General features: G+C 42.1%; 80 protein-coding genes and 1 pseudogene. 16 read left to right on the plus strand and 65 right to left on the minus strand.

Going from position 1 to position 110,922, the window contains the following annotated elements; genetic code table 11:
* Positions 1 to 64 precede the first annotated feature (64 nt).
* Both cdaA and NVS78_RS12955 read right to left on the minus strand, forming a co-directional pair.
* Positions 65 to 853, minus strand: coding sequence for a diadenylate cyclase CdaA (gene cdaA, locus NVS78_RS12950; RefSeq protein ID WP_286359556.1), 789 nt, complete (start codon positions 851 to 853; stop codon positions 65 to 67).
* Positions 854 to 944: 91 nt separating this feature from the next.
* Positions 945 to 1,811, minus strand: a complete 867-nt coding sequence (locus NVS78_RS12955; RefSeq protein WP_041504532.1) for a DMT family transporter — start codon at positions 1,809 to 1,811, stop codon at positions 945 to 947.
* A 228-nt stretch (positions 1,812 to 2,039) separates the two neighbouring features.
* On the opposite strand from NVS78_RS12955, the gene lolA1 reads away from it, so the two are divergent.
* Positions 2,040 to 2,675: an outer membrane lipoprotein periplasmic chaperone LolA1 gene (gene lolA1, locus NVS78_RS12960; protein WP_041504497.1), complete on the plus strand. Its 636-nt coding sequence runs from the start codon at positions 2,040 to 2,042 to the stop codon at positions 2,673 to 2,675.
* Positions 2,676 to 2,742: 67 nt separating this feature from the next.
* On the opposite strand, the gene NVS78_RS12965 is transcribed toward lolA1, so the two are convergent.
* From NVS78_RS12965 to NVS78_RS12975, 3 genes are all read right to left on the minus strand, one after another.
* Positions 2,743 to 6,906, minus strand: coding sequence for a response regulator (locus tag NVS78_RS12965; protein WP_286359557.1), 4,164 nt, complete (start codon positions 6,904 to 6,906; stop codon positions 2,743 to 2,745).
* Between the two features lie 178 nt (positions 6,907 to 7,084).
* Positions 7,085 to 7,984, minus strand: a complete 900-nt coding sequence (locus NVS78_RS12970) for a phospholipase A (RefSeq protein ID WP_041504498.1) — start codon at positions 7,982 to 7,984, stop codon at positions 7,085 to 7,087.
* Between the two features lie 32 nt (positions 7,985 to 8,016).
* Entirely contained in the window at positions 8,017 to 8,259 is a 243-nt protein-coding gene (locus tag NVS78_RS12975; RefSeq protein WP_041504499.1) for a GlsB/YeaQ/YmgE family stress response membrane protein, read from the minus strand.
* A 199-nt stretch (positions 8,260 to 8,458) separates the two neighbouring features.
* Between NVS78_RS12975 and NVS78_RS12980 the strand changes: the two genes are divergently transcribed.
* From NVS78_RS12980 to NVS78_RS12990, 3 genes are all read left to right on the plus strand, one after another.
* On the plus strand, positions 8,459 to 8,662 hold the full coding sequence (locus NVS78_RS12980; RefSeq protein WP_059025225.1) for a hypothetical protein: 204 nt from the start codon (positions 8,459 to 8,461) through the stop codon (positions 8,660 to 8,662).
* A gap of 27 nt (positions 8,663 to 8,689) precedes the next feature.
* Complete coding sequence (gene gpmA, locus NVS78_RS12985) at positions 8,690 to 9,379, plus strand: 2,3-diphosphoglycerate-dependent phosphoglycerate mutase (protein ID WP_041504501.1); 690 nt, start codon at positions 8,690 to 8,692, stop codon at positions 9,377 to 9,379.
* Positions 9,380 to 9,445: 66 nt separating this feature from the next.
* Positions 9,446 to 10,213 (plus strand): exodeoxyribonuclease III, encoded by a 768-nt coding sequence (locus NVS78_RS12990; protein WP_286359558.1) that lies wholly within the window; start codon positions 9,446 to 9,448, stop codon positions 10,211 to 10,213.
* A gap of 73 nt (positions 10,214 to 10,286) precedes the next feature.
* Here the strand turns inward: NVS78_RS12990 and NVS78_RS12995 are convergent, their stop codons facing one another.
* Positions 10,287 to 11,321, minus strand: a complete 1,035-nt coding sequence (locus NVS78_RS12995; RefSeq protein WP_041504503.1) for an inorganic phosphate transporter — start codon at positions 11,319 to 11,321, stop codon at positions 10,287 to 10,289.
* Positions 11,322 to 11,325: 4 nt separating this feature from the next.
* A complete protein-coding gene (locus NVS78_RS13000; protein ID WP_041504504.1) occupies positions 11,326 to 11,976 on the minus strand; it encodes a DUF47 domain-containing protein in 651 nt (216 codons plus the stop codon).
* 187 nt (positions 11,977 to 12,163) lie between these two features.
* Here NVS78_RS13000 and NVS78_RS13005 point away from each other — a divergent pair, with 187 nt between their 5' ends.
* A complete protein-coding gene (locus NVS78_RS13005) occupies positions 12,164 to 14,431 on the plus strand; it encodes a monovalent cation:proton antiporter family protein (protein ID WP_059025227.1) in 2,268 nt (755 codons plus the stop codon).
* 12 nt (positions 14,432 to 14,443) lie between these two features.
* On the opposite strand, the gene NVS78_RS13010 is transcribed toward NVS78_RS13005, so the two are convergent.
* The 15 genes and pseudogenes from NVS78_RS13010 to NVS78_RS13080 form a co-directional block, all read right to left on the minus strand.
* Positions 14,444 to 14,887: a DUF8439 domain-containing protein gene (locus NVS78_RS13010; protein WP_059025229.1), complete on the minus strand. Its 444-nt coding sequence runs from the start codon at positions 14,885 to 14,887 to the stop codon at positions 14,444 to 14,446.
* Between the two features lie 176 nt (positions 14,888 to 15,063).
* A pseudogene (locus NVS78_RS13015) lies at positions 15,064 to 16,152 on the minus strand (DNA polymerase III subunit gamma/tau); the annotation flags it as partial.
* 161 nt (positions 16,153 to 16,313) lie between these two features.
* A complete protein-coding gene (locus NVS78_RS13020) occupies positions 16,314 to 17,069 on the minus strand; it encodes a tetratricopeptide repeat protein (RefSeq protein WP_059025231.1) in 756 nt (251 codons plus the stop codon).
* An 18-nt stretch (positions 17,070 to 17,087) separates the two neighbouring features.
* A complete protein-coding gene (locus NVS78_RS13025; RefSeq protein WP_286359559.1) occupies positions 17,088 to 18,908 on the minus strand; it encodes a BatD family protein in 1,821 nt (606 codons plus the stop codon).
* Positions 18,909 to 18,955: 47 nt separating this feature from the next.
* The gene (locus tag NVS78_RS13030; RefSeq protein WP_286359560.1) at positions 18,956 to 19,747 is read right to left on the minus strand and encodes a tetratricopeptide repeat protein; all 792 of its coding nucleotides are present in this window, start codon (positions 19,745 to 19,747) and stop codon (positions 18,956 to 18,958) included.
* A 4-nt stretch (positions 19,748 to 19,751) separates the two neighbouring features.
* Positions 19,752 to 20,795, minus strand: coding sequence for a VWA domain-containing protein (locus NVS78_RS13035; RefSeq protein WP_059025237.1), 1,044 nt, complete (start codon positions 20,793 to 20,795; stop codon positions 19,752 to 19,754).
* Positions 20,796 to 20,862: 67 nt separating this feature from the next.
* Positions 20,863 to 21,855, minus strand: a complete 993-nt coding sequence (locus NVS78_RS13040; protein WP_041504511.1) for a vWA domain-containing protein — start codon at positions 21,853 to 21,855, stop codon at positions 20,863 to 20,865.
* 98 nt (positions 21,856 to 21,953) lie between these two features.
* Positions 21,954 to 22,982: a hypothetical protein gene (locus tag NVS78_RS13045; RefSeq protein WP_082667028.1), complete on the minus strand. Its 1,029-nt coding sequence runs from the start codon at positions 22,980 to 22,982 to the stop codon at positions 21,954 to 21,956.
* 43 nt (positions 22,983 to 23,025) lie between these two features.
* On the minus strand, positions 23,026 to 23,904 hold the full coding sequence (locus tag NVS78_RS13050; protein WP_041504513.1) for a DUF58 domain-containing protein: 879 nt from the start codon (positions 23,902 to 23,904) through the stop codon (positions 23,026 to 23,028).
* 98 nt (positions 23,905 to 24,002) lie between these two features.
* Positions 24,003 to 24,995, minus strand: a complete 993-nt coding sequence (locus tag NVS78_RS13055) for an AAA family ATPase (RefSeq protein WP_041504514.1) — start codon at positions 24,993 to 24,995, stop codon at positions 24,003 to 24,005.
* 450 nt (positions 24,996 to 25,445) lie between these two features.
* Entirely contained in the window at positions 25,446 to 27,890 is a 2,445-nt protein-coding gene (gene priA / locus NVS78_RS13060; protein WP_286359561.1) for a replication restart helicase PriA, read from the minus strand.
* A 179-nt stretch (positions 27,891 to 28,069) separates the two neighbouring features.
* Positions 28,070 to 29,050, minus strand: a complete 981-nt coding sequence (gene pfkA, locus NVS78_RS13065) for a 6-phosphofructokinase (RefSeq protein WP_041504709.1) — start codon at positions 29,048 to 29,050, stop codon at positions 28,070 to 28,072.
* Positions 29,051 to 29,095: 45 nt separating this feature from the next.
* Positions 29,096 to 29,944 carry a 4-hydroxy-3-methylbut-2-enyl diphosphate reductase gene (locus NVS78_RS13070; RefSeq protein WP_059025245.1) on the minus strand — a complete coding sequence of 283 codons (849 nt, stop codon included), beginning with the start codon at positions 29,942 to 29,944 and terminating at the stop codon, positions 29,096 to 29,098.
* Positions 29,928 to 30,629, minus strand: coding sequence for a (d)CMP kinase (gene cmk / locus NVS78_RS13075; RefSeq protein WP_286359562.1), 702 nt, complete (start codon positions 30,627 to 30,629; stop codon positions 29,928 to 29,930). The genes NVS78_RS13070 and cmk overlap by 17 nt, the downstream gene beginning before the upstream one ends.
* A gap of 91 nt (positions 30,630 to 30,720) precedes the next feature.
* Complete coding sequence (locus NVS78_RS13080) at positions 30,721 to 31,551, minus strand: hypothetical protein (RefSeq protein ID WP_041504520.1); 831 nt, start codon at positions 31,549 to 31,551, stop codon at positions 30,721 to 30,723.
* 288 nt (positions 31,552 to 31,839) lie between these two features.
* Here NVS78_RS13080 and NVS78_RS13085 point away from each other — a divergent pair, with 288 nt between their 5' ends.
* Entirely contained in the window at positions 31,840 to 34,083 is a 2,244-nt protein-coding gene (locus NVS78_RS13085) for an AsmA family protein (protein WP_286359563.1), read from the plus strand.
* Positions 34,084 to 34,149: 66 nt separating this feature from the next.
* On the opposite strand, the gene NVS78_RS13090 is transcribed toward NVS78_RS13085, so the two are convergent.
* From NVS78_RS13090 to NVS78_RS13200, 23 genes are all read right to left on the minus strand, one after another.
* The gene (locus NVS78_RS13090; protein ID WP_059025250.1) at positions 34,150 to 34,563 is read right to left on the minus strand and encodes a YybH family protein; all 414 of its coding nucleotides are present in this window, start codon (positions 34,561 to 34,563) and stop codon (positions 34,150 to 34,152) included.
* A 14-nt stretch (positions 34,564 to 34,577) separates the two neighbouring features.
* Positions 34,578 to 35,024 carry a hypothetical protein gene (locus tag NVS78_RS13095; protein ID WP_041504523.1) on the minus strand — a complete coding sequence of 149 codons (447 nt, stop codon included), beginning with the start codon at positions 35,022 to 35,024 and terminating at the stop codon, positions 34,578 to 34,580.
* A gap of 420 nt (positions 35,025 to 35,444) precedes the next feature.
* Positions 35,445 to 36,281: an arsenite methyltransferase gene (locus tag NVS78_RS13100; RefSeq protein ID WP_286359564.1), complete on the minus strand. Its 837-nt coding sequence runs from the start codon at positions 36,279 to 36,281 to the stop codon at positions 35,445 to 35,447.
* Between the two features lie 57 nt (positions 36,282 to 36,338).
* The gene (locus NVS78_RS13105) at positions 36,339 to 36,659 is read right to left on the minus strand and encodes an ArsR/SmtB family transcription factor (protein WP_059025255.1); all 321 of its coding nucleotides are present in this window, start codon (positions 36,657 to 36,659) and stop codon (positions 36,339 to 36,341) included.
* A 306-nt stretch (positions 36,660 to 36,965) separates the two neighbouring features.
* Complete coding sequence (locus NVS78_RS13110; RefSeq protein WP_286359565.1) at positions 36,966 to 38,105, minus strand: AAA family ATPase; 1,140 nt, start codon at positions 38,103 to 38,105, stop codon at positions 36,966 to 36,968.
* Between the two features lie 438 nt (positions 38,106 to 38,543).
* Positions 38,544 to 39,089, minus strand: a complete 546-nt coding sequence (locus NVS78_RS13115; protein WP_286359566.1) for a hypothetical protein — start codon at positions 39,087 to 39,089, stop codon at positions 38,544 to 38,546.
* Positions 39,086 to 40,255, minus strand: a complete 1,170-nt coding sequence (locus NVS78_RS13120; RefSeq protein ID WP_286359567.1) for an RHS repeat-associated core domain-containing protein — start codon at positions 40,253 to 40,255, stop codon at positions 39,086 to 39,088. The genes NVS78_RS13115 and NVS78_RS13120 overlap by 4 nt, the downstream gene beginning before the upstream one ends.
* A gap of 107 nt (positions 40,256 to 40,362) precedes the next feature.
* On the minus strand, positions 40,363 to 41,022 hold the full coding sequence (locus NVS78_RS13125; protein WP_286359568.1) for a hypothetical protein: 660 nt from the start codon (positions 41,020 to 41,022) through the stop codon (positions 40,363 to 40,365).
* Positions 41,019 to 44,885, minus strand: coding sequence for an RHS repeat domain-containing protein (locus tag NVS78_RS13130; RefSeq protein ID WP_286359569.1), 3,867 nt, complete (start codon positions 44,883 to 44,885; stop codon positions 41,019 to 41,021). The genes NVS78_RS13125 and NVS78_RS13130 overlap by 4 nt, the downstream gene beginning before the upstream one ends.
* Before the next feature lie 17 nt (positions 44,886 to 44,902).
* Positions 44,903 to 48,931 (minus strand): hypothetical protein, encoded by a 4,029-nt coding sequence (locus tag NVS78_RS13135; protein ID WP_286359570.1) that lies wholly within the window; start codon positions 48,929 to 48,931, stop codon positions 44,903 to 44,905.
* Between the two features lie 122 nt (positions 48,932 to 49,053).
* Entirely contained in the window at positions 49,054 to 50,124 is a 1,071-nt protein-coding gene (locus NVS78_RS13140; protein ID WP_286359571.1) for a type II secretion system F family protein, read from the minus strand.
* Entirely contained in the window at positions 50,114 to 50,632 is a 519-nt protein-coding gene (locus tag NVS78_RS13145; RefSeq protein ID WP_286359572.1) for a hypothetical protein, read from the minus strand. The genes NVS78_RS13140 and NVS78_RS13145 overlap by 11 nt, the downstream gene beginning before the upstream one ends.
* On the minus strand, positions 50,622 to 50,984 hold the full coding sequence (locus tag NVS78_RS13150) for a hypothetical protein (RefSeq protein ID WP_059025286.1): 363 nt from the start codon (positions 50,982 to 50,984) through the stop codon (positions 50,622 to 50,624). The genes NVS78_RS13145 and NVS78_RS13150 overlap by 11 nt, the downstream gene beginning before the upstream one ends.
* Entirely contained in the window at positions 50,972 to 52,198 is a 1,227-nt protein-coding gene (locus NVS78_RS13155; RefSeq protein ID WP_286359573.1) for a hypothetical protein, read from the minus strand. Before NVS78_RS13155 ends, NVS78_RS13150 begins: the two co-directional genes overlap by 13 nt.
* Before the next feature lie 43 nt (positions 52,199 to 52,241).
* The gene (locus NVS78_RS13160; protein WP_059025288.1) at positions 52,242 to 52,709 is read right to left on the minus strand and encodes a hypothetical protein; all 468 of its coding nucleotides are present in this window, start codon (positions 52,707 to 52,709) and stop codon (positions 52,242 to 52,244) included.
* Entirely contained in the window at positions 52,709 to 53,119 is a 411-nt protein-coding gene (locus NVS78_RS13165; protein ID WP_059025289.1) for a hypothetical protein, read from the minus strand. The genes NVS78_RS13160 and NVS78_RS13165 overlap by 1 nt, the downstream gene beginning before the upstream one ends.
* Complete coding sequence (locus NVS78_RS13170) at positions 53,083 to 53,595, minus strand: hypothetical protein (protein ID WP_286359574.1); 513 nt, start codon at positions 53,593 to 53,595, stop codon at positions 53,083 to 53,085. The genes NVS78_RS13165 and NVS78_RS13170 overlap by 37 nt, the downstream gene beginning before the upstream one ends.
* Positions 53,592 to 54,584: a hypothetical protein gene (locus NVS78_RS13175; protein WP_286359575.1), complete on the minus strand. Its 993-nt coding sequence runs from the start codon at positions 54,582 to 54,584 to the stop codon at positions 53,592 to 53,594. Before NVS78_RS13175 ends, NVS78_RS13170 begins: the two co-directional genes overlap by 4 nt.
* A gap of 11 nt (positions 54,585 to 54,595) precedes the next feature.
* Entirely contained in the window at positions 54,596 to 56,479 is a 1,884-nt protein-coding gene (locus NVS78_RS13180) for a type II secretion system protein GspD (protein ID WP_286137415.1), read from the minus strand.
* 11 nt (positions 56,480 to 56,490) lie between these two features.
* Positions 56,491 to 57,912 (minus strand): GspE/PulE family protein, encoded by a 1,422-nt coding sequence (locus NVS78_RS13185; RefSeq protein ID WP_059025292.1) that lies wholly within the window; start codon positions 57,910 to 57,912, stop codon positions 56,491 to 56,493.
* Positions 57,909 to 58,394 carry a hypothetical protein gene (locus NVS78_RS13190; RefSeq protein WP_286359576.1) on the minus strand — a complete coding sequence of 162 codons (486 nt, stop codon included), beginning with the start codon at positions 58,392 to 58,394 and terminating at the stop codon, positions 57,909 to 57,911. Before NVS78_RS13190 ends, NVS78_RS13185 begins: the two co-directional genes overlap by 4 nt.
* 3 nt (positions 58,395 to 58,397) lie before the next feature.
* Positions 58,398 to 58,808 (minus strand): type IV pilin protein, encoded by a 411-nt coding sequence (locus NVS78_RS13195; protein WP_286359577.1) that lies wholly within the window; start codon positions 58,806 to 58,808, stop codon positions 58,398 to 58,400.
* Between the two features lie 8 nt (positions 58,809 to 58,816).
* On the minus strand, positions 58,817 to 59,554 hold the full coding sequence (locus NVS78_RS13200; RefSeq protein WP_286359578.1) for a winged helix-turn-helix domain-containing protein: 738 nt from the start codon (positions 59,552 to 59,554) through the stop codon (positions 58,817 to 58,819).
* A 744-nt stretch (positions 59,555 to 60,298) separates the two neighbouring features.
* On the opposite strand from NVS78_RS13200, the gene NVS78_RS13205 reads away from it, so the two are divergent.
* From NVS78_RS13205 to NVS78_RS13215, 3 genes are all read left to right on the plus strand, one after another.
* Complete coding sequence (locus NVS78_RS13205) at positions 60,299 to 63,370, plus strand: hypothetical protein (RefSeq protein WP_286359579.1); 3,072 nt, start codon at positions 60,299 to 60,301, stop codon at positions 63,368 to 63,370.
* Between the two features lie 187 nt (positions 63,371 to 63,557).
* Positions 63,558 to 67,061, plus strand: a complete 3,504-nt coding sequence (locus NVS78_RS13210) for a DUF6443 domain-containing protein (RefSeq protein WP_286359580.1) — start codon at positions 63,558 to 63,560, stop codon at positions 67,059 to 67,061.
* A gap of 59 nt (positions 67,062 to 67,120) precedes the next feature.
* Positions 67,121 to 67,747 (plus strand): hypothetical protein, encoded by a 627-nt coding sequence (locus NVS78_RS13215; protein ID WP_286359581.1) that lies wholly within the window; start codon positions 67,121 to 67,123, stop codon positions 67,745 to 67,747.
* Positions 67,748 to 68,016: 269 nt separating this feature from the next.
* Here the strand turns inward: NVS78_RS13215 and NVS78_RS13220 are convergent, their stop codons facing one another.
* The 8 genes from NVS78_RS13220 to NVS78_RS13255 all read right to left on the minus strand — a co-directional run bounded on the left by NVS78_RS13220 (position 68,017) and on the right by NVS78_RS13255 (position 82,396).
* Positions 68,017 to 70,602 carry a zinc-dependent metalloprotease gene (locus NVS78_RS13220; RefSeq protein ID WP_286359582.1) on the minus strand — a complete coding sequence of 862 codons (2,586 nt, stop codon included), beginning with the start codon at positions 70,600 to 70,602 and terminating at the stop codon, positions 68,017 to 68,019.
* 61 nt (positions 70,603 to 70,663) lie between these two features.
* Positions 70,664 to 73,303 carry a zinc-dependent metalloprotease gene (locus tag NVS78_RS13225; protein ID WP_286359583.1) on the minus strand — a complete coding sequence of 880 codons (2,640 nt, stop codon included), beginning with the start codon at positions 73,301 to 73,303 and terminating at the stop codon, positions 70,664 to 70,666.
* Between the two features lie 92 nt (positions 73,304 to 73,395).
* Positions 73,396 to 74,901 carry a PKD-like family lipoprotein gene (locus NVS78_RS13230; RefSeq protein ID WP_286359584.1) on the minus strand — a complete coding sequence of 502 codons (1,506 nt, stop codon included), beginning with the start codon at positions 74,899 to 74,901 and terminating at the stop codon, positions 73,396 to 73,398.
* 17 nt (positions 74,902 to 74,918) lie between these two features.
* Positions 74,919 to 75,608 carry a DUF4843 domain-containing protein gene (locus NVS78_RS13235; protein WP_059025174.1) on the minus strand — a complete coding sequence of 230 codons (690 nt, stop codon included), beginning with the start codon at positions 75,606 to 75,608 and terminating at the stop codon, positions 74,919 to 74,921.
* Positions 75,609 to 75,618: 10 nt separating this feature from the next.
* The gene (locus NVS78_RS13240) at positions 75,619 to 77,100 is read right to left on the minus strand and encodes a RagB/SusD family nutrient uptake outer membrane protein (RefSeq protein ID WP_286359585.1); all 1,482 of its coding nucleotides are present in this window, start codon (positions 77,098 to 77,100) and stop codon (positions 75,619 to 75,621) included.
* 17 nt (positions 77,101 to 77,117) lie between these two features.
* The gene (locus tag NVS78_RS13245) at positions 77,118 to 80,552 is read right to left on the minus strand and encodes a SusC/RagA family TonB-linked outer membrane protein (RefSeq protein WP_286359586.1); all 3,435 of its coding nucleotides are present in this window, start codon (positions 80,550 to 80,552) and stop codon (positions 77,118 to 77,120) included.
* Positions 80,553 to 80,639: 87 nt separating this feature from the next.
* On the minus strand, positions 80,640 to 81,815 hold the full coding sequence (locus tag NVS78_RS13250; protein WP_286359587.1) for a FecR family protein: 1,176 nt from the start codon (positions 81,813 to 81,815) through the stop codon (positions 80,640 to 80,642).
* Between the two features lie 53 nt (positions 81,816 to 81,868).
* Positions 81,869 to 82,396, minus strand: a complete 528-nt coding sequence (locus NVS78_RS13255) for an RNA polymerase sigma factor (RefSeq protein WP_059025182.1) — start codon at positions 82,394 to 82,396, stop codon at positions 81,869 to 81,871.
* Between the two features lie 320 nt (positions 82,397 to 82,716).
* Between NVS78_RS13255 and NVS78_RS13260 the strand changes: the two genes are divergently transcribed.
* The gene (locus NVS78_RS13260; protein WP_286359588.1) at positions 82,717 to 83,226 is read left to right on the plus strand and encodes a YfbM family protein; all 510 of its coding nucleotides are present in this window, start codon (positions 82,717 to 82,719) and stop codon (positions 83,224 to 83,226) included.
* A 170-nt stretch (positions 83,227 to 83,396) separates the two neighbouring features.
* On the plus strand, positions 83,397 to 84,596 hold the full coding sequence (locus tag NVS78_RS13265) for a C1 family peptidase (protein WP_070807423.1): 1,200 nt from the start codon (positions 83,397 to 83,399) through the stop codon (positions 84,594 to 84,596).
* Positions 84,597 to 84,637: 41 nt separating this feature from the next.
* Here the strand turns inward: NVS78_RS13265 and NVS78_RS13270 are convergent, their stop codons facing one another.
* The 7 genes from NVS78_RS13270 to NVS78_RS13300 all read right to left on the minus strand — a co-directional run bounded on the left by NVS78_RS13270 (position 84,638) and on the right by NVS78_RS13300 (position 95,353).
* The gene (locus NVS78_RS13270; RefSeq protein WP_286359589.1) at positions 84,638 to 87,916 is read right to left on the minus strand and encodes a golvesin C-terminal-like domain-containing protein; all 3,279 of its coding nucleotides are present in this window, start codon (positions 87,914 to 87,916) and stop codon (positions 84,638 to 84,640) included.
* Positions 87,917 to 88,025: 109 nt separating this feature from the next.
* The gene (locus NVS78_RS13275) at positions 88,026 to 88,367 is read right to left on the minus strand and encodes a hypothetical protein (RefSeq protein ID WP_286359590.1); all 342 of its coding nucleotides are present in this window, start codon (positions 88,365 to 88,367) and stop codon (positions 88,026 to 88,028) included.
* Positions 88,368 to 88,418: 51 nt separating this feature from the next.
* Positions 88,419 to 89,048 carry a carboxypeptidase regulatory-like domain-containing protein gene (locus NVS78_RS13280; RefSeq protein ID WP_286359591.1) on the minus strand — a complete coding sequence of 210 codons (630 nt, stop codon included), beginning with the start codon at positions 89,046 to 89,048 and terminating at the stop codon, positions 88,419 to 88,421.
* Positions 89,049 to 89,261: 213 nt separating this feature from the next.
* The gene (locus NVS78_RS13285; RefSeq protein ID WP_286359592.1) at positions 89,262 to 91,049 is read right to left on the minus strand and encodes a vWA domain-containing protein; all 1,788 of its coding nucleotides are present in this window, start codon (positions 91,047 to 91,049) and stop codon (positions 89,262 to 89,264) included.
* A gap of 9 nt (positions 91,050 to 91,058) precedes the next feature.
* Positions 91,059 to 91,925, minus strand: coding sequence for an AAA family ATPase (locus tag NVS78_RS13290; RefSeq protein ID WP_286359593.1), 867 nt, complete (start codon positions 91,923 to 91,925; stop codon positions 91,059 to 91,061).
* A gap of 82 nt (positions 91,926 to 92,007) precedes the next feature.
* Positions 92,008 to 93,225 carry a peptidase T gene (pepT, locus tag NVS78_RS13295; protein WP_286359604.1) on the minus strand — a complete coding sequence of 406 codons (1,218 nt, stop codon included), beginning with the start codon at positions 93,223 to 93,225 and terminating at the stop codon, positions 92,008 to 92,010.
* Between the two features lie 160 nt (positions 93,226 to 93,385).
* Positions 93,386 to 95,353 (minus strand): OPT family oligopeptide transporter, encoded by a 1,968-nt coding sequence (locus NVS78_RS13300; protein ID WP_286359594.1) that lies wholly within the window; start codon positions 95,351 to 95,353, stop codon positions 93,386 to 93,388.
* Between the two features lie 592 nt (positions 95,354 to 95,945).
* Between NVS78_RS13300 and NVS78_RS13305 the strand changes: the two genes are divergently transcribed.
* On the plus strand, positions 95,946 to 96,770 hold the full coding sequence (locus NVS78_RS13305) for a tetratricopeptide repeat protein (RefSeq protein WP_286359595.1): 825 nt from the start codon (positions 95,946 to 95,948) through the stop codon (positions 96,768 to 96,770).
* Positions 96,771 to 96,847: 77 nt separating this feature from the next.
* Here the strand turns inward: NVS78_RS13305 and nifJ are convergent, their stop codons facing one another.
* From nifJ to NVS78_RS13330, 5 genes are all read right to left on the minus strand, one after another.
* The gene (nifJ, locus tag NVS78_RS13310; RefSeq protein WP_286359596.1) at positions 96,848 to 100,381 is read right to left on the minus strand and encodes a pyruvate:ferredoxin (flavodoxin) oxidoreductase; all 3,534 of its coding nucleotides are present in this window, start codon (positions 100,379 to 100,381) and stop codon (positions 96,848 to 96,850) included.
* Between the two features lie 128 nt (positions 100,382 to 100,509).
* The gene (locus tag NVS78_RS13315; protein ID WP_286359597.1) at positions 100,510 to 101,685 is read right to left on the minus strand and encodes an AAA family ATPase; all 1,176 of its coding nucleotides are present in this window, start codon (positions 101,683 to 101,685) and stop codon (positions 100,510 to 100,512) included.
* A gap of 126 nt (positions 101,686 to 101,811) precedes the next feature.
* Complete coding sequence (gene rho, locus NVS78_RS13320) at positions 101,812 to 103,788, minus strand: transcription termination factor Rho (RefSeq protein WP_286359598.1); 1,977 nt, start codon at positions 103,786 to 103,788, stop codon at positions 101,812 to 101,814.
* A gap of 123 nt (positions 103,789 to 103,911) precedes the next feature.
* The gene (gene rsmG, locus NVS78_RS13325; protein WP_434059162.1) at positions 103,912 to 104,550 is read right to left on the minus strand and encodes a 16S rRNA (guanine(527)-N(7))-methyltransferase RsmG; all 639 of its coding nucleotides are present in this window, start codon (positions 104,548 to 104,550) and stop codon (positions 103,912 to 103,914) included.
* A gap of 7 nt (positions 104,551 to 104,557) precedes the next feature.
* Positions 104,558 to 105,553 carry a lysylphosphatidylglycerol synthase transmembrane domain-containing protein gene (locus NVS78_RS13330; protein ID WP_286359599.1) on the minus strand — a complete coding sequence of 332 codons (996 nt, stop codon included), beginning with the start codon at positions 105,551 to 105,553 and terminating at the stop codon, positions 104,558 to 104,560.
* Positions 105,554 to 105,719: 166 nt separating this feature from the next.
* Here NVS78_RS13330 and rsmA point away from each other — a divergent pair, with 166 nt between their 5' ends.
* From rsmA to NVS78_RS13350, 4 genes are all read left to right on the plus strand, one after another.
* Positions 105,720 to 106,487: a 16S rRNA (adenine(1518)-N(6)/adenine(1519)-N(6))-dimethyltransferase RsmA gene (gene rsmA, locus NVS78_RS13335; RefSeq protein ID WP_286359600.1), complete on the plus strand. Its 768-nt coding sequence runs from the start codon at positions 105,720 to 105,722 to the stop codon at positions 106,485 to 106,487.
* Positions 106,488 to 106,501: 14 nt separating this feature from the next.
* A complete protein-coding gene (gene mgtE, locus NVS78_RS13340; protein WP_286359601.1) occupies positions 106,502 to 107,869 on the plus strand; it encodes a magnesium transporter in 1,368 nt (455 codons plus the stop codon).
* 142 nt (positions 107,870 to 108,011) lie between these two features.
* Positions 108,012 to 109,319, plus strand: coding sequence for an acetyl-CoA hydrolase/transferase family protein (locus tag NVS78_RS13345; protein ID WP_286359602.1), 1,308 nt, complete (start codon positions 108,012 to 108,014; stop codon positions 109,317 to 109,319).
* Positions 109,320 to 109,419: 100 nt separating this feature from the next.
* Positions 109,420 to 110,766 (plus strand): deoxyguanosinetriphosphate triphosphohydrolase, encoded by a 1,347-nt coding sequence (locus NVS78_RS13350; RefSeq protein WP_286359603.1) that lies wholly within the window; start codon positions 109,420 to 109,422, stop codon positions 110,764 to 110,766.
* Positions 110,767 to 110,922: the final 156 nt, after the last annotated feature.

The following is a 110,922-nucleotide window of genomic DNA, read 5'->3' on the forward strand; positions in this document are numbered from 1 at the left end:
ATAAAGACACGGGGTACATAAAAGGTGATCAAATACTCCATGCATCGACCAAGGGGTATCACTTTCACTTGTTTACGACAAAACCGGCAAAATCATTATGCAGAAATTTACTTAATTCTTGCGGAGTAATACGTACCTTAAAATGACCGTCTTTAACGAAAGAGATATTTCCGGTCTCTTCACTAACGACCACGATATGGGCATCCGTTGCCGCACTCATACCGATAGCCGCCCGGTGGCGTAACCCCAAACTCCCCGGTATATTGTTATTATCCGAAACAGGCAAGATACAACGCGCCGCCAAAATTTTATTATCGGTAATGATCACGGCACCATCATGAAGAGGTGTATTCTTGTAAAATATATTTTCCAATAACTCTTCCGAAACATTCGACCGAAGCAGAACTCCGGTTTGCGCATAATTAAACAATTCCGAGTTTTGAGACAATACAATCAAAGCCCCCGTTTTTGTTTTGGAAAAATAGTCACACGCCCGTACGATAGCATCTATCACTTCGTCCTTCATGGAAGGTTTCGAAAACAATCTTTCCAGGTTAAATATGTTTTGCAGATTATATTTGCTGCCGATCAACAATAAAAAACGCCTTACTTCCTGTTGGAAAACGATCAATAAAGCAATCACTCCCATTCCGATAAACTGCCCCAGAATAGAAGATATTAACTCCATATTAAAAGCCCGGACCAATAACCAAGCCACGTAGAACGTAAAAATCCCGGCAAAAATATTGATAGCGACTGTTCCTTTCACCAGTTTATACACCTGATAAAAAATAAATGCTACCAATAAAATATCTATAATATCAAAAAAACCGAGTTTTATAAACAATAACATATAGAATCCATATCTAAAATCTTTTGCAAATTTAAAGAAAATACAATACAAACCCGCAAACATCCGAATAAACTTCAAACAGAAAAGCAGGTTACTTTTTCATTTTACAGATGACGATCGTCACCGCAACAATAACAACGATCAATCCGACATAATTCAAGAAGGTCAATTGCTCGTGAAAATAAAAAACACCAACGGTAATCGCTGTCAAAGGTTCTAAAGTCCCTAACACGGAACTCGGTACAGGACCTATCAATTTTACGGCTGCAACCAAAAGACGAGCAGACAAAATAGTACTTAATAAAGCCAATAAAAACATATCCAACACGAAAGCCGGGCGGGCCACTATCTCTAATTTCCCTTGTACGACTGCGACCAAAAAATAAAATGCAGCCGAAAACAACATCACATAACAGGTAAGGACATCGGGATTTATCCGTTTCAGTACGGGACGGTTCAAAGCAACAATATAAGAACCGTAAGTCAAGGTCGACATCAATACAAAAAACAACCCGAACCACTTGATTTCTCCCGGAGACCAAGAGAGAAAATAAACACCGACGATGGCCATTAAAATACCGACTTTTACAACCACGGATAATTTTTCCCGGTAAAAAACAGCCATCAATACGGCCACCACGACTGGATAGAAGAAATGAATAGCCGTAGCCATCCCCGTCGGCATATAATGATAAGAAAGAAAAAGAAAAAAAGCCGTAATCCCATATCCACCGACACCGGCGATCAAAACTTCCCTCAATTCCGCCAGGGAAAGACGCATGCTTACCTTACTTATCCACAAATAAATAGCATACAACAAACCGGCAATCCCATACCGATAAACCAATATTGTTTCGTTATTCACCCCATCTATAATAGCTTGATTCGCGTACAACGGGATCAATCCGAAAGTGGCAGCCGACACGGCAGCAAACACTATTCCCTTTACCTTCTTCATATCGTCTCCTTCGAAATGCCGCAAAGGTAATAAACAATTAAAGAAAGGAACAACCTATTCCCGATTATATCCTCATCAAATTGATTAGCACGCAATGGCCTGATCCAACGTATCTATCCTTAATAAGATCCATACGAATTTTAGGAAACATTTGCCCTCAAATTTTTACATCTATCCGATATTCTTTATCTTTGTCTCCATATTAAAGAAAATATAAAGCAAATCACTATGAAATACATTTTATCCCTTATCGCAATCGCCATGAGCAGCATGCTCTCTTACGCTCAAACAGACACGAACGCTAAAAACATTCTGGACAAAACTGTAGAAAAAATAAAATCGTATCCTGCCGTAGAAATTGTATTCGACATGGCGATGGAAAATAAAGCCGAAAATATCCACGAGTCTTACGAGGGGAAAGCTTACATGAAGGAAAAAATGTATAAGATTGAAATTATGGATCAAATAAATTACTTTGACGGAGAGACCATTTATACATACATGCCGGATGCGGAAGAGGTAACCGTAAAACTCCCCGACGAAGATCAGGAATCCTTTTTAAACCCGACTATTCTTTTCGACATTCATAATCAAAAGTTCAACCAAAAGTTAGTCGAGAATAAAAACGGGATTGCTTACATCGAATTAACCCCTAAAGCTCCTCATAAACAAATAAAAAAAATAGGAGTTTGGATAGATACGGCCAAAAATACGGTACAGAAAGTTATCTCTTACGGGAAAGACGGAAACGACATTATCATTACGATTAAAAGTCTAAAAAAACCGGAACAGGAATTGGACATAACTTTTTTCCGTTTCGACACGAAAGCTCATCCCGATGTAGAAATCAACGATCTGCGTTAAATATCAAACAGATTTACAATTGAAACGACGGGGTTTCCCGTCGTTTCAATTATCCAATCACGAATCTTCAAACTTCAAATAACCGAACCAACAAATCCTTCAACATCTTCACGTTGACAGGTTTGGTCAGAAATTCATCGCATCCTGCCTCTGCGGCACGAATTCGATCCTCATCAAACGCATATGCAGTCAAAGCTATAATTGGGATTCTTTTATCTATTTTCCTGATTTCACATGTCGCTTCCAATCCGTCCATTTCAGGCATCTTTATATCCATAAAAATCACTTGAGGAGCTTTTTCTTTATATAAAGCAATCGCTTCTTTTCCGTTCTTGGCCCATACCAATTCATACTCTTTCTTTAAAATAGTGGACAAAAACAAAAAATTACTATCGTTGTCTTCGGCAATTAAAATTACTTTTTTATCGCAATTCTCCTTCTTAACCGACGCTCCGTTTTTGGGCAACAAAAGATCGGTTCTCACCCCCTTTTCAACCGAAACGTCACAAGGTATGAAAAACCAAAATGTACTTCCTCTACCCCATTCGGAGTCAACCCCGATCTCTCCTCCCAACCGCTTAACGATCATCTCACATATAGATAACCCCAATCCGGTTCCTTGAACGAAACTATCGAATTTAGTAAAACGTTCAAATACATTCTTTAGATTTTCAGGAGCAATCCCTTTACCAGTATCAGTAACGTAAAAACGTAATCCTTTCGCAACCCGTTCATACCCCATACGAATACTTCCCGACGATGTAAACTTACTGGCATTACTTAAAAAATTAGATATCACCTGTGTTAAACGGTTTTTTTCAGAATGAATGATACAGGTCTCCTCGGGCAATTCGCAAATCAACCGTACATCCGGTTTAATTCGATAAAGATATATCTGTTCCAGATCCCGGAACAGGGTAGAGACGTTTATATCAGAATAGACAAATTCAAGCTGTCCCGCCTCTATTTTCGACAGATCCAGAATATCGTTAATCAATTGCAATAATAACTCGTTATTGGTCTCAATAATCCGACAATAATCCTGAATCTCATCCGCATCGGTCGTTTGGGTAATCAGGTCGGAAAAACCGACAATCGCATTCAACGGAGTACGAATCTCGTGGCTCATATTAGCCAAAAAGGCCGTCTTTAATCGGTTGGATTCTTCAGCCTTGTCTCTCAATAGAATTAACTCGTTCGTTACACTCTTCCAATCCGTTATATCTCTCCTCAACCCCGTGACCTTCACTAATTTTCCTTTATCATCCCGTTCATAGGCGACTCCGTGAATCTCTACCCAACGATAATCCTTATTTTGTAATTTCACTCTGACTTGAATGGTTATTGTCTCGACCTCTCCTTGAATCAACTCTTGAAGAGCCTCTTCCACGATATGAATATCATCTCCGTACATATAAGAATAATACTCTTCCGTCGTAATGCCATGGTACATGAAAGACTCCGGATTGGGTGAAGAAAATATTCCCGTAGCAATATCGTAATCCCATTGAACTATTCCTCCAGATTTTATGACCAAATCAGATTTAAAAATATAATCTTTTAATCTCCTCTCCGCCTCCACTGCCTCTGTGATATATTTTCGGGTCCCCATAACCTTCAGCGCATTTCCATCTTTGTCTATCCCCATAGCCTTGGCCGTCAACTGAGTCCATTCATAATTACCACTTAAAGCAGTCGTATAGATCACCAAATCCATCACATCAGTTTCCCGGTAGATTACCCGTTGCAATTCCCGATGGAATCTATCGCGATAATCGGGATGTACAAGAAGCAAGTACTCGCTTAGACTGAATCTCCTACCAAAAAAAACCGATTTCTCACTGCCGGAATAAAATAAATCCTCTTCAACATTATAATCCCAAGGCACTATATCCGCCGCTTCAAAAGACAATTCCAATTTAAATTTACTCTCCTCTAACTCTTGTTGTTTACCGATCTCATCCGTAATATCCCGTTCCGTACCGACGATCTGACAAATCGAATCATTGTCCACAGAACAAATACCTATCGCGTGCGTTTCATACCACTTGTAATTTTCTCCCCGTTTAAAACGCAATCGAACGGAATCTTTCTCTTTCTCCCCGGAAATCAATACGTTCATAAAACGCTTGTACTTTTCCCGATCATCCGGATGCAATATGGAATATGCTTCCTCAAAACTCAAACCGTTCTGCGCTACCGTATCATGATAAAAAGAGGAGAACTTCTTTTGGGATACATCATAAGTCCAAACCGATAAAGAACCGGCATCCAAGGCCAAAGAGAGTTCATTCTTAATATTACCTAATTCGATTTCGTTCTTTCTGATATCCGTAATGTCAACAACAATTCCGATAAGATAACAGGAATCATCATTATTCAATAATTTTGTTTTCGTCAACACGCCCCAACGCAAAAGAGCACCTTCTTGATCATATATACACCTCTCGTATGTCAACGGCATATCACTATTCAGCACCATCCTATCTTCTTCTCTATACATGGCGGCTTTAGGATCGTTCAACTCAAAATCATTCTTCCCCAAAAAAATATCAGATTTTTCCTGGTAAAACTCTACCGTTTTCCGGTTATAAAAAATATAACGGAAATCATTCGAGACATCTTTTACAAAGAGTCCAACAGGCAGGTTATCGATGATCGATTGCAAAAAAGTTTTCAATTTCAGAACCTCTTTTTGCGCCGCTACGCGAGGGGTTATATCACGTACAAAACAGATCACTTTATCGCCCTCGAAAAGAGCCGTCCTCGACTCGGCAAATGCCTCCTTATCCCCTATTTTTACCACGTAATTAAAAGAATATTGCTTCTTGTCCTTTATCGTACGCCTAACATTTTCTTCTATAATCGTAAAAGCCTCCTTAAATTCAGGCGCTATTTCTCCTATTTCTTGAATATTTTTCCCCAATATCTCCTCCTTTGTCAATACCAATAATACATCTTGCAAAGGATTAACAATATCTATCACATTCAGGGAACTATCGTAAATAACCACCATGTCCGGCATATTTTCCAACAAATGGGTCATTTTTGAAACTAACCGTACGTATTCCCTCTCTTTTCGTTTTTTATTATAACCAATAAATAAAATAACAATCACCAAACAGATAAGCAGAACAAAAAACACAACCACCTCCTCCGGATACTCTTCCCAAAAAGAGGGAAGCATATTATGCCAAACCACATTTTCCGGCAAACGAGACTTACTGATCCCGGATTGCGAGAAGATGGAATAATTCAGATGATAACGAGGCCGTGTAGGCGTTATCGTAAAAAACGGAGCTTTCTCTATCCCGTTCTTCAACACCGTATAAGTCAAACTGGCCAGATCCCTTCCCAGCTCCTCTCCGGTTACAAAATACCCTCCGAAATTACAAGAATCTCCAAAATCCAAATCTAATATTCCATAAACGAATTTGTCCGTATGATAGGGCAACTCGTTACTCAACATGGTGCTCGCATGTAAAGACTTGTTCACATCGGTATACCATCCGGCAGAAATCAAGGCACAATGATTATCAGCCAAAGCGATAGAATCCAATAAAGCTGTCGTACTCAAACGACTTCCAGGAAAATAATGTATCTTCAAACCACCTATTTTTTCAACAATCGATTTCAAATAGGGTTCGAAAAAGATCTGGCGATAACGGTCGTCATAGTAAAGTAGGATATGTTTCACCTCCGGTTGTAACTGTTTTATTAACCGTAGATTTTCCTCGAAATAATCCACGATATAATAACCCGCCACCTTGTATCCGTCGAATGTTGTTTCTGTAGATAAAATATCGTGTATATCTTTTGCCTTAACCCCCGAATAGTCGATTATACCACGTTTTACACCTCCCAGTATGACCGGAATACCTTTCCATTTCTCTATACAACTATGTCGATAAGCCATCCAAGCTTCACTTCCAATTAGAATAACGGCTTTCGGCAACACGCTATAAGCATGAAATAAAGAATTCATCCAACTACTCCAATCCTCAAAATTCTGATTAGCTTCACAATCCAAATATTCTATGTTCACCTTCACATCCGTGTTCAGCCCCAACTCTTCTATGAAGGCCGAAATGATACGACTTCCTCTCTCTTTCAGAGGAGAATAAGAACTAATCACCAACAATTTTTTATCTTCTGCTACCTCTTTGGCTTGTAATCCACTTATCCCCGAAAATAATAAAATCAGACTCAACAAATACGATTTATAGTCCATTTTAAATAGAGATTTGTTTATCATATTTAATTCTTGTCATTACTCACACACTTATTTTAAGAAACACTCCAAACATGACAAAAAGGAGACAACAAAATTACAAATTAAACCCCTATTTCCCCCACATCTACTCCAATATATTCATCCAAATCTTTTAATAATCAAGTAATATTATTTGTCAATAATAGTTTCTTAAAAAAGGTTTTATACAAAATCCCACGCGTACCATCGAAACATAACGGTCATACTCCAGCATATTCTCTGCATAACCGTTGTAATACTGAATAAAAAAATACTCATTCGCTTTAAGGGATGGCTTATAATTTATTTCCAATATGGTATTCATATCAATAAATTGACGTCGGGGATTAATAACGACGGAACACCATAAACGTTCATTCGCACTTTGATAATTAAAAGCCAATAATCCATAACCTTTATATTTCAACAAGTCTGGATTCCCGTCTTTATCGACCCATCCGGCCCATAATTTAAGTTGCAGCGAAAAGCGCAAATCAAAAAAATAAGAACCGGATAAAGAAAAATAATTCCAACTCCTGGATTCTAAAGAATCCCTACCGTTCGATTCGTGCTCAAAAGAGAATACCGCAACTCCCCGTATCTGATTTTTATATATGATGGCTTTACTTAAGCTAAGCCCGGGATTAAAATTATTATCTAAAAACGGACTCGATTTCCGGTATATATCCCAAAAAGATTTTTGAGTATAGGTCAAATAAAGAAAGGTTCTAAAAGGTAAGATACTTTTAGTCAATCTTTGCCGGATGCTGATTTGAAATTTCGCATCCGCACTATTTTTGTCTATACGACGATTGGTCGGAACTCCGGTCACAAAATAATTATCTCTGTATATTCCGAAACTCGGGGTATTATCAAAAATAGCCAAAGCATCCTCTTCATTAGGCAAAATCGTATCGAGACGTACTTTTTCCCGAATCAATCGTTCCCGTTGACGTGATAAACTATCTTCCTTTATCCCCTGAATCTGCCCCGTGACAAAGCAATTCAATGATAATACAAATACGAGCAGACAAATTCCCCTTCGTCCGTTTCTCATTATCAATTACATTACAATTCAATTTTATCCGTTCATTTACCGCTGAATAACGACACGATTGCCAATAATACGATAGCCCCGACAGTTGCCGAAATCAAACTCCCAATAACTCCTCCCATAGCAATTCCCATCAACCCGAACAACCAGCCGCCTAACACGCCACCGATAATACCGACAATCAAATTCACGATTAAACCCAATCCACCGCCCCGAACGATCTTACCGGCAAAATACCCGGCTAATATACCGATAATTATGTACAGAATAAATATCATAACTTTATATTTTTTATTTTCTTATTAAACTTTCTTTCCACTGAAATTGTTTCATTCCCGGCTCGTTTTTTTTTAATTATCCGTTTAGTTACCCATGTCGGCAAAACGATCAGGCGGTATTTTTAGCCTGATGCTACTTATAACAAGTACTCACCCGAGAGAAAACCATGAAACGTAGACGTTTTCCCTACCGTTAAAAATGACTGCTGCCGCATTCATCATGATAGGGAAGACGACTGTATCGTTACCGGACTACTATACGGTACAGGAAACAAACGGAGATTTCCCACCCCCACCTTTTACTTACAACCGTTTTTATTTCCGTCTACAAACCCCGGAAACCTCTATTATTGCACGCGATACCCTCCGGCTTTCCAAAACATTTCGTGTTACAAACACGTAATACCCATAAATACAAATAAGAAAAAACATGAAAAAATTGATATTAGTCAGACATGGAGAAAGTGTTTGGAATAAAGAAAACAAATTCACGGGATGGATCGATGTAGACCTCAGCGAAAAAGGAGAAGAGGAAGCCCGAAAAGCAGGAGAACTAATCAAAAGAAATAATTTGACTTTCGATATCGCTTACTCCTCTGTTCTAAAACGGGCTATCAGGACACAACATCTGCTGGCCGAAGCGGCCGATCTGGTTTGGGTCCCGGAAATCCATCATTGGCGGCTAAATGAAAGACATTACGGTGCATTACAAGGATTGAACAAAGCAGAAACAGCCAAAAAATACGGGGCGGAACAAGTCCACATCTGGAGAAGAAGCTTTGATGTAACACCTCCTTTGTTAGAACCCGACGACCCCCGTAACGCCGTCTTTGAAAACAAATATAAAGATGTGGACCCGGCAGCTCTGCCTCTCGGAGAGTCGTTGTCCCTGACCATTAATCGAGTCCTGCCTTTCTGGCAAGATTATATTGCACCGGCTTTATTAAGCGATAAAACGGTTTTGATAACCGCACACGGGAACAGCTTGCGAGCTCTCGTTAAATATTTAAATAACATCAGCGATGAAGATATCGTCAAGTTGGAAATACCGACCGGTATTCCTCAATTGTTCGAATTAGACGATCAACTCATGCCTGTTCGTCACGATTATTTAAAATAAAGAACCTCGATTCCGTTTTTCTTCTTCAGCAAAAAAATGTAGATTTGTCCGTTTTAACGGAATAAAATGAAAATTATCACTTACAATGTGAACGGCCTCCGGGCCGCTCTTTCCAAAGGACTGACGGAATGGATGGCTGAAGAACAACCGGATGTTTTATGTATTCAGGAAACCAAAGCTCAACCGGAACAAATTCCACTTCTGGAATTTGAAGCATTAGGATATCACACCTATTTTTTTTCAGCCCAAAAGAAAGGATATAGCGGCGTAGCCATCCTGACAAAACAGAAACCGGATCAAATAGTATACGGGATGAATATTCCCGAATACGACAATGAAGGACGATTCATCCGGGCCGACTACGGGGATCTTTCCGTCGTGAGCGTGTATCATCCTTCCGGAACTACCGGAGATGAAAGACAAGCTTTTAAAATGAAATGGCTTGCTGATTTTCAAAATTATGTCAAAGATCTGGAGAAAACACGCGAGAAATTAATTCTATGCGGAGATTATAATATATGCCATCGCCCGATAGACATTCACGATCCCGTACGGAATGCGACGAATAGCGGTTTTCTTCCCGAAGAACGGGAATGGATAGGTAATTTCATCGATTCCGGCTTTATCGATACTTTCCGGCTTTTCCACCCGGAAGAACGTGATTGTTACACCTGGTGGAGCTATCGATTCAATGCCAGAACAAACAACAAAGGATGGCGTATCGATTATTGCATGGCATCCCGAAATTTACAAGCCCAACTAAAAGATGCCTATATTCTTCCCAACGCCAACCATTCGGACCATTGCCCAGCGGGTATAATAATTGATAATTAATTGAAAACTGGATAAGGCCCTTTCAAAAATCTTATCCAGGTATTCATCTGATACATCTTGTTCTTAGCAACCGTCATTCTGGCAACGGCAAAAAGAATCCCATCATCCAATAAATCAAACCGGACATGACAATGGTGGCAGGGATGGTTAATATCCAAGCGACAACAATATTGGAAGCCGTGGCCCAACGGACAGAAGCAACACCTTTCGTAATACCGACCCCTATGATAGAACCGGTAATCGTATGAGTAGTACTAACCGGTATTCCCAATACCGCTGTTCCGATCAACGTCAAAGCTCCTGCTGTTTCCGCACAAAAACCTTGTACAGGCTTCAATTTGGCCAATCCGTCCCCTAACGTCTTTATCACCTTTTTACCCCCGATAATAGTACCTAAGGCAATGACGGAATAACAGGTAATAATCAACCATAACGGGACATGAAACTGGCCCGTATTCTCGTATAGATATTCACCGACAAATTCGTTACTTCCAGCCACGCTGAAAAGAAGGATAGCTATGATTCCCATCGTTTTCTGTGCATCATTCGCACCATGTCCCAAGCTGAATATTGCAGACGAAAAAAGCTGGAAGGCCTTAAAAAGCCCCTCTACTTTTACCGGATGCTGCTTATGAAAGACGCGCAAAGTAATACACATCATGATAAACCCGAGTATCAAACCGATCAGCGGGGAAAGTACGATAAATATAGCTATTTTGAAAATTCCGGAAAATACCAGAGCCGAACTTCCGTAAGTAAACCAAACCGGACCGATCAAACCTCCGATCAAAGCGTGAGAAACACTGATAGGCATACCGAAATGAGTACACAACCAAACCCAAACTACCGATCCCAATAGGGCAGCTAAAATCAAAAATTCGTTGATCTTAGTGGGTTCGACTATGCCTTCCCCCATCGTGTGAGCTACACTTACTCCAAAAATAAAAATCGCGGAAAAATTCCAAAAGGCAGCCCATAAGACAGCCATCGTGGGAGAAAATACCCGTGTCGCCACAATAGTAGCTATCGAGTTGGCTGCATCGTTCATTCCATTCAAAAAATCGAACAACAAGGCTACAACAATCGCAATAAGTACAATGGTCAACATAGGTTTATGCAAATTTAATGATAATTCCCCGAACCGTATCTCCTATGTCCTTGGCCCGGTCAGTGGCATCTTCCAAAGCCTGCCCGATATTTTTCAACTTAACCAATTCGATCGCATCTTTCTCGTTGGCGAACACATCACTCATAAACTGCTCGTATAAATCGTCCACCTCATGCTCGATTGCCTTGATCTGATAACATTTCTCACTGATCATTTGCGGCTTCTTCTGAATGTATTCCAAATTTTCCATAACCGACTTTAAAATAACGGCATCCTCCGCAATATGCTTTCCGATTTCGACCAAAGTCTTATTCACACTCTTGGGCCGGTACATCAGAATCCGCTTTGCTGAATCATGTATGAAATCTAAAAACGTATCCATCCGCGAACCTAACGAATTCACGTCTTCGCGGTCAAAAGGAGTAACAAACGTCTTATTCAGTTCTTCATATATTTTTGCAGTAATACTATCCCCTTGGTTCTCAAATGTTTTTATATCCTTATACAATACTTTCTGTTTTTCAGGGTCTTGCTCCTGCAAAAGTTTTACCAAAAGATTGGCGGCTTGCTCTATCACAGAAGCCTGCTCCTTATACATCGGATAAAATTTCTTTTCCTTTACGACAAAAATTTGTAAAAAACGATCTATTTTCATAACACACATATATTAATTTGACAAATGTAATATCCTTGCTCAGACTATAATGTTAAAAAAGTAGAAAAGATATCTTTTTTGAATCTAAATAACAGACTCATTTTCTACACGAAACATCTTTTTTCGACAGAATCATTCCATCCGGGGCAAAATTCATTACCTTTGGAGCGTCGTTAAAACGATTCAAATGTCGCACGTACCCGTTTTAATATCGGATTTGGCAATTATACTATTCTCGGCCGGATTAATTACCATTATTTTCAAATGGCTTAAACAACCTGTTGTCTTAGGGTATATTGTTGCCGGATTGATTGCCGGCCCCTATACCTTCGGAGGACCATTAGTAACCGATACGGAAGATATTCAGATATGGGCCGATATAGGCGTTATCTTTTTACTTTTTGCCTTAGGCCTCGATTTCAGTTTCAAAAAATTGATGAACGTGGGAGGAACAGCCATGATAGGAGCTCTTACCACCGTGGGAGGAATGATGACATTAGGATACGTGGTCGGCATGTTTTTAGGTTGGGGACACATGAACAGTCTTTTTTTGGGAGGAATGCTATCGATGTCTTCAACGACTATCATTTTCAAGGCTTTTGACGACATGGGATTGAGTAACCAGCGTTTTGCAAGTGTCGTATTCGGGATATTGGTGGTTGAAGATCTATTCGCGGTCGTATTGATGGTCCTACTATCCACGCTTGCCGTCAGCAAACACTTCGAAGGACTGGAAATGATTGACAGCATACTGAAATTAAGTGCTTTTTTACTCTTTTGGTCCATAACCGGTATTTTCCTTATTCCGACCCTACTAAAAAAAGTGAAACAATGGCTGAACGGCGAAACGTTATTAGTTGTGACCCTGGGATTATGCTTAGGCATGGTCATGTTGGCCGTCCAAGCAGGGTTCTCTTCTGCCTTGGGAGCCTTTGTTATGGGTTCCATTTTAGCCGAGACCACCGAAGCCGAAAATATCGAACATCTCTTAAAACCGGTAAAAGACCTGTTCGGGGCTATTTTCTTTGTTTCCGTAGGAATGATGATCGATCCGGCCATGCTATTGGAATATTGGTTTCCCATCTTACTCATTACCTTAACCGTAATGATCGGACAAATTACCTGTGCGACATCGGGAGTTTTACTTTCGGGACAAACTCTGAAGGTAGCCGTGCAATCCGGCTTTTCCTTGGCTCAGATCGGAGAATTCGCTTTTATTATAGCCGGCTTAGGTATCTCTCTAAAGGTAACGGATCATTTTTTATACCCCATTGTCGTTGCCGTTTCCGTCATTACGACATTTTTCACACCTTATATGATCCGGATCGCCGAACCTACCTATCGCTCCTTGAGCACCCGCCTGCCTCGATCATGGATCCATTTTCTGGAAAGATATAGCTCGGGATCAAACACGATCCGCCACAAGAATACCTGGAAACAGCTGTTGAAATCCTTGTTCAAAATCGTAATTACCTACACGGTTTTATCTATCTTTTCAATCGCCATTTTTTTACAATACATAACCCCCTTTATCCGGGAAAAAATCCCGGGGATTCAGGGCTCTATCATAAGCGCCGTTTTGATACTTCTCGTCATCTCACCGTTTTTACGGGCCATCATGATGAAAAAAAATCATTCGTCGGAATTTCAACAATTATGGAACGACAACAAATACAACAGGGGCCCCCTGATCTCTCTGATAGTCTTACGGATAGCATTATGTATCTGGATCGTTATGTTTGTCATTTCCAAACTGATCAACGTGGCATCGGGACTTCTTATCGCTATCGCCACGATTACCATTCTGCTTTTTATTTTCTCCAAACGCCTGAAGAAACACTCTATTCTTCTTGAACGCCGATTCCTACGAAACTTTACGGCACGTCAGCAGGAAGAAGAACGTAAATCGCCCATCAAACAACGTTTTGTACGTCATTTATTATCCAAAGATTTACATTTGGCCGAATTCGAAGTCGCTCAAACCTCCCCGAGCGTAGGGAAAAGTCTAAAGGAATTAAACTTCCGACAAACCTGCGGGGTTAGCGTGGTGACCATTCTTCGGGGAGAAGAACGAATAAACATACCCGGAGGAGAGGAGGTGGTTTATCCGTTTGACCGCCTTATCGTGGCTGCCACGGATAACGAGATCGAAATTTTCCGCAAATTTGTAGAAAATAGAGTCCAACAACGAGAGAAAGAGATTAAAGAAAAAAACACGGAAGAAGTGAGTTTAGAACAGTTCATCATCGAAAAAGGGGCGAAATTGGTCGGACGCACCATCCGGGAATCGGGAATACGGGATAAAGAAGCCTGTCTGGTCATTGGTATCGAAAGAGGCTCCACTTCCATCATGAACCCCTCACCCTCTACCGTCTTCGAAGAAGGAGATATCGTATGGATCGTGGGTGAACACCAAAAATTATTGTGTCTGGCCGAAGGTAAAACCATCAATTAAAATCAAGACTCATCACTCTATCTCCAAACCGAAAAGATTTTTTAACTCTCCGACAGCCGGATTCAATCCCATAAAATGTTCAAACTTATCCTTTGCCGTGAATAAACGCTTTTTCTCTTTTCCATCATCCGTCTCCTTGTAAAGCTCAATATTCAACGTGATGTAACCGTTGTTCAGGCGTTCTGCTAAATAAGACAAGATTCGCTGATGCAATTCATTCATTTTAGCCATCAAAAACTCGTTGTCAACCTCTATGGTAACGACAAATCCGTTGACCTTGGGAGGATGTGATGTAAGAGCCACTTTTACGGCCTCCCCGACTGAAGAATCAATAAAAGTACTTAAGACCGAAGAAACCGTTTTCCCGTCGAACGGGTCTTGCGCTTTAACCTTTTTCTCGATTCTTTGGACTTCAGACGTATTTCGTATCTCCGCATAATCCTTGCTTTCAGCCATAGCCTGTTTTAACTTGAAGGATTCAATCGCCGGCCTCATGACAGGCTTCACCGCCGGTCGGGAAGCCGAAACCGCCGGAACAGGCGGACATACCTCCTGCTGAAACTTTCCGATAAAACCGTCGATTTTTAAAAGGCCGGCAAACTCTTCTACACTAAGGCTTTTTTTTTTAATGCATTAATCTGACAAAGCTTAATTAAAGTGATCTCTACACAAAGCCTTTTTTCTACTCGGACCTTATATTGCATCTCACATTGTTCGATCACCTTCAATGCATTAAAGATAAAATCGACATCCACCTCTTTTGCCTGCCGTAAATAACGTTCACGAATGGATGCACTCACTTCCAATAAAGACAAGGTAACCTCATCCTTTGCAACCAACAAATCCCGGAAATGCTTTCCTAAACCGGCGATCAAGTTACCCGCATCGAAACCTTTCGTCATGATTTCATCAAACAAAAGAAAAGTCTCCGCCACCTTACCGTTATAAAACAAATCCGTTAATTTAAAATAATACTCGTAGTCTAATACATTCAGATTTTCTATCACCTTCGCGTAAGTCAACTCTTTTCCGCAAAAGCTAACCACCTGATCAAAAATAGAAAGGGCATCCCGCATCGCTCCATCCGCTTTCTGAGCTATAATATTTAAAGCCTCCTCCTCGACCTGCACTCCCTCTTTATCCGCTATCCTCTTTAAATGTTCTATGGTATCCGAAACCTTTATCCGGTTAAAATCATAAATTTGACAACGGGAAAGAATGGTCGGTAATATCTTATGCTTTTCTGTCGTAGCCAAAATAAAAATAGCATGGGCAGGAGGCTCTTCAAGCGTTTTCAAAAAAGCATTGAAAGCAGAAGCACTCAACATATGCACCTCGTCAATGATATATACACTGTATTTTCCGACTTGTGGCAGTAAACGTACTTGATCCACCAACCCGCGGATATCGTCCACACTGTTGTTGGAAGCCGCATCCAATTCATGGATGTTCAGGGAACGGGAATTGTTAAACGCGACACAGGACTCGCATTCGTTACACGGTTCCCCGTTCGGTTGAAGATTCATGCAGTTGATCGTCTTAGCGAAAATACGGGCACAAGTTGTCTTTCCGACCCCCCGAGGTCCGCAAAACAAATAGGCTTGAGCCAACTGTTTATTCAATATGGCATTTTTCAACGTAGAGGTAATCGCACGCTGTCCGATCACCGTATCAAAACTTGCCGGTCTATATTTTCGAGCTGAAACAACATAATTTTCCATAATATAACCACATGATTATCAAGAAGGACAAAAAGAAATAAACAATCAGGTTTTTTCGGCTAAAACAGATGCTACCACCTCAACAACCCGTATGATTTGTTTACAAAGTTACAAAGTAAAAACCAACTCTACAATAAATTTCTATTTTCGATCTGAAATAATCAAATTTTTTCCAAATCCGTTTTCAATATCCAGCCTTCATTTCCATCGGCCATCCTGACATTATACCAATCGCCCAAGGCCTCCAGGATCTGAACTTTCAATCCTTCATGCACCACAAATAACTCCGTACCGCTACTATCGGGAGCACCCCGAACGATGACACTCGGCGTCATCACGATACCGTAATTTCGATCCGACACCCGGTGGTATTGTTTAGCGGCAAAGAATACCGTCAATACCGTCAACATTAACAAAACAATTCCCATCGTAAATCCTGTTTTTTTCAAACTTATCGAGTTAGAATGGAAAAACAGAGCTGCCATGATTAAAAAGGCAATAAACAAAACCACTGAAAAATAGGCCCATTGATCGGCTGTAAAGGTAGAAACAAAAGAGTTATACCAACGAACAAAAAATAATTCCGGCAAAACTTTAATTTTATCCACCGTCGATTTATGAGCCAGCGTCAAATTATATTTCGTATCCTTATCTCCCGGATTCAGAACCAAAGCCCGTTCGTAATTCAAAATCGCTTTGGCGATCTCTCCCGATTTATAATAACTGTTACCCAGATTGTAATAAACTGCAGAAGACTCCACTCCCGCATCTAAAACCTGATTATATAACTCTATCGCTTTCTGATAATCTCCGTCCTGATACATCTTATTCGCCTCTCCCTCCAACGCCTTTACATCGACAGCAAACACGCTCAGATTCAGCGAGAGCAGACACAATATAATATATATTTTTTTCATAATTCCAGATTTACGATTTTACAAAGCCTTATCCAATTTCGTAATGACAGTCAAACCGTCTTTATACACCTTATCCATCTCCTCCCCCTGATTGCTTCCGGGTGCGTAACGAGCATATTCACAATGATCCAAAACATCTATAAAATTCTGTATCAATTCTGTAGATGCTCCCCGTTTCGTGAGGTGTTCGTTGATATTGTCCCGATTTAATTCGGAAACTTCTATATTCAGCTTAAAACTGACATACCCCCATAAAGCTTTCAATACCTCTTGATAAAACAACTCGGAATTACCGCTCTTCATTGCCACGGAAGCAGCTTTCAGGCGCTTCTGCGCCACCTTACTGGCAGCCTTGCTCTTTACCCTTACCAAATCCGCATTCGCCTTGATCCTACGACGATTCAATATCATCCCTATGATAAAAAGAACAAACGGAATCAAAAAACTCAGCCAATAGGCCGTCGAGGCAAAATACCGGACTCCCTTCGCTTTTAAAACACTATTCCCCGTCTTGATATAACGAATATCCTCCCCCAACATCTTCACATCTTCCTTTTTAAAGGATTGTACGGCACCTCCCTGTACTCCTCCTCCCGTATCATTTCCTTTTAAAACATGTACCTTATACTCCTTTCCTTTCAATATTTTGTATTTAGCCGCTAAAGGATCGAAGAAAGAATATTCAATGGATGGTATCGTATAATCGCCCGCAAAACGAGGTATAATCAGGTATTCGTAGGTAACCGTACCCGTCGAACCGCTTACCGTTGTCCGCAGATCCTTGGTAACCTTAGGATCAAATATATCAAAATCAGGAGGCAGGGAGATTCTCGGGGCTTCCAGTAATTTCAAATTACCAGTTCCCTTGAATATCACTTTATAAGTCAATGCATCGTTCGCCTTCAACGTATCGGGCGACAAAGAAGTCGACATACTCAATGTTCCGACCATCCCGCTAAAATCTAAAGGTTTCCCGGTTTCCGGCAAATTTTTTACGGTTATTTTTACCGGTTTCGTACGTCGTAATACCGTTACCGTACGTGTATTTCCGAAAAAACTATCAAAAAAATCCGGAGAACCGCCCACCCTTTGCAACACTCTGCACTCCAACTCGAAAGGTTCTATCGTCAGCACGCCGGCATGCTGAGGGAAAAGTACATCTTGTTTCAACACGCCTACGTCATAAATCTTTCCGTTGTACTCTTCCCGCTTCAATTCAACACGAGGCACCTCTACATTTTCAGCAAGAAAACCATCAAAAGCAGGAAACTTCGTACGCCCGAAACCATTCAAATCCACTCTCGAATATACCTTTAACATGGCCACCAAGCTCTCACCCACGTAAAGACTACTTCTGTTAACCTCCAATCGTAAAAATAAATTATCCTCCGTAATCCGCCCGGACACCTCACGCCCCTCGGTCTGCTTTTGTCCCCGGTCTGCCTGGGAGGTCCCCTCATCCTTTACGACCTTTATTTTCATTGATTGAGACTTAATCTCTTTACCATCCACAACAATCGTAGCCGGATCAATAGTATATTCACCCTCTTCATCGGCAATCAATATATAAGAATAGATTATCGACGTCTCCACCGTCGTTTTGCCGTTAATACTTATAATGTTCTGAGCTTCACTCACGGAAGGTCCCATCAACAGTTCAAATCCCTTCAAAGCGGGTAATTTCATATTCTCTCCCCTCTTACTCAGCTTATAAATCAGTTTGAACTGTTCACCTACTCCCACGACACTCGGAGCAGAGACCTCCAATTTAACATCCTGGGCAAATCCCTTTACTCCCCCTAAAATACATATAATGATTGCAATTATAAATGACCTCATTTGTTCCTTTTTTAAAAGTGTCCGTTAGCCTCTAAGAATACACAAAATTACCAATTCTTTTCTATTTTCATTTTCTTCGCCTTCTGAGCCTGAACTTTCTCTTTTTGCACTTTCTCCTGCGTCTTCTTTTCGTCAGCTTCCAAAGCATCCAACAAACGCTTAGCATCTTCCTTTGAAATCTTCGTTCCTTGTTGATCTTTACCTTGCTGATCCTTATTCTGGTCTTTATTCTGTTGATCCTTGTTTTCCTGATCTTTGTTCTGTTGATCCTTATTCTGGTCTTTGTTCTGCTGATCCTTGTTCTGATCTTTGGTTTGATCCTTATTCTGGTCCTTGTTCTGGTCCTTGTTCTGTTGATCCTTGTTCTGTTGATCCTTGTTCTGATCTTTGTTTTGATCCTTATTCTGTTGATCTTGTTTCTGTTTACGGGCAAACTCCAAATTATATTTGGTCTCGGAAGAATTCGGACGACTCCTTAAAGATTGCTTATAAGCCTCTATACTTTCATCTAACTTATTCATAGACAATAGAGTATTGCCTATATTATGATATAACTCTCCCAATCGCTCTTTATTCGTCTCATCCTTGGCCAAAGACATGAATTGTTGCAAGGCCTCATCGTATTTTTTCTGTTTATACATAGCATCTCCCAGATTAAAAGCGGCCTCATAAGAATCCACTTCTTTATCCAAAGCCTTCCGATACTCCACTTCCGCTTTTTCAAAATCCTGCTTATGAAACAAGTTATTTCCGCCACGGATGAACTTTCTCTCCTGTTGTGCCCACGATGTCAAACTCACCATCAAGGCAACCGCTATCAGTATTATTGTTTTCATCATATTCCTAATTTTTTACGTTTTCCTCATTACCGAATATATTAATCTTCAATAGATTCTTATTCTTACGCCCTAAAACGATAAATTCAAGCAATACGAATAATAAACCTATTAAGATAAAATATTGATATTTCTCTGAATAATCGCTGTATACCCGTTCTTCCAACAAGGTCTTATCCATTCGATTGATCTCGTCCAACAAAGTTGTCAATCCGACATTCGAATTACTTGCCCGTACAAACATACCTTCTCCCGCTTTGGCTATGGCCCTTAACGTCTCTTCATCCAACTTGGAAATCACTACATTTCCCGAACCGTCCTTCATAAATTGACCTGGATTTCCTTTTTCCGGAATCGGTCCTCCTTGCGGTAGTCCCATTCCTATCGTATGTACATATATCCCTTTCTCCCGGGCTGCTTTGGCCGCGGCAACGGCATCATCCTGATGATTTTCTCCATCCGTAATCACAATGATTGCTTTAGAAGCCTCCGTGTTCGGTGTAAACGATTTGGATGCCAAATCGATAGCGTTACCTATAGCTGTTCCCTGAATCGGTACGATATCCGTACTTATGCCGGATAAAAATAACTTGGCAGAAGAGTAGTCCGTTGTAATAGGCAATTGCACATAAGCATCACCGGCAAAAACGATCAAACCGATCTTATCATTATTCAACTTTTCCACCATACGAGAAATCGCTTGCTTGGCAGCCTCTAAGCGATCGGGTTTTATATCCTGTGCCAACATCGAGTTGGAAACATCCAAGGCTATAATCAACTCCACGCCCTCTTTTTTCACCTGCTGCAACTTGGATCCGAACTGAGGTCCCGCAACACCCAATATGATAAAAAGGAGCGCAAGCAAGATCAGAACGAACTTCAAAGCTCCCCTCTTAAAGGATAATAAAGGCATTAAACCGCTTAGCAAATCCGGATTTCCAAATTCTGCTATCGCCTTCTTCTTATGCCTTACCGTCACGATATAAAATATAACTAATAGCGGAATGACAATCAATAAATATAACAAGTCAGGATGCGCAAATCTAAACATACCTTCTATTTTTTAAGTGGTAAACCACATGTTCAATACTATTCATATAACATCTCCTCGATAACGATCACGGAATTTTCCGCAACAACGTGTACCGACATACGGATTCCAATATCAACAATAAAGCTCCGATCAAAGCAAAATAAAAATATTGCTCGTTTTTCTTACTAAAATGCTTTACTTCTATCTTACTTTTTTCCAATTGATCGATCTCCTGGTATATCTGAGCCAATTTAGCATTATCGGTCGCCCTGAAATATTTTCCTCCTGTCATATTGGCAATCTGCGTCAAGACATCTTCATCGATCTCCACGGGCATACGTTGCAATTGAACGCCAAAAGGAGTCTGTACCGGATAAGGGGCCTCTCCCAAAGACCCCACGCCAATCGTGTAAACACGAATACCGAAAGTATTAGCCAACTCGGCAGCCGTCATCGGAGCAATAGCCCCCCGATTGTTTACTCCATCCGTCAGCAAAATGATTACCTTCGACTTGGACGGACTGTCTTTCAAACGATTCACCGCATTGGCCAACCCCAATCCTATCGCCGTTCCATCCTCTATCATCCCGCTATGAATATCTTTCATCACATTGACTAACACGGCCTGATCCGTCGTCAGCGGACTTTGGGTAAAGCTCTCTCCCGCAAAAACCACCAAACCGATTCGATCCTGCGGACGCTCCAGTATAAATTTCGTGGCAACCTCTTTGGCAGCCTCCAAACGATCGGGAGTAAAATCCCGTGCCAGCATACTTCCGGAGATATCCAAAGCTAACATGATATCGATACCTTCGCTGTTATAAGTCTGCCAGCTGTTACTGGACTGAGGACGGGCAAGGGCAAATACTAAAAATACAATGGCCAGCACTCTTGCGACAAACAACAAATGACGAGCCCAAATCCGATTGCCCCGTTTCATCATTTTAAATATCCTGATAGAAGAAAACTGCAAATCAGCATGCGAACTTTTCTCCTTCAGTACGTACCAGATAATCATCGGTATCAATACCAACAATATCCAAAAATACCCAGGGCTTGCAAATTCATATCCAAACATAATCTTTTCATTTGAACATTCGACATTCGAAAAAGTTCACGCTCTCGAAAGAATCGCTCTTTTCCAAATCTACAAATGAATATATTTTCAAATCAATTCTACTTTTCTTCTCCCTCTTCCGCTTCCTTTCGTGCAGCCTCCTCCTTCTCCCGTTCTTCCCGCTCGCGGCTCTCTTTCTCCTGCTTTTCCCGCTCTTTTAACTCCTGTACCTGCTCGTTCGTATGGTTGACAAACTCAAAAGCGATATCCAAATTCCGGGCATTCTCATCCGGTAACGGCATCGCCTTGGCAAATTTCACGAAATCGGCAGTCTCAAACATCATCCCTAACTTATCCTTCAACGGTGCGGCCACCTCCCTGCACCCCTCCAAAGAGCGCATGGTCTCGAACGAAGTCTGCTCCATAGCCGGAATATCCAGCTCTCCATCCAAGTAATTTCGTATCGCATCCGTCAATTGCGTATAATACTCCTTTGTCTTTCCGCTTTGCCATAATTTTTCCTCCTTGATTTCGTTCAAGGCTTTCATTGCCAAATCATAAGGGGGAATAGCCGGTTTCTCGGTAGCAAACAAAGGCTTATTGGCCCTACGCTTTTTAATGATCCACCAAACCAGCAACAGAATCACAAGACCCAGTAAAACCCATAACAGATAAGGTAAGATTTCGGCAAAAGTCCAAGGCGTTGCTATCGGCATGACGATATCGTAATTTCCTTTCTGCTGATCCACTGCATACGTGTTTACGATCAATTGCATGGGATCTGTCCGCAACACATTATTGTAGCTCTCCTTTTCCACTTGGATAGGCAAGGAAGGTATCCTGTAGACCCCTGAATCGAAGGAAGTGATCAGGTAAGCCTCCTGTATCAACATACGACCGTCTTTCTCCCTGATCGAATCCCGTACAGGACCGGAAATAACCTCGACACCATTAACAATCGTATCTTTCAATACCGGAAAGACGACCCGAACTCCCGGATCAGCCTTCACCTTCATTTTCAAATGAATCTGATCGCCGATCATCATGTAATTCGTGTCCAACTCGGCAATATACTCAACGTTTTGCGCCCTCACACCCATGATACATCCCAGCAAAACAACAATCAATATAACTAACTTATTTTTCATGTGCATCTTTTGCTTTTATATTTCTTTTCCGCCGCATTTTATGTTAATAACCGGCACCCCGGCGTTTAAACAAAGCTATCAGGGACTTCACGTAATCCTCGTCAGAACTGATTGAAGCGACGTCTACCCCGGAATGTTTGAATACACGATCCAACTCCTTTTCCCGGTCAAATACATAACGGCGATAATCCTCCTGCACCCGGCGATCGGACGTGTCGACCCAAATATGTTCGCCACTCTCCGCATCCGTTAAATACATCAGCCCGACAGGGGGAATCTCATTTTCCCGAGGATCATATACCCTTAACGCCACGATATCATGTTTTTTATTCGCGATCATTAAAGGATGCTCAAAATCATGATCATCCATAAAATCAGAGATTAAAAAACAAGTACAACGCTTTTTTATAGCATTGGTCAAATACTGTAAAGCCTCCGTAATATTGGTCCGCTTATCTTCAGGCTTAAAATCTATCAACTCCCGAATAATATGTAAGATATGAGTTCTTCCCTTCTTGGGTGGAATAAATTTCTCAATCTTATCGGAAAAGAAAATAACTCCGATCTTATCATTATTCTGTATGGCAGAAAAAGCCAAGACCGCGGCTATTTCGGTAATTTGATTTTTCTTTAATTTCGAAATCGTACCGAAGTTACGGGAGCCGCTTACATCTATCAGCAACATGACCGTCAGCTCCCGCTCTTCTTCGAATATCTTCACGTAAGGATGATTATAGCGAGCCGTCACATTCCAATCAATACTCCGGATATCATCCCCGTATTGATATTCCCGAACTTCACTAAAAGTCATTCCTCGACCTTTAAAAGCTGAATGATATTCTCCCGCGAAAATATTTTTCGACAACCCCCGGGTTTTGATCTCTATTTTTCTGACTCGTTTTAACAGATCTGAAGTTTCCACCTTAATTCATTTTAGATTTACCGATTTTAAATTCGAAATTCCAGCCTCAAAACTGGTACTTGATCGGGATCCTGTTTCTACCCGAGACCATAAATCGATTAAGGTACCTCTACCGTGTTCAATATCTCACTGATAATATCCTCGCTCGTCAAATTATTGGCCTCTGCCTCGTAACTCAAACCGATACGATGACGCAATACATCATGACAAACAGCCCTTACATCTTCCGGAATAACATAACCTCTCCGTTTTATAAAGGCATAAGCCTGTGCCGCTTTGGCTAAACTGATACTTGCTCGAGGAGAAGCCCCGTAAGCGATCATAGAGACAAACTTCTCCAACCCGTGTTCCTGAGGATAACGCGTTGCAAAAACGATATCTACAATGTATTTCTCTATTTTCTCATCTAAGTAAACCTCTTTCACCACTTCGCGTGCCCGCATAATATCTTGCGGTTGCAATATCGTGTTAGCTTCCGGAAAACTCTTTTCCAAATTCTGACGGACAATTAATTTCTCTTCATCCTTTTTCGGGTAATCGATCACTACTTTTAACATAAAACGATCTACCTGTGCTTCCGGTAGCGGATAGGTACCTTCCTGCTCTATCGGATTCTGAGTGGCCATCACCAAAAAAGGTTCGTCCAATTTATAAGTCATATCCCCAATGGTAACCTGACGTTCCTGCATGGCTTCCAATAAAGCCGATTGTACCTTTGCAGGAGCTCGGTTGATCTCATCGGCCAATATAAAGTTTGCAAATATCGGACCGTGTTTCACAACAAATTCTTCTTTCTTCTGAGAATAGATCATAGTACCCACCACGTCGGCCGGTAATAAATCCGGAGTAAATTGAATTCTGCTAAACTTTGCATTGATAATATGAGCCAACGTATTTATTGCTAATGTTTTCGCCAACCCGGGAACACCTTCCAATAAAATATGCCCGTTTGATAACATGCCGATCATAAGTCCTTCGATCAAATGCTTCTGGCCTACGATCACCTTATTCATCTCCATGTTTATCATATCGACGAACGAACTTTCCTGCTGTATGCGTTCATTTAATGCTTTAATATCAACAGTATTCATATACTTAATATTTTAATTAGAAATTTATAATTCCACTTTTCATAATAACACGTAACGTAAAACCCCCGCTACATGTTTCAAAAGACACACCGAACTAAGTAATTTACCACCTTATTTTTTCGGTTTCCTCAAAAGTAAAGATTATTCACCCAAATGTTAAAATGGGTCCGCTAAAAAATGTTAATGCTAACTTTAAGTTTTTCCAAAAAAAATAGTAACCTCTTCCAAAATTTCCCGATAACCGACGTTTGCTATTTTATCCGATCCTTTCGTTTCCCTTGACGGACCAATTTAAGGCGACTGGTTACGAACATAAAAGTGCAAAAATGAATATTAACACACGTAAAAAAAAGATTAGTCGCCCCTATGCTCCTGATCCGCGACAAAGCAGGAATAATATAAACCGTCAACCCGAGAATCAACTTCCATTTCCTTGCCAAATCCGACGGATCACATGGGATCCACATCAAAATACACCTTCAACGTCCGGTAATTATTAAGAGTAAGCAGTTCGACGATCGCCCCTTTCAGAAAAGATTTCAGTTTGGATAAGGATAAAGCGGGTTCTGCCTTTATTAACAACTGAATCCGTTGCATTTCCCGAATACGCGAAACTTCAGGAACGGCAGGTCCATACACGCGTCCAGCCAATCTCGACCTCAACCGTTCCGCCAACTCGTTAGCGGCACGACGAAGTAGAAGCTCATCCTTATGACGCAACTCCAATTGTATCAAACGGCCAAAAGGAGGATACCCGAAAAATTCCCGCTCCCGGGCTAAGGCTTCATAAAAAAGAGAAAAACTCCCCTGCGCCACCCATTGGTAAACCCGGTTATCCGGATCCGAAAGCTGTATGACAACTTTTCCCCGCTCTCCTTTCCGCCCGCTTCGCCCGCTGACCTGCGTCAACATAGCGTAAGTACGCTCCTCGGCACGAAAATCAGGGTATCCTATCAAACTATCCGCATCCATCACTCCGACCAACTTCACCCGCTCGAAATCGAGTCCCTTGGAAACCATCTGCGTTCCGATTAAGATATCGAAATCCCCCGCTTCAAAACGATCGATCAACGTCTTGTACTTCGTCTTGCTGTTCATCACCTCCAAATCCATCCTGGCCACCCGGGCCCCGGGGAAAAGCTCCGACACCTCCTCTTCGATACGTTCCGTTCCGGGAGTTCGCTGAATATAACGTCCCTGTCCGCACTCCTCGCATAAAGACGGAACGGGACGAAGACTTCCGCAATAATGACAACTCAGGGTACTCCTGTATTTATAATAGGTCATACTTACGTCACAACGCTTACAACGTGGAATCGCACCGCAATGGTCACACTGCAAATAAGTAGAATAACCTCTTCGATTCTGCAATAAGATAACCTGCATCCCTTTTTCCAATACCCGTTTTACCTCTTCGTACAATACCGGAGTAAAAGCACCTTTCATCAACTTTTTCCGACGAAATTCCTTCATATCGGCAAAAACCAACTCCGGCATTTTCACGTCTCCGTACCTGATATTCATCTGGATCAAATCGTACTTTCCACTCATCGCGTTCCCGTAACTTTCGAAAGAGGGTGTCGCTGATCCCAAAACGATTTTAGCCCCGAACATCTTTCCCAACATAATCGCCGCATCCCTCCCGTTATACCTGGGTGAAGGCTCTTTTTGCTTATAAGAACTCTCGTGCTCTTCATCTACAATGACTAAGCCTAACTTCTGAAAAGGCAAGAAAACAGAAGAACGCACCCCCAACACGAGTCGATACGGAGCATCTCCGTTTTGTTTTTTCCACATCTCTACCCGGGCCCTGTCGGACATACCCGAATGATAGATCCCGACCTGATTACCGAAAGCTTTTTGTAATCTCCTCACGATCTGTACGGTCAACGCAATTTCCGGCAACAGGTACAACACCTGTTTGCCTTGAGCCAATACTTCCCGTATCAAATGAATATATACTTCGGTTTTGCCGGAAGATGTCACCCCCTGCAACAAAACACAATCTTTCTTTTTAAAAGAATCCCGGATTTGCATTAAAGCGAGTTCCTGGGTATCCGAAAGCCTGTTAACCTCCCTTTCACCCCGTTCATCCTCGTCATGCCAATGGACTTCTACCGAATTTATTTTCAATATTTCCCGGTCGCATAAAGACTTTAAGGCTACCGCAGAGTTCCCGATCAAACGGGAAAAATCTTCTTTAATGATAAAATCCACCCCCTGCACCTCGCAATAATCAATCCATTTGCACAACATACGGTATTGTACCGGGGCCCTCTTTAAGGTATCTAACAAACGGGATAACTCCTCCTCTTCAAATCGACGCGCCCAACAAACCCTTTTTTCCCGTTTGGGCTTAAAAAGATCATCAACTTTCTCCTTTATCGTAACCACTCCCTGATCTAACAGACTCTTTACAATATTAACCGCCTGACTACTCTTTAAGCACTTTTCAATCTCCGTGACGGAAAGGAACTCTCCCGGACGCAGCAGATTCAATACTTTTTTTTCGGCATCGCTAAATATCCTATCTTCAATATCCGTTTCCGTCAACCTCACACAAGTATGACTCTCCAAACGCATGGCAACAGGAAAGGCAGCCCGAATGACATCTCCCGGAGGAGCCATGTAATATTCACTCATCCACAATAAAAACTTCAAATGTTTTTCCGAAAGAATAAATCCCGCCTCCATCACCCGATCTATAGGCTTTACGGTAATCCCTTCCGGCTTTTGAGTATGTAAAGCGTACACGACGCCCGTGTACCGCTTCTTCCCGGCAAAGGAAATAGCAACAAGTCCCCCTTTCGTTACCGCATGCTCCCATTCTTCCGGTACCGAATACGTAAAAAAGCCCTCTACTCCCAAAGGAACAATAACATCCGCGTAAACCAAGCTAAAACTTCAAGTTTATATTTACGATTATATCAAACGCTCTAATTGTAAATTGAACGCCGTTTTTTAAGTTACAATCCACCATCGTCAATCTTTCTAATCCCTCAATCACGTAGTCACCCTAATCACGTAATCTCTCAATCCCCCGATCCTTTAATCCGTCAATCTAAAATCTGCAATTAAATCGACAGTATTTCCAAAAGCCCCAACAGATTATGATTTAACGGTTTGGAATTTTTTATCGCCTTATTGAAAGGTACGTGTACGACCTCTTTATTCATGATCCCTACCATAATACTCATCTGGTCGTCCATTAAAGCATCTACGGCTGCAACTCCTAACGTACTGGCCGTTACCCGGTCAAAGGCAGAAGGAGAACCACCTCGTTGAATATGCCCTAAAACCGTTACCCGCACATCATAATCCGGATGTTTCTCAGATATCTTTTCCGCAATCGTGTACGCCCCTCCTGATTTCTCACCCTCAGCCACGATCACGATGCCGCTGGATTTATGTGGCTTATAGTCGTGTTCCAAATACTGATTCAATGCATCCAAATCCGTCTTGATCTCCGGGACAAGAACGGCCTCCGCTCCCGTAGCCACAGCCGAGCGCAAGGCAATAAATCCCGCATCGCGTCCCATGACCTCGATAAAAAACAAACGGTTATGCGCACTTGCCGTATCCCTGATCTTGTCGACAGCTTCCACCACCGTATTCACCGCCGTATCGTAACCGATCGTATAATCCGTGCCGTAAAGATCATTATCGATCGTTCCGGGTATCCCCACAATAGGCACATCATGTTCCTGTATCATCTCGCGAGCCCCGGAAAAAGTTCCGTCACCCCCGATAACTACCAGGGCATCTATACCATGCTTTTTCAAACACTCGTAAGCCTGAGTCCGTCCTTCCGGTGTCCGGAAAGCTTCGCTCCTCGCCGTTTTCAATATCGTCCCCCCCCGTTGTATAATATTACTCACGTCATGAGATTGCAAACGTCTCACATTACCCGAAATTAATCCTTCATATCCGTCATAAATACCATAAGCTTCACAACCATTAAAAATAGCAGCTCTTACAACCGCACGAATAGCGGCATTCATTCCCGGCGCATCACCTCCTGAGGTTAAAACACCTATTTTTTTTATTCTTCCCATAGTAATCTCCTGATAAACGTTATTGTTTAAAACGGTCTTATATAATTAAAAAGGGTCTGTTTCCAACCGATGTAAAATAGCCTCCATAACCCAATGAGGTGTCGAGGTCGCTCCCGTAATACCTACACTCCGAGCATCCCGGATCATCTCTTCACGGATATCATCCTCTCCTTGAACAAAATAAGTACGAGGATTCACGTCCAGACAAACCGCAAAAAGTTGTCTGCCGTTCGAACTTTTTTCCCCGCTCACAAAAAGGATCACATCATGACGAGCCGCAAACTCCTTTAATTGAGGAATACGATTCGCCACCTTCCGGCAAATCGTATCATTTACGGTTACCGAATTCCTGGCCCTGGCTTTAACCCTCTCCACCATACTCCGAAAACCGTCTAAACTTTTGGTCGTTTGAGAAAACAATATAACCGGACGGGAAAAATCAATATTTTCGATATCCGTTTCATCTTCCACGACCACGGCCTCCCCGTTCGTTTGAGCGACCAAACCGTTTACCTCAGCATGTCCCCGTTTCCCGTATATAACAACCTGAGCCTCCTTTTCCGTTAAAAAAGCCTCGCGAATCTTTTGCTGCAAATTCAACACGACAGGACAGGATGCATCTATGATCTCCACGTGATTCTGCTCCGCCATCCGGTAAGAACTGGGCGGCTCTCCGTGAGCACGGAACAATACCCGGCAATTCTTCAAACGGGCAAAAACCTCATGATCGATCGTATACAACCCCAACTTTCTCAGTCGTTCTACCTCCAGGCTGTTATGTACGATATCCCCGATACAGTATAGAGGACCGCGCGTCAACTCCTCCTCTGCCTTTTCGATAGCATTGACGACACCAAAACAAAAACCAGAGTTCTCATCAATCTCGACCTTCATATTTTGATTTTATCACTTTCAACATCTCCGCCACTTCCTCCTCGATAGACATCTCCCCGTTATCAATAACGATAGCATCCGGTGTCCTCCTCAACGGACTGACCTCCCGGTTTTCATCGATATAATCTCGTTTACGAACATTCTCTTCAACCTCTTCATAAGTCACCTTTTCCCCCTTCTCCACCAACTCTTTGTAACGGCGTTGAGCCCGTATTTCCGGAGCAGCCGTCATAAAGAACTTAACTTCCGCGTGAGGAAACACGACACTTCCTATATCCCGCCCATCCATCACGACACCCCCTTCTTCGGCCATCTCCCGTTGCTTACGTACCAGTACCTCTCTCACATAAGGAATCGCCGCGATCAAACTGACAGAATCGGATACATCCATCCGACGAATCGCATCCTCCACGTAAACCCCGTTCAAATAAGATTCGTATCGATTTTTCTCCCGGTTGTATTTAAATCCAAAAACAATCCTTTGCAACTCCTCTTTCAATCGCTTGTCATCCACTCCGTCCACCGACAGTATATCCTCGGATATCGCCCTGTAGGTTACCATTCGATACATCGCTCCCGTATCGATATAGGTATACCCCAAACGTGCCGCTAAAATCTTGGAAACCGTACTCTTACCGGTGGATGAATAACCGTCAACAGCAATAATCAAACCTTTCTTTTCCATTCTTTTACTCTTCTGTTCAATTGCGAAGATATAAAAAAAGAGGATAACCACCGCGATTACCCTCCGTTATATTTTTATTACGAATCAAAGACTATCTCACTACCTGCATCAATTTACGAGCCTTCTCCTGAAAGTTCTGATTTTTCGATTTTTCAGCGATAGCATTGGCCAAACGAGCGTATTTCTCAGCAACATCCTTAAATCCACACTTTTGAGATATCAAGGCGTAATTGTATATAGCATCGAAATCCTTAGCAGACTCTACGGTCTTACCCGCCCATAACTGTATTACCTTTAACCTGGAAACATCATTCATGATCTCTAACGCTCCATCCGTGATCTCTTTGATCATTTTGCGATTCTCCGGAAAATAACGGAAAAGCTTCCGGGCTTTATAAAAATAATCTTCCGATTTACGCTCCGAACGTAATTCCCGGATATAAAAATAATCAGCAACCACATCGTAATGTTCGTATCCGGATTTTTTCAACGATTCCAAATAATTCCGGTATTGAATCTTATCCTTATCGTAAAAACGCTCCAGATGCCCTACCAATACGTTGTCCAACTTCTGGAAAACATCATCTTTAGAATAAGACTGTATAAATTTAAGTTGGTTTTTGAACAAATATTTTATCTGCGGCGCATCGACATCATCCACGAAATCCCGAATAATAGACCAGTTATACTCTTTCAAGTAATCCGTCTCGCTCTGAGTCTTAAAATAGCGCTCTACCACATCACTATTCGGCTTACCCTGATTTTTTAATTCTTTCAATAATTGAATCGTATTTTGTGCATCTGCCGGATTTGCTTCAAATTTTCGTACCAACTCATCCAATGCCACCATCTCTTTCTCATGGGCTTCAACTTCTACCAAATTGAATAATAACATCCCAACAACTAAAATAATTTTCAACATAGTATCATCAATTTTAATCTTCTGCTTATATAACACCAAAGGGTAGCAAAAGGGTGACTCTAAAATCTATTTTAACTTAATTTTTAACAGGATTTAATCATTTAAGTAACAAAATCAAACTAAATCACTCTTTTTAATAAAAAATTGAAACTATGGAATCCTCTATAGTATATACCAAAAACTCAAGCAAGAATTAGACTTAAAACCACTGCTGAAAGGATCCATTTTGCATTTTTTTGATAATTTCGCGATTGGATTTATGACGATTTATAGATAAAAATTAAAATCATGAAGAAGATCACTAAGATTATTATTATCGCATTGGTTATTTTTTTTAGTCTGATAATTATCGGTATTTTAATAGCCCCGCCCATCGCTAAAAACTACATTAATAAACACGGGAAAGAATTGATCGGCCGCAAAGTAACGATAGAAAAACTTTATGCCAATCTTTTCACGGGTTATAACAGGATTTGTGGTTTTACCTTGTATGAAACAAACGATTCCGATACCTTTATCTCGTTCGACACGTTAGTAGTAGATCTCTCCTTGTATCGTTTAATCGTTAACGAACTAAGAATAAACGAAATATCACTTATAAATCCGAAAGTAAACCTTTGGCAAAAAGGCGAGACATTCAACTTCAGCGATCTGTTGAAAAAACATTCGACGGATACGCTCACAGCCCCGGAAGATACGACTTCAAATACCTCCTCCCTGGCAATAGCCATCTATAATATTAATCTCGCGGGAGGACATATACGATACAAAGATCTGATCCGCAATTCCCTATGGGATATGGAAGATATGAATTTGCATATTCCGGGAGTCTATTTCAGCGGACAAAATACAGATGTTGGCATTAATTTAAATTTCAGTAACGGTGGTTCGTTACAGACTCAAACCCAATATAATCTGACGGACGGAGAGTATTTGGTTCATTTGAATTTAAACAATTTCGCCATCGACAATCTCCAGGCTTACCTGGCGGATTACGTGAAGATCGGTCGATTGAACGGCTCGCTCTCCGCCGATTTGGAAATCGCGGGAAATACGAACCACATCATGGACATCTCGATAAAAGGGCTTACCTCTTTACGAGAATTGCATATTACTGATGAAAAAGCACAAAAAATAGTCTCTATCGACTCTGTCGGTCTGGATATAGAAGAGATCAATCCCGGAACAGCAAAGTTCCGTTTCAACGCGTTAGCCATCCATAAATTCAGCTCCTCGTTCGAACTCTACTCCGACCACAATAACTACACGGCATTTCTCAAAGAAGAATCGGGAACGCCAACGGATACCGCACCCGAAACACCGACCGCCGCACCGGACACGACCGCTATCCCCATGGATTTACGTTTGGGAAAATTAGCCGTAACCGAATCCGATTTCACGTTTAACGATCATACCCTGCATGAACCGTTCTCTTTCCGTATGGATAAATTAAGTGTCATTTCCGATACGTTAACGCTATCGGGCATTAACCATATTCGCCTCCAAACGAAACTCCCGGACGGGGGATCCGCCTATGTCAATTGGAAAGGTAAGCTAAACGACATCAGCGACTTAGACCTTACATTAGCCATTAAGAACTTGAATCTAAAAGAATTCACCCCTTATTGCCTACAATATTTCGGTTATCCGATCAGAAAAGGTAATCTTGCGTTCACCAGTATAAACACGGTAAAGAAAAATCAACTGGAAGGGCGCAATTCATTAGACGTATTCGCTTGCGAATTGGAAAACAGACAAAAAGGTCTTAAGGTAGAGTATAACCTCCCCTTAAAAACAGCTCTCTACCTGATCAAAGATAAAAACGATAAAATCAATATGAATCTTCCGGTCAGCGGAAACATCTCCTCCCCCGAATTTTCATACCGTAAACTCATTTTCAAAACGTTGACAAACCTTTTGATAAAAGTAGCAGTATCCCCGGTCTCTTTCTTAGCCAATTCATTAGGTTTTTCTCCCGATAAATTAAGTTCGATTCCTTTAATCGCAACCCAATGGGATTTTACTTCCGAGCAGTATTCCACTTTCAACGCCTTAACAGAATTACTTAAGGCCAAACCGGAAATGACATTAACTTTGGAACAAGAGATCGACCGGGAAGCCGCTTACAACGAAATAGCCTTGTTCGACATTAAAAAAGATTACTATCTTTCAATGTATCCCGAAAAAAGCGATACCACGCTACAAGCCATAGATTACGCCAAAATCATGGAAATCGAAACCAAAGATTCCGATTTCAACAACTACTTGAATAGTAAGGTAGACCCAAACATTTCCACTCGTTCCGTACAGGAAAAAGCGCGGTCGCTCCTATCTGCGGCATTTGTAGAAGCACAGATAAACCGATTGATCGAACTCCGCAATCGACAAGCCTTAAACTACCTAACAACCAAAGGCATTCCCGCCGATCACCTGAAAGTCTCGACCTCTCAAGCTATCGGCTATTCCGGTAAACACCAGTATAAAATCAATCTTGTTCTCGAAGAAGACCAACAAAACGAAATCCCCGAATAACCCTCGGGTATTTTCGGGGACGGTTTCAAAATACATTTTCGTGCTTGAAACCGTCCCCGAAGAACATCAATGGTTAGGCAAAACAAAAGACCAATGCGTGTGTATAATACTCCACCCACCGGATGAACCCGATTTATACACTTCGGTACAATGCATTCTAAATACCTGCCCGTCTCTACACGCCTCGTAATCGTATGTCAAAACGGCAATACCACAGGATAACAGTACAGCAGGCCTTATCATCTTATACTCGTCGATCTCAACCTTTCCCCGGATAAGATCATAGTATTCTTCCAAGGCTTTTTTACCTTCAAGCTTATGTTCTAAAGCGGGATCGAAATAAACGACATCATCGGACGATAACTCTATAAACCCATCCGGGTCTCCATGATTCCATCGCTCTAAAGCCTGTTTCTCCAAGGATAAGATCGTGACTCTAATCCCCTCCTCGTCCAATGATACCTGTACATTTTCCTTCATAAATCAACATCTGTTTATACCGTTTCCCGTCTAACCCGGATATAAACCCAATGGTAAGTAAACAAAAGCACGATGATGACGATAGAAATCGCAACGACATTATACCACTCTACGGTCAAATCGCTCCAGGCCATACCGCCTGAATGCCTATTACTCATATCTTTGGTAAGTCTTCCCAAACAAATGCCGTAAAAAATTCCCGTAAACCGGATAACCTGCAGCACGGCTTTATTAACATAACGACGCGTGAAAATCATAGCGACCCCGAGTAAAGTAGACGCGACAAACCCTATTTTAGTATAAAACAACTGTTTCCCCAAAACTTCACCGGTCTCCCCGGTCACGTAACATTGAATTACCATAAAAAGAGCGATTGCAAGCCCTACTAACGAGCACAACCAAACTCCTTTCAATAATAAAAGTCCGATCTGTTTTTTTGAATCCAAAATTTCTATTTTCATACTACAAATATTCATTTTTTATCACACATGTCCTCACAAACAACATTTATTTCAACAACTTCGTAAATATAATAATTTTTTTTAACTTACAATAAAATATAAAATCAGTCACCCATAGAGAATAACATTGAAAATCAGCGATACATCTATATACCCGGCTGAAACATATAAATCTATATAATCATTCTCGGCATACGGTTATTGATAGGGTTCCAAAAACGTTTGGCTACTCTTCTTAGCGGCATCCCAGGATTGACGTTCGCTTTTTCTATGCTGTTCTTTTTAAATATAAAAACACTATTGGACTATAGCGTATTTTCTATAGCTGTATGCGCTTTCACATTTTATAAAAAAATAATCCGAATTCTTGCAAAACGAATTTGTAACCTACTATGACAAGGTTTACGGGGTACTTATGATTTACTTACAACAACTATTCGACGAACAACAAGATTTTGGCTTTTCCGCGTAAACCGTGATACTGAAAATTACCGTCGGATTAGCTTTATATTCTGTAATCTCGTTATCACTCAAATAACGCTTAAGTATATCGTCAGGTACTATAATCGGTTTTTGTTTTTGAAGGATTACATTCGTGAATCCCGCCTCCGCAACATAATCGAGGTATTCCGTTTTATCGATGGCACTTGCAACACAACCGGCATACATTTCAGCCGCCGATTTGATCTTCTCCGGCAAATTACCCGTAAGAACGATATCGGATATGCTAAAATGCCCTCCGGGCTTTAATACTCTGTAAATATCGGCAAACACGGCACGTTTATCGGGTACGAGATTAAGAACGCAGTTACTGACAATAACATCGGCAACCTCATCCGATACCGGCATATTTTCTATATCCCCTTCCCGAAACTCGACATTGTTAAAACCTCGCGTTTCAGCGTTCTTTCTGGCTTTAGCAATCATGGCAGGAGTAAAATCAATACCGATTACCTTTCCGGTTTCCCCGGTTTCCGCTCTTGCAACAAAACAATCATTTCCGGCACCGCTCCCCAGATCTATCACGGTATCCCCTTTTCTAATTTTCGCGTATCGAGTAGGCAGACCACACCCCAACCCCAAGTCGGCATCCGGATTGTAACCATCGAGTTCATTGTACTCCTCACTCATAATACGATATACTTCCGTGGTGCATCCGCCGGAGCCGCAACAGGAGGATTGATTTGTCTCTTTATCTTGTAAGGCTATCTCATTGTATTTTTGCCTGACCATCTCTTTGATCTCATTTTTATTCATAAATTATAATTATTAATTATTCGTAATATTACGAACATTATATATAAAAAATATATGCTAACAGCATACATCTTTATTTTCCGGCAATTCTCTTAAGAAATTCTGGAACAACTTGCGGGCCAAGTCCCAGGTTCTTCTATTTATACAGTATCTTACTTTGGGTGTTTCAATTTCCCCCTGAATCAGCCCGGCATCTTTCAACTCCTTGAGATGTTGTGATACGGTTGCTTTGGCAATGGGTAAAATCTCGTGAATATCACCGAAAAAACAGGTATCCTGACCTGCAAGAAAAGAAAGTATTGCTATACGGTGAGGATGTCCCATTGCTTTGGCAATCCGTGCTAATCTCTCCTGTTTACTCATTTCTGGCTTTTTCATACTTTTATATTGTTCGCAAATATACGAACAATATTTTAATTATTACACGATAAATTCAAACAAAAAATTAGTGATCTGCAGGGACGGTTCTTTTGGGGTGACAAAAATCACATCCAAGAACCATCAGCAAGGTTTTTTAGATCATCAGTAAATCTACAAAAATTGGACATATCAGTAAAACGCAGCTCTCGATAATCCAACTTTAACCCACACAGACATCTGACAATTAACTATATTAAAAAAATATATACCTATATTCAAAGAACGAAAGCGGAGTACTCCCATGTTTGACGGTTATATCTCCGACTATAACCCACATGCAAAATATTGATTTTTAAGCCAGTAATAATACATCGGGTCTTGAAACGAAAGCTTATTCGCCTTATTGTCCAAAATATCTTTCTCTATAAGAGATTTCTTTGAACGAGTTACGTTACCGGACGACGTTAAGCGGTAATGAGCAATCACCTTGGTTGATGATAAGGTTGTTTCTCCTGCAACCATTGCTTTTAAAAAGTTTATCTGATTATTGGTTAGTGACTCCGTAATCGTTACAAACAATAAACTTAATTGTTCGACGATAGTGATATGAGCCTCTTTTACAATCTCTTCCGTGCAAGAATCACTTGTCCTAAGCCATGCTTGTTGCGCAAGCTGTTGAACATAGTACGGGTGGTTGTCTGCTAAGCCGACAATCAGGCGTGCTTGTGTTTCGGTTATGATTTTACCTGTCTTTGAGAATTGTTCCGTGATGAATGCAATCCACGAAGGGGTGTCTATTTTTTCAAGAAACAGCAAATCACCAAACTTATATAACGGCATTGACGAATTGGTAAATACATCGAGCATCATGTGTCGTTTACTTCCATAGAGGCAGTAAGAAACATATTGATGTTGCTGCCAATGCGAACGCAGTTTTTTCTGAAAGTAAAGCGGATCATTAAATTCGGCAATATTCTGGAATTCATCAACACATACAACTATACGAATTCCCTTGTCTATAGCAATTCGTTCAGCTAAATCTAAAATCTCATCTGGATTTTTTCTTATTTCATTCCAATCGAACTCAAGAGAGATTTCGTTTCGCATATCACCGGCAAGAACAATTTTGGGAATAATTCGGGTGAAAAATTTTTTAACTGAATCAATAGACTCTTCCCATCTCGAAGAGGTGGTTTTCAGAATGTTCATAGCAAGGAGTTCGTAAAAATGCTCTTCATTACGCACGTTAAAAAGGTCAATCTTACAAATCTTAAGTTTTTCATTTTGCGAAGTTGCAATATCGGCAGCCTTGGCTACAAGAGAACTTTTCCCCCAACGTCTCGGAGAGATTATAATCGTATTGATGAGTGAATTAAAATTAGAGACCAGCAACGCGGTCTCTTTTTCCCTGTCGGTGAAATTTTCCGACTTGGCTATTCTTCCGAAAATAAATGGTGTATTCATTGTAAAATCCGTTTTATGAAACAAATATATGAAACAAATTTGTTTTAAACAAAAATGTTTCATAATAAAGCTACCTGCAAAATAGCATCGGAACCATCTTAAAAATCAATTTATTTCAAAATAATTCCCGTATGATCAATAAGTACAAAAAATCTTCCAGCCGGATCAATAAACAAAATAAGCTATTAGTACAATAATTATAAGAACTCGACGAGTAATACGCCTCGGCCATCGGGTCGACACAGAACCATATCTGCCAAATTAATATAGAGGGATGTCAACATGGCCCCGGTCTTTACCGCCGATAACTAATCTAAAACATCATATTCAAATAAAAAATTAGTCCTGCATAACTTTACAATTATTACAGGACTAATCACTTTTTACATGCCATTTTACGGCAATAAAAAATTAGTTCTCGCTTATAACCTCACTTCTTTACCACCACTCATAAACGGTTGTGTCATTTCCAAGAAACTCTACTTTAACTTCAACATCGTGTTTCACGATGCAAGTGTCCGATTTTCCCACGTAATAGATCTTGATATTAGAAGTCAAATCACGTAAGAACGACTGTATATCAGGAAATTTTTCTCGCTCCCGATTATCATAAAGTCTCCGCAAATCCTCGGGTAGCGGCTTACACCTAATAGTTTCTATTGTTTTAGGCTTTACTTGAACCGGGTAACCAAAAAAAAACAGAGTATCTTTACCGTAAATACCGTAAAAAAAAGATTCCGGTTGTTTATCGGTAGGAAAAAGGGTCTCTTCATTATCAATTAAAATACTCGTGTCCTTGTTGTTTCTCATTTCAAACCAATAAGAGAGAAATATTGGTGCTTCTATCTCTATATCCGGATACTGATTCGTCCCAATATCGATAACAGATATCTCTATATCTTTCGGTTTCTCCACTTTCTTAGAGTGACATCCCGTGTACAATACAACGGAAATAAGTAAAAATACAAGTGTTAATGTTTTCATTTCTGTTTATTTTCCATTCGATTATATATTTGCCTATAAAAGGTCCAATCTAGATGTAAATCTTTTAGATATCCTGAATAATTTATCAGCATACCTTGTTTAAACTCGTACGTAGTCTTTTCCCAAGATGGATGAATCATCTGTAATTCATACGCCTTTTGATGAGTTTTAGTCTTGTCCGAGTAATGTTTAATACCGTGTCCCGTGTACTCGTGAACTCCTAATGTGTTAACGATATTCTCCACAAAATTAAACTGCTTTTTTACAAATTCATTTTCTTGATTTACGGATATTTTAAATGTCTTTTTACCTCTGTATGCAATCGTTGAAGCTAACCTAACATTAGATGACGGGGTATTATAACTATCTTCATTGGTTTTAACTGAAACCGCTTTATTTTCCAGGCGAGACATATCATAGCCAGCCTTGGATAACACGTGCGAATAAATCTTGGAGTATGCCTTAGCCGAGAGGTTCACGTCTTGCATTCGCTTCATTTTCGAATCCCATTGATCATTTAAAATCACGTTTAAATATGATTTCAACGTGGTTATGTAAATTTGTCCGGAAAATCCTCCCTTGTCAACTCCCAGAAAGTTACCCTGAGAATCGTAATAAGGACTGTACAACGCTCCATCGGGATCGATGTTTTTAATACAATTATTTGCGCAATAATTATAAGAACTCAACGAGTAATACGCCTCGGCCATCGGGTCGACACAGAACCAACGTCCTAACTCGGTATCGTACATCCGGGCACCGTAGTCGAGGTAACCGAGGTTGCCCGTGGTCTGATCTTCCTTGCCGTTGTATTTCAGACGGTTGGCGGGATCCATGTTACCGCCCGACTGGCTGTATCTCGTGCCGAAGGGATAGTAGTCGTTTCGCTCCTTCACGGTTCCCGACTGATCCACGATGCTTCTGACGCTACCGAGGTGATCCGTCAGGAAGTAACGAATATCGGTACCGACACGGCTACCCGCCGCGACAAGAACACGACCGCTCGCCGTGGATGCGCCCTCTAACTGTATCCCGGCGCTGTTTTTAACGTATGTCAAAGAACCCAAGTAATAAAATCCGTTGCCGCTCGCGTCCGCCACCCTTAACTTCGTCCCGTCGGCCAAATAAGTGTAGGAGGCTTTTAGCGTCGTTCCGGACTTTACCACCGATAACAAATTTAAAACATCTTATTCAAAATTCAAATAAAACAACAAACGAGGGAATGCCCAAAAGACATTCCCCCGTAACTATATCCCTAATTTTACAAATAAAATCACCAAATCGCTAACCAGTAAATAATATTTTTAGTGGTATCACTACTGATTGCATATCCCCGGGAGTAACCGTTCTTCCACTCGGGAGGAAGACCTAACCCTTCCGTCAACCACTCTTTTTGGATATAGATCCCGGGCGAGGCGTCTACCACGTAAATAGTATATCCCTCGGGTAAACGATTGTTTAATGGGTCCCTATCTGCACGATGAATATCAGAAGAATAATTTTGTTCATAAAAATTAGGTACCGGTATATAGCCTTTACTGTTCGACCAAGGATAATTTTTTTCAAATTCCCGATAACGTTCCAAAGTGCTCTCCCCGAGTCTACCGACAATCAGCAAATTACTATCTTGTGAAGAATAAACAGTTTCATGCTTACTATTAACCAATGCCCTAGCGAGAGAGTCTGAATAAGAAACCTCCAAAATCATTCCGTTAAACCTATAGTATTCGTATGAATCTAAAGCGTATCCTATAATTCTCGAGTATAAAGAATGAACATAAGAAGGAAATATGGATACAAGAGAACTGTCAAACATTGAACGAGACTTTAAGTAGTCTTTATTAAATTCTGCCTTTGCCCGTTCCATTGAATCATACTTGCATCCACCAAATATTATCAATAATAATAAAATTACTCCTATTATGTTTTTCATTTTAATCCTGTTTTTTTATATTTTACTCTTTCGTTCATATAATCAAATTCATTACCAAATTTAGAACCAGCTTGTACGAAGCTCCAAAATCCCGCCCAGAATGTATCTATTTCCACAGGATTTGTATAACGTATCGTACTTGTCCGTCCTGTAGTAACAAACAACAAATTTTCCACTCTTGGAGAAACAAGGTGTTTCAATCCTTGATAGTGAAGGACAGATTTGTTCCTGGGTAGATATGTTGCTTTCTCCACGAATATATCTCGTTTACCATAAATAAAATCTGCCATTCTTCCTCTTCCCTTATCCATATACATGGTATAACTAGTTTTATCTTCCACGTATTGGGTCATCGCGTACTTGTACCCCAAATCATCCATCACCTCCAGGGCATTATTCCTGTCGAAATAAGCGGTTGGCAAGCCAACTTTTCTCCATTCTCCCGTTCCGGCGATATACATCTCTTTTGTTGAATATCCCTTTTTGGAAATCCTGTTGGAATATTTATTTAAAATATTCCTGTCCGGGGTTCCGAACATTCCGTTCTCTCCCAACCAACTCCAGGAATCTCCAAGTTTCGACTCGTCTCCTTTTTTCATAAACGGATCATAATACAAGCTACCATCGGCATCAACAAACCAATCCATCGCTTGTCCATCCGGGTCAATAAACACAATCGGACTATTCGCACAATAATTATAAGAACTCAACGAGTAATACGCCTCGGCCATCGGGTCGACACAGAACCAACGTCCTAACTCGGTATCGTACATCCGGGCACCGTAGTCGAGGTAACCGAGGTTGCCCGTGGTCTGATCTTCCTTGCCGTTGTATTTCAGACGGTTGGCGGGATCCACGTTACCGCCCGACTGGCTGTATCTCGTGCCGAAGGGATAGTAGTCGTTTCGCTCCTTCACGGTTCCCGACTGATCCACGATGCTTCTGACGCTACCGAGGTGATCCGTCAGGAAGTAACGAATATCGGTACCGACACGGCTACCCGCCGCAACAAGAACACGACCGCTCGCCGTGGATGCGCCCTCTAACTGTATCCCGGCGCTGTTTTTAACGTATGTCAAAGAACCCAAGTAATAAAATCCGTTGCCGCTCGCGTCCGCCACCCTTAACTTCGTCCCGTCGGCCAAATAAGTGTAGGAGGCTTTTAGCGTCGTTCCGGACTTTACCGCCGATAACAAATTTAAAACATTATATTCAAAATTCAAACTTTTTCGACTGTCATTTATCATGTTCCCGTTGGGGTCGTAAGAGTAGGTCCCGCTAACCCCGTTTTTGATCAAGCCGGTCAATTGATTTCCCGTGTAAGTGTAGGCGAGAGAGGTCGCGGATGAACCCGTGCGATTGAGGGTCAGGATGTTGCCGTTACGGTCGTAAGTCAGCCCTTTCTCTTCATAAGCGTTGTTCCCGGCAAGAGCTGTCCATGCCGTTCCCCCCTGGTAATGAACGCTGCCTGACAGCCGGTTTAAACCGTCGTAAGAGAGAGCGTACATCACGGGAGCCGTGGTCCCGTTTTTCCATTCCCACTCGCCGATGTCGCCGTTGTAGTACTTCTTCCCGGAAGCACCGAGGGCGGTCGTCTCGTAACGTAACGTCATGGTAAAAGGAGTGCTGGTCTTGGAGGTAAGCCATCCCCGGACGTTGTAGGTCATCGTCTCGGGAAGGAAAGTCGATCCCGTCTTGTACTTGTTGGTCTTTAACCGCCCCACGGCGTCGTACTCGTGTTGTACCACGGCGGGGGTTCCACCGTTCAGCACGCCGCTCGATGCGAGAAGCCGTCCCCGGCGATCGTACGTGTTCGCCGTCTCCAGCACGTCGCTTCCCGTGGCGCTATAACCGTGGGCTTCACGGGTTTTCAGGACGTTTCCGGAAAAATCGTAACTCATGTCGACACGGCTCTTGTAACCGAGGAGGTTATCGCTCGCCACCTGGATCACCCGGCCCAGGTCGTCGTAATAGGTGGTGGAGGTGAGCCAGGTACTCGTGCCGAGAACACGGGTTTTCACGCTCGTGATCTTACCCCCGGTGTTCGTGCCTGGAGCGGTGGCGTACCCGGCGGTAGCGACAAAGGGAATCGCTATCACGTTCCCAGTAGTGGGATAGGTATCGTACGCCGTGTATGACAGGACCGTTCTCGTTCCCGCCGGGGTATAACTCGCGCTGGCGGATGCGGACGATTGGAGGGCGGCGGGAGTGGTAGCCGCCGACAACACTACCTCCCCGGTTTCAATCTCCCGGTTGAGGTCATCGTAAAGGGAGTAACTCCATTTTTTCGCATCCTCGGCCCGTTGCTTACCGTCCTGACTCATCACCAGGCGATCACGCTTGTCATACACCAGGTAAACGGGATCACATCCCGGTAATTTCTTCTCCGTCACCCGGCCCTTACCGTCATAAGCGTAATAATAACCGTAAAGACCAATTATACCTGCTGTCAAAGGACCACGGGCATTCGCCTCCGGCGATAACACGTGACGCAAACGCCCCAGGTCGTCGTACACGTTAATCGTGGCCAGACGTTGCCCGGAGAGGTAAGTCACGCTCTCCACCATTTGCCCTCTCGCGTCGGTGAAGCTCTCCGTGATATTGCCGTCCTCGTCGGTGGCTCTCTCCCGGGAGAGAGAATTAGCCGGGTAGTAGCCCCCGTCGACTAATGTCCCGGCAGCGTCGACCTTCCAGCGACGCACCTCGTTGGCCGTGTTGGTACCATAATAAAGAGTCATCCGTTTTCCCGCCTGGTGCCAGTTTTTGCCGGGACCCGTCTCGGTCAACACTCGCCCGAGGGGACTCGTCTCGAAGGTCGAGAAGCTAAACGCGAAATTACTCTCGTCACTCCCGTAAATGCTTCCCCACCGGGAGGCGAAGAGATTTTTATCGAGGTAGGTTCCGGTTCCGGCGGTACTCTCGAACGGCAGGAACTTTTTCTCCTCCCGGCCGAGTTTACCGAAACCGAAAGGCGTGACGATATCCTTCCCCGAGGGAGAGGCTGCCACGGAGACTAATTGCCTGGAGCGTCCGCCGGGACCCGTGTAGAGCACGTCGTCTACACGTTTGGCCCTGTTCGAGCTCGAGCTCCCGGAGTCGTAACGCCCGCTGATCACCTGGTCCACCCCCGCGGTGTAGAGCTTCCCGTCGTACCGACAGACCGTCACGCTTCCGATCATCGCGATGGTTTCTATATCCAATGTAGCCTTTATCTGGTACACTCCGGCTTCTCTCACCTTAAACTCGATGGGACGATCCAGGTAACATTGCCATTTCCCTTTTTCGACCTCTTCGGCTTGAGCATCATCCGGCCACTCCGGGTATAGGCTCAGATCCGGATTGGCAGGTCCGTAAAGATACGCCACTTGTACTCCGTCACGATAAAGACCGTACTTCACACCCGGTTCCGTGCCCGACAGGCGAATAACGACCGAGTTTGTGTCGACCACGACACCGCCTCCCGATACCCGAAACCGATTCAGGTTGCCGTACGATCCTTTCCGACGGAGAAACAACGAAGTTTTAGCCAACTTCAACTGGTACTCCCTAAAATAGAGCTCACTCGTTCTCGGCATAGTTATGGTTATCTCTCCATCATAGCCTTCAATCTCTCCCCCTGCCACTTGTATCGTGGCTGAAGAAAAAGGTGTTCCCTGCAACTTCTGCCGCAAAGCGGTCTGAATATTTTCAGCGGTTACATAATCCGAGGTAAAAAAGGATACCTTTACTGTTCCCCCTTTCTGGGGAAAAATAACTCGTTCCGGTTCAAATTTTTGTATCTTATCCAAATGAACCAGCACACCTTGTCCCGCCACAAAATAGTGGGTAAACAAAAAGCATAATATGATATATATCGTTTTCATGATCTTGTTTTTTACGATTAATGATTACCAGGCTGTACATGATAGTGATACTCTTGAAGAATATTCCCGTTTTTATCTCTTGCCCGGAGCAAGCGCCCTTGCGGATCGTATTCCCGGCTCTCGATAATCCCGTTTCTGCCGGTACGACAAACGACATTCCCTTTACCGTCAAGACTGGTCAGTTCGAATTCAATACCGTCCGGGCAGAGCGCGGCGGACAGCACGTCATCAGAAAACCTCAATTCCAGGCTTGCTGACAATTGCGCCGCCGAGACAGGAATTTCTCCCTCCATGCAATAGTGTCCTGTTCCCTGGGTGACCGTGAACGTGTTCTCCCCGGTTCCGACCGCTACCCCCGACTTGGTAAATGTCCAGGATACGGATATGGAGAGGGCTTTTGCGGCAGAACGTTCAACCAATAACTTGTAACGATATTTATTAGCATTTACCTTCTGTACAAGTAGTTTACCCGGTATGTCCACACCCATTTTATCCCGTCCCGACAAGAATGCCATCATATCGGGTTTCCGGGTATCAAACCGGATCGGATCGACAATATCCTGTATCATATTTAAATAATCCGCCCGAGATATTCCAATATTATTTTGTCTACGGTACCATACCATTTCGTATTCTCCCTGCATCTGCTCCTTTTTACCGGCCTCCTCAAAGATTTTTTGACGATGTTCTTTACCTTGTAAAATATCCTCCACGATATTCATAATTTCTTTATGAAGTGTCCAGGACTCACTCAAAAAAGAATCCCGTAAAACACTTTCAGGGAGATTTTGATGAAAATCGTAGTAGGTTTCCAATTTCTCCTTCATACCTTTATCCGGCAATTCATTCAAATTCAGATGCTTTAATTCGCTCTTCCGGTAGCGATCGATTGCGGCCACGGAAGAACGATCGGCCTGCGCGGCCACAAATATACGATTACCGGTCTCTTCGTCATAGACATAAGTCTCTTTACCCGCCGCAGATTTTACTTCGGCAACTTCCACTTTCACACCTACACCGGAGTAATGTAATTGGTTATCCACGGTATAGGCCGACTGCGCCTGTGTGAAGTAATTATTCAAACTACCGCTTGCCACGCTGACGGGATTCACCTGGTTCGATCGCAACAATTTAGAAGGCAGGTAATAATGTTTTCCACCGATCAGGGTATCCGTGTAAGTCGTTACCTCTTCACCGGCAAGGAGAAAGCTCGTGCTTCCCGCCGCCTTCACGTACGTACTCGTTCGAACGGGTAAATAGAGCATATTAGCGGCACGCATATCGGTCAACAACGCGCTCGTGTTATCGGGAAAGGCATCCATCACTACTTTTAAATCCTGCTTGTACTCTGTTCCGTCGGCCGTGGTCGTGACAACACTCGTGGGGGTAGTTCGCTGGGTATTCCCGTAAGTGTAGCTTCGGGTGGTCACGTTATATTTTCCGGTAAACGAGGTTTTTGTAAAATCACTCTCGGAAGGTGTTCCGGCAGCTGCCGATTCCTGATCGAAGAAATCGTACTCCACCTCCCCGGTCAAAACGGTCGCTCCTCCGTAATATATTTTATAAAATTGGTCCGGCACTACCATATTCTCCCGGGGTTGCACGTTGGGGACATAAAAAGTCGTATAGGGATTGAAATAGACTGTTGCCTCCCCGTTCCAATAAAACGGTTCGTTTCGATTCGGCATATAGGTTAACGCGTTCTCCGTATCCACAAAAAAGCGGAAGGATTTCAATTGTTCAACCTGGGTAGAGAAACCATAAAGAGAAGCCCCCGGAAAGAACTCGTTTTTAATCGTACTCGAAATGGTATAAGTGGTCCCCGGAAGATTGACCAAAGCTTGAGAATAGCGGTTCTTTTTCAGTTTCAACAGCCTTCCTTGCTTGTCATACACGGCAGTACCGAGCGGCAAACCGTGTAACCAATAAGGGTAAAAAGAACGTTGATTCACCGTTGTCGTCTGAAATGATTGGGGCACGCAAAAATAGTGCGCCGTGTAACCGTTCCCCACCTGCTCTTCCACCACGTATTGGTAGAACAATCCGTTATTCCCCGTGTTCACGATAGCCATTTCGTCATTTTGCACGGAAGATAAAAGGACTTTATCGGAGAAACTACCATAATTCAGTTCTTTTGTCAAGGTTTGGTATCCCAACGCTAACACTCCGGAACCCGTGTTACCGGTAGCGGCGAGATTCCGGTAATGATAACGGGTGGTATCCCGGTTCCCCTCCCCATCGTCCAGCACGACCTCCTTCACACGAATTCCGCCGTACTTACTTCCGTTATACTCGTTCAACTCGTAATTCACGTTTAACTTCCAACCTCCGGTTCCCGTGATTTGCCGTAAAGAGTAGGCTTTCGCATAATCGATATTACAGGATCGGGCAGGAGATGTAGTCAGCTCGGGAGGCAGGCTTAAATGTTCCGATTGTACATAAGGGTAATTCGTTTGTATTTCCGCCACTAAAGGAATCAAGTGTTCGATATTCGTAGCCGATCCGTTATAATAACCCCATATATCCCGAGTTTTGGCATGCAACGTATCCAAGTAATAATCAAAATTATAATACCCCAGTAATCCGGCTTTTTCATTTCCGATCGTCAATCGACTCAAGGTTCGTCCTTTATAGGAAAAGTTAACCTCCCGGATCACATCTTGTTTATAATTCTGCCATTGTATCCCTGTTACAGAACGTCCTTCTCCTAAAAAAACAATTTTATTCGCACCCCAGATAATTCGATCCGGTCTTCTTTCTTTAGCCGACTGGCGCGTAAAATCATTCACCTTACGAACGGTCTTGGTTGTTGTTTCTTCAATATCAAGCCTCATATAACGCAAGATTTCCGTCAGACTCCCGCGAAGAGCCGCCGCATCCAATAGCCCGGCTTGTATATACTCATCCAGTAAATTCCGCACGTAACAGATATTGGTCATCGTTCCCGAACAAGTTTCGGAAATATAATTCCAATCGGACAAACAACCGATAATACGATCGGCTGCCGCAATCTGATTCATTACATTGTAATCGATCGTCGTATGTAATGTCGGGATTCGGATTACATCCAACTTGCTATATGTTATCCCGTCTTTTTCAGAGCGCTGCACCTCAGTCAATACTTCCACGTAGGTAGGAATATTTTCCACGTTCTGAGCCAATTCTCTGAACCGGATATCATTGGGTAATTGAGAAGCAAAATACTTGGCATTATCTATATTCGTGGTAATTTGTCTTTGATAACGATCGATCTTACAATCGCGTTCCTTCACCCCCTTTCCGTAATTATATACCATCTCGTTCCACGAAGTGTAGTCGACAACGGAACCGTCCGTGTAATAAAAACGGATAGGATCATCACCGGGAATTTGAATCTCACTCAAATACCAGGAAGAGACAAAATCTTTATTCCAGATATTGTTTCCCGCATCGTTCGGATCCTGATAACAAACTCCTAATGTCATTTCCGGAACGGAAAAGACATATTTCACTCCGCTCTCGTCCGTGATCTCATATCCGTCTTCTATTTTTTCGATCAATAGATTCGACTTTTCCAAGGTTTTTATGACCACCTGACCGGCCTCTTTTACCTCGATAAAAGAGACCTTCCGTCCGTTGAAAAAAGCCGTGAAAAGATCGGATTCTCCATCCTGTTTATGGGTATTTACCTTTTTCCGGGTTGCCGTCGTGTGGTCTAAAGTTTCATTTAAAAATCCGCCATAATAATCATCCGCCATTCCTCCGCGAATCGTACGGGTAACCACACCTCCGCACATCAGATTCCACCCCATTCCGTAAGGTCCTTCCTGCTCGTCTACCTTGACGCCTTTAGCCGAATAGACAAGGGAAACAGGGAGGGTAAAATGCCCGGAAGATAGCTCAAACAGGGGAATCGTGTAATTAAAAGTTCCGGTACTGTAATCGACAGACGAGCTCTTTAAATCGGCAAGTCCTTTTGCCTGTTCACCCGGCTCAAATTTTTGCGCACGGGACATTCCTAAAATACCCCAACATAATATGAATATAAAAAACACTCTCTTTTTCATAATTTTTTAATTTTAAATTTCACTTTTGGTTCCATCGGCCTACTGCCGACAAATCGTTTTTAACTAATGTTCATGTTCCTTTCTCATAAGCACACATTTAAAAAATTCGACATTTGATTTCATTATCCGATGACACCCCCGAGCTTAAACATCGGCAGGTACATCGAGACTAACACGAGGGCAACAAGTCCCCCGACACACAGTATCAGAACGGGTTCCAACAGATTCCCGAGTTGTTTCAATTCATGTTCCAGCTCCCGGGTAAGATCTTCCGCTTGCTTCGAAAGCATATCTCCCAGACGATTGGTCTCCTCACCAACCCGCACCAGAGTCACTAATTTTCGATCGTAAATCAATGGAAATACACTCAACGTATCGGCAAACAGTTCTCCCTTTCGTAACCCATGACTAATCCTATCGAATGAAATTTGATAAGGGAAAAAGGTAATGATATCCCGTAATAGCTCTATCCCGTTTAACAGGGGAACTCCGGAGCCGTAAAGCAAGTAAAGCAACTTGCAAAAACGGGCTTCCTGATTTTTTCGAACTAATCCCCCTATCCCGGGAAGTCGCAGTAAAAAAGAGGAGAGGGGAGAACGAATCCGATCGTTTTTACCCTGAAAAAAGAAAAAGAGTCCCCCCGCAACCAGAATACCCAAAAAAGTCAATAAATAAACCGGAAAATTGCCGGATAACGAAATAATCCACCGGGTTATAGCCGGAAGTTCTCCTCCCATGCGAGCATACACCTGTTCGAACATAGGGACAATGACCAATATCATAAATGCCAGTACCAACATTGCCGTCGAGAGGATAATCAACGGATAACTCACGGCACCCGTTATCATCCGGCGTTGTTCCTCCCGTTTACGGTAATAATCGGCCAAAAAACGCAACGATTCATCCACTCGTCCCGTCTCTTCTCCGATCCGTAACACCCCGCTATCCAACGGAGAAAATTTCCCACTCGCCACAAAACTTTCCCAAAGCGAATGCCCGATAATCACGGATGCATATAGCTCCTCCAACAAAACTTTTACTCGTTTGTCCGTCTCCCCATCGATGAGTAACCGAAACGAACGCCCAAAGTCCAAACCGGAAGTCAAAAGCGAGTGTAATTCGGAAAAAAGTACCTCCTTTTTCCCGTTTTTCAATCTCCAGTTTTTCCGAAATACATCGATATCACTCTTCATACTCGTATATTTTTTCCTGCTTATGCAGTTTATCCGTAATTTCTCCAAGACGGCGATTACCGATACCGAAAGGAAGATCCAAGATCTTTTTCCCCATCCGCAGATATATCCGCAAAGAATCCGGAAAAGAGAGATCTTCTTTAGAGGATATAAACTCCCATCGTTCTACCGGACGAAAAAGCGTATCCGTACTCTCCTCACCAACCCGCACGACAACCGAATCCCTCTTTTCCAACACGGAACAAACCTCACCGTTTCGATAAAGGAATAAACGTTCTCCCCGAAGCTCGGCACGATCGTTCGCCTCGAGCAAACAATCCATTCTCCGGTAGTTATCCGACAAACGATAGGAGGACAACAATCTATCCGTCAGTCCGGCCGTCAACCCCCGAACCAGATCAACCCCGTCAAAGAGAGCCAGAAAGAGGAGGGCAGAAACCGTTATGACAACTAATATTTCTACCAGGGTCGTTCCTTCCCATTCAAATCGTTTTACATCAAATTTCATTGTTTTCGGATTTAATCAGATAATCGTACCGGCTATCCCTTCTGCCCCGCAAAGGATACACGTGAATACTCAATCGTTGTATTTTACCCCGGTAAGGAATCAACTCGATCTCCAAGATTCCCCCGTCGTAAGTTCTCGTGTAGTTTCCCGAGGGAAAGGCCCCCCTCGAATAGTCCTGAAAACACCGTTTCACGGCTACCCAAGCGCATAAGTCCTCTTCCGGGGATTGCTCCTTTAGCATCACGCGTGTCAATATCTCCATCGTGACCATAAAAGCTCCCAACCAGATAACGGAAGCCACGATACACTCCAAAAGAGAAGAGGCTCGCAGTTCATGTCTCAATCGACCCATTTGACCTCCTTTCTCTCGTAATTCTTTCCCATCCAAAAGGGATAAGAGACCAGCGAAGTCTCCAGCAAAGCCACATCATAAAGAATCCCGGAATAGAACCCTTCCGGGGCAAAATAGTAAGAGGACCGGGCATACAGGCTACCCGAAACGACCCCGTGTACCTCGGCGATACCGTCCACGTACACCAATCCTCGCACCCTGGAACTCTTCGATTGAAAATAGTTGGCCGAAGGAACTTCGCTCTCCTCATCATGCCCGGATACGATAATATAGCCATTTACCTCACAATACTTCCCAAGACGGATAAGCCGTCGATCGTTCTCTCCGCTCACCCACAGACCCGAGCCGGGAGACAAACGGACCTCATCCTCCAGAAGAATGGAATCCCGCGCAAATACCTGCAGACTTCCCTGAAATCCGGCAGCAATTTCGACTTTACGGGCCACGACGATCAGGTTTTCCAAGCGATTATCCCGCTCTAAAAAAAGTTCTCCCGGGGTATACAGGATTACCCGCCCCCGCATATCGACTCCGGAAAGGTATTCTCCCGTTTCGAAACAAAGAAGCGAATCGGTAAAAGATCGATGCAGATACTCGTTTCCCGCGAGAAGAGGATATCCATCAAGAGAAAAAAGTTCTCGAATCCCGTCGACATACTCCTTTTCAGGAAAGGGGAACTCTTCCGGACTCTGTTTTATACTTCCGGCATCGACCTTCTCCCCCCCGAAAAAGACCGAACGCACCTGCGTGTAAACAATCCCGTTACGGGGAATCCGGGCATCACCCTTCACGTAGGTTTTCCCGGCTAAGGAAAGAGTCCGTCCATCTTCCGGCAGAAAAAGAGTCGTTCCGTATTTCCCCTCTCTTCTCTTTCCGAACATCCGGGTTCCCCGTGTCCCGTTACGAACCTTCACGGTGACCACCTCATACAAACCCCATTTTCCCGAAGTATATTGTACCCGGGAAGAGGAATCTCCCTCGTAAAGCAGATAAGTCCGATCCTCCCGTAACCTCTCTGTCAAAGTACTGTCCAAAGCATAAAGTACAAAAGCAGACTCGATATGCGCCCGGTATCGTTCCCGTTGCTCCGATTGATATTGCAATGTTAATTCAATGTACCACAATGACATAACAGACAAAACAACCAATAACATAAGCATGCAAACTACCAATACGGTAGCCAGCACCGAAGCCGGTATCGTACAATTTCTCATAAATTCAGATTTTTAACGCACGGACAATAAAACGCTTGTCCTTTTACTCATTTTCCATGATTACCGTGTATTGCTTACTTCCTTTACGCACGACGACAGAGTCCGCAAACACGCTACAAACCAAGAATCCGTCGATTTTGTCGGTGACGGCAACAATCCGTCGCTCCTCTCCCGACGCCACCAAAAGAAAGTCTTTTTTCCCCTTTTTAATTTTACCCAACAAACGGAATCCGGGAGGAGACTCCACTTGCTGAAGGAGTTCCCGCTTTTTTCCGGGCAGTCTTCCCCGGGAGACAGGCCGAGCCGATCCATGACCTAAAAAAGGGTCCCGGTAATTTAATAGCAATGCAACCTCTGTTCCGAGAGGAGACGTTCTCGGTTCCATAACGGGAATCTCCGTTTTTATCCCGGAACCGGTTAACCCGATCACCCGGACCGCAATCGCACCCCAAATCAAAAAAGTCGACGCCAGTAATATCCATTGGGTCCCGTTCTTTTTCAATGTTTTCATCACTCCTCTTTTGAAGGTAAAACAACAATTCTCCGTACGGAATACAATCCTTTATAAGCCGAATTCTCCGGCCTTACCCGCCATTCATAGGTACCTATATCCAAGGTAAAAGAATATTTATTCCCCGTCACAAGCGTATCCAACAAATAAAACTCAGGCCGTTCAAAACCGGGTTTCGCCACTTCCAATCTATAACCCGAAGCCCCGGAAACTTCCTCCCACACGAAATTTTGTTCCCCATGCGGTGTCCGAATGCTATCGGCCGGAGCTATCAAACACACTCTTTTCTCCGAAATATCTTTCTCGAACAAATCCTCACATCCTCCCAATAAAAGCAAGAGAATCATACAACCGGCCACCCTTTTCTTCCGTTTCACTCCCGATGATGTACGCTTAATTGTTGTATCCATAACGTCATTTTTAATTGTTTCTTTTTCTTCACTCTGTCTACGGTCGTACCAAAAACGACCGAAACCACTTTTCCCAATGATTTATCCCGTTCGATAAAATCCAATAATTTCACTAAAGAGATAAAATCTCCCGAAAGAATTAATTCACCGATATCTATTCTTACGCTCCCTTCCGTTCGAAGCAGATAAGGAGTATATTTAGACACGACGGTCTCTCCTTCCGTAAGCATGGGTGATAATTTTTTCAACCACTGCCCGTCCTGTAACACGGCTTGTGAAGAAAAAACCTCTTTTACCCGCGGTAGACTACTTCCGTCCGATTCCATCCTCAATTTTTCCAACACGCCCAGTTTCTCTCTATACTCCTGCCAGGAAGCAACCGTTCCCCGAAAACCTAAAAACCAGGCTATCAAAGGCAGGGCACACAACAAACCGGCCAGTTTTATAAAACTCTTATAGGCTTTCCATCCGTTCATAACCGAATCTCTATTTTAAAGAGCGACTGTCCCGTATCCCGTTCCCGCTCCAACGAAATCAACTTAACCTCCCGGGCGAAATCCGTTTTCGTCAACTCTCCTATAAACCGCGTTATCTTTTCCGTTATAGCACATCTCCCTTTGCAACGCAGCAAACCGTCACGAATCGACAACGGTTTTCCCTCTTCGTAAACTTTGAGAAGCGGGCCGATCTCCAAAGATTCCAGCACGACTTCCGGAGGAATAACAGCAGCCATCCGGTCGACGATAAAAGCATTCCTTCGATTTCCGGTTCGCCGGTATTCATTCACGACACGTTCCACTTCTCTCGAATGCTTATCCCGTGCCGAAACATTACGTTCCATCCGAGTCAATTCGGCCTGTAGCAAAGAGTGACGTTTTCTCAACGTGTCGTTCCACAGGAAATTGACCAACAATAAAGAGAGCAGACAGACTAAAACGGGTAATCTCAATTTACGCCTCAGAAAAGTACACAAACAACTTCCTCTTTCCGTCGGCTCCATCAATACTTTCCATTTCAATTCTTCCTGAAAAAAGCGGAAGAGATACGACTCGTATTCCCGTTCGTCGACAGAAGGACTCAAATGAATGCCTGCAACGGGAACCTTCTGCTTTTCCAAAACAGCCGACAAAACCTTTATTCTCTCTTTCCGGGTAAAAACGATCTTCATCCCCTCCCCGGAAAAAGACTCCCTTTCCCACAAAAATTCACCTCCGACAGTTATTCGTTCCATTCCACCTCCGGTCTCATCGAATAACTTCGTAATAATCCCCTCTCCCGTGAACCATATAACAACAGGGTAATCAGGAGATTTTCTGAAAAACGACTCCGGTTCCACGCTTCGTTCCTCTCTTACTATCGTCACTCTTTTTCCGCGACAAATCCCTTCCAGGTAATCCACAACCGGATCACCCTCTCTCTTCATTCGCACAACCAGGAGTCCCACTCTCTTCAATATTACACTCAATCCTCTCATTTTCAATAGATCACCGTAGGTTTAATAAATACGTTTAACTTCTCATCCACCTTACTGTTTTTCGTCGACCCGAACAACCATTTCAAAACCGGGATCCGGGCTAAGAAAGGTAATCCGTTAGACGTTTTTTCCCGGCTATTTCGATCTATCCCGCCAAGCAGGACCATCTCTTCGTTCCGCACCTGAAGCAAAGACTTAAAACTCCGGGTGGCAGTACCGGGAGGGGCATCCTTCTCCTCCCGGGTTGTAAACTCACTCTGCTCTATCTCGATCGAAAGGGTTATCTTCCCGTCCTGACTCACGAAAGGCACGATCTTCAGCGTCAAATTAGCCTCTATATTTTTCCAGGTATAAGACTCTGTCGGGACCGGGATCTGAGAACCGTAATAATTATTTTGGACCTCTTTATAATACTTGGTCTCCCCGCTCTTAAGCGTTGCTTCATGGCCATTTAAGGTAGAAAGTTTCGGAGTCGAACGCAACTCGATATTCCCGGCATCCTCCAAGGCTTTCAGGTTAAGGTAGAAATCAGGCGTCACTTTTCCCAAATTAATCGATCCGAAACCGTTAAAGCTATTGATCAACTTATTGATCGAGGAAGCCGAGAGCGACACGGCCACACCCGGACTTAACGTACCGCCTGTTTTTACCGGTTTATCTCCGAGTCCGGCCGTTATACCCACTTCCCGGATGACGCTTTTTCTGGAATCCACGATCAATACCTCTATCGTAATCAAAGGTACGCTACGATCTATCGACTCCAGGAATCGTTCCACCTCCCGTACCTGACGAGTTGAACCGGTCGCAATAATACTATTTTGATCCGGAAACAACTGTACCTGCATTCCGGTCTTCATGGCCGTGGGTATCAACTCCACGATTTTATCCGCCGAACGATAACGCATCGGTATCACCCGGGTTAAAACCAACTCGTTATTTTTAGTCGTCGAACCGAATAGAAATATTCCATTCTCTTCCCGGTAAGTAAAAGGCGTACCGGCAAAAAGCACCGAAAAAAGAGCAGGTAAATCAACATTTTTCACGTGTAGCGCCGTCTCCTGATTCAACGGAACCAGAAACACCCGGTCGATTCCGAGCAACGCACACACATCCGCCACGATGTCCTGAATATTTCCCCGGTTGATCGAAGCCGTTATCCTTTTCAAACTATCGGCCGTTATCTGATCGGCAGAAAAACCGCGCCTCCTGTTATAAAGGGGAGCCGTATCGCTTTTATCCCCGGCAGCTGCCAGCGGAGCATACAACATCCATGTTCCGCTTTTCTCCCGGACAATCTCCAATTTATTTCCGGAAGCTAAAACCGTAATAGCCTCCTTCACCGGCATCTCCCGAACATATCCGGACACCCGGTAGCGGTATAAATCAGTAGGAACAACGATCTTCTGTCCGGTCAAAACACTCACTATTTTAACGACGGAAATCAGATCGTCATCCCGAAGATCGTAAGACAAAACACCCTTTATACTATCAAATTCTATTCGGGGCTCCCGTGCAACGGGAGCAGGCTGTTCCGGGGAAGTAATCGAAATAATATTCCCCACAACTTCCAAATCCAAACGATACTCTTTGCACAGAAAAAAAAGCAGATCATCGATACGAATCCGTTTAAAGTTACAGGTAACCATCTGATCCTCGTCCACCTTGTAACAAAGATTCACCCCGTTTACCCGGGCTATGGCTCGAAAAAATTCTCCAAGCGACAACTTCCCGACAGAAATATCGATCTCGGAAAGGTAAACACTATCCCGGGCAACAACCCGTTCCAACCTCACCCGGACAGAATCCAGCCGCTCTTCTTCTCCTTTCACCTTTCCGACGAATACCTGTAAAACAACAAACAGCAGAATCATTTTTATACTCATCATCATATCTCTTTTTACGAGTTTAGTAAAGTCAACACTTCTTCCAGAGAGGTCTGTCCCGTCTCCAATAATTCCAGAGCCGAATCCGACAAGGCGCGAATATTTCGTTCCCGAAGATACTTCCCGATGTCGGACTCTTCCCGTCGGATCGCCCCGGATAACTCTTCATCCACCGGAATGACCTCATATATAGCCTTACGTCCCCGGTAGCCAGTATAATAACATTGCTCGCACCCTACAGGTTTAAACAGAGATTTCAAACGATGAACGGTTGAAATTCGACCTGAAATCGCCCCGACCTCTATCTCTTGCTTGCAACAAGGACAAAGCAAACGTACCAAACGCTGGGCCACACAGAGAATAAGCGTATCCGCTATCAAATAGGGATGCACTCCCATATCTACCAAGCGGGAGACACTTCCCCAGGCACTATTCGTGTGGATCGTCGAAAAAATCAAGTGTCCCGTGAGTGAACTTCGAATAGCCATTTGAGCCGTATCCGTATCCCGGATTTCACCCAACATGATAATATCCGGATCTTGTCGTAAAAACGTACGCAAGGCCGCCGTGAACGTCAATCCGATCTCCTCTTTCAACTGTACTTGATTTATTCCTTGAAGAGTGTATTCAACCGGATCTTCTATGGTCAATATATTATTAGTCACCTCGTTCAACAAACGAAGAGTGGCATACAAAGTCGTACTTTTACCGGATCCCGTGGGTCCGCTAATCAGAACCAACCCATGCGGTCTCCTGACAGACACGAGGTAATCCTCCAATTGCTTACGGGAAAACCCCAGGTTTTCTAACTCCAATAACTCCACGTGGCGGGTTAACAGACGCATCACCACCTTTTCCCCGTGGATCGTCGGTAAAGAGGAGACCCGGACATCAAATTTATCTTCTCCCTGTTCGTAAAGAATACGACCGTCTTGAGGCAACCGTTTCTCGGATATATCCAGATTGGCCAAAATCTTTACCTGATTGACCAAGGCCGCGTAATTCCCTCTCTCGATCACGTAACGCTCCACCAATTTTCCATCCAACCGAAAACGCACCCGACAACGCTCCTTATCCGGCTCCAGATGAATATCACTGGCATACTCCCGGTAAGCCTCTTCTATCAATCCTTGCAGAAACCCCGGATTTCCAGAAGCCGGTTTACGTTTTAAGCGTTCCCTTTCGACCGCATCTCCCTCGTTACGATACGATTGTTTTATCAACCGGGAAAATAGTTCTCTATTCAAAGAGTTTACAACGATCTTCTTTCCGGTCAATACTTCCAATTCGGTTATAACCGATTCATAATCCCGACCGGACTCCCCGTAACAACATAACGTATCCCCTTTCGTTTCACAAGGCACCAATTGATACTCCCACGCTTCCCGGGCAGAAAAAAGTTGAAGCATCTCGGTAGATACATGAATTTCTTTCATAACGTTGAATATTGAACAGTACACATCGGAAACAAGAAGCGGATTAAAATCCGAATCAAGTAACAAATACCGACCGTCGCCACTAACGGAATCGTCAACTCCCTTTTTCGTTTACAACAAACGCCCCATCCCACCAATGTCAACAAAAACGAGATTACCAAAAACTTCGGAAACTCCAATCCCGCGAACGCCGGAGTCAGGAAAAAAAGAAAGACTATATCTCCGCTACCGATAAAACGGCGGGTCGCAAACGCCACCGGACCGTATTTCAGTAATAAATACAAGCACACACCTATACCTAAAAATAAGAGAACTACACTATTTATTCCGGTCCGTATAACAGTTTCATATATCCCTTCTTTCATTAAAACAACGATAAACTGTAAGCTTCCGAAGACCAATAAGGTGTATACACTCACTACCCGCCTTTTAAAATCGGAACGGATTAGTAGCATCAAAGGTATCGTCAACAAAAATTCCATCGTTTAATCTTTCGTGATTTCTTTCAGTTCCTTGTCTTGATTGATCTCCCAAACATTATATATCCCGTCGCCGTCAAAATCCACAACCGCCGTAGCTATTGCCCGGAAACCTTTCTCGTTGGCCTCCACGATCTCAATGCGGTAATTGGCATTTCCCCCGTCCGTCGTAAGCTTTGCTTGTTCGAACCCCAACTCTTCTAACGAGGTGGAATAACGCGAGTGAGTATAAAAATTACTCTTCTGCAGGGTATGCAGAAAAACCAATTGCTGCTGCGCCTCCGTACTCTTCGCTTTTGAAATCAACGGCATCAGATTAGGTAAGGCAATTAACACCAGAATGCCGATAATCACCAAAACAACCAATAATTCAGGCAAGGAAAAAGCCTTTAAGCAAAAACTCCTTTTTTTATTCATACTATTTTTCATTTAATACATTCATATTGATACTCATTTTCATCGAATACATTTGCCTCTTCCTCGTCCTGTACTTTTAACATATACCCCATATGCCAATAGGTCACAATCTCGACATAAGGTATCGGTTTCAATAATTTACGACAACAGGATATGATCTTTCTTAATCCCTGAACATTGGATTCGTCATCACATCCCCATCCCTCTAACAATAAGCTTCGACGCCGGACGACACAAGAGCAATTTTCGACCAACAGTCTCAATATCGCGTATTGTTTTACCGTTAACCTCGTGGCCGAACGTCCAACAATCAATTCGGATACATTTCTCTTCAAATAAACATCCTTGGCCACTTTCAGGACTCCTCCCCGCCTTGCATTCAAACGATCCTCTCTTTCTATCGCCTGCGCATAAGCCAAAATACCTTCCGCTCCGCACTCTTGACTTATGTATTGGTTAGCGAAACCATTCAATCCGTTTACAACCTGTTCAGCAATGATTTTCTCCCCGACTAAAATGACATAAATATTACAATTTTGACGTTTTATCATTTTAGCATAGGTCGTACACGAATACCTCTCGGGATAATCCCTAAGAAACACGATATCCGGAGTCCGCTTTTTACAGTAATCACAAGCTTCCCCATTACTTTTAACAACAATCAAACGATGTCCATTACTTGTAAATAAATCGACTACCTTTTGAGTCATATCAGACCGTTGTTCTACATAAAGCACTAAATTCATAATTAATATATTAATTAATTTCTGATAAATTTAAACACTCAAACATGCACTAAAAAGGCAGTAAACATTACTTTTTCACTCCTTTTAATACACATATCTATACTTTTATTTATATATATTTACCATGATATTTATCAATAAAAATATCACACTACCAGTAATCAGTTATTAATAACTCGATTAACATAGAAAGTAATAGAATTATCATATCAAAACAGAATACATATTTACATTTATTAACATTTAGGCGTTTTTTAATAGAATCTCCTTTCATCAAAATTTTATGAAAGAAGCAATAAAGAGATCAATATCTCAAATCAAATTACACGGAGTAATTACAATTCGTTTTTATTTCTCACACCAATACCATTAAAATTTTTCAAACCATTCGCTCTCCAACTTTCTTTCAACAATAAAACAAAATACTCCGTTTACAACCAAATTTCACACCCACATATTACAACTTAAAAATGTTTACGATCAACATATTCATGCAACATTCTGAATTAAAGGAGCTTATTTTCAGTACAACAAAATAACAAAAGAATGTTTACTCCCTTTTTACTGCTCATTCTTTGATATAACATCAAGGCACGAAAAGTCAAACCTAAAAAACAGACGTGCCTATGGAAAAAGAAATTTACCCCTCCCCCGACACTTCGCGACTAAAATAAGCCAACCGGGATTCAACAACAAATACATTAAATTTTAGTTCATAACAGATAACAATCAAAAATTTAGCTTATGAAAAAGATCATTATAATTCTAATATTGTTTTCATATCTAACTCATAAAGGTTTTGCTCAAAGTAAAACCTGTGATTTTTATGAAAGAACGTATCCGAATATTTTGAATAATTGCGTGGAAAACCCCGTGATGTCGCGTCTATTTACCTACAACGAACTTCCATTCCGACATTCAACGGGGCAAGTTCAAATCCAGATTCCCGTTCACGAGTTGGTTATAAACAGTTTATCGTTACCCATCGGAGTATCCTATAACTCGTCGGGAATCAGAATTCAAGACAATCCCGGTATAATTGGTTACGGCTGGTCTATGAATTGTGGGTTCAAAATCTCTCGATCCATTCGAGGAAAGAACGATTTGGAATATCCCGTGATTCAAAACGAGGTGAAAAATTTTTGTGCCGCTACTCCTCTCTCCGGTATTTACGTGAAGAAACTCATTAAAATAGCCCCGGAAGATTCGTACAATACCCCTAACGCTTGGGAAAACGACAAAATGGACGGACAATACGACATTTTCAGAATTGAAATACCTAATTTAAACGTTTCGTTTCTGCTCGAGTATACCAATGGAATATACACAGCACGAACATTTAACGCTTCTCCCTTGTCCATTAAATTATTAACTACCTCAAAAGTAGAAACGAGAAAAACAGGTCCAACAACGACATTAACCAGACGTTACACGGACTTGTATGGGATAGAAGTGACAGACGATAACGGCATTTGTTATAAGTTTGGCGAAACAACACAACGTGATGCTCGAGATCAAAATAAATACACGGAATACAATAAACACTCGACTCGTTCCGGATTCCTAAAAACAGCATGGATGCTACGGGAAATCTGTTTATCCCCAACAAATAAAATAACATTCAACTACAAGGATGCCATAGATTATTCTGATTTTCAACCGAAACTGATTACTTCCGTGTTATATAAAAATTTTTTAATTCAAGATCCTCAAGCCGGTTCTCAGAATGATTTGTGGATTTTAAAGGGAGATTTAAACGCTGCTATCAAGGACGGGAACCATATTGAATACAACATGAATTTATTGTGGATACAGGAAAAAAATCGAGGCATTGAAGATTTACAAGGCACACCGGAACCGAACAATTACAAGCTCATCAAAAGCATCACGAATCCATGGATAGAATTAGAGTTCAATTACGATAGCATACAAAAGATCGGTAATCCGGATCAAACCGTCACTTCTTCCTATTACAGGCAACGTCTTTCCAGCATACGTGTTTTCTCGAGGTCGAATAACAGCAGATCGGATAATATCAAAGATATCCATTTTTACGGTCACGAGGGATTTTTGGATAGTTTGTCAATCTCCGGTAACGGTAAATACAAGTTTTTGTATGATCGTAGAGATAAAAATTTTACAACAGAACAATTTCAGAAAGCGATAGACTGGTGGGGGTATTGTAACGGGAAAAATAACGCATCAAGTCTCCCGCGGGATGACTCCCACGGGAGCGCCGCCGATAAAAGAAATCCCGATTCCTTGTACACAAAAGTTAAAGCTCTTGAAAAGATAATCTACCCGACAGGAGGAAGTGTTAAAATCAACTACGGGACCCATCACTTCCAGGATGGTACCTATGGCGGCGGTTTACGAGTGGAATCGTTGGAAACCTATGATCCTTCCTCGGGCAATATAATTACTAAAAAATTTAAATACGGGAAACCAAGGTATTCAGGGATTCCTTATTCTTCAATCGATTATCATTCCAATTCAACCACTCACTTGTACGTGGGAAAAGACATCACGATCCAATACAACGGCGGAATGAAACAAAGTTATCATGCCCATGCTTATGACGTCGATATAAACACGTGGACCACCTTTACTTTCCCACTCGTGTATACCCCTTATACATCCTTCCCGGTTTGGTATCAAAACGTGACGGAAGAAAATAACGAAGGTAAAGTTGAATACACTTTTGAATACACGCCTTACGCTTATGATCCCAAATATATAGATGGAATGTTTGACTATACCTTCAGTCACGAAGAACCGTCTTTAACAAAAATGCATGTTTTCAAAAAGAACGGTACAGGCAGATTCGATCCGGTCAAGTCGGTAGTGAATTCATACTCCCGCAATTTCATCTCTTTATACGAAGTTAACGTGGTGGGTTATTATCGTGAAATGTCAACTTTCGGCGAAATACAAAGAAGGGGTTCTCACGAAGACTTACCATTATTGGACAATTCACGATATCCATCCCGTATCTTTCGAACCCTGGCGATAGGTCAAGTCTCGTTAAAAAGCACCCGGGAAACCCTGTACTATCAACAAGACACTACCTCTACCTACACCACTTTTCGTTACGATAAAGAGCGCCCGTACAATGTAATACTCAAAACCGTGTTACTTAAAAATCGGGACCTAATCACCCAAAAATACTTTTACAGCAACAATCAGCTACCGGTGAACAAAGGAGTTACAACCATAGACCACGGACTTACAGGCTACAACACGCAAAAGACTGCAGTTATCCAGCAACAAACCAGTAGAAATAACAAACTCGTGGGTAGTAGTTTGACCTATTTCAAAACGGTAAATTCCACGCAAAAAGTACCGAAAGAAAAGTATTATGCCGGACCAGATGGGGTGATGGAAAAACGAGAAGAGTTTCTCTCGTACGACATGTACGGGAATCCCGTGGAAATCGTGAAAGACAAGCACGCTTCCAGGGTACGACTCTGGAGTTATGGTGGCATGTATCCCGTAGCTGAGATTAAAAACGCTACATTCCAACAAGTTAAAAACGTACTCAGTGAACTGGCCGTTACCTTACCACTGCAATCATTACCGGATAATATCTGGTCTACTTTGAATCGTCTAAGATCGACACCCGACCTTAAAAATGCTTCAGTCACGACCTATAAATACAAGCCTTTTGTCGGTCTGGTCGAGATCGTGGATTCCAGAGGTATATCCACATACTTCAGTTATGACGCACACGGACGCCTAAAAGAGACATATATAATGGAAAACGGGAGTAAAAAATTACTTCAGGAAAACGAGTACAAGTTTTACGATGAAAAATAATAAGGCTATGCATACGATAAAAATAATTTTCACTTACTTCTTGCTTACAATATCCTTAGGTGTAGAAGCACACGACAAAAAGATCTGTATTTCTACAAACGAAAAAAATATTGAAAAGCTATTTAACGAAAAATATAACGCGAGAAATAGACAAACTCCCGCATATGACTATCATAAACAAAATGACGTGGTAGTTATATTGTTTAAAGTGGAATCGAGTGGTCCATGCAGAACGATGAAAAAAATCATAGAGGATGTAAAGCCTGAATTTCAAAATGATCCCGTGAGTTTCATCTATATCGACACGGATTCACTTCCCGGTGTCGCCGAATTTTATGGCGTATCGAGTTTACCGTATATCGTGTTTTACAGGTACGGGGAACTTAAAGAAACGGCAAAGATTAAATCCCCGAAATTAATCCGGCAAATCGTCTCTGAATTGCTTCAAAAATCTCCCACGGGTCCATTGGATCCGGTTTTAAAAAATTACACGTTAACCCGTCATTACCGTTACACGGTGGGCAGTCTCTACCTGGAAACCGTGCAATACCTGGACGGGTTAGGACGGGATTTGTTTACAATTTCCAAGGGAATTACCCCAAACAAGCAAGACCTCGTAAACCTTACCGAATATGACGGCTTGGGAAGAAAATTTAGAACATGGCTACCGGGACTTCTAACGACCACGAGAAGCGGTATTAACATGGACAGTTTAAAGCACTCGATGATAGGGTCAGAACTACACGACCAGGATGCTAATCCTTATTCCGAGATAAAGTACGAACCAGGCTCCTCGGAACGAGTGTCAAAAGTTTATAATCCGGGAAAGGACTGGTATACAAATGACAAGGCGATTGTCACCGAATTTTGCCTGAATACGACATCATATCCCTGTCCTTATTACTATTTGACTCGCTCGGGAACATCTTACGTCATAAACAAAACCGGAAATTACCCGACAAATGAATTGTACGTGACAAAAATAAAAGATGAAGATGGAAATATCTCTTTCGAGTTTAAGGACAAACTGAACCAAGTGGTAATGACTCGACAAATAAACGGAAGCAAAAGTTATGACACGTATTACGTTTATAACGATGACGGGAATTTATGTGTTGTGTTACCCCCTAAAGCAGTGAAAACATTCGGGACTGACGGTTCGTGGAATGAAACGGACGGGAAAATTCAAGAACTATGCTACCTGTATAAATATGATTCGCGAAACAGGTGTAAAGCGAAAAAAATACCCGGAGGCGATTGGAGCCTAATTATCTATGATAATATGGATCGGGACGTGATGAGTCAGGATGGAAATCTTAGAGAAGAGAATAAATGGTTCTATCACGTGTATGACAACTTGGACCGGAAAATTAGAAGTAATATTGTCATTGCCAGCGGTAATCTTTCGAGAGATAGCATTCAATCCTTGTACAATATTTGGTTTGATGACACGTATCCTTTGCAAAACAACGCCCAGGATATTGATAAACCTCTTCAAGGCAACACATTCCGTCTCCACTCCCGATTACAAGAAATCAACTATGATGATTACAGCAGTCTACCGATAAACGGAGAACTTGCTTTTAAGCCCGTGTATAATATCGTGGCAACCGCAGATAACAACATCAAAGGACTTATCACACGGGAGAAATTGTATGTATTGGATGAAACAACAAATACCCATCACGTGGAAAAAGCTTTCTACTATGACGACAAGGCCCGGGTGGTTCAAATTGTAACCAAAAACAAATACGATAGGATTAGCCGGGAAAGCTACAAGTACGATTTCACGGGTAATCTTCTTGCTCGACAAGAGATACACGCTACAGGCCCCGGAAAAGCGGATTCGATTCTCTTCACCTTCGAGTATGATCATGCATCCCGGCTCATTTCCTCTACAGCCCAATTGAACAATAGCCTTTTGGCTTCGACGCAATACACTTACGACGAGTTAGGGCAACTGAAAACAAAAAAGTACGGCATCAGCTCAAATGCAATAAATGAAAAATTCGACTACAACATCCGGGGATGGCTGAAAACGCAAACGAACGACCTGTTCGAAATCCAATTAAGGTATAACCTTCCGCTCATACAAGGAACAAATGCCCGTTACGGGGGGAACATAACGGAGTGGAAATGGCATCACAAACAAAAAAACGGACAAGATTTTGCGGCGAATACCTACACGTTTACCTATGACCCCTTGGGACGTTTAAACGAGGCAAAACAATATATTGCGGGAAATTTAAATAATCAATTCGTGGAAAAAGGAATTCAGTACGACGAAAACGGCAATATCCTGTCATTACAGCGAACCGCCAATGGGGTTCTCGCAGATAATCTATTGTATACCTACACTGGAAATAAATTGACAACTTTAACAGAAAACGTCCGTACGAATCCTACAGGAGATATTTACATTCCCGGGAACACGGCTGCAGGTACTTATTCCTATGATAAGAATGGAAATATGACAAATGACAGTCGCAAGGCTTTGAATTTATCTTACAATGTTTTAAATTTGTTGAAAGAGATAAAAACGACCATGGGAGTGATAAAAGTAAAATACAGTTATCTTGCCGATGGAACGAAATTAGAAGTACGGGATAACAATAACACGAATGGTTTTGACTATCTGGGATCCCTGATATACAAGAAAAGTAGTGCCGGGGTACAACTCGAGTCGGCCAATTTCGGCAGCGGCGTAATCCGGGCAAGCAACTCCACCAACGGCGGGTTCGAGGTGAACTACTTTTTGAACGATCATCTCGGCAGCGTCAGGGTGATTGTAGATGACAACGGGAACGTGAAGGAACGAAACGACTACTACCCCTTCGGTGCCAGGCACGCCCGGGCAGATTACGCCCAACAAGGAGGAAACCGTTACAAGTACAACGGAAAGGAGGAACAGACCACGGGCAACCTCGATTACCTCGACTACGGCGCCCGCATGTATGATAACAAATTAGGACGCTGGTTCACCGTCGACCCCATGACCGAGAAATATTACTCGTTGAGTTCTTATAATTATTGCGCGAACAACCCCGTTTTGTTTGTTGATCCGGATGGACAAGACATGGATTGGTATAGAGATCCAACAGGAGAAATCAAATACGATCCCACGATACATTCCGCGAAAGACATGAAAAAGAAAAAGATAGAGGGAACTTATTTGGGAAAAACTTATACAGAAGAAAATAACTATTACAGCTTGTTCGGCCACATGATGAATTTACAAAACTGGGAAGGACGTCTCTATCAGAAGATAGACGAGTCTCTAATATCACACGCAAATTATATAAAAAGAATGAGTGAATTTGATGATGATCCAGATATCTTTAAAATGGAACCTTTGGAGCGTTCTGTCAATTTTGATATTGGGATTCCGTTCAAAAGAGATACTTGGGGATTGGCAGAGAATAATATTCATATATTTGAATATGAAGGGAGTACCGGATATTATTTCATGAACGAAGTTCCTAACGGGATGTACGGAAAATTTGACCGTGGAGATGACAAGTATACGCATACTAAGGCTATTAGTAATATGGGATTAAAAAGTGGTTACAATATGTATATTAGAAAAAAATTAGATCCTCAGTCTAGTATTGTCACGTTTGTTTTTCCAACGTTAGAAAGTAAAAATAAATTTTATAAGAAATGGCAAGAAGAATTTTTTTATTCAAAATAACAATTTGTGTCTTGATACTTTTTTGTGGGTCTTGCAAGACCCACAAACATATGGCAAATATGGGGAGATATGATTATCCTTTCTTGGATTGGATAATTGACGGGTATAAAATATATTATCTTAAAAGTCCGGAATCAAAAGAAGATTTATTAAAGTTATTGAAAGATTATAAAAAAGGAAACAAAGACTATTATCTATCTTACTCGATCTCTAAATTCAAAAAGAATGTAAAGCGAATAGAATGGGTATCGGATAGTAATTATAGTATGTTAATGGAAAATGGACATATTATTTCAGACTACATTTACCCGTTTGAACCTTGGATGTATAATATTTACACGATACCAAGTTATTTGAGAGGGGTGCATTGTTTCGATCGAAATGGAAAACCTGTAAAAAAGAAAATTGAAAACAAGATAAAGCAAGGCATAAGGGAAATACGTTCTCGTTATCCCCGTGGAAAATACATCATCTTACCTGGAGAGGAGGAAGAGAGGTATCTTATACTAAAATATGACCCGATAAACAAATTACACGCGTACGGGGAAGATTTTGAAGAGTATGTAAAAGGACCTTACTTTGAAGAAATAGAAGCCTATTTTCAAAAGATAACTAAAAAATATAACTTGTCCAGGATTGTTTTCTCCACTGTTTTATGTTTTCCAAGAGATAGTATTCCAAAGTAAATGATTTGTATTATTCTTTGATTCTATAAAATTCAGAGAGACGATTCTTCGAGGTTAATGCTAACCTCTTGGAACCGTCTCTCGATTTTTTTAATGGAGAAGTAACCATGAGGAGTGACGGTAACCCACAGGAATAGTGTAACGGTTATCACGACAGAGTGAATCGATTCACGGGTAGAGTAAGCAGTAAACCATTCATGCTAAATGATCTCCCCGAGTCGGGGTTCGACTACGGGGAGATCTTAATTTTAACCGATATAAATTAAACGTTACGAATCGGATAGGGATTGCTTTATTCTGAACAACAGGTATTCATAATGCGTTTTGGTTTCGCCCGAAGCTCGGGTTACTTTGTCCTTTAGCATCGACTCGATATCCAGCAACATTTGATAATAGAGTGAGGAAACCGGATAAGATTTTTGCAGAACTCCCGCTACAGGATAAAATCCGGCACGTTCAAATTTGACTTCCCCGGATGTCAATTTATCCACAAATTTTTTACCGTATTGCATCGCCAGAGGAGCTTGTACGGGTATCGCCAAAGCATCTTTGGACAAGTAGAACGTGGCGGGAGTCGCACTTACGGTCGAGGTGGTTATTACGCTATTCAAGAAAGCCCGCTGTAAATCGATTTCCTCGCGTGTCAAGGAACGATTTTTTAACGTTGCTTCCCATACCCATCGGTAGAGATCGTCCATGTACTCCCGGATGGTATATGTTTCGGAGGATTTCTCCGTACAAAATGCCACGGCAACGGTTCGATTGAATAAGGCCGAGACGATAAGCGATCGAAAAGCCTCTTTTTTACTCTCCATGATCTCCAGTTCATTCAGAATCTCTGCTTCATCCCACCAGGAAAGATCTTTTGCCAGATCCATCAGGAATTTCACCGACTCTTTTTGTTTTTGCTTAGAGACCATCTCGTAGGGCATACGTCCATCCCCCATTTTGACATCCCGAAGATAGCATCCTCCGATCGTTGCAGCCACCTCACGAACTTTGTTCGTGAACAAGTTGTCCACATATCCTAAAAGCTCTTTGCATTCGCTCGTTTCGGTATTATTTTTCAAATACCATTCGTGGAAATGTACCAGAGCCGATTTTATATTTTTTACCAGGTAACCGAGAGCCTTCACCTGATCGTCGCCCAAATCTCCCGAAACGACTGAAGGATCAAAAGAGGGGTAGGAGATTAGTTTTCTACTGAACCTGCAATAAGGATCTTTCAGCCCCTCGCGTATCCATTTGTCCAACAGGGGAGTTTCATCCTCAAAATTCTTTCCGGATATAGGTTTATACAACCATTTGATCGTGTAAAAATCATATGGTCCAAGACCTTTGGGACTCATTCTTACTCCTTTTTTCACATCCTCGGGTTGTGCTATATAGTTGTAAGTGATTCCATCCATGATAGAAGGAGAAAGCCCGTACGTATCGGTAAAGGTGGCCGAACGCAAAGAATCGACAGGATATGCATAAGATGCTCCTAAATTCCTTGTCAATCCCAGACAACTTCCGACAGCCTGTGTCACGTAGGCTTTCAACATCTCCCCTGTCATCTGCAAGGAAAAATTGTCTTGCCGCACGGAAGGGTCGGCCCCCATTGTCTGTGATACCCGATCATTATACATCGAACCGATAACATTGTTATGGATATAGAGAGAAGCATTCAATATCTCTCCACTTCGAGGATCTTCATGCATGGAGGTCTGAACCGCAGTCATCCACAATACCGAAGGAGAATATCGAATGGTTGAATGACGAATGTCATTGGCATCAAAATCGGGATCGTTCCCGGGAAAGTTGACCACCCGAATCACATTTTTAAATCCGATCTTTTCAAAGGCCTGATTCCACTCTTCCGCACCTGCTTTCACGTAAGGCTTCCAGAATTCCGGCATCAGTGAGTCCAGATAAAACACAATCGGTTTCCGAGGTTCCACGAGCTCTCCGGAAGCATATTTTGCCTCATCCGTCGGTTCGAGTCTCCAACGTTTCGCAAAATAAATCGGTTTCACACCCTCGTCGGTTTTGGAAAAATCGACTTTCCTGATCGGCATCACCCCGATTCGGGCATCCGCCAACCGAGGACGCATCGGTTGCTTCGGCAATAGTATCAACATCTTATTTACAGTGACACTCACGGGAGCATTCAGAGCCATCGGGTATTTTCCAAAAACCAAACGATCCACGTCAAATCCCATCTCACAGGTTACGCGAATTTCCTGATCCCTCACCTGAATGTCTTTTAGAAAAGATCGATCCGCTTGATATTTATGAATGCGAGCCACAAAACCGAATAAAGAATTTCCACCGAAAGCTGTAAACGGATTGGTATAGGCTGAACTTTCCAAAAACAACGGAGTGACATCCACTAAAACGGCATTTTTATCCGGTGTCCGTGCTTCGATTTTAAAGCTTTTGTAAACACCCCCGATGGTAGACTCCTTCAATGCCTGACTCAGTCCTTCATTATTTTCCGGATCATAAACAGAACTGGAAATTAGACGAGCCTGTAACAAAGAATCCAATTTGGTGAAACGGAGATGTACGCCTTTTCCGGCAAATTGTCCCACAACACCCTCTCCGTTGTCACTAATCTCCTCTATGGAAGAAGTCAACAAAATATCTTTGTTTAACAACTGATTCGGAAATTCCATGTATACTTTACCGTCTATCTGATGAAGTTTCACGAATCCTTCCCGGGTAATGCATTTTTTCCCTTTAAAAAATTTCTGATAGGGAGTTTCGACCTTTTTGGGGGTCTCTTCTTTTTTCTTTCGTTTGGCAGAAACCTCTAGACTAAGGCCTAAAACAAAGAAAGAAATAATACTGATATAGATTATTTTTCTCATATTCAACTTTCTGTTTACCATTTCGGATACAATATATTTTACCATAAGCATGATCCGAAAATCATTTTAAAGCCTTTTCTAATTTGTACATTAACAAACGATAGTGTTTGCGGGTATCCTCCGATCCGGTATTTACCTTCGTTTTCAACAAATTGTGCGTACGTTTCAAGATATTGTAGTAAACATGCTCCATCGGCTTTCCTTTTCGTTGAACAGAAACATACAGGCTGAATCCGGCTTTTCCCTGATCGATCCTTTCGTCCGGACAAGGTTCCACCGGAACAAGTGCTTCATTTGTAAATCTTCCCAACACGGACTCCGGCAATTCTCCGTAGATCTCACGACTCCGTTCCTTTATCTCTTCCGGAACCGCCACCATCTGATTTTCTCCCGCCAAGGCCAAAACACCCAGAGAAGAACCTTTTTCTCCTCTATTGACACCGGAATTAATCATTAGCATCGACAAAAATCGAAGTTGGTATTTTTTCTCTGTCTCGCTCAATGTTTTGCCCTTTATCGTGGGTTCCCAGATAAAACGATAAAAATCATCCATAAACTCCGCCTCCCCGTAAGGATCCGTCTTTGCTTTCGATGCACAAAGATTTAACGCGAACGGACTTCCCATTAACGATTTGAATAGCTCGTCCTCGACAAGATTAGAGATATCTCCGCGCAGAGGTAACCCCTCGTCAAACTGCATTCCATTCAGCCAAGTCAGATCTCTCATTTGTTCGAATATAAAAGCGACAGCCTGTTTTTGTCTCTCTTTCGGTACCGTAACATAACTCGGACGAGCATCTCCGACATACCGTTCATTCAAATAGATTCCACCGATATTGGCAAACACGTGATTGATATACCGGAAATATTGGTACACGATTTCGTTGTACATCGTGGAACGGAACGTGTAGTCATAATCTTTCTCCCCGACCCACTCATTCAGGTGATTCAACAGGTATTTTAGATTCTTGACCCCGTACGTTGCCGATTTTATAGGATCGTCTCCCAAATCTTCTTCCATCGAACTCGGATCGATATGAACCTGCAATTGTTGTTTCCCGTACCGATATACAGGATCTCCCGATTTTTCAGCAATCCAACTACTCAACGTAGCAACTTCCTCCTCGGGAGTCTGAGCATCGAACAAAGGAGCATACAACCACTTTATAGAAAAATAGTCGCTCTCGCCCAATTCAGGAGGAGTCAAACGAACACCTCGCTCTTTGTCTCCCGGCTGTGCCACGTAATTGTTCCGGGCATAGTCCATAATAGAATACGTTGTACCGTATTTTCGCGTAAATGACGGAGAGCGTAACGAATCCGTGGGAATAGAAGAAGAACCCGCCATATTATGCATCAAAGACAAACAATGACCGACCTCGTGACTAACGACATAGCGGATACACTCACCCAGCAATTTCTCGTCCATTGTCATCGATCGTACATCGGCATCGGCAGGTGCCGTTTGCAGGAAACGCCAGTCTTGTACCAACTTGATCAAGTTGTGATACAGGTAGACAGAAGCATTTAAGATTTCCCCGGTTCTGGGATCCGTCCAGGAGGGGCCCATGGCATTTGCCACTTGAGAGGGAGAATAACGCACGCAAGAATACTTCAAATTATCCGGATCAAATTCAGGATCATTGGCTGGAAAATCTTTGGTCACTACCGCATTTTTAAACCCGATCTTTTCAAAAGCCAGATTCCACTTTTCTATCCCTTCTTTTATGTAGGGTTTCCAACTTTCCGGAAAAGTATTATCGATGTAAAACACGATCGGTTTGCGAGGTTCTACCAGTTCTCCCCGCCGATATTTTGCCTCGTCTTTCGGTTCCAACCTCCAACGATTCGTGAAATAAACCCGTTGTACACCATTTCCTTCATTGCTAAAGGTGGATTTTTCCATCACGAAAATATTTATCCTGGGATCTGCTATCCTGAGACGCATAGGCTCTTCGGGTAATAAAACAAAACTACGGGTCATCACCGCGGTGAACGGCTTCTTATACGTGTAATAATACCGTTGATCCCTCACGCTAACAATATATGTTAAGGAAGATCTCACGCTTACATTATCCGAGAAAGCTTTGACTCCGGCAATCTGAGAATCCGCGGCCTTGTACTCCTTTTCGATCCAAGCCCGACCGTATCCGGTTGCCGGAGCATAAGGATTAAAAGGACCGATATCATCATTATCCGACAGCAGGAAGTCTGTCATGTCGATCACCACGTTGGCACTGTCCGGACTAAAGGCCAGAATCTTAAAATTCCGCAAAATAGCAGGTACCGTACTCTCTTTTATTCTCTGCTCGATATTGGCATCCTTAGAGATAAAATTAGAGGTAACTGTTCTCAAGTTGATCAAAGAGTCTGCACGAGTAAATACGACATGCAAAGGCTCACGGGGTTTTTCTCCCACGATAGCAAAACGGTTATCCGTTATTTCACTGACCGTTGAACCCAACAACATCTCTTTATCCAACATCGTTACCGGCAATTCAAAATAGACCTTACCATCCATTTTATGAAGCGTGATCATTCCGGGAACAGTTTCACAAGCCTTATCCTTGAATAACTTTTGGTATTTCGTCTCCTTTTGTTCCTGCTTCGAGGAGGTAGCGGTTTTCTTTCTCTTTCGAGCATCAACCGTTAGGGTAAGGCCAAGCATTACCAGTAAAAGAAATAAAATTTTTAATTTCATACAACAGTGATTTTTTTAATTTATAGACAATAAACGTGGAATGGGACAGGACTTTCGCCCCGTTCCACGCTATAGATTTCAAGATTTGGTTCTTAATATTGCTTGTAGAAGTGATCCACGATTTTTCCCGGAACTCTCGTTTGATAAATCGGTTCCGGCAATTCCGGAGCCACGAAAGCTTTTTCCGAAACATCCAGGAGATAAAAATCTCCACTATCTAATCCCACTGCCAGCACGTTATCTTTTTGCGAGTAGTCCGACTCAATGGAGGTGATATTCCCGGCAAAACCGGTACTCAAACGATAAGGATATAGCATCGATGTATTCAGATCGTAATAATACAATTCTTTTCCTTTCCCGATAAACAAATAGGGTCTCGTTCTGAGACGATGCCAAACCGATGTTTCGGACAAGAGTGCAGAAGCTTTAAACTCTTTTTTCGTCAACTCTTTACACTCTCCCAGTAAAGGTCCCGCGAAAGAGTAGACGAACACCTTTCCATCCTTATCTTTTATCAAAGAAAAGACTGACGCAACACCATTATAACCGGTATTATACAATTGAGAATAGAGATTTTCATAAGCATATAGATTGGCGGGGGAAGGAACTCCCGTCGGGAGAGTCTCCGGGGCTGTAACCACGGAGGTACCTCCCGCACTGGATAGAGATCCTCCTTTTACGATCATAAAAGCTCCTTGTGTCTTATCATACAGTATCATATCGTACATTTCTCCTTTAGGATGGTCATTCAATAAATATTGAGCGTTCACCTTCTGTTTTTTATACTCCATGGGAATTGCGACAAAAGAACTATAGTTCAATTTATTACGATCATATATTCTAGTATACACATTTCCATCCTGTCCAATCACAACGCCACAACAATCTCCGAAAGCGAAGCCTTCCGCTTTAAACCCGGCATCCGGTAACATCTCTCCTACAAATTCGGATTTTAAAGTTTTAGTCAATTTCAAATCTTTCGGATCCAAAGAAACAGATCCTTCGGGACCATCTTGTAGAATCCTAAGCTCATAGGGTTCCCCCCATTTTATTCCTTTTTTGTTCAGTAAGATTCGGTGAGGCCGGGTTCCCAAATCCCCTCCCCATAAAGTTGAATATAACCGCTGATCCGTTATGTACTCGTCATTCCGCACACGTACCATATTTACCCGGGACTTTCCATTCTCATCCGACAAAATAAACCATCCTGTTCCGTAAGGACTTTGGTAACTGACACCGATATTCGAGGACCACATCATTCCGGTTGTAGTATCCGTCACGATCAAGATTCCTTCTACGCTACCGGTCTCTCCCTCGAACACGTAGCTCATGTTCTTTTCGGAGCAAACGCATCCGTATTTTCCAAAATAATAATTGAATTTAAGTACATTCGTATCTGCATTCGGGTTATCCAGCCTCAGTTTCGGAGTAAAAATAGCCGGTTCTCCATAATAGGGTTTTGCCGTCCATGATTTAAAGAGCACCGTAACCTTATTTTTCTCCATATCCTTGTAATCGTAATTTCCTTTATCCTCATAGCAAGCAGAGAATAAAAACAAGGTAAATAGCGTTACATATATTAATTTATTCCATTTCATAATCTTACTTTTTAATATTAACCTTTAACCGGAACTGTCATCAGGGAACCGTCTTTTTCTGTTACAGGTCCCTCCGGAGAATCAGCTCTCTTTTCCAAGTGATATTTCAATTTCAGGGCCCACGTACGAATCATTCCCTCGTCCACCTTACCCGTCAGATCCGGTTGTGCAGCAATCATCAACTCCCGAATTTTTTCATCGGAATAGGCCCCCAGGTAATAGCGTTCCGTGTTACGAGACCACCAATCGGGTTTAGCTACGTTATCATTGATTTTTATATACATCCGACGATAATTGCGGTCTCCTAATTGAAAGGCATCATTCTCCTTTAACTCGATGCACAACATATCCGTTCTCGTCTGTAATTCGGGATAGTTTTTCAGATGAATCTTAAACGTATCCAAATGACTCATGGCACTCATTTCGGGTTGCGGTAAGTCATAGTATTGAGCCGCCATCGTGGTTTTTTTCTCGTTCACGACCAATGATATTGGTTGTTTTTCCCGATAAGGATCTCCCGTGAAACGAACGGACACGGGTAAATCGTACTCCTGCAAGTTTCCCAACAGAAAGAACGAGACCACCAAGGTATCCGATTCCTTTTCCACGAACGAAATATACCCTTCGGACTGATACACCTCTACCTCATCCGTACTACACCCGATAAAGGCAAACAAAACGATTAAACTATATAAATATCTTTTCATAATCTATCAATTAAAATACATTCTGACTATTCGGAATATCAAATACGAACACCTTAGCACTGGGTGCGATTTCAGATCCAACCGTTAGAATCGGACGATTCAAACGTTTATACATAAAAAATAATTGTCCTTCCCCGATAAACTCCCGCCGGGCATCATTTAACAGAACATCGTAAAAATCTTTTTCCGAAGTAAAAGAAGTTATCTTCCGTTTACATCCCCGCGCATCTCTCAATTCTTTCAATATTTTCACGGCTTCGGGTTCCCTTCCCTGATGATAGAGACACTCTGCCAGGATATAATAAATTTCGCTCATCCGCAAATTCGGTAAGGCCCTCCCCTCATCCCGATTTATATTTGCATCACCGGAAATACGCTGGTACTTGATAGACCAATAGACCTCTTCCCCGTACACTTCTTTATGATCCAACAGATAATTCAAGCGATAATCGTCTTTATCGTTCGCAAAAATTTCGTTTACACCCTGAATTTGCATCGCCTGATCCACCCACCACACGTTATAGTCGACATAATTATTCAATAAATCGAAATTATAGAAAGAGAAGAGGCCATCCGACAAATGCTTTTTTTGCCGATATTTCAGATCGTCCGTAAAATCAGAGGATGCGTTCCATTTAAACCATTTTTTCTTTACGACAAAAGTATTATAAAATTCAGAGGCATATTTATAAGCATTATCTCGATCTCCCTTATACATATATACCCGAGCCAACATCCCAAGCACAGCACAATAATTAAGGCGATATCCCCTGTTGTTCATAAATTTTCCACCCTTTACGCTGTATAATCCCTTTATACGCACATCGACATTACTCATTCCTGTCGCATTATACGAGGTATCGTTAAATGCCAATAGATCCTTGGCTTGTAGTAAATCTTTGATCACTTCATCCAACGCTTCCGTAGCGGTCAATTTCTTTTTGATCTCGGAAGGCCATTCCGTCTGATAAGGGATCAGATGCTTCGGAGCATCCTTTTCCGTTACCGGAGCCGGGGCAAACAAACGAACAACGTCAAAATGGAAAAAAGCTCGTAACGCTAAAGCTTCACCTGCAATTACATTTTTAGAAACCGTATCTAAAGTAAAAATAGAAGGTGAGGCTTTAGCCACCTCGTTTAACAACAGATTACAATTGGCTATCAGGTTATACAATTTTTCCCATATAGCAGCCACAACAGGCTCCGTCGTCTTGTTATCATAGGTAAATTCAGCAAAATCCCCCTCTTCCTCCAACAAAGACTCCGGATCATAAATCTGAGAAACAGCACTTAGCATACCCCAACTCATATTTTTACCATACAACATTCCCAAGGAAGCTCCTTGATAAATGCCGTTCAACGCATTTTGAAATCCGGTTTCATCCGAAAACAATTTATCCTTATCGATCTGACTTTTAGGTTCTATATCCAACCAATCATTACAGGAAACGGTTAGAAATACCAATAACAATAAAATAACATCTTTTTTCATAATCGTTCTTTTTAGATTTAGAAGCTTATATTTAAGGAGAGATCATACACTCTTGCATAAGGATAAGAGGTCCCCCGCTCCTGTTTTACCGTTGAGAAATGGGCCAATCCCGTTGTATTAAATTGCAATTTCAACACGTTCAATCCCAATTTTCTTACCCAATCGTTATCAAACGTCCAAGCTATACTCAAAGAGTTAAAATCAAGCGTATTGTATTTTTGTACAAAACGGGAGGTCGGACGGGCAATAGCCGAACGATCCTTAATATCTTTCAGAGGTGTTTTATCTCCTATATGCATCCATCGATCGGAAAATACCCGTTTATCCGCATTGTATTTCCACAAATCCACACTTTCGATATGCGTCGGATAAGTATTATTATACCGTTCACCTCCGAACTCGTACATAAAAGAAGCATAGACGGAAAGCGATTTCCAAACGAAGTTAAAACCGAAAGATCCTTTGGCTGCCGGTTCCGTATCGCCGATAATCTGCTGCTCATTGGCTTCCCAATCATAGGTGATGGTTCCGTCCCGTCTCACGTAAACCTCTTGTCCGCTGGCCGGATCGATCCCTAAGGATTTCATCCCGAATATGGAGGTCAATGTGCCCCCCTCCTCGTATTTCAAAAAAGGCTTGGCGTATTTTTCATCAGCAGATTCAAATTCACTCCTGTTATACTCTTCGTAGTAATCGTTTACTTTATTGTTATAATTACTCAACGAATTGGATACTTTTAAAATCTCGTTTTTGTTGTGAGAAAGATTGGCAAAAACAGATACAAACCAGTCCTTTTTATTCAATATATCCGAACGCAATTGAAACTCGTACCCCCGGTTTTCAACCTCTCCCAAATTGTCATAATATTGGGTAAATCCGAAAGAGGAAGGGATATCGATCTGCGTGATCATATCTTTTGTCTTTTCGTAATAGTACGTCCCCTTTAGATAAAACAAACCCTCTTTCAAGGTAAACTCCACTCCAACGTTCGTGCTATTCTTCACCTCCCAACCGAGAGAAGTATTTCCCAAGGCCATCAACTGAACTCCCATACCGGTAATGTACCAGTTTTTATCATAGATCTCGTAGATATCCTTGGCCGCATACGGTTGGAAATTAACCTTACCCGTCTGTCCGTAGGTTAAAGTCAACTTCAGCTGAGAAATCCACGGATTATCGGTCAAAAATGGATATCGATGCATATTCAAGCCGGTTCCCAAGGACCAAAAAGGAGCCCATTTCCTGTCGGCACCGAATTCAGACGAACCATCCAAACGACAAGAAGCATCAAACAAATAGATATCTTTATACGAGTAATTCATGGTTAAGAATGCTCCGAAAAGACGGGTATGGTTATCCGTTTCATTGGTCTTACCCACCTGCTCCTGAGCGTACATAATCGAACTCAGATTCCCGGAAGGAAATCCGCGGTAAAAAGCCGAAGTACCGGAAATAACAGACTCCGTCGTATTCAATCCTAAAGTTCCTGTCAAATAATGGTGTTCGAATATCTGATTATACATCAACAACCAATTGGTCGTCCAACGAAATTGATTCCCGTCTGAAACTGCCAAAGAACCCTTTTTCTCCCCGTTATACTCTTTTGCGTCATTAAAAGTCCCCGATTTCGGATCCAAAAAGTTTTTAGAACCGTCGATCCGTTTGGTCAAGGCGATTTGTCCTTTAAAACGAAATGCTTCCGTTATGTACCAATCCAAACTAAAATTATTGGTAAATTCTTCGTAATAGTTTTTGCTGAAATTTTTAGTTTCTGCTCCCTCGTACATCGGATTCACAAGTGATGTACCATTCCCGTAAAGAGGCAACTCCGGTGTATAATGTCCGGTTTCATCCTTCATTTCGTTATAGGGCAACTGTTTCACGAAATCGCCGAAACTCCCGAAGGGTGAATTTCGGGCACTTACCCGGTCATAGGTAACATGATTCCGTATCTGTAAATCTTTCAATCGATAATCGATGTAAAATCCGGCACCGACCCGATTCCGGTAAGATTTTTTCATCACACCGTTCTCATTGTCATAGCGTAATTCGAATCCATACCGCACGGCATCGTTACCCCCGTCCACGTATACGCTATGTTTATGATTGAATCCCGTACGCAAAGGTTGACTTAACCAGTAAGTATCTACCCCTTTATTGATAGCATTCAATTTTTTCATGTAATTTGTATACACCTGCCTGATATTACTTCCATCCTCTTTCAATTTATAATACCCGGCAGCGACCTCTGCGGCTAATTTCTCCCTGGCATCGAAATAATCGTAACTGGACAAATCCGGAGCAGTCAAACTACCCACGAAATTGTAATTCACGTTCAATTTTCCGGCTTTTGGAGCTTTTGTCTCCACCACGATCACCCCGTTAGAAGCCCGGGAACCGTATATGGCTGTCGCGGCAGCATCTTTCAAGATCGTGATACTATGGATACGGGTCGGATCCATATCGTATATTTTCTCGGCACTCACGTCAAAACCATCCAAAATAAAGATCGGTAAATTCGGATTATTTTTCAACTTCGCTTCGGAAACATCAGCCACGTCCAACTCTCTCACCCCCACTCCCGACTGTCCTCTGACGTAAAATTCGGGAATCGCATTCGGATTAGATCCCATCAGATTATTTTCCATAATGCGAAACGAGGGATCGAACACCTGTAAGGCCGAAATTATATTTCGATTGGCCACTTTCATTAACTCTTTTCCCTCTATTCGAACCGAAGTTCCGGTGTAAGACTCTTTACGTACATTGGCATACCCCGTAACGACCACATCGTCCAAACTCTCGGCCTGTTCTACCAGAACAATATCCAACTCTTTTTTCCCATCGAGAATTTCCTTATCCTTAATATCTTTCAACTTGATGACTTTCGTTTCCATCCCGATAAAGCTAACTTCCAAAACAATATCCTTTATATCCGGAAGCACCAATTGAAAACGTCCTGCCGTATCCGTAGCACAACCCAAGGTTGTCCCTTTTATGATAACGGTTACGCCCGGCAACGGGATCTTCTCCAAATCGACCACCCGTCCTTTAATAGTTTTCTTATCTACTTTTTGAGTTTGCGGGACAACTTTTGTATTCCGAATAACAATTGTCTGATCAACAATTCTATACTGCAACTTCGTTCCTTTCAAACACTTCTCCAGTATAGCCTGAACAGTTGCATTTTTAAAATCCAAGTCAAGGTTTGTTACCTTCGACACCTCCTCGTAACTATACAAACAGGTATAATCACTTTGAGATTCTATCGACTTTAGTACCTCGATCAACGAAACGTTACTCATCTTTAAATTAAACAACACCTCCTGCGATTTCACTTCCGCCCTCAATTGGAGAATAGAAATAAACATAAATAAAATGGTGAATTTCATTGTGACATAGCATTTCCGAAGGCCATAATCACGACCTTGATAATTGAACTTTTTTTTCATACATTTGTGAATTAGATGAATAATTATTTCCGGATACCCTCCGGGAAGGTTTTAGGTCGGAAGATACGGGCGTATCTTCCGACTTTTTTATTTCCGATCTTTTACCATTATGTGATTACCATCGACTTCTATATCAATTTTATTGATTAACGTCAACATATCCAGTATGGGAGCCAACTCCCCGTATCTTTTCAGATTTCCGGTAAACAAAACATCCTTTAAAGATTGATTCTCATAAGACACGCGTATGTCATACCAACGGGAAAGTGTATTCATGATATCTTCCAGACGCTGTTTTTCAAAAACGAACCTCCCCTCTGTCCAGGAACAATACAGACGGGTATCCACGGGCATAACGGCCGTCTGACCGTTCCGTTTATCCAATTTCAATTGTTCCCCAGGCAATAAAGTATATTGTTCCCCGGCTCTCTCGAAAGCAACTTTTCCATTTACCAACGTGGTTTCAAGGAAATTTTCATCACCGTAATCCCTCACGTTAAAAGAAGTTCCCAACACACGTATTTCCCCTTGCTCCGAATGAATAACAAAGGGAGCCGTCGTATCCCGTGCAACCTGAAAAAAAACCTCCCCCTTCATAAAAACCTCCCGGATTCCGCTCCGGAAAGAAGCCGGATAACGGATTTCGGACTCCGAATTCATCTGCAAAACACTTCCGTCGCTTAACGTCAGCGTATACTCTCCTCCCCGGGGGATGGATATCGTATGATATTGCTCTTCCACAACGGAAGTATCGGATGTAGCATACCGGATAGCTCCTGACATGATCCGCATATGAGCTCCCTCCTTATCTAATTTTCGATCGGTCTCAATTTCGGAAAGATCCACCTGACTCCCGTCTGCTAACGTCAGTATAGCCTTATATGTTCCGGGAATAATTCGGGCAACCTTTTCAGGCTTGGACAAAACAATATTTTCTTTTCCGAGATACAACATTCCCCCAAGCAGTATGAAAAAAGCAATCACGCCGGCATAACGATAAAAACGAACTTTTCTTTTCCGTTCCGCTCGTTTCACTTTTAACATCAACTCCTGATAAGAGGCCGAAATATCGTGTTCGGCAATAAAACGAAATTTATCGACAATAAACTCTTCCGATGTATACCGTTCATACAAACGAGCGTTTTCCGGCGAAGCAAAAATCCAGTCTTCCAATTTCATTCTTCCCGCTTCATCGATCGTTCCGGTTATTCGGGCTGTAATCAAATCCGCAATTTCGTCTATTTCATTATAATTCTCTATCATTCTTGACCGATTTTTATTGTAAAACACTCCATCCGTCAAAAAGTGACAAAGAATCAAATTAAATTTACAAGAAAAATTAAAAACGTATGATCAAGACCCGCTTTCAAAAGGTCTTTTCCCCTCTTTCGCTGCGTTTTAACCGCATCCACAGATATGCCGAGTTTTTCCGCAATGTCTTTATCTTTTAATCCTTCCAAGGTCAAATTGATAACAACTCTGTATTTCTCAGGTAAATAATCCACCGCCTGTCTTAACCGAATAAAAATCTCCTCTTCCAACACGGCATTATAAAAATATTCCTCTGATTCAATCTCGTAATGACTCAGGCATCTCTCTTTTACCTTCTTTCCCCGGATATGATTCAGACATTTATTTCTCACGACAGTATAAAGGTAATACTGAAGTTCATTTCCATCAATAAACAAATGAGGTGAATGCCAGAGTTTATAAAAAGTGTCCTGAACGATATCTTCCGCCTCGTTATAGTCTACATATTTACAAGCAATAGCTAATAAACTATGAAATAATTTTTCATACAAATCTTTGAACTTTACACTATTGGCTCTTTTACTTAACACCATACACCTATAAAAAGCTCATCCGAAACCTATATTAATTAAACGATCGTTTAATAATATGCAAAAATAAATAATTTTATATACGATACAAAAAAATCAATCATTAATAATCAATATGTTAAATAATTATGCAACTAAGAAAATTAAATAAATAAGAATGTTATTAAACGATCGTTTATAGATTCTTATGGGTAATAATCAGCTCACAGATCGTATTAAAGAAGAGGTGTATGCCGTTAAAAATAAAATAAACACGATTTTTGGGTTCCTATTTGATAAAAAATTCTTATTTTTATAGTCTTACTAACTAAAAAACAGTGCAAATGGGAATGATCGCGTCTTACAAGATGGTCGATCCGGATGTTATTGACCGTCTGCTTCAGTTGGATCACGAAGAGCTATCTGAAGAGCTATCCGAAATCAATGAAGATCCTCGATACGAAACAATCGATATAGATAAAAGTTGGGACGGACTTCATTTTTTATTAACCGGCAAATCTGCCGTAGTCTCGATGAAAAACAATCTTCTGAGCGAATCCATCGTGGGGTCGCATCTATTTAGCGAGGACGAAGACAATGATTTCATCGCTTACACCCGATTCGAGGAGTTGGAACCTCTCATCTCAATCTTTAAAAACGTAAACAAAAGAACCCTTTACAAAAAGTTTTCCCCGGATCTTTTCTCTAAAAGCAAGATCTACCCGGATATATGGAATACCAAAAACAAAGCCGAGTTGTTCGAATTTTTATATGAAACCGGTTATAAAAAACTATTGAGATTTTACCGGAGCGCTCTCAAACATAAAAAGTGCGTTATCGTGACGATTCAATAACAGATTATTTGAATACTTCTTCCATGCTTTGGAAAAAATACAATTTTCTCATCCCGGATTCTATATCATTGCAGATGCCGTTAAATGGAAGAAATTGTAAAAATAAAGCGGTATATCCTTAATTTTTTTGATTACCTTGCACCCGCAACAATAAAAAAAAATTATCCGCTATGATTAGAAAGTTTTTACTGATGGCCGTGATTGTTTTCACGGGTGCAACAACGCTTTTGGCACAAAAACAGGGAGGTCCCCGTTCCGGTTACCAATTCGAAACCATTGCCGATCTTAAAACCACCCCGGTGAAGGATCAACAAAGTGTCGGGACCTGCTGGGATTATGCCGCCCTCTCCTTTTTGGAATCCGAACTATTGAGAATGGGAAAACCGGAATACGATCTTTCCGAATTATTCGTTGCCAAAAATACTTATTACGAAAAAGGAATCCGTTATATCCAATTCCACGGATCAAATAACTTCGGAGAAGGAGGACAGGCACACGATGTCATCCTCATGATTAAAAAATACGGTATTGTTCCGGAAGAGGTATACACGGGACTCCAATACGGCAGGGATTTTCACATCCACGGCGAATTGGTCGAAGCTCTAAAAGGGATGCTGGATGGTATCAACAAAAACCCGAACCGCCGTCTTACCCCGGTTTGGCCAAAAGCTTACGAAAGCATTATCGACACCTATTTAGGAGCGACCCCGGAAAAATTCACCTACAAAGGAAAAGAATACACCCCAAAAACGTTCGAGGCTTCTTTAGGGCTCAATCTGGACGATTACGTGGAAATCACCTCCTTCCAGGAATTTCCTTTCTATACACAGGTTGTACTTCCCATTCCCGACAACTGGGCTCACGGTGTTTACTATAATCTTCCGATCGATGAATTGATCGAGATCATGAACAACTCTTTGAAAAAGGGATATACCGTATGTTGGGACGGAGATGTCAGCCACAATAGTTTTAACCACGGAGCCGGTTTAGCCATCTTGCCGACCGACGAACCTTCCGAAATGATCAATGCCGAAATCGACAAATGGCAGACATTAAGCGAAAAAGAGAGAAAATCTAAAATGTCCTCTTTCGAAGAACCCGTACCGGAGATGAGAATCGACGATTCAAAACGTCAATTCAGATTCGACAACCGGCAGACGACCGACGACCATTTGATGCATATCACGGGCCTATTGAAAGACCAAAACGGCACGCTTTACTATAAAACCAAAAATTCGTGGAATGCAGACAGTAATCCATTCGGCGGTTATCTTTACATGTCGGAACCGTATTGCCGTTTACAAACCGTGGCTATTATGGTACATAAGGACGCCATCCCCAAAGCGATTCGAAAAAAATTAGGACTTTAATCCGATAAAAAACAGCATCTTCCAGATGCTGTTTTTTTATTCTAATCCATTTTTACCCACTTCACGGCATCCGCTATTATGATTTGACTATAAGATGATTTATAGTGCGTATACCCTTTCCACGTGGTCAAACTACGTACAGTGGACCAAAATTCCCCCTCCTTCTCTTCCGATTTCCCTCTATCATCCAAGGAGACTCGTGCCAATCCCTGTTCCAGATAATAGGTACCCAGCGATATCCACCCGGAGGTTCTTCGCGTCGGTCGTATGACAACTTCACGCTCGGCTTTACCATCATACACAAAATAATGGACGGGATTACGTAAAGAGGACACGCCACGGGAACCCGAACTTTGATATGGTACATGATAAACAAATATTTCATAATTTCCCGCCTCCTTAATATCGACTTCCCATATCGCTTTACACTCTCCGTTACCTACCAATTTAGCGTAAGCATCTTTCACGTATTGTCCGTAACACTGCTTGTCCACCAATTTTGCCCAATTATTGGCAGAGAATCGATTGTATGAATACTTATCTTCTTGTTCTCCTTTAAACCAACGGACAAGCTTCTTACCGGACAAATACTCCAAATGAAACCCCTTATCCGTGTTATCCACGATAATCTCTCCCGGTATTGACTGAAAAACGAGAGAATCGGCATCGTATATACCCGGAACGGTGTCTTTTGAAAAGTAATCGCTGATTCTGAAAAAATCATACTGAAATTCCCCCGGAATGTTCGCCGACACCCCGGTATTAATTGTCAACCGGCTTATTTTGCCTGAAATAACAATCTTTTTACTCTCTCCCTTTCCAATTAAATAGTATAAACTTCTCGGCCGGTTATTTTCTGTTACCGAGACCTCGATAATACCGTCACGCTTCCCGGAATTTCGAATATAAAAACGGATGAACTTCTGCATTTCGTTTTCACCCTGAACAAGCTGAACATTCCGCACGGCGAACAAAGGTAGAGATGAAGATTCATACCATTCCCGCAAAAAATCCTCTATATCAACCCCGAACTTCTCTCGCACTTTAGCTATAAACTGCCCGTACGTGTATTCCTGAAAAGGTAAATCCCTAAACGCTTTCCAAAATTGTTTTACCGTTTCCGGAGAAGAGTAAAAGATCAAGTAGTTTTCTAACGATTTACTTTTCAACCTTACGACCTCGTCCAAAACTTCTCGTTTCAAAGTCCGGTCCCTTAAAGCCATCTTAAAAGAAGCTCCTCCCCGCAAATAATAACGAGCCTCCAACAGATCGGACAAGCTAAATTCGTATTCAGACCGATCTTTTATCGACGACTGTATACAATTCCCCATAACCGCATCCAAAACCGGAATTTCCGAAGAGAACACCGATTTCGGTCGAAAAAGAGGATATATAAAATACCGGCAACCATAACCATGATTATTAGCATCAGACGAAAACATGAACCTGCGGTAAAGTTCCCCGAATCTTCCGTTATTTTCCAAAAAACGGCTCAAAAACGAGAGGATGGCCATCGGACTTATCCCTTCCTCTTCCCTATCTTTAGCCGACACCGGACAAGCTTCCTTACCTTCCGGAAAAAAAAGCATCTCCGGCTGAACAAATTCACTTGAATTTTTCCAGAAACGGTAATAAGCAACCATAGAAGGAGGCGTTTCTATACAATAGAAATTTTTATACGGATATAGCACTTCTTTTATCTCTTCCAACCGGGAAAAAGCATTAAACACGAATCGATCCGAGTCATAAGGAAAAATATCGTGTCCTTTAAAATGTAGAATCGAAAACTTCCAATCTCCGATCTGTTCCGTTTCTTCTTCAAAAGGTCCCGTACAAAGAGTGATTCCGGACAAGCATTCCGGAGAAGAGAAACAAACCGTGTCTCCGTGAACAGACATTTTCCCCTGCGACACGACTCTATCATCATTTGCAGGGATCACCCGAAGCGAAAAAAGGGATTTATTCCGTATCGTCTCGTAGGGTGAAGAGGGATCCGCCGGAGGATAAATCACCGGATACCAAAGACATTCAGGTAGTAACAAGGTATAATTCGAATCTAAATAACAATAACGACGACCGGGCACAAACGACTGGATTTCAAAGCTCGGGTAAAAATACTCTTGATCCGGAATATCCAGGTAACAGATCCGCTCGTCTATACTTCCTTCGTATTCCATGTCGAATACGGCTTTTTCACCGGGAGACAAGGTCGTCTCTAAAATAATTGCCTGATGTTCTTTCCGAAAGACGACCATTTTACCGTCCCGTTCTATTCGGACCACGTTCAGAAAAGGATTCAGATAAAAAAAAACACGAGGCAGACCTACACGACTGCAATTCTCCAACTCGAGCCGACTTTGCATTTCCACCCGCTCTCCTTTCAAATGACAAATTATATCATGAGAAAGTAATGCCAAACAAGCAGAAGAGGGATATTTCAAATAAGTTTGTCGATAAATTTCCCGAATCTCTTTTTCCTTTTTTACACCGTACACCGGAATATACCCTATTCCCAATCCGCACAAGACAAGAACCAAACCGGATAAATGAAATCTTATCTTCCTGCTCTGTCGATTAGGTAATCGTTTTATGAAACCGACAGCGCTCACGAGTGCCCCAGTACCTACCAGTAAGAAAGAAAAACGTTGAACCAAATATTTCCATAAATCGAAATGTCCCGTTATACCTGAAAAACCATTCGGCAACATCCTGCCGTACAAATCTAAAAATTCCACCGGCTTGGCATAAACGAAAAAAAGATACAGTAACCCGAATAAAAACAAAACCGGAAAATAACGATTTCTAAAAACGGCGCAAACCCATACACAAATCCCCAGCATAAACACGAACGCGGGAATCGTAAAAGAAAAAAAATAAAAAAAATAAAGCCTCAAATCGAAGGGAGAATCACTCGCAAAAAGATGGATAAAAAACGCCACTCCCATGACGATCAAATTCATTCCCATGAGAAGTACCGTTATTCCTCCGATTTTACCTATAAAATAATCCCGGTTATCAAACGAGCGTACCATTACCGTTTCCAAAGTATCTTTCTCTCTCTCCCGCCCAAAAAGCTCCAACACGATAAAAACAACAAGTAGTGATAACCAAAAATTAAACAAGTAAGCATTCATCAAAGGAAAAGAACTGGGCAAAGCAACCATCTTTATATTAAAGGGCTTTAAATTGCTTTGTAAATAAAAATGGTAATATCCTATAAACAAAACAGCCAATACAAAGAAAATATTATATATCCAGTTTCTTCTCCCGATTTTTATCTCGTATCGAGTAACAAGCATTATATCTCGAAAATTGATCATACGAAACGAATTGGCTTCTGACAAAAAATTAAAAACACTCACAGGGAATAAACAAAAAAGAACCTATCTCTCTTTATTCATTCCCCTTTTACAAATCCATTTCTGACGGTTATTCCCTCCACATATATACATCTTTATTCTCGAATCTTCTTCCTGTTACTTTTAAAGACTCTATTAATTCCTGATAATTATCTTTTGAAAATTTCACATCGTAATACTTCACCTCTTCCTCCAATAAACCTTCAAATGTAAGACTATAATATCCATCTACCTCCGTGAGGTCCACGACGAGATCATTATAAACGACTCGAACATCCTCCAAGGGTTCCAATTCGTCATCATCATAAACAATACCAGATACAACGCCATCATAATACTTAGAACCGACTACAAATCCAGTTTCCACAATAAAAAAAGAGAGCATAATCACGTAAAATATCATCTTTTTCATAACATTTGTCTTAAAAATTAATAATAAAATATCTCTCAAAAGAATGTGTTTTCATTCTTTATGAGAAGCCTCTTTTTGCATTAAAAGATCCGGAGCGTTCATAATACGACCCAACGATTGCAAAACCGTATCAATGGAAACCTTGGCATATCCCGATTTGGTAAAAACCATTTTTTGTCTTTTATTACCGCCGACAAAAGAGACCAGGTAGTTCCCGCACGTCGAAGTGGTTGAGACGCGTATGTTCATGCAAGTTACGCCTACTCCGGAAAGCGGTTCTCCGGTTTCGGCATCTTTTACCTTTCCCCGGTAAATAACCTGTTTCACCGTATCCATATTTAATAAAACATCAGGCAAAACGATTCTCCCCTTCCCTCGTTTCATCCCCCTTTTTATCGTGTCTATCTCTTGTGATTTTCGTTTATACCCTACAATAGAATAGCGAATCTCCGCAGATTTTTTTAATTTTAGAACAGGTAACCGATAAAACCCGCTCGTATCTGTTTGTACCGATTCCTTTTTTTTACTTTCAGGATCAAAGGTATACACCTTCACATCAGCCAAAGGATCTCCTGTTTCGGCATCTTTCACGTATCCTTCGTATGTGGCTTCACGACTTCCACAACTCACGGATAAAAGGATACATGCCATTCCTATCAGCCTGTAAACACTTTCATTCATCACGAAAATTTTAAATTAATACATAGATTCCCGTCTCCTTGTTTTTTCAAAAAGGAGATTTACGAGAAAAAACAATTACTCGGAATTTACCCCATAAGACTATATTCTACTTAATTTATAACATATTTTTTACAAATATAAAAATAATCACAAATAAAAACAAAACAATATTTTACAATAGAGATATATTAATAAAAATACAAAAAAATTCATCTAAAAAGAGTTAGCATCTGCTATGGAAGAAAACTTTTTCCGGATCCACCGAGAGAGATGAGTTGTAATTTCGGCCCCGGAGAAAGGGATAAACTCGTCGTACATATCCGCCTGATCAAAATTATCGATGCCGACGGAGAGTACTTCAATGCCCCGTCTACGTCCTTCCCGAACCACTTCCCACACGTGTTCCCGGGCATTCTCCCCGTCATACCCCGTGGCAGAAGGGGCTCCGTCGGAAATCATAAAAAACAATTTGTTTTTTGCATCAGACTTAAATTTATCAAAGCAATAGAGCATAGCATAACCGTCGGCATTGGCATTTAAGGCTGACTGTGAAAACAATTTTCCCCACTGCAATTTTTCTCCGTTCTCGTAAAAACGCACAATCTCTATCTTCTCCGTATCACAACGGTGACCATAGATAGAGAAACGAACGAGGTTGGGATATTTGCTGAAGGCCAAAGCGAGAGCCAATGAAATAACCGTCTGCATTTCGATTTTATCTCCCGTTACCATAGAACCGGACAAATCGAGCAGAATGACGACTTCCAGTATGACCGAAGAAGCATACTCTTCTTCTTGAAAAATATAACGATTATAACGCACCTGATACAATTCGTCCTCGTCCAATTCACCGGAATCCTGTTCGTAAACGGTTCGGACCCGATCCATTTTAGCCGAGAACATGGAGAGACTCAACCGTATCCGAGCCGCAAATTCCTTAGCCCGATTCAGTAAGACTTCCGAAATTTGGGCATCTTCCGCTTCCACCTCCTCTATCCGGTCACAACAACCCAAATTTCCTTTCCATTCCAATTTGGAACGTTCAGAAGAGACAAAAGACCGATTACTAAATAGAGGTTCCGAATTTAAGGTTTTCCGCATATCCCGAATGACAGACTCCGCCATTTTGATTTGTCGGTCCGTTCTAAAATCTTCTACACCCCTGAGTACGTTTTTCATCTCCTGCAAACAAAAGTTATCGGGACAAAAATCTTCCTGCCGAAACAACCGGGCCAATTCTCCCGCGTATTTCTCGACATCAGCGTACGTCAAATCGGCGTATTCCTTTATTTCGTTCAATACCGAATCCACCTCCTTCACCTTCTGTCTATTTGCCGGGAAGGACAACACCTCACGCCGATAAGAACCGAACTCCAGAATATTCGGATACAATATTTTAGAACATATATAATCCAAAAGAGCCTCGGATCCGTCCAACCCGTTACTTTCGTTATCCTCCCCCGGACCGCCGTAAAAACCGACTTGCTCTTCTATGGCATTTATCCCCACGGCCATATCCAAACGACGGGCTGCATAAAGATAAAAATGATATCCCGGAAAATCCCTGACTAATTTAGATTCCACCCGACGGTCTTCCAGCATATGAATCAATTCATATTGTAAACGGGTATATCTCCATTTTTTCGAATCCAAATGAACGATCTCCTTCCCGGTATATACCATATGCGCCATTTCATGCACGAAATGACCGAAAAACGAATATACTCTTATCTCATCGGAAAAAGCCAAACGCAACAATTTCAGATTCAATGCGATCTGCATAGGATTCATTGCCAGCCCCGGAGCTTTATTGGATAAGATCATTTTAGGAATCTCTCCGGTAACATGATACGCGATCCGGGCACAAACGGGAACCAAGGCCAATATATCGGTCGTACCGAGATTCCGGTCGACCAGATTCCGGGCCCGCGGGAAGTCTCCCCACCAATCCCGATCCATGAATTGCTCCTCGTATATTTCCTCTATTTTTCGAAAATCCATCAGCAACCGTTATAAGGCTTGAACCAGGGAGCGGGCCAATGTCTCTTCCCCGGTAATGAGATAATTCGTCAAGATGACTTTTTCTATGATTTCATTCAACCGGTACCCCAAAGGCAGATAAGCCGCCGCATCCAATACCTGACGGGTAGACAGGGAAACGGAGAGGGTCTCCCTCCGTTCCGCCAACCGCAATATTTCCGCCACCTTAGTCAATGCTCCGGCCGCCTCTTTGGACACTTGGGGATAACGATCCAAAATCAGGTCTGCTTCTTCTACCGGAGACAGGTAATCGAGCCGAACCTTGATAAACCGATCTTCAAAAGCCGTATCCAACCGTTGAGTCGACACGTAGGCAAACCCCACGTTTCCAGCCGCCACAAACAAAACATCCTCTCCTTTATCGTACCGCATACCCGAATCCTCATCATAAATATAAGACTGCTGCCTATCCAATATTGTCATTAAAAAATTGGCAGCCACCATCGGGATCCGCGTCAGCTCATCCAAAAATATCAACGTCGGCCGGGAAGAGGTAAAAGCTTTAAAAAATTCGGAACGAACAGCTTTTGTTTTTCCGTCATCTCCGATAATCAATCCCCCGACAAACATCTTCTTAGGTTTAAAGGCTTGCCCCATGTCGAAAGCAAAGAAATCCATCCCGGTAGCTTCGGCCAGTTCCTTAGCGACCGATGACTTTCCACATCCTTTGGGGCCTAATAAAAAGGGATATTTCTTCAAATACAACGTGTGACACAGAAATTCCCACGTCTCTAAAGGAATATACAGTTCTTCCGAATGTTTCGGAGGAGAAAACAATATCATGTTGGTTTGCCTCGGCACACGTGTTTTTTCCGTCATTTTTTCCCCTATTTTCATGGTTATTTTACCTTACAAATCTAACCATAAAAAACGAGGCTACCTGAAAAAAGCAGCCCCGTTCTCCGATAAATCTTATTTTTTACTTTGCCCAAAGCTGAATCAGATTCAAAATGGTCTGCATGGCTTTATGCATCGTATCCAAAGAGCAATACTCGAATTTCCCGTGGAAATTCATACCTCCAGTAAACAAATTCGGACAAGGTAATCCCATGTACGAGAGACGCGCTCCATCGGTCCCCCCGCGTATCGGACGCACGACAGGAGTCACCCCGGCATGCTTCATCGCTTGAAAAGCCTTGTCGATCACCTCCGGATGCGGTTCTACCATCTCACGCATATTATAGTATTGATCCTTGAGTGTCAAAGTAATTACCCCTTCCCCGTATTTTCGGGTCAGCAACTCGACCACCTTACTTATATATCGCTTCTTAGCCTCAAACTTTTCCCGGTTATGATCTCGGATAATATAATCGATGGTAGCATTTTCCACCGAACCACCCAACCCTACCAGATGATAAAAACCCTCGTATCCATCCGTATGTTCCGGACGCTCCCAAGCCGGAAGCAAACTGTTTATATCTGCCGCCACCTGCAAAGCATTGATCATTTTGTCTTTCGCGTATCCCGGATGAACATTACGTCCCTGAATAACCATCTTGGCACTGGCCGCATTGAAATTCTCGTACTCCAATTCGCCCTCGAAACCTCCGTCGATCGTATAGGCAAACTTAGCCCCGAATCTCTCGACATTAAAGAAATCAACCCCACGGCCTATCTCCTCATCCGGGGTAAACCCTATACGAATCTTTCCGTGCGGCACGTCAGGATGATTAATCAGATATTCGGCCGCCGTCATGATTTCAGCCACTCCGGCCTTATCGTCGGCTCCCAATAGGGTCGTTCCATCCGTTGTTATCAACGTATGACCTTTAAAATAAGCCAATTCCGGAAAATCGACTATTCTCATCGTCAAGTCGGCATTCAACCTTATGTCTTTTCCATCGTAATTCTCGATAATTTGCGGTTTTATACGAGCCCCGCTCATATCCGGGCTGGTATCCACATGAGAGATGAAACCGATTACCGGACGATCTTCATAACCGGGTGTCGCCGGAATAGATCCCATAGCATACCCGTGCTCATCCATTTCTACCTCCACTAATCCTAAACTCTTCATCTCCTCCGTCAAATGCTTCAACAATACCAATTGCTTTTCCGTTGAAGGAAAAGTCTCGCTGTTCTCATCACTTTGAGTGTCGAAAGCGACATATCTTAAAAAACGCTCTTTTAAATCCAACATATCGATTTAATTTATTATTTTATATTATCATTCCAAACGAAATAATTCTCGCAATCGCACCCCAATCACACAATCTTCTAATCCCCGAATCACCCAATCACCCAATCACTGAATCACCCAATCACTGAATCACTCAATCACTCAATCTCCCAATCATTCAATCCGTCAGCTTAGCTCTCAACGAATCTTTAATAAAATAAATGATGATCGCGATATACATCACTACGGCTAAAATTTCAGCACCGCTCCACTCCACGAACCAATCCGCACCGCAATACTTCAATATGGCGCTGATCACACCCATCAAGGCTCCTCCCGCGATAAATCCGGAAGCAATCAATGTCCCCCGCTCCCGGCGGGATTTATTTACCTGTTCATCTTTACTACGGGAACCGACATACCAACTGATCAACCCTCCGATCAACAAAGGCGTATTCAAATCCAACGGAATAAACATTCCCAAGGCAAAGGCCAAGGCAGGAACTCCGATCATCGTCAAGATCAAAGCCAACGCGGCTCCGGCAAAATAAAGCAGCCAGGGAGTTGCACCACCCTCCATCAGAGGTTTAATCACGGCAGCCATAGCATTAGCCTGCGGTGCCACCAAAGCACCGTCTCCCACGAAACCGTAAGTCTTGTTCAGCACCATCATGACTCCGGCGATAGTAGCTGCCGACACGGCCGTTCCCAAGAACTTCCATCCCTCCTGTTTAGCGGGTGTAGTTCCCAACCAATAACCGATTTTCAAATCCGTAATAAAACCTCCGGCCATAGATAAGGCCGTACAGACGACTCCTCCGATAATCATAGCGGCCGTCATTCCGCTGGTTCCGCTCAACCCCGCACTGACCAATACCAAAGAGCTGAGAATAAGGGTCATCAACGTCATACCCGAAACCGGATTAGACCCCACGATAGCAATCGCGTTAGCAGCCACCGTGGTAAAGAGGAAAGCGATCACAAACACGATTAAAGTGGCAATAATCGTATGAAACATATTTCCCAACACCCCGATCTGGAAAAATACGAATATAGCGATCAATGTGGCAATCAAACCGGACAAGATCGTCTTCATCGGAAGGTCTCTCTGGGTACGCTCCGTTGTCTCCCCCGCGTCCTTTTTCCCTTTCAACTCACTCACGGCCAATCCCAAAGCTTGTTTTATGATACCGGATGAACGAATGATCCCGATAATACCTGCCATCGCGATGCCTCCGATACCGATGTGACGGGCATAATTGGAGAATAGCTGTTCCGGGCTCATCTGACCGATCAACATCGTAATATTTTCTCCCACGGCCAGAGTCTGTCCGTCGGCAAAATAACTGATAAAAGGAATCAAAACGAACCATACCGTAAAAGAACCCGCGCAAATAAAAGCAGCGTATTTCAATCCCACGATATAACCGAGTCCCAATACCGCGGCTCCCGTGTTAATCTTTAACACGACTTTCATCTTATCAGCCAACAACTCTCCCCAACCCATAATCCGGGTAGAGATCCCTTCCGACCACCAACCAAAAGTACTCACGATAAAATCATACAATCCGCCGATAAGTCCGCTAACAGCCAACAGTTTAGCCTGATTGCCTTTTTTCTCTCCCGAAACCAAAACCTCCGTCGTAGCCGTAGCCTCAGGGAAGGGATACTTGCCATGCATATCCTTTACGAAATATTTCCGGAAAGGGATCAACAACATAATACCCAGCAATCCTCCGAACAGGGAAGATAGGAAAATCTGATAAAAATGTGCATCCAATCCCAAAATATAAAGAGCAGGTAAAGTAAATATAGCTCCCGCGACAATAACCCCGGAACTTGCCCCGATCGATTGGATAATGACATTCTGTCCCAACATGTTTTTACGCCCTAAGACATTACCGACCCCTACCGCAATGATAGCGATCGGAATAGCTGCTTCAAATACCTGTCCTACCTTTAGTCCCAAATAAGCGGCAGCGGCCGAAAAGACAATTGCCATAATGATACCGAATGTCACCGAATAGACTGTAACCTCCTGAGGTTTCGACTTTGCCGACATCATAGGTTTGTATTCTTCACCCGGCGCAAGCTCCCGATAGGCATTTTCGGGAAGCGAATTAGGTTGTTTGTTTTCTTGATCCATCGTTTTTATAGTAAGTGATTTATTTATTCTGCCCCCAAAGATAATTATTTTAACCAAAAAATAGGAACCGAAACAACCTTTCTCTCCCGATGCAACTATTTTAACAAATCGATCCTCACGCGGTCCTCGTTTTTTGCAAGAGTATGATTACGATTTTTTAATTGAAGATACAAATATCTGATATCGTTTATCTTATGTTTCAAACTCATCGATCATTCATTCACCCACAAACCCCTTCTTATGTTTCCCGGCTTTCCGAAACACCTACATTGGAACATGCATTCTATTATTTTATACAAACAGATATTAAAAAATAACAGCAATCCCAAACTCCCAGAACCGCATAGAAACACCCGCGCAAAAACAATCCGTAAAAACAGTAACAACTCTTCCCAGTCTTTCAATACAAGAATAAACATCTAAAAATGAATCACTTTATCTATTCACCTATTATTCTATTCAAAAGAAGAAGGTTCCTTGTTAAAAAAGAGATTCAAATAATAAATATCATAAATATAAATAAAAATATTTTGACAAACTCCATATTTTTTATAATTTTATACGACTATTAACTCTAATACATCTTAACCACATGAGAAATCTATGTATGATTCTCTTTATGTTTTCATTCTTTTCGGTTTACGGCCAAAAAGACGTTGAATTAACTCAATCGGGCATCGAACAAGCCCATAAAGGTAACTTTTCGCGGGCAATAACCCTATTCGATAAAGCACTGAAGATTAATCCTAAAAACATAAAAGCTATCTACAACAAAGGATTTATCCGGGAAAACCAAAACCGTTTCGAAGAAGCCGCAGAACTATATTCCAGAATCATCGATCTGGAACCAAAGGATATATATTATTTCAGAAGAGGATACTGTTATTTTCAATCACGGCAATACCGAGAAGCGCTCAAAGATTATAACCTGATGTTAAAAAAATACCCGGATGACAATGATTTACTGATGAAGAGAATCCGGATTTACATTCAACAGAAACAATGGAATAAAGTACTTTCGGATTTTGATACTTACCTGGAAAAAGATCCGGACGATTTCATCATACAAGCAAACAGGGCGAAACTATTGATTAACTTGAAAAGAGAAAAAGAGGCCCATACCATTCTGGAGAAACTAATACAAAAATACCCGGATGAAACCATCATTCTGAACAGCTGGGCTTTCTCCTTATTAAAACAGGGGCTTCCCGATAAAGCCTTACAAAATATAAACAAAGCCCTGAAAATAAAGCCGAGCTACGCGGCAGCCTACATCACAAGAGCTCAAATATTCTTAGAGATAGGAGACAGGGAAAAAGCATGTAAAGATTATACCCAAGCTCAAAAATTAGGTTTTCCTATCGATCAATTAAACGAAGAGAGCATTGCACTGCTGAATGCCAATTGCAAAAATTAAAAGGCAGTTTCACGGTTAAAATGATAAAAATAGCGCTGCCCAAAAATTGAACAGCGCCATTTCTTTTATCGTGAATATTATTCGTTACCGTACTTCATTTCAGCACGACGTTTATAGCCTTCATACCTCCATTTAGCATCCCGTTCTGTCATTTCGAACAAACGTTCCGCATCTTCCGGAGCCGCCTTAATCAAGGAGTTGTAACGAACTTCGCCCATTAAGAACTCTCTGAATTTGGAATAATCCGGTTCTTTCGAATCCAACTGGAAGGGATTCTTACCTTCTTCTTCCAACATCGGGTTATAACGGTACAATTGCCAATAACCGCATTCCACGGCTTTCTTCTCCTCGGCCTGAGATTTACCCATACTTGCTTTCAACCCGTGATTAATACAAGGCGCGTAAGCAATAATCAGAGAAGGTCCGGGATAAGCCTCAGCTTCTTTCAACGCTTTCAAATACTGAGCCTGATTTGCTCCCATGGCAACCTGTGCCACGTACACGTAACCGTATGAAGCAGCCATCATACCCAAATCTTTTTTCCGGATCCGTTTCCCGCTTGCGGCAAATTTCGCCACGGCACCGACAGGCGTCGATTTAGAAGATTGACCGCCGGTATTGGAATATACCTCCGTATCCACAACCAGCACATTCACGTTCTGCCCGCTGGCTAACACGTGATCCAATCCACCGTAACCGATATCATATGCCCAACCGTCACCACCGAAAATCCATTGTGACTTTTTCGGGAAATAGGGTTTCAACGCCATGATCTCCTTGGCAACAGCCGATGTTTCTTTCGACATTGCAGCTGATAATTTATCGCTCGTCGCCAACGTCTTATCCCCGTCTTCATAAGCGGTAATCCACTCTTGTGCGGCAGCCTGAGTCTCAGCAGAGAATTGATTCATATGCTCTTCAATCAGTCTCTTGACACGTTCGCGCAAACGATTAGCACCCTCTGCCATACCGAATCCGTATTCGGCATTATCCTCAAACAAGGAGTTCGCCCAAGCCGGACCGCGACCGGTCACATTATTTTTACAATAGGGAGTGGAAGGAGCAGAACCTCCGTAAATAGAAGAACATCCGGTTGCATTAGCTACCATCATTCTCTCTCCGAATAGTTGGGTAATCAATTTAATATACGGGGTCTCACCGCAACCGGCACAAGCACCGGAGAACTCAAACAACGGTTGTTGGAATTGAGAATTTTTTACATTGTTCGGTTCCACCAGGCGTTTGTAACCGACCTTTTCATCCATATATTTGAAACGAGCAATTTCAGCTTCCTGCGATTCAAGCGGCTTCATAACGAGCGCTTTCTCTTTTGCCGGACACACGTCGGCGCAGTTTCCACAACCCGTACAATCCAACGGAGATACCTGAATCTTGAATTGAAGACCGGCCAACTCCTTACCGATAGCCGGCTTGGAGGCCGTTCCGGCAGGAGCCGCAGCTAACTCCGCTTCCGTCATCAAGAACGGGCGAATGGCAGCATGAGGACAAACATAAGCACACTGATTACATTGTATACAGTTATTTACTTGCCATTCCGGTACATTAATTGCAATTCCCCGTTTTTCATAACGGGAAGTCCCGGCAGGAAAAGTTCCATCCTCGCGTCCCGTAAACGCACTTACCGGAAGATCATCTCCAGCTTGAGCATTCATCACGTCTACCACCTTACGGATAAATTCAGGACGATTCGGATCGGGAGCTACAACTTCATCTTGCAAGTTTTTCCAATCGGCAGGAATTTCTACCTTAACGACATGCTCACCACCGGCATCCACTGCCGCGTAATTCATTTTTACGATAGCTTCTCCTTTCTTGCCGTATGACTTATCGATGGCTTTTTTCATTTCACTCACGGCCAATTCATACGGAATCACGTTCGTAATTTTAAAGAAAGCAGCCTGCATAATCGTATTCGTACGATTGCCCAAACCTAATTGCTGCCCCAATTTCGTACCGTTAATAATATAAAAATTAATCTCATTCTGGGCTAAATAACGCTTCATGGCATTCGGAAGATGATTCCCGACCTCTTTTTCATCCCAGATAGAGTTCAACAAGAAAGAGCCCCCCTTCTTCAATCCTTTCAATACGTCATACATATGAACGTAAGCCGGAACGTGACAAGCCACAAAGTCAGGAGTCGTTACTAAATAAGTAGAACGGATCGGCTCATCACCGAAACGAAGGTGAGAAGCGGTAAAACCTCCCGATTTTTTAGAGTCATAAGCGAAATAAGCTTGACAATATTTATTGGTAGCACTACCGATAATCTTAATCGAATTCTTATTGGCACCCACCGTACCGTCCGAGCCTAAACCGTAAAACTTAGCCTCATAGGTTCCGGCAGAAGTTACTTTTACTTCCGGTTCTACGGGAAGAGAGTGGAAAGTAACATCATCTACGATTCCGATTGTAAATTTATCCTTAGGCTCATTCATTGCCAAATTCTTGTATACGGCGATAATCTGCGCGGGAGTTACGTCTTTGGAACCCAAACCGTAACGTCCACCCACGATAACCGGAGCATTCTCTTTGCCGTAGAAGATCTCTTTCACATCCAAATACAACGGATCTCCGTTTGCTCCCGGCTCTTTTGTACGATCAAGTACGGCAATTCTTCTTACAGATGCCGGCATGACGTCCATAAAATATTTAGCAGAGAACGGACGGTACAGGTGTACTGCTATCATTCCGACCTTTTCTCCCTGAGCCATCTTATAGTCGATTACCTCCCGGATGGTCTCGGTCACCGACCCCATAGCTATGATGATATTCTCGGCATCGTTCGCACCATAGTAATCAAACGGACGATACGTACGTCCCGTGAGCTTAGACATCTCTTTCATGTATTCAGCCACGATATCAGGAACCGCATCGTAAAAACGATTGGCAGCCTCTCTTGCCTGGAAATAGATATCCGGGTTCTGAGCCGTACCCTTCGTCACCGGATTCTCAGAACTTTGAGCTCTATCGCGGAACTCCTGCAACGCCTTCATATCCACTAATCCGCGCAGATCTTCCATATCAATCTCTTCTATCTTCTGTATCTCGTGAGACGTACGGAATCCGTCGAAAAAATTTAAGAAAGGTACTCTCGATTTTATAGCAGTCAGGTGAGAAACAGCTGAAAGGTCCATCACTTCCTGAACGGAACCGGAAGCCAACATAGCAAAACCGGCCTGACGAGCAGCGTAAACATCCGCGTGATCTCCAAAAATAGAAAGAGCATGAGCCGCTAAAGCACGGGCACTCACGTGGAAAACGCATGGTAACAGCTCTCCCGCAATCTTATACATATTCGGAATCATCAGCAATAAACCTTGCGATGCTGTATACGTGGTTGTCAAAGCACCGGCTTGCAAAGAACCATGAACGGCTCCGGCAGCACCCGCCTCTGATTGCATTTCAACCAGGCGAACAGTTTCGCCAAACATATTTTTTCTTCCTTTAGCAGCCCATTCGTCAACGTATTCAGCCATCGGAGACGAAGGAGTGATCGGATAAATACACGATACTTCACTGAACATATAGGCTATATGCGCAGCAGCAGCGTTACCGTCACAAGTAATAAATTTCTTTTCTTTTGCCATTTTTTTAAACATTAACTAACAATCATTCATTCCTCTGAAAACACGATTCAACACCTGAAAAATACCGAAGCCCTCTCCGTCCAGCATGTGATCTTATTCTCAACTATATTATACTATTTATTTAATTATCAATATACAAAACCAGTAAGCCATAAAGGTACAATATTTTTCTTCCCTCGTTCTATCATATCCGTCATTATTATTAAATTATCCTTTATTCGCCTTTTATCTCCCTCTTGTCTCACGAGAATAGCATAGCGTCCGTTTACCAGAAAATCCGCATTTTCCGAATAATTCAAGCTGGCTACAGGGCATAACTGACTAACTAAAAACGTTTTTCTGACCGTAGCGGCATCCGTATTATCCAAACATACGGCATTCAATAAATTGGGATTATGAAGATATACCTGATTAGGCTTCAAGCCGTTCTCATCATCACTTTCCTTGTCAAACAACAAAGTCAGTAAACGGGCATTTTTCATATAATGCAAATAATTGAGTACCGTGGCCCTCGATACTCCGATTTCGTGGCTCAGTTTACTGATATTTACATTGTTATTATCATTTGCCACAATATAAAGCAATTGCTTCAATTTGGTCAAATATTTCAATTCTATCTGGTTATTATACGGAATATCAAACTCTAACGTTAAGTTTATATTCTTTAATAAATAATCGATATGTGATTTCTCTTCCAAATAGATGGGATAATAGCCGTATTTCAAATAATTCCCGAAATGGGCCAAAGGACGCACGCGGTCTAAAATACGGTCTACAATCTCCTCGTGATGCTCCAATATCTCCTCAAAAGCAAATACCGGAAATTTATGTCCCGTCTCCAACTCCAGAAATTCCCGAAAAGACAGCCCGCTCAGGTTATACATCTCCACAATTCCGTGCAGGTATTTGTTGGATTTAATCCTCACGATGGAAGAGGCCGTAAAAACAATCCGCAATTCTGGAAAATGATCGTAAGCTTCCCTCAACTCTTTATCCCAATTGGGATATTTATGAACTTGATCCAGTAGCAATACCTTTCCCCCCAATTTATAGAAACGCTCCACAAAATGGAACAACCCCTCCGTCGCAAAAAAAAGATTATTGATATTCACGTAAAGACACGATGGATCATCCTCATAATATTCTTTGCAAAAAGCCAGAAGAAAATTTGTTTTCCCCACCCCGCGGCTCCCCTTTATAGCAATCAGACGGGCACGACAATCTATTACATCCAGCAATCCCCGACGGATAGTAGAAGTCCTCTCCTTCAATAGAATATCGTGTGTAATACGTAAACTCTCCATCTCTCTTTTTTTGCAATGCAAATATAGTAAAAAAAGATGCATTTTGTAATCTACATGTTACAAAACATAGAAAAAGCGGGTTAAAGATCATTTTAACCCGCTTTTTTATCTTATAAGTCATCTGAATCACTTATCATTCATAGAAATCAGAAATTCCTCATTGGATTTCGTTTTTTCCAAACGATCTTTTACAAATTGCATAGCTTCAACGGAGTTCATATCCGTCAAATAATTACGTAATATCCAAATTCGATTCAACGTGTAATCACCCAACAAAAGATCGTCACGACGCGTACTGGAAGCCGTAATATCCACAGCCGGATAAATACGACGATTGGATAATTTGCGATCCAATTGCAACTCCATGTTACCCGTTCCTTTAAACTCTTCAAAAATCACATCATCCATTTTCGATCCGGTCTCCGTCAACGCGGTGGCCAAAATCGTCAACGATCCTCCATCTTCAATATTCCGGGCCGCTCCGAAGAAACGTTTCGGCTTATGTAACGCGTTTGCATCCACACCGCCGGAAAGAACCTTACCGGAAGCAGGAGATACGGTATTATAGGCGCGGGCCAAACGAGTAATGGAATCCAAAAGAATCACCACATCATGACCGCATTCCACCATACGTTTCGCCTTCTCTAAAACGATATTAGCGACCTTCACGTGGCGTTCCGCCGGTTCGTCGAACGTAGAGGAGATAACCTCTGCATTTACATTCCGGGCCATATCCGTAACCTCTTCCGGGCGCTCGTCTATCAACAGTATGATCAAATAAACCTCCGGATGATTAGCAGAAATGGCATTGGCAATTTCCTTCAACAACATGGTTTTACCGGTCTTTGGTTGAGCAACGATCAATCCGCGTTGTCCTTTACCGATAGGAGCAAACATATCTACCACCCGGGTTGAAATGGTCGCACGTCCGTTTCCGGTCAAATTGAATTTTTCATTCGGGAAAAGAGGGGTAAGATGATCAAACGGAATACGATCCCGGACAGCTTCCGGAGACTTCCCGTTGATCTTTTCCACTTTTATCAAGGGGAAATATTTTTCTCCCTCTTTGGGCGGCCGCACCGTTCCTTCAACCGTATCACCGGTAGAGAGACCGAAAAGCTTAATTTGGCTCTGTGACACGTATATATCATCCGGCGAGTTCAGGTAATTATAATCCGATGAGCGTAAAAAACCGTAACCGTCAGGCATAATCTCCAACACGCCGGAATTTAAAATAATACCCTCAAACTCATAATATTTATCTCTTTTGTCGAACCGCATCTTATTCGTATTCTCACGCTTCTCTTCCGACTCCGCCAGCGGACTTTCAAGCACGGGTTCCTGTACCAATTCGGGCAAAATATCAACATCCGGCTCATCCAATACGATATCGTCCTCAACAACTTGCTGTAAGGCTTCATTATCTTTCTCGTAACGTTTAGCCTTCTTTACAAATTTAGACATCCGATCCTGTTTTGCCGGAAAATTTTCTTTACTCTTTTCTTCTTCCTTCTCCTCCGGTATAGCGGGCTCCGGACTTATCGACTGTTCATTATTTTCCGGCTTTTTATTCCGGCGATCCATAAACTTACGATTAGGCTTGTTTCCCCGTTTGTTTTCCTGACTATTTTCTATTTTCTTCTCCTCAGGAGCCGTCTCTTCAACTTCCTCTTTTTTATTCTCGACAACTATACCGTTCTCCGTACGATTCAGAACTATATCCTTATCCAAAATATCACTATGGATAACATTAATAACCCGGGGTTCTTCCTTCTTCTCCGCTTCTACCGCCACAGGTTCTTCTTTTGGTTCCTCTTTTGTAGGTAGGGTCTGGGATTTGTTATCCTTCTTATTAAACCTTTTCATTCCTCCATTGGAATCTCCCACTTTCTGCACCCCTCCCCGTATAACCCGCACCCTGGGCTTCTTTTCTTTCGGTTCAACAGGAGTAGTTTCTTCTGTAGCCACCATAGCCTGCTGATCCAAAATCTTATATATCAGCTCTTTCTTTTTATAGGATTCAACCCTTTTAACATTCAGATCTTTTGCAATTTGACGCAAATCTGAAAGTAATTTTTCATTCAGTTCTAAAATATCGTACATATAATTACGTTATGGATAATTATCATTAAGTAAGTTAAGTCACCCGGCATGAACCAGGTGGAAAGTATAATCTGCACAAAATTAGAAAGAATTATCTTTATTCCCAAATTGTTAAGAAATAATTTAAAGCAACGGCATATAAATTATTTTTTTGGTTGCAAAAAACTCTTCTTCAAAAAAATCCGGAATACCATATACACGGACCTTATCTCTATACGGTTTTATCTCCTCGTCAAAATCCCCTCCCTTTATATAAAGAATCCCGTTCGGCAATTCGTTGTTTCCTCCTTTTCGAATGCGATTCCGCGTCCAGGACATAAAAGTTGGAAATGCCGTAACCGCCCTACTTACAATAAAATCAAATTTTTCTTTTACCTCTTCAACCCGAAGTTGTTCCGCTCTTACGTTTTTAAGTCCTAAAGCTGTCACGATTTCCCGAACGACCTTTATCTTTTTACCGATCGAATCTACTAAAAAAAAATCCGTTTCCGGAAAAAGAATCGCCAAGGGGATTCCCGGAAAACCTCCGCCAGTACCGACATCCATAACCCGGGTACCCGGTTTGAAAGAGATAACTTTCGCGATGGCCATGGAATGCAATACATGATGAATTTCCAATTCGCCGATATCTTTTCTGGATATGACATTTATTTTTTCATTCCATTCCCGGTACAGTCCTTCCAATTGTTCCAGTTGTTTTTTTTGCAAGTCACTCAATCCGGCAAAATATTTCTGAATGAATTCCATTGTTTCTTTGATCATTAATTAATTAGCGATTCCGATTGTAGATAGGCAAGTACAGCATACACAAAACTCCCATTACGATATACAATAAGGTCATCGCCCCGTGAGACAATAAAGCGAACGTCTTGGCCAGACTTTCCATTTCGGGAGTATTCGGCAGATACAACATCAAGGCAGCCACAACCATAAAATGCCATGCCCCGACCCCCCCCTGAACCGGAGCGACCATTCCATAACTGGAAATAACAAACACGGTCAGGCCGACCAGCATATTTAAGCCGGAGGTAAACTTGAAACAGAAGAAACAGACATACAGCATTAAAAAATACATCAACCAAATGAAAACAGTATGCGCTATAAACAACCATTTGTTATCCACTCCCTTTACGGCCAAAATACCCTCCTTTAATCCAGATAAAAACTTATGTATCCGTGCCGAAAAAATGCCTTTTCGAACCGACCAAATCAATATCATTAACAGGATAACAAATAAAAAACCGATGGCCCAAATCCAACCGGATGTCAGTAAACCGTACAGCTTTTCCTTTATATCTTCGTTCGTATCCAAAAAACGTACGACTTGTCCAAATTGAGATAAAATCACGACCAAAGTCAACAATAGTAACATGATCATATCGAACACCCGCTCCGTGACGACCGTTCCCAACAACTTGGAAAAAGGTACTTGTTCATATTTAGCCACCACTCCGCAACGAGTGAACTCTCCCATTCGGGGAATAGCCAAGTTGGCAAAATAACCGATCATAACACCCATAAAACTATTCATGAAAGAGATCTCATAGCCCATGGACCGAGTCAACAACTGCCAACGCATAGCCCGGCTGACGTGACTAAGAATTCCCAACACCACGCCGACCCATACCCAAGTATAATTTACATCTTCACGCAATACTTTCATTAAATCCGCCGGATTCTGATCCCGGTATACCAACCAAAACAAGAAAACCGTTACGGCAAAAAAAGCAAAAAACTTTATTATTTGCTTATATATAGGCTTCATCCATCAACTTTAGTAAAGTTCACACTTTAATAATTTCCTCAAATCAAAATAAAATGATTATTTTGTAAGTTGATTGCAAATGTACATTATTAATCGGAAGTTGAAAAATTAGGGAGGAGAAAGTCGTTATAATGTAAGCACATTGTTTTTAATACAACAGGAACAGATGGGTATTGTAAAAGCTAAAAAATATTTAGGACAACATTTCCTAAAAGACCAAAATATCGCTCGAAAGATCACGGACAGTCTTCTTCCTTTAACGACAAACGTGTTGGAAATAGGACCTGGGATGGGTGTCTTAACCCAGTATTTATTAAAAAATAACCGATTCTCAGTTTTGGCTATCGATATCGACCAAGAGTCCATAAGCTACCTCCACGAGGCCTTTCCGCAACAGAAAAAACAGATCATTTACGGTGACTTCCTTAAAATGGATCTCACTCTTTTTCATAAAGAACCTTTTTCAATAATAGGAAATTTACCTTATAACATCTCGTCGCAGATTTTTTTCAGAGTTATTGAAAACAGAGATTACATTCCTCAGGTTGTCTGCATGATACAAAAAGAGGTTGCCGATCGGATCAATGCCTCCCACGGAAACAAAACCTATGGGATACTAAGTGTTTTTTTACAAACTTTTTATCATATAGAATACCTTTTTACCGTGAATGAACAGGTATTTGATCCTCCTCCCAAAGTAAAATCCGCTGTTATCCGTCTGACACGTAACCAAAGGGAAAAATTGGATTGCAAAGAACAACTGTTTTTCAACGTCGTAAAAACCGGTTTTAATCAAAGGAGAAAAACACTCCGAAATTCATTAAAACCGATTTTACCCCCGGAATTTACTTCGGATATGTTAAATTTGCGACCCGAACAACTTAGCGCAGAAGACTTCATCACGCTATGTAAAGCCATAGAAAACAACTTATAACAGACCTGACAAGCATGCAACAATTCGAATTGACCAACGAGTTTCTCGCCAAATTAGAAGAAATCATCAACGCAAACGATAAAGAGGGAGCTTCCAAAATAGTGGAAACCCTCCACCCTGCCGATATCGCCGAAATCTTAGAAGAACTCGATAATAAACAGGCTCAATTCTTATTCTTACTTCTTGATAATGAGTTAGCCGGTGACGTATTAGCAGAATTGGAAGAGGACGAACGTAAACGTTTTATCGAATCTTTTCCCCCGGAAATCATCGCTAAACGTTTCATCGACAATATGGATTCGGATGATGCGGCGGATTTGGTAGGAAGCATGTCCGATGAACAACAACACGAAGTACTTTCCCACATAGAGGACTTGGAACAAGCCGGAGATATTGTCGACCTGTTGCACTATGATGAAGATACCGCCGGTGGTCTGATGGGAAAAGAGTTAGTTGCCGTCAATGAAAATTGGACCGTATTGACCTGCCTCAGGGAGTTGAGTCGACAAGCCGAAAATATCGGAGAAATTTTCTACGTGTATGTCGTTGACGATGACAACGTACTAAAAGGAAGATTATCATTAAAAAAAATGATCTTATCCCCGACATCGACCAAAATAAATAAACTGTATAACCCTGACGTCATCTTCGTTAACACGGACGAGACCGCGGAATCGGTAGGACGGATCATGCAAAAATACGATTTGGTAGCCATTCCGGTCGTAGATTCCATCGGACGACTGGTAGGTCGAATTACGATCGACGACGTCGTGGATGTCATTCGTGAAGAGGCTGAAAAAGACTATCATATGATGTCCGGTATCACCCAAGACGTGGAATCTTCGGATACGATATGGGACCAGACAAAAGCTCGTCTACCTTGGTTAATCATAGGTCTTTTCGGAGGAATGTTAGCTGCCTATATGATCTCGTTCTACCAGGCGGATATTGCCCTTTTCCCGGCTACGGCTATGTTTATCCCTGTTATCACCGCCATGGGAGGAAATGTAGGAATACAATCTTCGGCCATCGTCGTAAAAGGTTTGGCCTCCAATTCTCTCGGAGTAAAAAATATTTTCCAAAACATTATTAAGGAAATAGGAGGAGCTTTAATCAACGCTACCATATGTTCTTCCATCATTTTTGTCCTCACCCTTTGTTTCAATATGAACTCTTTCGCCATGCCGCTCACGGTAACGATTTCTCTCTTTACGGTAATTATTTTTGCTTCGCTATTCGGAACGGCTTTCCCTCTGTTACTCAATAGAATCAATATTGACCCGGCTCTGGCTACCGGTCCTTTCATCACCTTAACCAATGATATCATCGGATTAAATATCTATCTTTTCATCGGAAAATTAATCCTTGCCGAACTATTATAACCCCCCTTTAGCATTAGCTTCCAAAAGCACTTTTTTAATTACAGAAAAAATTGTTTAATTAAAAGAGTGTTGCTAACTTGCGCCCTCGATAAGAAAGAAAAACTGCTATAAATCATAAGGCGTTAAGATAAAATAAATCATTATGTATCAAGGAATAAAAACAGTATCATTTGAAGAAGCTGTAAAAGTAGTGAAATCGGGTGACCGAATTCACATTCACAGTGTTGCTTGTGCTCCGCAAGGATTGATTCAAGCCCTTTGTAACAGAGGTCGTGCAGGAGAATTAAAAGGTGTAAGAATACAACACCTGCACACGGAAGGAAGCGCTCCCTATGCCGAAGCCGAATTCGAAGGTGTTTTCCTTCTCGAATCTTATTTCGTGGGAAGCAATGTTCGCAAACCGACCCAAGCCGGTTATGCCGATTATGTTCCCGTTCACTTGAGTGAAACACAAAAATTAATCCGCAGCGGAATTCATCCGATAGACGTAGCTATGATTCAAGTGTGTCCGCCGGATAAACACGGATACGTATCTATGGGGACCTCCGTTGACGCGACTTTAGCTGCCGTACAAAACGCGAAAACGGTTATTGCCGTCATCAATCCGAATGTTCCCAGAGCATGGGGTAACGCTATCATTAAATTATCGGATATCGATGTCTTCTGCGAAGACAACACGCCGTTAATCGAAGCACATCCGGCCTCTCTAACGGAAGAGGATATCAAAATCGGAAAAAACTGCGCCGCATTAATCGAAGACGGAGCTACCTTGCAAATGGGAATCGGAGCTATTCCGAATGCCGTGCTTTCTCAATTGGGAAATCATAAAAATTTAGGTATTCACACCGAAATGTTCGCAGACGGCGTACTGCCTCTCTATGCCAAAGGAGTCATCAATAACTTAAATAAAAAATTCGATAAAGGAAAGATCGTATCCACCTTCTTAATGGGTTCCAAAGAAGTATATGATTTCATCGACGATAACCCGGCCGTAGCCATGATGGATGTAGGGTATACCAACGACCCGTTCATCATCGCTCAACAACCTAAGATGACAGCCATTAATTCGGCTCTGTCCGTCGATATTACGGGACAGGTGAATGCCGACTCCATCGGGTGCAAATTTTACAGCGGTTGCGGCGGCCAATTGGATTTCATCCGCGGAGCAGCAGCCAGCGAAGGAGGTAAACCCATCATCGCCTTACCCTCCGTTACCAATAAAGGAGTGAGCAAAATTACCCCGACCCTATTAAACGGAGCCGGAGTCGTAACCACCCGTTTTGACGTCCATTATATCGTAACGGAATTCGGTGCAGCCGATTTATACGGAAAAACACTGCAACAAAGAGCAAAAGCACTTATCGCTATCGCACATCCGGATCATCAGGAAGAGTTGGACAAAGCAGCCTTCGAACGATTCGGCAGTCATTTCCATTTTATCCGAAAATAAAAAGAAAAGAGGAAGCTTAAATTAGCTTCCTCTTTTTTTATTACTATTTTTGTACATAATACCGATCAATGGATCAGGTATTTTTTTTAAATTTTTTATTATGGATTGGAATAAACTCATATCTGCCAGACGGTATCAACCGGGAAGTGCCCCCACCCTATTTCGTTCGCACGATCGTTCGCAATTCCAAAGGGACTACGATCGTTTGATCTTCTCTTCTCCCTTCAGACGCTTACAAAATAAAACCCAGGTATTTCCTTTACCGGGAAACATATTCGTGCACAACAGACTTACCCATAGTCTGGAAGTAGCCAGTGTAGGGCGTTCCTTAGGAATCAAAATCGCCCAATTTATAAAGCAAAGAGAGAACGTAGAAAACCCTGAGATTTTAGAGGAAATCGGAACGATTGTCAGTACGGCTTGCCTGGCCCATGATTTAGGAAATCCCCCTTTCGGCCACTCCGGTGAAGAGGCCATATCTTACTTTTTCATAGATGGAGAGGGACAATACCTAAAAAAATTACTCACGGATGAAGAGTGGGCGGATATCAGTCATTTTGAAGGGAACGCGAATGCCTTCAGGTTACTAACCCATAACTTTAACGGCCGGCGTCCGGGAGGATACACCATGACATATACCACGTTAGCCTCCATCGTCAAATATCCCTTCGAATCCAAAGCGGCCGTTAAAGGGCATAAATACGGTTTTTTTCAAAGTGAAAAAGAGATTTACCGGGAAATTGCCGAAGAGTTGGGATTAATCCAGCTGAATGAAAAACCCCTTCAATTCGTACGTCATCCTTTAGTTTTCTTAGTCGAAGCCGCAGATGATATCTGCTACCAAATTATGGATATCGAAGATTCCCATAAACTGAAAATTTTATCTTACGATGAGACGACCAAAATATTATTAAATTTCTACGATAAGGAAGAAGATAAAGAGGATTTGAAAACGATAGCCAAAACATTCAAAATAGTTACCGACAAAAATGAGTGTATCGCTTTTTTACGAGCCGGAATCATCAACAAATTGATCAATGCCTGCGCCAACGTATTTTGTGAGAATTACGAAACAATTATGAACGGTACTTTCAAAGGTTCTCTGATTCAACACCTTTCCGGAATCAATAAAACAGCTTATGACGCCTGCACCGATTTAGCTTATTCGCGCATATACCATACCAATATCGTGACTCAAATTCAAATAGCCGGGTTCAAAATATTGGCCACGATCCTTAAAGAATACATCGATGCTGTCCTGAAACCGGGAACCTATTATGCCCGAAATATACTATCCATCATGCCGGAACAATACAAAGTACACCAAGACGATAGCATTTATACAAAAATTCAAACCGTAACCGATTATGTCTCGGGCATGACCGATTCCTACGCTCTGAATCTTTACCGTAAAATAAAAGGTATAGACTTGCCGGAAATAAGATAAAATCATCAAATTAGGAGATTGAGAGATTAAATGATTGACGATTTTAAATTGTAGATTGAATTCCGTTTTCAATTTACAATCTAAAATCTACAATCTACAATAAAAAAAGCCACGATCTCTCGTGGCTTCTCCCTAAATTCGGCATCGACCTACTCT

It is taken from the genome of Gabonibacter chumensis, assembly GCF_024741215.1.
In the GTDB taxonomy this organism is placed as follows: domain Bacteria; phylum Bacteroidota; class Bacteroidia; order Bacteroidales; family Marinifilaceae; genus Gabonibacter; species Gabonibacter massiliensis.

Coding starts and splice junctions, on each gene's coding strand:
- cdaA (WP_286359556.1), bottom strand. CDS start 853: ATGTTATTGTTTATAAAACTCGGTTTTTTTGATATTATAGATATTTTA.
- NVS78_RS12955 (WP_041504532.1), bottom strand. CDS start 1,811: ATGAAGAAGGTAAAGGGAATAGTGTTTGCTGCCGTGTCGGCTGCCACT.
- lolA1 (WP_041504497.1), top strand. CDS start 2,040: ATGAAATACATTTTATCCCTTATCGCAATCGCCATGAGCAGCATGCTC.
- NVS78_RS12965 (WP_286359557.1), bottom strand. CDS start 6,906: ATGGACTATAAATCGTATTTGTTGAGTCTGATTTTATTATTTTCGGGG.
- NVS78_RS12970 (WP_041504498.1), bottom strand. CDS start 7,984: ATGAGAAACGGACGAAGGGGAATTTGTCTGCTCGTATTTGTATTATCA.
- NVS78_RS12975 (WP_041504499.1), bottom strand. CDS start 8,259: ATGATATTTATTCTGTACATAATTATCGGTATATTAGCCGGGTATTTT.
- NVS78_RS12980 (WP_059025225.1), top strand. CDS start 8,459: ATGACTGCTGCCGCATTCATCATGATAGGGAAGACGACTGTATCGTTA.
- gpmA (WP_041504501.1), top strand. CDS start 8,690: ATGAAAAAATTGATATTAGTCAGACATGGAGAAAGTGTTTGGAATAAA.
- NVS78_RS12990 (WP_286359558.1), top strand. CDS start 9,446: ATGAAAATTATCACTTACAATGTGAACGGCCTCCGGGCCGCTCTTTCC.
- NVS78_RS12995 (WP_041504503.1), bottom strand. CDS start 11,321: ATGTTGACCATTGTACTTATTGCGATTGTTGTAGCCTTGTTGTTCGAT.
- NVS78_RS13000 (WP_041504504.1), bottom strand. CDS start 11,976: ATGAAAATAGATCGTTTTTTACAAATTTTTGTCGTAAAGGAAAAGAAA.
- NVS78_RS13005 (WP_059025227.1), top strand. CDS start 12,164: ATGTCGCACGTACCCGTTTTAATATCGGATTTGGCAATTATACTATTC.
- NVS78_RS13010 (WP_059025229.1), bottom strand. CDS start 14,887: ATGGCTGAAAGCAAGGATTATGCGGAGATACGAAATACGTCTGAAGTC.
- NVS78_RS13020 (WP_059025231.1), bottom strand. CDS start 17,069: ATGAAAAAAATATATATTATATTGTGTCTGCTCTCGCTGAATCTGAGC.
- NVS78_RS13025 (WP_286359559.1), bottom strand. CDS start 18,908: ATGAGGTCATTTATAATTGCAATCATTATATGTATTTTAGGGGGAGTA.
- NVS78_RS13030 (WP_286359560.1), bottom strand. CDS start 19,747: ATGATGAAAACAATAATACTGATAGCGGTTGCCTTGATGGTGAGTTTG.
- NVS78_RS13035 (WP_059025237.1), bottom strand. CDS start 20,795: ATGTTTAGATTTGCGCATCCTGACTTGTTATATTTATTGATTGTCATT.
- NVS78_RS13040 (WP_041504511.1), bottom strand. CDS start 21,855: ATGTTTGGATATGAATTTGCAAGCCCTGGGTATTTTTGGATATTGTTG.
- NVS78_RS13045 (WP_082667028.1), bottom strand. CDS start 22,982: ATGAAAAATAAGTTAGTTATATTGATTGTTGTTTTGCTGGGATGTATC.
- NVS78_RS13055 (WP_041504514.1), bottom strand. CDS start 24,995: ATGAATACTGTTGATATTAAAGCATTAAATGAACGCATACAGCAGGAA.
- pfkA (WP_041504709.1), bottom strand. CDS start 29,050: ATGGGAAGAATAAAAAAAATAGGTGTTTTAACCTCAGGAGGTGATGCG.
- NVS78_RS13070 (WP_059025245.1), bottom strand. CDS start 29,944: ATGAAGGTCGAGATTGATGAGAACTCTGGTTTTTGTTTTGGTGTCGTC.
- cmk (WP_286359562.1), bottom strand. CDS start 30,629: ATGGAAAAGAAAGGTTTGATTATTGCTGTTGACGGTTATTCATCCACC.
- NVS78_RS13080 (WP_041504520.1), bottom strand. CDS start 31,551: ATGTTGAAAATTATTTTAGTTGTTGGGATGTTATTATTCAATTTGGTA.
- NVS78_RS13085 (WP_286359563.1), top strand. CDS start 31,840: ATGAAGAAGATCACTAAGATTATTATTATCGCATTGGTTATTTTTTTT.
- NVS78_RS13090 (WP_059025250.1), bottom strand. CDS start 34,563: ATGAAGGAAAATGTACAGGTATCATTGGACGAGGAGGGGATTAGAGTC.
- NVS78_RS13095 (WP_041504523.1), bottom strand. CDS start 35,024: ATGAAAATAGAAATTTTGGATTCAAAAAAACAGATCGGACTTTTATTA.
- NVS78_RS13100 (WP_286359564.1), bottom strand. CDS start 36,281: ATGAATAAAAATGAGATCAAAGAGATGGTCAGGCAAAAATACAATGAG.
- NVS78_RS13105 (WP_059025255.1), bottom strand. CDS start 36,659: ATGAAAAAGCCAGAAATGAGTAAACAGGAGAGATTAGCACGGATTGCC.
- NVS78_RS13110 (WP_286359565.1), bottom strand. CDS start 38,105: ATGAATACACCATTTATTTTCGGAAGAATAGCCAAGTCGGAAAATTTC.
- NVS78_RS13115 (WP_286359566.1), bottom strand. CDS start 39,089: ATGAAAACATTAACACTTGTATTTTTACTTATTTCCGTTGTATTGTAC.
- NVS78_RS13125 (WP_286359568.1), bottom strand. CDS start 41,022: ATGAAAAACATAATAGGAGTAATTTTATTATTATTGATAATATTTGGT.
- NVS78_RS13130 (WP_286359569.1), bottom strand. CDS start 44,885: ATGAAAACGATATATATCATATTATGCTTTTTGTTTACCCACTATTTT.
- NVS78_RS13135 (WP_286359570.1), bottom strand. CDS start 48,931: ATGAAAAAGAGAGTGTTTTTTATATTCATATTATGTTGGGGTATTTTA.
- NVS78_RS13140 (WP_286359571.1), bottom strand. CDS start 50,124: ATGAAGAGTGATATCGATGTATTTCGGAAAAACTGGAGATTGAAAAAC.
- NVS78_RS13145 (WP_286359572.1), bottom strand. CDS start 50,632: ATGAAATTTGATGTAAAACGATTTGAATGGGAAGGAACGACCCTGGTA.
- NVS78_RS13150 (WP_059025286.1), bottom strand. CDS start 50,984: ATGGGTCGATTGAGACATGAACTGCGAGCCTCTTCTCTTTTGGAGTGT.
- NVS78_RS13155 (WP_286359573.1), bottom strand. CDS start 52,198: ATGAGAAATTGTACGATACCGGCTTCGGTGCTGGCTACCGTATTGGTA.
- NVS78_RS13160 (WP_059025288.1), bottom strand. CDS start 52,709: ATGAAAACATTGAAAAAGAACGGGACCCAATGGATATTACTGGCGTCG.
- NVS78_RS13165 (WP_059025289.1), bottom strand. CDS start 53,119: ATGGATACAACAATTAAGCGTACATCATCGGGAGTGAAACGGAAGAAA.
- NVS78_RS13170 (WP_286359574.1), bottom strand. CDS start 53,595: ATGAACGGATGGAAAGCCTATAAGAGTTTTATAAAACTGGCCGGTTTG.
- NVS78_RS13180 (WP_286137415.1), bottom strand. CDS start 56,479: ATGATGAGTATAAAAATGATTCTGCTGTTTGTTGTTTTACAGGTATTC.
- NVS78_RS13185 (WP_059025292.1), bottom strand. CDS start 57,912: ATGAAAGAAATTCATGTATCTACCGAGATGCTTCAACTTTTTTCTGCC.
- NVS78_RS13190 (WP_286359576.1), bottom strand. CDS start 58,394: ATGGAATTTTTGTTGACGATACCTTTGATGCTACTAATCCGTTCCGAT.
- NVS78_RS13195 (WP_286359577.1), bottom strand. CDS start 58,808: ATGAATAAAAAAAGGAGTTTTTGCTTAAAGGCTTTTTCCTTGCCTGAA.
- NVS78_RS13200 (WP_286359578.1), bottom strand. CDS start 59,554: ATGAATTTAGTGCTTTATGTAGAACAACGGTCTGATATGACTCAAAAG.
- NVS78_RS13205 (WP_286359579.1), top strand. CDS start 60,299: ATGAAAAAGATCATTATAATTCTAATATTGTTTTCATATCTAACTCAT.
- NVS78_RS13215 (WP_286359581.1), top strand. CDS start 67,121: ATGGGGAGATATGATTATCCTTTCTTGGATTGGATAATTGACGGGTAT.
- NVS78_RS13220 (WP_286359582.1), bottom strand. CDS start 70,602: ATGAGAAAAATAATCTATATCAGTATTATTTCTTTCTTTGTTTTAGGC.
- NVS78_RS13225 (WP_286359583.1), bottom strand. CDS start 73,303: ATGAAATTAAAAATTTTATTTCTTTTACTGGTAATGCTTGGCCTTACC.
- NVS78_RS13230 (WP_286359584.1), bottom strand. CDS start 74,901: ATGAAATGGAATAAATTAATATATGTAACGCTATTTACCTTGTTTTTA.
- NVS78_RS13235 (WP_059025174.1), bottom strand. CDS start 75,608: ATGAAAAGATATTTATATAGTTTAATCGTTTTGTTTGCCTTTATCGGG.
- NVS78_RS13240 (WP_286359585.1), bottom strand. CDS start 77,100: ATGAAAAAAGATGTTATTTTATTGTTATTGGTATTTCTAACCGTTTCC.
- NVS78_RS13245 (WP_286359586.1), bottom strand. CDS start 80,552: ATGAAAAAAAAGTTCAATTATCAAGGTCGTGATTATGGCCTTCGGAAA.
- NVS78_RS13250 (WP_286359587.1), bottom strand. CDS start 81,815: ATGATAGAGAATTATAATGAAATAGACGAAATTGCGGATTTGATTACA.
- NVS78_RS13255 (WP_059025182.1), bottom strand. CDS start 82,396: ATGGTGTTAAGTAAAAGAGCCAATAGTGTAAAGTTCAAAGATTTGTAT.
- NVS78_RS13260 (WP_286359588.1), top strand. CDS start 82,717: ATGGGAATGATCGCGTCTTACAAGATGGTCGATCCGGATGTTATTGAC.
- NVS78_RS13265 (WP_070807423.1), top strand. CDS start 83,397: ATGATTAGAAAGTTTTTACTGATGGCCGTGATTGTTTTCACGGGTGCA.
- NVS78_RS13270 (WP_286359589.1), bottom strand. CDS start 87,916: ATGATCAATTTTCGAGATATAATGCTTGTTACTCGATACGAGATAAAA.
- NVS78_RS13275 (WP_286359590.1), bottom strand. CDS start 88,367: ATGAAAAAGATGATATTTTACGTGATTATGCTCTCTTTTTTTATTGTG.
- NVS78_RS13280 (WP_286359591.1), bottom strand. CDS start 89,048: ATGAATGAAAGTGTTTACAGGCTGATAGGAATGGCATGTATCCTTTTA.
- NVS78_RS13285 (WP_286359592.1), bottom strand. CDS start 91,049: ATGGATTTTCGAAAAATAGAGGAAATATACGAGGAGCAATTCATGGAT.
- NVS78_RS13290 (WP_286359593.1), bottom strand. CDS start 91,925: ATGAAAATAGGGGAAAAAATGACGGAAAAAACACGTGTGCCGAGGCAA.
- NVS78_RS13300 (WP_286359594.1), bottom strand. CDS start 95,353: ATGGATCAAGAAAACAAACAACCTAATTCGCTTCCCGAAAATGCCTAT.
- NVS78_RS13305 (WP_286359595.1), top strand. CDS start 95,946: ATGAGAAATCTATGTATGATTCTCTTTATGTTTTCATTCTTTTCGGTT.
- nifJ (WP_286359596.1), bottom strand. CDS start 100,381: ATGGCAAAAGAAAAGAAATTTATTACTTGTGACGGTAACGCTGCTGCT.
- NVS78_RS13315 (WP_286359597.1), bottom strand. CDS start 101,685: ATGGAGAGTTTACGTATTACACACGATATTCTATTGAAGGAGAGGACT.
- rho (WP_286359598.1), bottom strand. CDS start 103,788: ATGTACGATATTTTAGAACTGAATGAAAAATTACTTTCAGATTTGCGT.
- rsmG (WP_434059162.1), bottom strand. CDS start 104,550: ATGATCAAAGAAACAATGGAATTCATTCAGAAATATTTTGCCGGATTG.
- NVS78_RS13330 (WP_286359599.1), bottom strand. CDS start 105,553: ATGAAGCCTATATATAAGCAAATAATAAAGTTTTTTGCTTTTTTTGCC.
- rsmA (WP_286359600.1), top strand. CDS start 105,720: ATGGGTATTGTAAAAGCTAAAAAATATTTAGGACAACATTTCCTAAAA.
- mgtE (WP_286359601.1), top strand. CDS start 106,502: ATGCAACAATTCGAATTGACCAACGAGTTTCTCGCCAAATTAGAAGAA.
- NVS78_RS13345 (WP_286359602.1), top strand. CDS start 108,012: ATGTATCAAGGAATAAAAACAGTATCATTTGAAGAAGCTGTAAAAGTA.
- NVS78_RS13350 (WP_286359603.1), top strand. CDS start 109,420: ATGGATTGGAATAAACTCATATCTGCCAGACGGTATCAACCGGGAAGT.